This is a genomic window from Parabacteroides sp. AM17-47 (genome assembly GCF_003434625.1).
In the GTDB taxonomy this organism is placed as follows: domain Bacteria; phylum Bacteroidota; class Bacteroidia; order Bacteroidales; family Tannerellaceae; genus Parabacteroides; species Parabacteroides distasonis.
Genome location: NZ_QTLI01000007.1, coordinates 1 through 115,343, shown reverse-complemented (window position 1 = coordinate 115,343; position 115,343 = coordinate 1). Strand labels below are relative to the sequence as shown.

Here is a 115,343-nt window from a genome sequence, read left to right as displayed (position 1 = left end):
GCTGGGTTAGCAGTCCAATTCTATACATGATATTGATCGGACGGCCAGGCATGGGTAAAACACCTCCGCTTGACTTTGCTTTTCGCCCCATCCGAAAGCTTGATGCCAAAGTCATTAAGCAATTCAAGATAGATATGGAAAACTACAATTCCATACTAGAAAGTCAGAAGGGCAAGAAAGATGAAAGGCCGTCATTGCCGCCCAAGCCGATTTTGAAGCGAACAATCATTTCGGACTTTACCCCTGAGGCTCTTATTCGTGCACTTAACGATAATCCAAGAGGTGTGACCGTGTATGTGGATGAAATAATGGGAATGTTCAACGCCGTGAATCAATACAGCAAGGGGCAACTGATAGAACAGCTCTTGACGGCTTTTAGCGGTAAGCCTCTTGATGTGTCAAGATGCAGTATGCCGATACCTATTCACATTGAGCGACCTTTTATAAACATAGTCGGCACGATGCAGACTACCCGTGTGCATGAACTGGTCGATAAGGGGTACAAGGACAATGGCTTGCTGGATAGGATAATTTTCGTATATCCCTCGTCGCAGGAAATATCAGACTGGCCGATTGACGAAGATTTCACAGCTTCATCGTTTGAGAAGTATTCTGCCTTGTGGGAAGATGTAATCAACCGTATTTGCGAGATTTGTTTTATAACGGATGAGAATAACGACTACGCTTTACAGAACGTACTGAATTTTTCTCCAGAGGCTGGTACCTATTTTACCAACTGGCGCAATGGCCTAATTCATAAGGTAAACCAAATAAAGGATGACGGCTTGGTTGACAGTCGGATAATGAAAATACCCATGATTGCTGCACGGTTGGCTTTGGTATTTCAGATACTCCGATGGGCTTGTGGCGAAGTACACAAGGATTTCGTGGATATAGATTCCATTAAATCGGCCATCAGATTAAGTTCCTATTTTGAAGACTGTTATTCAAACATACAAAGATTCATGTTGATGGAGAGCATAGAACCGCAAAAGAAAGAATTGCTTGACAACGTACCAGCCTTGTTTTCTACCGCCGAAGCCATCCAAGCAGGAAAAGAAGTCGGCCTGTCCGAAAGGTCTGTGATGTATATGTTGGTCAACCTTACAACGAGCAAGGTTATCAGGAAAATCAAAAGAGGAGAATATGAGAAACTGCAATGAGCTACACGGTTTGCACCTTGCAGTATTTGCAGTTTGCAGTTCAGAAGACATGGGTAACCTGCAAAACTGCAACAACTGCAAACTGCACGAACTGCATTTATAAAAAAGGAGGAACTATGACTGAATACAGATTTACGCTCCAAAAATACAAGCGAGGCTCTAAGCTGACCTGTCCTAAATGCGGAAGGAAGCAATGCTTTGTCAAATATGTTGATACGGAAGGGCAGATTGCCTTTCCCGATTATGTAGGCAGATGTGACCATGAACATTCGTGCCAATACCATTACAAGCCATCGGATTATTTCAAGGATAATCCCGTTGCATTGGAAGAAAGGAAGTCGTGGAAGTCACAAGCAAAAGTTATGCAGCCCAAGCCAACAGATTACATTGATCGTGACATTATGCATCGCTCGCTTGCCAACTACGAACTGAATCCGTTATTCATCTTTCTTTCGGGTGTATTGGGTGAGAAAGAAACATCCCGGCTGTTCAAATTATACTGTGTCGGGACATCCAAGAAATGGGGAGGCTCCACGGTGTTCTGGCAGATTGACCGACAAGGAAAAGTACGAGCAGGAAAGATAATGTTGTATAATCCGACAACAGGACATCGGGTAAAAGAACCGAGAAGCTATGTGAGTTGGGTGCATACGGAATTGGAACTTGAACACTTTAACATGAAGCAATGCTTGTTTGGCGAACATCTTTTAGCTGGCTATCCAACAAAAGCTGTAGCCATTGTGGAGAGTGAGAAATCCGCTTTAGTGGCCAGCCACTTCATGCCTGATTTTGTATGGTTGGCAACTGGAGGAATACACGGCTGTTTCAAGGCTGACACCGTTGGCGTATTAAAGAACCGTGCCGTAATTCTTTGTCCTGATTTGGGAGCGAAAATGGTTTGGCAGGAGAAAGTGCAGTTGCTTTCTTCCGTTTGCTCCAAGGTGGTTTTCAGTGAAAAACTGGAGCAGTGCGCTACAGACGAACAAAGGGAAAAAGGATTAGATATAGCTGACTTTCTGCTGATGGCGGACACTCCCATGATGACGCTTCAAAAAATGATAAAGCGATGTCCGAGTTTGCAAACGCTCATTGACCAATTTCAGTTAGAGTTAGTTGAACAATAAATAGAAATGAAAATGAAGAAAGACGTTTATTATTGCATAGTGCTTTCCGACAGCCAGCTTGATTTTCTGACAGGAAGCAAGTACGGCATCGACCGCATGAAGGTATTGAAATGCCTCATTGACGCTGTGGTCATTAAGGAAACGAAGTACGAAAAGAAAGGCTTTGCCGTTACATTGCATATCGGGCAAGCCGCCCTTTCGGAAGTTGAATTGGCTACCCGTTTAGGCTATGACAAGAAGACTGTTTCGAGGTTACTTGACAAAATGGCCGAGTTGGGGATTGTCACATCCGAACAGACCAACCGCACAAGCATACACACCGTGCATTGTGTGTCGGCATGGTATACGGACAATCAAAAGATACTCAATCCGTATTACGTGAGCGTGAAAGAGCGGCACCATTGTGTCGGAGAGATTGGCGACAATGGTATAGATAAAGATGGTATCTCTGCCAATACGCCAAATGATGGAATTGGAAAGTCGGATACCTCCGCCTGTTGTAACAGTGAACAGCCGTCTCTATCCCTTATTTTGGGCAATAATGTTCATGACGGAAACGGAGCGTAAAACCTAATGAAACCGAGACCGTTGCAAAATGCCGTGTATTGGCTTTCAAAAGATGGCTTTTTACAATGCGAAACACGGCCTTTCACGCTGCATTTTGTGACCTTTTGGAAAAGCGTTGGTTTATGGCGGAATTGGGGCTTGTTCTTATGAAGCGGTTGAAAGCACTTTTTTGAGGAATGAATGTAGCGGAGTACGTTTGTTTTAGACGTTTATAAAGACTTCGGACAAACCGCCCGCTCTGTGAGTCATGATATATCCAAAGTTCGTGTCAGGACTGTTACAAGAATTGCCTATGTCGCACAAAAACGCTCCGCGCTTCCATGCCACATAAGCCGTTACAGCCGCTCGCAAGCTCGCACCGGGCTGACCAGTTTTATTTATTTTATCGTATCACCTTATTACAAATCATTAGATATGACAACAACGGAAGAAAACAAGGACGAAAAGAAAAAGGATATAAAGCGCACAAAGCGGTTGGAGGCCAGAGTGACCGAAAAAGAATACGCAAAAGCCGTGGAACTTGCCGAGACCTGCGGTTTGACTTTGAGCGACTATATTCGAAAATGTGCTTTGGGGCAGCATCCGAGGCGGCGGCTTACCGACAAGGAGGTGGAAGCCCTTTGCAGTCTCTCTGATGCACGGGGCGCACTAATGCTAATAGCGGCAGCCGTCAAGTCCATACAGAGCAGCCATCGGGCGCAATACTTCGCAGACACCCGTTTCGTGGAGCAGTGGATGCGTGCAGCCATTCCCCTTATAGCCCGTTGGAATGAAATTCAGGAATACATCACCCAATAAATCCTCAACCAAATGATAGCAAAAGCGGCCACCATCAGCCACGGCGGAAACGCCGTCCGCTATTCGGTCAACAAGGACAAGGCCGAGATCGTGAAAGTGAACTTTCTGCCCGATGACATATCGGCTGAAGCCATGTACCAACGTATGGTACTCAAGCAAAAAGAATTTGCCAATACAATCAACAAAGGCAGACCGCTCAAACGGAATGTGATAAGAATGGAAATATCCCCAACTAAGGAAGAATCCGCAGGCTGGATGCTGGACGATTGGGTTAGATTGGCAAACGAGTACATCCAAGTATTCGATTCCATTGACCTCTCGAAAAAGACTAAACGTACCAGTGCGAAATCCACCAACGTAAAGAACAGTCAGTATGTAGTTGCTCTCCATCATGATGCAAAGAGTGGCATACCTCATCTGCACATAGATGTGAACCGTGTGGACATGGATGGAAAAGTCAACGATGACCACTTAATAGCGGAACGGGCAATGTCGGCTGCGTACATTATCAATGAACGGCGGGTATGGGTACAGCCGGAGGATATTTACGAGAAACGCAGGCTGGAGATTGCTGGCACTTGCATGGACGTGCTTCGCTCCTTGCCGAATTTCAGTTGGTCAGGCTATGAGGCCGGACTAAAAGCACACGGCTACGGCATACACTTGCAAGAGGATGACAAGGGGAATGTACGAGGCTATTCTATTCTGTCGGGCAACTCCAGTTATAAATCCTCCATTCTCGGTAAAGGCCGACATCTCATGCCTTCAAAGATAGAAGCGACATGGGCAAGGCTTCATGGAGAGCGGAAATCTTCGCTAATCCCAAATACCGAACAGAAAATACGGCCAGCTACCGTTTCGACTGAAATGCCACAGACAAACCGTCCGGCTCCAGTTATTAAGCACTACGACATTTCCACGGATGAATATCACCATTACCATGTGGCCATACCGGAAGAAGCGGACGAAATCATCTGCAAGGAATGTTCCGTGCCGGATGACAATCCCTTAGCAACTATAGAAGATGTACAGAAAACCGCCTTGCTCCTTTTTGCTGAATACCTTGACGGTGCAACGAGCATGGCTGCATCCAGTGGCGGCGGAGGTTCTGACATGAGCGGTTGGGGAAAGGATAAAGATGAGGATGAACGCGAATGGGCAAGGCGATGCGCTCAAATGGCTAATCATCTTTGCAAGCGCAGGAGGGGTTTACACAGATAATTGTTTCACTCAAAATCAATGAATATGGGAATAGGAAAAGGGAAATCTGACAAGATAGACATTGACGGCCTTATAGAAGGTGTAGGCAATGAAAACAAAGTAGCCCAAGAAGAAAGTAAACTTGAACAGAAAATTAAAGAACTAAAGGATGTACGTTTAGAATTGGAAGCCGCTACCCGCAAAATGGAAGAAGTTACTTTTGCGCTCAAAACAGCTACGGATAGTGCCGACAACATTATTTCAGGCATTTGCCGTGCTATTGTCAAAGCGGAACAAAATATAGTTTTCCGTGCCAAAATCAGCACAGATGAGTTGGCAAAAGTGCATCAATGCACAGTCCGACATATTAAGGCCGAAGAAGATCTATTGGAAAGGCATAGTGACAAAATGGCCAAACACCTCCAGAACAATGAAGGCGTTTGGCTTTCCACCTCTTGGCTTATATTTACTTTGGTCGTACTGGCGATTAGTTATCTTGCCGTAATTTTATGGGCTATATATAAAAGATGAGTTACACACTTTTACTTGCCCAATGATTTGAACATCTTGGTAATGCAACGCTTCTTCTGCTCCATGTTAGGATGAACGTAAAGGTTGAGCGTGGTTGAAATGTTGGAATGACCTAACAATACGCTGACAGTTTTATAGTCGCATCCGGCTTCAATGCAACGGGTGGCAAAGCTATGGCGCAGGCCGTGATATTTCAATTTAGGGATGTCGAGTTTCGCCATCAAACTGTTGTAGTAGTTGCGGTATGTGCATGGTTCTGTTGGATGCTCGTCGTTGCCAATCAACACGCCATCAAACATGGCATTGAAATCGATAGTGTTGTTGACATAGAATGTATCGTACTCTCCGCATCCTATCTTGAAGTTGAATGATACACCCTGGCACTTTACACCCTTTCCTTGTACTGAGTGTATGTCCATGGTCTTGCCGTCTATTACACTTGACTCGTCGATCAATGAAAGTACCGACTTGTTGAGTATGCAATGTACGGAACCGCTATCAACCATCATAGCACCCACGTACACATTTCCATCCTTTCCCTTGAATGCAGCTTTCACAATAGGGAACCCCACTTGCTCTATGTCTCTCAGTTTTGCAGTTCTTGTCTTCATCTTTTTCTGGTTTTGTTTGTTTGGAAGAGCCACCTGCTTTATGCTGCAGGCTCTTCTTCGTTGAATTCTTGCTTTTTGATTCTGCGAATCAAGTAAGCGATAGCCTTTGGTGCCTTCTCTCGGCAGACCTTCAGCTGAGCAAGGAACTCCTCCTCGGTAGCGTCTGAGTTGAAGAGGTCCACCAACTCGCAGTTGTTGTCCGACTGCTTGTCAAGCTTTAGGTTGTGGCATTGCATCAAAGTGCGAAGGGCAAGGATGCCAAGGTCGTACTTTGGACGTGCCTCTACCAGTTTGCGCATCAAGTCAAGTCCTGGATCGCCAATGTGCATCTCGTTGAGCATGGCAATCATGAAGAGCACCTTTGCGTCTGGTGTTGCCATCTCGAACACGTTCGCAAGCTGGCAGTTGGTCTCGTCAGCTTCTGTGTAGCGTTCGAGTTTTGCCAAGGCACGCGACTTGATGTACATGGCTTCTGCACATTGGTGTGTTGCCAGTACCTCGTTAGCGTACGCCAATGCTTCCTCGTACTTCTCTGCATAGAGGCAGAGCAACGAAGCAAGGAATTTCGGTGCCCAACGGCTTGCCTTTGTCAGACACTCTGGTACCGACTCTATCGAACCATAGAGATGCTCGTCGCACACGAGTATGTCAAGGAAGCGTTTTGCTTGCTGCATGGCTTCTTTGATGTCGCCGTTCTCAGCCTTCTTCGCTACGAGGAGCAGGTACTGACGTGCCGCTTCGTCGTAGTCGTTGTGCTGGAGTGCGCCATAGACAGCTTTTCCGCTCTCTATCTCGTTGCCAATCTGTTGCTCGTTGTTGTACTCGCTTGCGTAAGTCAGCACCTCACGACTCGTATGAGCATACTGAGGTATGACGTTCTTCGAGAGGTACAGACCTTCAAGGCTGCGAACACGGCTCAGAGCTACGTAGAGCTGTCCTGCTGCGAACATGCCACGGCTGAGGTCGAGCGAGAGTTTGTCGAAGGTCATGCCCTGACTCTTGTGGACGGTGATTGCCCATGCAAGTTTCAGAGGGTACTGGGTGAATGTACCAATGAGTTCCTTCTTCATCTTGCGCTCCTCCTTGTTGTAGTCGTAGCTGTACGACTCCCATGAACAGCATGGCACAATGTATGTCTCGTCGTTGTTGAGCGTCACGCAGATCTCGTCCTTAGTGAGTTTGCTCACCTTGCCGAGAGTGCCGTTTGCCCATCGTTTTTGCTGGTCGTTGCGAGTGAACATCACCTGAGCACCAACCTTGAGGCGAAGCTTCATGTCCACCGGGAACTTCTTTTCCTCGAACTTGCCGTCAATGGTTCCTTCATAGACGAACTCCTCCGACTCAATCTCCTCTAGTCGCTGAAGGTTGATCTTGTCTGCCGTCTTATTGATGGAAGCCAGCGTGATGACAGCACCATCTTCTGCGGTCGGAATGTGAACGCGATCGTTGAGGTGCATGATGTTCTCTGGTGTTACCTTGTTCAGGCGCACGTTCTCCAAGATGTGCAGGAAGTGTTCGTCATCCTGACGGTACACCTTGCGGAACTCAATCTTCACGAGTCGCATGCGCTTGATGGCGTCTGACTTGTAGAAGAAGAAGTCATCCGTTTGGTACAGATCCTTCAGCATATCCTTCTCAGGACCTTGCTTCACCACCGGTGGCAACTGGAACATGTCGCCTACGAAGATTATCTGCTTGCCGCCGAAAGGCATGTTGTTGCGCAGAGCCTTACGCATGGTGTAGTCGATGGCATCCATGATGTCGCATCTTACCATCGACACTTCATCGATGATGATCGTGTCTGCATGTAAAAGCGTCAGAATCTTTGCCTCGTTCATCTTGCCGCATGTTCCTGGCGTACACACCTCCATCGGCAAGCCAAAGAAGGAGTGTATTGTGTCGCCACCGGCGAGGATGGCTGCCACACCTGTTGGGGCAAGGGTGATGAACTGCTTTCCAACCAACTTCTGTACGTTGTGAAGAAAGGTTGTCTTACCTGTTCCAGCACGACCTGTGAGGAAGAAGCTGGAGTTTGTGTTGGCAACAAGCTCGTATGCAAGCTGCTGCTCGTGGTTGTGTGGGTCTATCTGTGTGTTCTGCATGTCCTACTTCTGTTCGATTTGTGGGAGGATTTGGGTGAGACGTGTGTTGTAGTCGCTGTCGAGGAAACTCTTGTAGCATCCATCGATGATGCTTTTCGCCTTCTCTTCGAGTTCTTCCTGTGGCATGCAGCTTCTCTGGGCTTTGAGTACTCCTTCAAAGAAGTTGCGCACCATGGTTTCTAATTCCTTTCGGATGAACTCCTCGTTGCGATGCACCTTGTCGTAGTCTCTCTTCTGAACAAGTTCAAGGCGTGTACCGTTGAAGGCGTAAACCTCGATGCCGTCGATGTAGGTCCAGTTGTGGTAGAGTCCCACCTTCTCGACAACTACGATGCGGTCGCAGAATCTCACGCCCTTGTAGTAGCGGTTTCCGCTTGCGCTCTCGTACTCTTCGCAGAGGAACATCTTCTGTCCTTCGTCCCATACAGGAATGTGAACTCGTTGGTTACCGAATGTCGGCAGGATGCTGTCGAACAGATCTTTGTTGATCGCTTTTGTTAAGCTTGCCATGTCGTTTTGTTTTTCTTGGTTTGTGATTTTTGTTTGTTCTCTCTTTGATTGGGCATGATGGTTAGCCCAAGCACTTCTGATGAGTTGCCTCTATCATGCTTCGCGAGAAGTCAAGGAGCTGACTCTCTGCCACCATGCTGCCCATTGCCTTGGCTTGTCCCTTCAGGAAGTCCTTCAGCATGAGGATGCTCTCTTCCTTGGCGCTTCGTTCGTTGAAACATCGCCAGTTGCATCCGCCCCAGAACTTCTGAGCAATGATGTTTGCCTTCTGTCCGTTCCATGCAAACAGCGTGATGCCGTTGAGGAAGGTGTGGGCGTAACCTTGTCCGATGTGGTAGTAAACTGCCAATCGGTCAGAGAGACGGATTGCTCGGTAGTAGGTGTTGCCAGCTGCGCTGGTGTAACCGAGGGTGAGGTACACGTTCTTCTCTGCGTTGTAGGTGAGAGAACTACCCGAGAGGGCTGGGAGTGCCTTTGCGGCAATGAGTGCGAGTGATGTGTTCATCGTACGTCTGGTTTTTGTTTAGCGGAATAGGCCGCCACCTCTGTTGTTTGTAATAATAAAATAATATATAAACAAAACCAACTCTCTCGGAATTGTGATGCAAAGTTACTATGTTAGTATAGGGCATGCAAGCTTTTTTACATGAGTATTGGTTCCTTCCGTTTTGGAACCAATCACACTCATTTTTGAAAGTTCATGCAGCGTATCTTTTCTTTCTGATATCCTTCATGCACTTGCTTGTGCATGCAAGGGTGATGTGCATTGAGGTGAGATCTTCTGAACGACCATGCTTCTTGTGGCTTGCCTGTGCCTGACGTTTCTCTACGATGCGACGGAGAATTCTGTCCTGCACTTTTGAAGGCTTCATCTTACTTCTGATGTTCAAGTTGAGAAGGATGCCGTCAAGTACCTCAATCTCAATTTTGTTTGTTGTCACATTGCAGAGCTCTTCGGTAGCTGCCTTGCGATAGCGATCAGATGTCTCAACACGTTCCCAACGCTTGTTGGTTCTTCTGTGAGCATCTGCCTCTGCCTTCCTCTGCTTCTTTGTCTGCTTTGCTGTTGCCTTGTTATTCATGGTTGCCTTGTTGTTGTTTGGTGTCTGTTTCATAGTCTTTCGTTTTTGATTTCGAGTACAAATTACTACTTGATTTCGGATTTGAAGAATGTTTTTACCAGAACAATGGTTCCTCTCATTTTAGAACCATTCCTTCATTCGGTTCACTAACTTTCACCAACGATTTGCAGCGTCAACTTCGTGGTGGTTTTCGAAGTTTGACGCTGCAAATGTAATAACTATTCTTGTGATATTTTCAAGAACCTATGTTCCTATTGGTTCCTCTGAATTTGGTACCATTCGTTGGAGTTTCTCTTCATGTTCAAGGTAGTATGAAACCATGTCTTTCACTCTTGTCGCGAAGATCATACGTATCTTTGGCGGTGACATAACTTCGAGTCCTGCACCCATCTGGAGAACGCGACCAATAAACTCGTTGTTCATCTCTACATCCACAGAGAACTCGGCATACTCTCCATCCTCATAAACTCCGAATGGTTTCACGACCTCATATGAACGATGCAGAGGTTTTGTGTCTATTAATTTAAATATATAATGTTTGTGTGCGCGTATAACGATGTGTTCTTTGTTCGGGAAATCTTTCATGTGACTCACACCAACGATATCCTTGAAAAACTCATCATAAAAGTGATTTGGTGCAGGAACATACTCCACTTTACTTCTCTCACGAGGCTTCTCTTGTATGCGGTCAAGAGCAATGTTGTACCCGAATTCCGGTACTCTACCTTCTGCATGACCGAATAAATGCCATCGTCCATTGTACTCTTTCAAGTAATGCGGATGAAATAGTAAGGTTACTTGTTCCTCGTCGTATGGCTTATATTCTATCTCCATCACCGTTTTGTTGGTAATAGCTTCATAGAGCTGAGGGAGATATTCTATATTGGTTAATATTCGGTCAAGGCTTGAACTTATCACCTGCTCACCTTTCTGGCGCTTAGCCTTCATGTCGAGCAAGTCCTGACAATCATGGAAGAAGTACTCCAGCCACGATTTAGGGAAGAATCCAGCAGAGTCCTGGCAAAACTTCCAGTACTGACGAAGATTATTGATGACCTTGGCATTACGCATGTCTGCAAGTGGATCATCATCCTTACCAACGTATCGAAAGCGCTTATTGCGGTTGTTGCCTTCTTCCTCAAAGCATTCGCCAACGTCCTTTTCAAGCTTATCGGCTATAGCTTTCTTTAGTGTGCCAACCACCTTCTTCAACTCGCCATACCCATCGCAATTTGACAAATTAGCAGGAAGTTCTTTTGTTGTCACACCAATATAATCAGCCATGATATCTGCATAACTAACCCATCGGTGACTCATAAGCCACCGATAGGTTATCAAAGCAAATTGTGCCTTATAGCTATCTCCGTCAAAGAGGTTCTTGCGTTGCATGATTATTAATCATTTGCCGGTCTTACGTTTATTGCAAAAGAGATAGGCTTTCCCGTTTTTGGATTCGTTCTTTCTCTTAATTCAAACAAAACCTCCTCTCTTTCAGAATAGTCGTATTCTCGAGGAGAATTGTTTGGCGCAAATCCCATTCTATTGTCAATAATGTATACAGGATGATTGTCTACAAAAATTCTGTTTCTGTCACCATTAATTTTTCCTCTTAAAACAGAACTGCTGTCCGACTCAGTTGTAGAGGTATTTGTATTAGTGCGAGAAGGAGAAGTTGGAGCTTGCATGCCACATAATTCATCTCGACATAATTGTAGAACCTTAACTTGCATCTTCGCGAACTCATAATCATAAATCGGACGACTACCATTATTGACAATCATCAACAAACGCTCCTCTGACATTGTCGAAGGATCACATTCTCTATGATTATATAGATGCCTTAATGCACGAGTTAAATTTGCGAATTCGGACCATCTATCAGGAAGATTGTTTCCGTTATTACTTCCTTCATAGTATAATTTATACAACGATCCCGAAAATGCATCCATTGAAGCTTCATCATAGCATCGCTTTCTTAAGATTCCAAATTCGATTGGATCTTCGTGAGAAGGAATAAATACCTCATGAACATTAATATACCGTTTATTTACGCCAACTCGCAATCTTTCTATTTGATTTACTAGCTCATTTAGTTCTTCTTGCTCTATGGAATCAATATCCACAACTTCCTTGTCATGGCTACATGCACGCAAATAATCTTCCAAATACCCAATCGGCAAATAAAAGGTCGATTCAGAAATGCTATTCACAAGACCCTTAGACCTTAAACTCGTTATTCCGTCTGGTATAGTTCCTTCAAAATTCTTAGGACCTTTTGAGAGTAAGAACATTGTGGAACGCTCTGCTTCAGATACAAACCGATTATTAATTATCTCACATAAATAATCTCGAATTACATCATATTCAGGCAGAGCAACCTTTTTATTGGTATACATATGAGAAGCTACAAACTTAGCATAATATGGAACGCCTCCTGTCTTCTGAAACAAAGGGGACAATAAATCCAAATACTGTTGTCTTAAGAAAGTTTCTTTAATCAAAGAGCATTCATGTTGCCAAAGAGAGGTGAAGTCCTCCTTTGATGTTGGAGTAATCGTCACATTTTCCAATCCACAATTAAGTTCTGGAGAGCCTACACTCGTGCATATTGCACTCCATGTTGAGGTACCGGCAATCCAAAATTTCAGATTAGACTCTGGAGAAGTAGCAGCACCTCTTATTCTTGAAAAGTCAGACGGAGTATCAAATGCCTCTAAAAGGAGATAATCAATTTCATCAAGAAGCAACAACAAATATTTATTGTTCTTTGCGAGGCTGTTTGCAAGTGTAAATAGCACTTGCTTTTGATATTCAGGATTCCATTCTTCCATTTGTACTCGCATGTCGAGTTCATCGCAAGAAATATCCAAAGAACATCTTCTAGATATTTTCAGCTCCCCTTCTGGTAATAAATTATCCAAACACATTTTTGATGCAAGAAGCGAAGCCATAGATCTATATACAGCAGGAGTATTTTTCTTAATTCCACATTGAGTTTTTACATCAAAATACAAAGGGTAAGCCCCAATACTACTATTGTTAACCAAATATGTTTCCAAAGACTTCATTAAGCAAGTCTTACCAAAACGTCTGGCACCAATTATTCCTGCGTTTCCTTTTCTTTTGGCACATGAGATCAATGTCTCGATTTCTCTATTTCTACCAAACAAATCTTTTGTAGAGGTAATATCAATACCTACAATGAAAGGTTCCATATTATTGATTGTTAAAGTGAAAATTCTAAATCTAAATCTTTATGGTGAACAAACCACCAACGTCTAAACAAATCAACACTCAAACGATACACCTCTCTACCTTCATCTGTAAATGAATATAGTATCTTCTTATCTTTTAAACTCGCCAAAGCTCTTGTCATATTGAGTCGTCTTTCTTCATTTACAGAATACTTATCCCATAAGCGTTTAAGTTCATCCATACTTATGCCGCGTTCAATTTGAGTACTTTCTCTATTAAGATAGGAAATAGATGAAATCAATTGATGCTCGGCAATATTTTCCGGATCAACCTGATTATTATGGAAGTTAGTTTCATCCAAAGACTCCCAAGTATCTCCTTTGCCAGGTTGTACTTCACCAGTTAATACTCTAACCACATCATTAACCTCATTGAATCCTAAATGTCTATGTTTTCTAGCGACAGCATACTTACCACATGCTAAACATATCCATTGAATCCAATATGGCACACAACCAGATAAAGCGCGGATATAAGTTTTTGCCCTTTCGTCAAATATTATTTTAGGACATGCGTCAATTAATTCATTTGCATATTGCTCCTCAATTTCGTTAATAGGCATTGGCAATGTATTATTCATTTGCCCTGCGATGTACTCTTTTTCCTTCGGAAGCTCCTTTATATCGTAAGTACCAGAATAAACAAAGCAAGCTTTTCCTGTCAACGCCAAATTTCTTAATGTAGAAATAAATGTCGCGTCTATTAAACCCTCCTTGAGCATAAGTCGGACAAATGAGAATTCGTCTATTGTAACAAGCGGAATAACATTATTCTCGTTAAGGACATCAACAATCTTACAGAAATCGATCTGCGAAAGACATTCTGCAGGAGGAAGTCCATTTTCACCATAGGCAGCATCAACCTTATCGGCCAATTCATCTGTTAACTTATCGTAAATATTCGTTTCCAGAGCCCAAGTCCAAAACTGGGCAGAAGTCGAATTCTTATATGGGAACTCATTTAGATACCATTTGAAAGCTAAAATATGTTTTGAAGAGTCTTCTTTTAAAATCTGACTATCAATTCGATTTCTCAGATAATCCAAAATTGAAGACTTACCTGTGCGAGTTAGTCCATAAAGTATGTAGGTCAAAGAACGATCCTTTGATAGATAGTGGTCAATCAATGTTTTCAATTCTTTTTCACGTCCCTTGAATATATGTTCTTCCGGAGTATTCGATATGTTCCACGGGATATCTATTTCGTCCGATAATACGTCTTCGCTTTCAATTTCATATGTTGCCTCATATACTATTGGATTTAAATCTTTTCCTTGATATTTTGCAATCAAAAGAAACTTTACGTTAGCGGATTCCAAAGAAGAAAAATCTGATGAAACAAAACTCTCACCACTACAATCTCCTGAAGATAACTCTCCTTCATGTAAAACCTTATATTCTTTACCGTCAATTGTCGCAGTAACATAAAAAGACTCTGCTGTTGAATCTCCATTATTTGTTACAACAATACTGATTACGCCATTGCCATGTTCATCTTTAGTAATGAATGCAGGTTTACTTGATATGTTCAACATTGGCAATGTGCGAGCATCTCTCTCTTCTATTTGACGAGAGATTTCTTTTAACCAATTATTAATCAATATAGAGAAGAATGTGTTACCGTAATAAGTAGTAGTGTCTGCAATCGTTTTTTGTGCACCTAAAAGAGTTTGCTGAGCCCTAACTAATATACGAGTTCTTTCGTTTTCTTTACGTCCTGCGTAAGGTTTTAGGATTTCAATTACCTCTATCAAGGAATTAATAGAAATAATATCAGTATTCGTCATCAAATCCTTATATTCAAGAACTTTTCTCCACTTGTTGTCAAAGGAGCTAAGATCGAAAGAATAAAACTTCCATGATAAGCATATCTGAATAGCTTCGCTTAGGATTTTTTTACGTTCATTTCGATGAACGAACAAACTATGCATAAAATTTTCCAAATCGTCATCTACATCGATTGTTGATTGATTTATCTGATTCAATATATTGAAAGCTTGTTTTTTAAATCTTTCGCTGTCTGAACATTTTCCACGAAATGGACCAATACCACTTTTGTCGTTAATCAAAGAAATCCATACATCTTCTGCCGCAGAACCTACAACCAAATAAGTTCTTAAGAGAAGATTGAGATTTTCTGAGCTATCTCCTTTAAGACATATTTCTTGAAGTTTTCCCAATGAAATAATTTCCCAATCTGATTCAGGAGTTTTGTTACCTTCAATCTGGGATGTAATAAATGATAATTGTAAGTATTTTAATAAAAGTTCTCTAAGATTATCTTTTTCTCCAAGAGTGTTGAAAATTTCCAGGGCTTCAACATAGTAGCTACACGCACTATCACGAAGAGCTTGCAACTCAATAAGTTCTGTAGAGTCATTCCCAATAAGATTCGCAAATCTAGCATACATACCATGCCCCTTCAGTCGAGCGTAATTAGCGACTGATATTTTGTACATTATTGTTGATGTCTGCTTTGAATTATAATAAGCTCCTGCAGCCTCTAAAAAAAGTTGAGCCTTATCCTCAAATGATACCGACTGGTCATTACGTTTGTTTTGGGCTCTACCAAACAGTTGTTCGGCAGGAATTAATTCATTCGAAGGAAGCAATTCCTGCCGTTTAGCCTCTTGACAAACATCCTCAAGAAGCATTTTGCTGATACTATCATTTGTGTCAACAGATCCGTTAATAGGTGTGGATGTATCGCTTGAAGAATCTGAATTATTGATATCATTGGAATTCATCCTTTGAATGGACTCTTTTAGCTTTGTGATAGCATTATTATTTGGTTTAACACTTTCTGCATATAATATTGCTTTTAATGCCTCTTCTCTATTATTACCTTTCTGATACAATCTTGCCATTGTTATATACAAATGGCCAATGCTATTTACATTAACGTCACTCTGTTGTTCAGTTAGAACAATAAGATATGCAAGGGATTGCAAAGCTTCAGTTGTATGATTTAATGCAATCTCTGTATTCACAATTCTATCAAGATAACTTCTTAAGTATTTAGGGGTTGGACGTTTTGTGTTTATAATCTGATAAGAACGTTTAAGACATTCTTCTTTCTGTCCATTACGAATTAAAGTATCCAGTTCCTTCTCTAATTGCTTACACTTTGATTCGTTCAAGTTTGGCAATTTTTTGCTTAGGAAAGCCGTTACTTCATTTGAAAATAAAATTGTAGGCTTAACCAATTTACTTTGCGATGAATCATTATCTGTGTGAGAAGTCTCTATGTTTTTTAAAAATCTTGTTCTTTTACTATCTGGAATACTATCTAAATCGACCTTGCCCATTACTTTTAGTTGAAGGCCTCCATTCTCTAATATTTTTTCCGACTCGGTTTTATATAGTTCTACATTTGTTTGATGGATGGCTTTTATAGACTGGTCTTCAGGGATATTGGTTGATTCGTCATATTCTTCCGCTTCATCATCAAAAATATCAGGATTTGTTCCTACATACGAAAGGATAATTTTTTGGAAATTCTCTATTTCTATATAAGTTTCCTTTTTGGAGGTCATTTCATCCATCATGAACTTCAAAACAGCAAGCATTGTTTTTTTTCTTTTAGCTGTAACTCCTTTGCGATATACAAGAGCTTTTCTAAAAAGATTCATTACGTCATGGTATGATGTTTCAATTAATGAAAACATAGTTGAATTCTCATTAATCTTGTTGCAATATAAGCGAGAACCAGGAGCGCAACTCTTTTTCTTGAAATTGACAAAATTCCCACTTAACGTCTCCGATAATCCAGAATCAGTTGTTATATTTATACCATTATCATTAATGCCTACGATAGTTGCATTAGTAGGTATTAGCGTCCTATTGTTTATGGATAAAATTGGAAATATCTTTAATAATAATGCATCAAAGATATCAAGCAATTTCTGAGAAGACAATCTATCTACATCTCTGAAATTATTTTCTATCTCAGTTGCGGTTGAAATATTTTGAATACTATCTATGGAAGTTTGACGAACCGTTATTATAGTTTCGTCCATTTTTTTGATTGTTGCAAAAACCGGTGTCAGGTTAACGATTTCACCAGACACTTTATTTGTGTTAAAGGATATTTGAACCTTGTCGCCAACCTTATAGCTATTAGTTATAATATTGTACAGAGGAATATGACCGCAATTAGGACAAAAAAATGCGGATTTTGATATTTCTTTTCCACAATCTGGACATTCGACAAGTTTGTTCAATAACTCCGTATTTTTTGATTCTTTTATTTGGGCAATAGATGAACTTTGATCTTGCATCTGAATAGTATTTGATTGTTCTTTTGCAAATAAAAAAATGTTTTGAGCAATCCTTTGTAACCTAACTCCAGTCCATGTGATAGGTGGGTTATTAGCAGCTACTATCAAAATCTGTTTAGTCTCCTTTATTTGATGAAAACTAAAAATAACCCCGTATACTTCAAAATATAGGCATTTTTGGTTCTTATTATAATATAGTTTTGAATCATAGAAACTTGTTGCATTCTTTAGTACACAATCTGCAACTGCAGAAACCCTTGTTTTTATGAATTCATAAAACAATCTGGATTTATATTTTTCTGTCTTAATAGCAGCATTGAGTAAATTAATAGCAGACAGAAAATAAAAGAGTGAATTAGCATCTGTGACATTTATCTTATTGATTACGTCCATCGCCTCATCAACTACATTTTCGTCAATTGGTTGTATTTCGTCTCCAACCAATTGACTGTATAGTCTAAATATGTGTTCTGATATTTTGCTCATAACATTTATCAATTATTGCGTTCAGCCAAAAGTTCTCTAATGTTAACCTTAAGCAAATCTGAAATCTTTGCCAGCGTCTGCAAGTCTGGTTGTGAGGTATTCGTGCACCATTTGCTGACGGTAACAGGATTCTTGCCAAGTTGCTCTGCAAGCCACTTGTTTGTTTGACCTGCGTCTGCGAGAACTGCTTTCAGTCGATTTAGTTTTTGGAAATTTTCCATATTTAATAAATTAACGTTGAACACAAATTTACTAAATTACATCTTAATAAAAGAAATAATATGTAGTTTTCTTCAATTTGGAGTGGCAATTTAACATTAACTACCGAAATACACAATAAATTGATGGTAAATTACAGGATGCGCTTTAATATTAACGTGTTTATCCACATATGTGTGAAAATATATCACATCCATCCTTGCTCACCCCTTAATAAAACATTTATCAACAGTGTTAAGATGGGTGTGGTAAAACGACTTCTATCCATGCGTAAGAGTCTCTTGTGCTAAATCAACTGCAATTTATGGTATTATTTTAAAAGATGTTGCTAATTTTGTAGTTTAGAATGTTTTGTATTTATTAAATGGTTCGATACAATGGGTAAAAGTCATCTGTTTTTAAAGAACGAATTTGGTATCTGCCTTAAGTTTAACCGAACAAGAGGCAGAGATGATGAAGAAGAAACTTCGGAAGACGAAAAGAATTATTGTCAGCAGAGAGAAAAGCTTCATCGTTGCCGTATTAATTTTGAGCAAGCCTTAGAAGAACGCCATAGCTTACGGAGACAAGATGTGGTAAGTGAACATTTTGATATGCTGTCTATTGATTTTTTGAAAATTGCAGATAGCACCTTAACAAGACAATATTGCCAAGTCTATGGATTATCCGAGCTTAATTATTCCAACATGAATCAGACTGTCCTATTTGCTATAGTTGACGAAGATCGATTTAATGATGTTTTTATAACTCAAATTGATTCTTTTTCAACGGAAGAAAATAATGACAGTACAGAATATAAGCCACTGACTTTGATGGCCGGTTTCAGTTATTGGGATAGTGATTCGATGAAGCCTTTTGGTATTATGGGCGATGATGCTCATGATGTACTTCTAGAGTTGGTGGAGAGTTCACCTAGAATAGCGATGAAACATCAAGCTATAGTGAAAGCAATGGAGGAGTATTTAGATCAGAAGCAGATTCTTTATAAAAGGATAGAATCTGGAATATACCAAATAAACTTCATTTCTAAAGATGATTTGGCTATTTTATTGGATAATTTTGATGTGATACAAAGAATTCAATCTTTGTACACTACTCGTGTACGTCCTAATACTTTTGGTGATTTGGAAAGGGTGTCAGATGCAACTTTAAATTTGCTAGAAGGAGCACCAATTATTGGTGTAATTGATACAGGTGTTCAAAGACTGGCCGTACTAGATCCCATATTGGAACATGATGGACTTGATTTAGTTGATAAGAATGCCCCGCATCCGTATGAGATTGATTTAAGGTCCGATTCAAGTCATGGTACAACTGTTGCAACATTAGCTGCATTCGGAAACAACTTCTATCGTAACATGGATGCTAACGTAGTTGATGCTGATGCCAAAATCTTTTCTATCAAAGTACAGAGAGGCGAAACTGGACTCGTGAACATCGCTGACATAAAAGAGGCTATCACTATGGCTCATCAAAACTATGGCATTCGTATCTTTAATCTTTCAATGTCCGTTCGTGGAAAATTTTATAATCAAGATATTTCTACTTATGCATATATACTTGATGAATTAGCTTACATATATGATTTGCTGATTTTTATTTCCGTTGGTAATCTTAGTGAAGAGGATATTAAGAATATGCAGATTGTTGCTGCTAATCCTAATACGAGTGAAAGAGTTAAGCGTTTTCTGAAATATCCGAATCATTATTATAATCCCTTCATTTCGATAGAAGAAACAGAGTGTCACGACGGCGAGTGTATGAATCTTTGTGAACCTAGTGAAAGCATGAACAATATGTCTGTTGGTGCTATTGCTGAAAGTTATAATATTAATCACGGTAATCATGGATTGAGTTTGGGGTGTGAGTTTCCTGCTTATTATTCGCGTAAATACCACATAGACTACAATTCGTTGATTAATGGCACTCGTTTCAAGAACAACCAAAAAAATAAGAATCTCTTTAAGCCAGATATTGTTATGCCTGGTGGTGACCAATTGGATGTTGAGTCACGCATGCTAGTTTTAGCACCGAGAATAGATGGAACAGGCCTGAAAATAGAACAAAACTCTGGAACGAGTTACGCAACTCCATTAGCAGCTAATATTGCAGCTAAGATTGTTAGTAAATATCCTAACCTAAATATGCAATCAGTGAAGGCTTTGATGATTAATAGTGCAGAACCGATTAAAAAGTATTATCTCGAAGAGACTATCGATGAATTGAAATTTTTGGATAATAATTCATATCCCTATGTTGATAGTAATGAGAAAACTCTTTTATCCAAAAAGTATAGTGCAGAACGATTATCCAAGTATATTTCTGGTCATGGTGTGCCTAACATTTCTAAGTGTATAGATTCAGACGATAATCGTTGTACGTTTGTTATTGAAGATACAATAGCTTTCGATAGTCACAAGGTTGTTAATCTGAATATCCCTAATTATTTACTTCAATACTCAAAGAAAGGTGTATTATTAACTTTAACTGCTACACTTTGCTATAAGTTTAATCCTAAACGAGCTGATGTATTATCTTATTGCCCAATTCATATTGCTTTTAACTTTGGGAATAGTATGAATCATGATGAACCAAGAAAGAATGCAGAGGAATATGCAAGTAAAAGAGCCTCTGACGATAAGGATAGAATGGCAATAAAGTCTAGCGTAGGTTCATGGTCTGATGATTTTTACCCTGTATCAAGTAAAATGTTCTCAAATGTACAGAAGATGAGTTTAAATATTAGCCGTGATGAAATAGAAAAGATTCGTAATCAGATATCTATTATTTTTCGATGCACAGGTCGTGAGTATTTAGAAGGCACAAATCATCCATTCTCATTTGTGCTGACGATTGAACAAAAACATTCTGCAGAATTGGATGGGAACAGTTTATACGATAGTTTGGAGCAAGTCAATATAGTGGAAGCTATTGCTCAGGCTGCTCTTGAAGCAGAACTATAATTTAAATTTAAACGATAAAAGGATTGGCATTAGCTAATCCTTTTATCGTTTAAGAGTTTTTTCCAAATATTAGTTCGAATAATATTGTCATTATATCCATCTAATATATTCCGTTTGATTGCATTAAGTAAAGCGCGTTTTATAACGTAGTAGGACAAATTTCTACATTCGCTATTGATAATGTTTTCTTTGACTTGTTCATCGTCAAAGACGAACCGATCTTTAATCGTATATTGGATAAGAGCATGTACCTGTTCAGAGTTTGGTAAATCCATCTTAATAGATAAATCAAACCTTCTAATAAGGGCTTCATCTATCATTTGTAATTGATTAGTAGCTGCAATGATGATAGTATCTTGACTTACAAAATCAAATAGTTGTAATATGGTATTTACAACCCGTTTCATTTCGCCATGATCTTGATCGTAATCTCTTATTTTCCCTAAGCTGTCAAATTCATCAAGCAAAACAATCGCTTTTTCCTGAACTGCAGTCTTAAATATTTGAGTGAGATTTTTGCTTGTTTCTCCCAGTCTCGATGAAATGATCGTACCCAAATTGACTATAATCAGTGGACGGCTCAATTCGCCAGCCAATACATAGGCACTTAATGTCTTTCCACATCCTGATGGGCCATGAAGCAATATCTTATTGGATACTGGAATATCCATTTGGACAAGAGCCTCAGTTTGTTGTCTTTCCTTGATAAAATATTCAAATTCCTCACGAACATCTTGCGTACAAACTAAATCCTTCATTGTAAATGAAGACGTTACTGTCTGTAAAATATACTCGTCAGCTTTGTAGTCAAAATGCTTATTTAGTCGATATTCTTTTAGCTTTCCCAATGAATTCTCTCTATCAGAATCTTTAATGATAGATAGGATTTCAGTTGCAAATTTGCCTCTGTTATTTTGTTGAGAATATTCTACATACTGATACAACAAATCTCGCAAACGAGCATTGTCATTTGCTAAGGCAAATTTTGCTATTTGCTTGATGTAATCAGCCTGCTTCATAATGAATTTATTTTCTTTAATTTACAAAATTAGGCAATTTAGTCGAATTACCAAAATTTTGGAAGATTGAAAAGGATAATTTAACAAGAGATTAATTTCAACATCAACTTTATAGAATCTGTTTGCATTAACATCATATCGCAATTTATGAAAATAAGTATTTCCCTCATTTGTTTTATTGAAGTCTTTTCTTCTCAGTTTGATATGATTGGGTGTTTGATAATCTGCTCATCTATTTTAATCTTATGATTTCCAGTTGTTGTTCGCAAATTCTTTCTGATTGTATCAAGGGTGGAATTGTCAAACCATTCGTGGAATGTCTGCATAACGAATTGCGCTGTGACATCCCGGCTGATGTTATATTGGAAAGCAATGTTCCAAGCGAAGTTCTTTAGTGAAATTTGAGTAACAGTAGTGCGTCGTTTGATATGGATGTTTACGCTAAGAGCTTGTCGATTGGTGACAAAGTATCGGACACATTCGCAGATTTGGAAGATTTCTTCTTCGCTAAAGTCAAACTGCCTGAATGTATTTCGGGCGTATTGCAATACGGCTTGTAGTTTTTCATCTTCTTCTCTCTTTTTTTGCTGCAGATACTGTCGTTCCTCATGCTGGTACTCATAATGGAATAACTCCATCCGTTTCATTTGAATATCATCATTGCCAGCCATAGATATAGCAGTTGCTAAAGCGCAATCATCTTTAGTTTGTCTGTCGGATTGCACAGGTTTGTGGCAGAATAAAGAAACAAGGGATATTATATGTGCCGACAGAAAGATACATAAATGGTAAATGAGTTTTAGAGCAACATAACAAGCTACCATGACAAAAGGGAGAATGCTTAACCGCACTCCCAAAGCATCACTCACAGGGAATGATATTGTGGATGCCAGAAGCACCGTTATTACTTCTATTGCCCATGACTGGAATATATGTTGCCTTTGCTTCATAACTATTTTTATCTATGGTTGTTTTGCAAAGGTATAACGTATTTCCGTAAAAAACGAAAGCCAAAAATAAGCAGTAAAGAGGCAACAACTTCATTTTATGGTATTTGTGCAAACAAGAGCATAACAAGAGAAAATACCGATAAGAAAATGAAAACACCTGCAAATAAGAAACGGATAGTTAAATAAATATAAATCTTTCTTTGGCCTACATAAAACCATGTTCCTCCTTATGCTTTCTGTATGTCACTTGTAAAATTGTCCTTATTTGTATCATAAACATATAAGTTGCTGATACTCATTGCATATTATATTTTAGGAAGTAAAATAAAAAGAAGCGGTTTTAATCGCTCCTTTACTCCACATAAGATAGAAAAACGGCTATCGGGTCCTTCGGGATCTGATAGCCGTTTTTTATTTTAGCCCTATATATTCAATAAAAAAGCCATTGATATCCAATAATTATTAATAAGTTTGCACTCGCATAAAAACACTCATTTTAAATTACGATTAAGGGCAACGTACTAATTTTCGACTTATGCTAGCGAGATCTATACAGAAATATTACATATTTGTTCTACTTTTTCTGCTAGCCATTCTACAGTCCTCTTGTCAACAGTCGGGAAATAAATATCGTATATTAGTAGTGCATTCCTATGAAAGCGATTATGTAGCTTATAAAGACTGCGATCGGTTGATCCGGGAATCCCTCGAGAAAAAGGGGATTAATCCGTCGATCCAAACATTCTATTTGAACTGCGAGCAATATGCGGTACCCGCCGAAGAAAAACGGATGTACCTGTATCTAGATTCGATCTCTACTTGGAAACCCGATCTGATATTGGTCTACGAGGATCAAGCGACTTACACGTTAATGCAATGCCATCATCCGCTAATCTCTACAGTCCCCATTGTATTTGGCGGCGTAAATTTCCCCAATAAGGCACTATTAGCGCAATATTCGAATGTTTCCGGATTCTGGGACGAGCCCGACTACGTCACGAACATCCGCTTGATAGAACATCTGTTGGGCAAGTCTACGATTTATATGTTGCACGATAGTACGTATATAGATAGGCACATTAAGGCTACGTTACATGAGCAATGTGCTCAAGCAGACATTCGGGTCGATAATAATCGCATCATGTATATACCGGTAGAGATCGCTACTTTGGACAGGGTCAATCAAAGCTTAAAACGACCGGATAGTACGACCGTCAACGTCGTGCCCGTGCAAGGAGACAAGCTATCAGCTGTTTCTTGGTACATGAGTAAACACGTCCCTTACATCTACTATCTACAGGCCAAACGGGATTACCGGGTATTGAACACCAGCCGTTTTTCCAGTAAACCCTCTTTTACGGCGATCAACGAGGATCTAGGATATACGAATAAACTTGTAGGTGGCTATATCACCTCCTTGGAAACCCAAATAGAAGAATCTACCGATAGAGCCGCGGAAATATTAAAAGGCTCCCCTAGCGAATCATTCCCACAGATAACAAAGAGCAAGAAGAATTATGTATTTGATTTCAATGAAGTCAAATATTGGAATATCGATAAAAGGCTTCTTCCGAAGGATGCTATACTTTTGAACTTTCCTTTTAAGGACCAATATCCAAGATTATTCTGGAGCTTGATAATCGTAGTCAGCACGATGTGCTGCTTTGTCTTCGGTAGCTTCATCATCATGTATACCCAAGAATCCAAGGCAAAACGACAAGCGCAAAAAGCCCTATTACATGAAAAGGAATCATTAGCGGAAGCCTTGGAGAAAGCCAATGAGTCCGACCGGATGAAATCCGTATTCTTGGCTAACATGAGTCATGAGATACGTACCCCTCTAAATGCGATCATCGGCTTTTCAAGCCTAATCGCCGAACTGGATCTGACAGCGGAAGAGAAGGAGCAATACGCTAATATCATCACGACCAATAACGAGTTATTACTAAAGTTAGTCAATGACATATTGGATTTGGCAAGGATTGAATCCGGAGGTATCGTCTTTCATAAAGAATCCTGCAATTTAACGGATTTAGTGAAAACCCTTTATAAACAACATCTTTCCGATGTCCCCGAAGGTATCGAATTCAAGGAGAAATGCCCCGATACGCCGATCTGCTTATATTCGGATAAGGAGCGACTTTACCAAGCGCTCGAGAACATACTGAAAAATGCTATAAAATTTACTTCCGCAGGCTTTATAGAGATCGGTTACGAGTATTCCACCAATGCACAAGACGTCCGACTTTATGTGCAGGATACAGGCATCGGGATCTCTCCCGAGGACCAAGAAGCGATATTCGAGCGTTTCAAGAAGCTGGATGATTTCGTGCAAGGAACAGGTCTTGGATTATCGATCTGCCAAGCTATCGTAAAACAATTAAACGGGCGTATCTTGCTCCAGTCCGAAAAGAATAAGGGTTGTCGCATCTCCTTGGTTTTTCAATTATAAACCAGCCTCAGAAGCCAAGAAAAATAGACATTTGTCTCTTTGATATCCAATTACTTTTTATACATTTGTACCTATTATATTGAAGCTATACACATGACGAACACTTCTTATCGTTATCTTTTTTTATTGTTGCTTCCATTGTTTTTATTGGTCGCAAATTCTTGCGAACGCTCAACCACGGAAAAGCGTATCTTGATAGTCCAATCTTATGAGCCGGACTTTCAAGCCTATAAAGATATAGAAGAGGCTTTTAAAAAAGGATTCCAAAAAGAAGGCATTCATGCCAGTATCTTCACGTTCTATCTTAATTGCGAAGCTTATCAATCGCCAGAAGAGAAACAAAGAATATATACGGAACTCAATACGTTATCTTTATGGAAGCCTGATATCATAATCGTAAACGATGATCAAGCGACCTATTCCTTATTGGCTTGCGAACATCCTTTATTAGATAGCGTACCTATCGTTTTTACCGGAGTCAACTACCCAAACATACCCTTAATTCAAAAGTATCCTAACGTATCCGGATTTTGGGATAAGCCGGACTATCGGAAAAACGTCGAACTTATTGAGCGAATCATGGGAAAATGCGTGATTGTACGTGTCTCTGATAGTACAGCTCTTGACAAAAAGATCCTGAAAGATATGGATGAGCAAATAAAAGGGCTATGCTCCAAGGCTAGACCCGATTACCTTAAATATCCCCAGTATTCATCCCCATCCGATAAAAAGAGATCCTCTTCTTTAGTGCGGTTCCCAAAAGTACCGTTCGATTCCCTCTATATACAAACCATTCAACCCCGCACCAGTTCCAACTTGATCTGGGGGTTAGGTACAAGTACTTACAACAAGGCCTACCTTGCTACCAAAAGAGATTATACCTCGATAGCCTTAGGTAGGTTCTGCTCATTTCCCAGCTTCTCGGCGATCAACGAATCCGTAGGATATGACGGAGGCTTCATCGGGGGATATATGACCCCGGTAGAGAGCCAAACCCAAGAAGCCTTACGACGAGCTGCCAGCATACTCAAGGGCACACCGGCCAATAGCTTCCCACAAATAACGGAAAGCGCCAAAAACTATCTGTTCGATTACCCGACTTTAAATAAATGGGGTATCGATTGGAAAGAACTGCCTCAAAACAGCATCTTCTTGAATATGCCCTTTGTGGTTCGTTATCAAACATATATTATTCTATGCGGGATTCTTCTAACCCTATTTATCCTATGGACGCTTTTCTATCAAAGAGTACAATACCGTCGCGAAGCCTCTCACAAGAAACAGGCTCAAGAAAGTTTACGGAAAGAGAAAGAATTCCTCTCGTTAGCTTTAGAGAGCGGTGATATTTTCGCATTCCGATACAGCAACGGCGTATTCGAGTTCGACCATGATTTCTATAAGTCGTTGGATATGCCGATAAAACCGATCACCTCCACGCAATTCCAAGAGTCTATCCACCCTGAAGACCGGGAAGATTTCATCCAACATAAGCACCTGCTTGATACAGGATTCCCTTCCCGTAAGATCACCCGCCGCCGATATAATTTCAACGGCAAAGGGCATATATGGTGGGAATTCAGATATGCGCAAGCGAAGAATGGACAAGACTCTACCCGCAATAATGTCGGAGTAAACGGGCTCTGCTTAAATATCCAACAAAGTAAGGAAGTAGAGGAAGATCTTATCAAAGCCCGTATAAGGGCCGAGGAAGCGGACCAAATGAAATCAGCGTTCCTCGCCAATATGAGCCATGAGATACGTACCCCGCTTAACGCCATCGTTGGATTTTCGGAACTGCTAACAAGCGATATGGAAATAAGCCCGAACGAGAGGGATGAGTTCATGCAAGTTATCAGTAAGAACAGCGACCTCTTATTGAAATTGATCAATGACATTCTCGATCTATCCCGCATCGAGTCCGGTAAGATGTCGTTTACCCTCACGAATTGTGACTTAAACGAATTACTATCCCATATCTACCGTACCCATCAATTGTTGATGCCCCAAGGCGTAGCGCTTAAAATACAACTGCCGGTCCTCCCGGCCATTATCCAAGCGGACCTACATCGATTAACCCAAGTGATTACCAACCTCATAAACAACGCCGCAAAATTCACGACGCAAGGATACATCTTGATTAAATACGATTATACGCAAGATAAACGTTGGATCCAGATCTCCGTTACCGATACGGGCAAAGGCATTCCCGCAGATAAGCAAGCCCAAGTATTCGAACGGTTCAACAAACTGGACGAGTTTGCGCAAGGGACAGGCCTCGGACTGGCGATCTGCCAAATTATCATCGAACACTTCGGAGGATATATCACCCTAGAATCCAAAGAAGGGGAAGGTAGCACATTCATCGTGACCCTCCCCTACACTCCCGGATTATCGGTATAAGATTATTTTTTCTTGAAACGCAAGAACGGCAATACAATAAATAAAGGTATGCAACAGATCATTACCCAGATAAAGAAATGTTGGTAACCGATCTGCTCCTGTATCCATCCCGATGCCATTCCCGGTAGCATCATACCTAACGCCATGAAACCGGTACTGATCGCATAATGCGAAGTCTTATATTCCCCTTCGGCGAAAAGCATCAGATACATCGTATAAGCCGTAAAGCCAAATCCGTAGCCGAATTGCTCGACAGCGACACAAGCGTTTACGACAACAATACTCTCCGGCATCGTATAAGCCATATACAAATAAACCAGATTCGGCAAGGAGATAGCCAATGCCATAGGCCATAACCAAGTCTTCAAGCCACCCCGGGATATAGCCAGACCTCCTAAAACCCCTCCGAGCAATAAGGAGATCACTCCCACCGTACCATAAGCGAACCCGACCTCACCGGTACTGAGCGCCAGCCCGCCAACCTCCCGCCCATCCAGCAGGAAAGGAGAAGCCAACTTTACCAATTGGGATTCCCCCAAACGATACGTCAGCATAAAAAGCAAAGCCGGGATAATCCCTTTCTTGCTGAAAAAGCTCACGAAAGTATTGCCGAACTCCACCAAGATGGTATGAGGGGTGATATTCGTACGTTGCGCGTCACTCGCCGGACGGGGTAAGATATACTTATGCCACAAAGCCAAGGCGATAAAGGTACCGGCCAATACGAAAAACACCAGACTCCAAGCAAAAGAAATCCGTCCGGTACTCTCCTCCAAAAGCCCCGCCAGCATGACCAGCAGACCTTGTCCCGTTAGCATCGCCACCCTGTAGAACGTATTTCGGATACCGATAAAGAACGCTTGTTGCTCCTCCGTCAAGCCCAGCATATAGAACCCATCCGCAGCGATATCGTGCGTAGCGGAACTAAACGCCATCAACCAAAAGAAAGCCAAGGTAAACCGCAGAAAGAAATCCCCGGGAAGGACGAACGCCACACCTGCCATTCCCCCGCCAATCAATAGCTGCATGCTATAAATCCACCAACGCTTCGTTTTAATCAAGTCTACGAACGGGCTCCAGATGGGCTTGATCACCCAAGGAAAATAAAGCCAACTGGTAAATAAGGCGATATCCGTATTTGAGACGCCCAGACGTTTATACATGATCACAGAAAGCGTCATGACTACCACATAGGGCAAGCCTTCGGCAAAATAAAGAGACGGGATCCAAGCCCAAGGATTACGTTTTTCCATAATAAGAAGGAATTAAACGATTAGAAGTCAATACCAAATCCATCCGCATCCTTCCACGCCGGGAACTTAGCCCGGAACTCATCCAGCTCGCTCTTCTTCAAAGTACATGTCCGGGTGATTTCCTCTCGTTTTCCGGCATCAGCCAATTTCTTTCCTTTTGCGTTATAAATCATGGAATCCCCTCTGAAAAGAAAACCTTTCCCATCTACCCCCACACGGTTCACGCCACAGACATAAGCCATGTTCTCGATGGCACGTGCATGCAGCAATGCCTTCCACGCCTTCTTCCGGGCCTCGGGCCAATTGGCTACATAAATCAAAAGATCATATTCGTTATTCACGTTGCGGCTCCAAACCGGGAAACGTAGGTCATAACAAACCTGCAAACAAATATTCCAGCCTTTATAAGGCACGATCAGACGTTTGTCGCCCGCCGAGAAATGCTTGTCCTCTTCCGCCATACGGAACAAATGACGCTTATCGTAATAATACTCCTCTCCTTCCGGAGTGATGAAAAAAGCCCGGTTGTAGAACTTTCCGTTATCTTTTGCGATAAAACTCCCGGCCACGGCCAGTTTATATTTCTTAGCCCATTCCTTTATAGTCGGTACGGTCTGGCCCTCCATCGTATCGGCTTGTTTCTCCACGTCCATGGAAAATCCCGTGGTAAACGTCTCCGGCAATACCGCTAAATCGGTTCTTCCACTAACACGGCGCAACAGTTCGCCGTAATAACCCAAGTTCTCTTCACGGTCTTCCCAAATGATATGGGATTGTATCATGCTGATACGTAAGTCTTCAGTCATAGAATAAAGATATTAAGGTAATAAAAAGACATATTGTGACAAGGAAACAGTTTCATGGTGAAGAAACAGTAGTTTCTTCATAGCAAAACTTTTGTTTCTCCTAGGGAAAACTTTTGTTTTCCTATAGCAAAACTCTTATTTCTTCACCATGAAAACTCCTATACCTGTACGAAATTCTCAGGATGGCAGGCGGTAACTCCCCGATACATCTCACGTATCGTATGGATATCTTTATCCACATCACCTGTCGGATAAAAAACACCTTTCGTACCCACCTCTTTCTTTCCATAATCAAAATAAGCCACCACGATCGGCACGTTCGCTTTCAAAGCGATAAAATAGAATCCTTTTTTCCATTCCTTGGCCCGCTTCCGGGTACCTTCCGGTGTGACGGCCAATTGAAACCGCTCACTGGTCTTGAAACGTTCCACCATCTGATCGGTCACCGACGTACGTTTACCACGATCCACCGGAACACCTCCCAGCCAGTTAAACAGCAAATTAAAAGGGAAAAAGAACCACTCTTTCTTAATAAGGAAACCAGCGTTACACCCGATCGAGGTATAAAAAAGTTTCCCTACAATAAAATCCCAGTTACTGGTATGCGGAGCCACACATACGATACATTTCGGCAAATCCACGCCATCCACCGGGCCCAGCTTCCACCCCGCCATACGGAGTATCGCCTTACTAATTGCCTTCTTCATGCCTATTTGTCCTTGCTCAACTCTCCTATCTCGTCGGCGATAGCGTTAACCTCGTTTTGCAAGTCCTCTCTTAATTTGCGATAATAATTCCGTACGAGAGCCTTGTTATCCTTGCCGTCGGGGTGTCCGGCACGAACGATATAACTATCTTGCATATCTAGGATACGAGCCATCAAAGCATCTGCTTTCTCTTGATTTACTCCGGGTATATACAATTTGCAAACCAGCGCTTCCGTGAACAATTCACCAGCCACGTAGCTGATCTCTTTCTTTAAAATTCTTCTTTTAGCCATAATTATTTCATATTTAATTATCCACAAATATAGAACATATGTTATTAAATACCGAGGAAAGGCCAAGAAAAAACATAAAATGAATTATCTTTGCAGCGGTGAAATCATTGATTATAAACAAATCAAATATGAACGAAATGATAAAGACGCCAGAGTTTCTCTTTGAAAGCAGCTGGGAAGTCTGTAATAAAGTGGGAGGTATTTATACCGTACTATCGACTAAAGCTCATACGCTTCAACAAATTTTTAACGACAAAGTAATATTCATCGGTCCGGATGTGTGGGCAAACACAACCGCTCCCGATTTTACGGAAGACGCATCTTTGTTTGAGGATTGGAGAAAGCACGCCGAGGCAGTGGATCACTTGATAGTTAAGGTTGGTCGCTGGAACGTACCGGGTACCCCCCCTGTTATACTGGTAGATTTCAAATCCTACTTCAGTGAACGAGACGCCTTTTTCTATTCTATGTGGGAAAATTTCCGAGTTGACTCCATCCACGCCTACGGCGATTACGATGAGTCTTGTATCTTCGCATATGCGGTCGGTAAGGTAATAGAGAGTTTCTATCACTTCTACAAACTGGAAAACAAGAAAGTCGCCGCCCTATTCAATGAATGGATGTTGGCGATGGGAGCGCTTTACATTCAAAAGCAAATCCCTGCCATAGCGACACTTTTCACGACGCATGCCACATCGATCGGACGCTCTATCGCCGGTAACAACAAAGCGTTATACGCTTATATGGACGGTTACAACGGCGATCAGATGGCTAAGGAGCTAAACATGGAGGCCAAGCATTCCGTAGAGAAGCAGGCCGCCCATTACGTGGATTGCTTCACGACCGTAAGCGATATCACGGCCCGTGAATGTAAACAGTTATTGGATAAGGCACCGGATATCGTTACCCCGAACGGCTTTGAGCCCAACTTCGTACCCGAGGGCAAGGAATACGCTAAAAAGCGGAAGGAGGCACGTCGTACATTAATTAATGTAGCGGAGAAATTATTGGGCTGCTCCATCGACCCGAACGCTTTGCTGGTTTCCACCAGTGGCCGCTATGAATACAGAAATAAAGGTATCGATGTCTTCATCGAGGCGATGAACCGTGTGCGTACGTCCGGACGCCTGCAGCGTGAGGTCGTCGCCTTTATCATGGTACCGGCTTGGGTACGTGCCGCCCGTGCGGATTTAAAAGAGGCGATCGAGCAGGACATAAAGACGACCTCTCCGCTTCAAATCCCTTTCATTACGCACTGGTTGCATAATATGCCAGAAGATAAGGTCTTGAATTATATCAACCACGCCGGCTTCACGAACGCAGCATCCGAAAAACTAAAGATCATATTCGTTCCTTGTTATTTGGACGGTAAAGGAGGTATTTTCAATAAGACCTATTATGATATGCTGATAGGGATGGACGCTACCGTATATCCTTCCTACTACGAGCCGTGGGGATATACCCCGCTGGAAAGTATCGCTTTCGGTATACCGACGATCACGACCAATCTGGCCGGTTTCGGTATGTGGGCGAAGAAAACGGTATCCGGAGATAACCTTAGCGAAGGCGTAGAGGTTATTAATCGTACGGATTTCAATTATTTTGAGGTAGCGGACGCTATCATGAACTCCATCCTGGCTCTCAGCCAAAAGGATGCTACGGACGTCGAGGAAATCAAACAGCGTTGTTTCGATCTCGCTCGAAAAGCTGAATGGAGCAAGTTTATCGACTATTATCTGACCGCATTCGATATCGCCATGAGGCATGCCGAGGAAAGAAATAGTTAAATATTGCTCATAATTAATAAGATAATGCTATCTTTGCACTCGTTTTTAGACAAACACTTTAAACTTCACGATAATGAAAATTAAGGCGAATAACGCAAACAGTCCTATTTGGAAGGACGTCTACTCACATTCCAAGCTTCCACAACAGTTGGAACCACTTAATGAGATCGCTACGAATCTTTGGTGGGTATGGAATCATGAAGGCGCTAAACTATTTGGCAAGATCGACAAACAACTTTGGAAATCCACAGAAGGTAACCCTGTACAGCTATTGCAAAGCCTTTCACACAAACGTATGGAAGAGATCTTAGCAGATAAGGAGTTAATGGCTGAAATCCAAAAGGTATACGCTGATTTCAAAGCTTATATCAATGTAAAACCCGACAAGACACAACCGTCTGTAGCCTACTTCAGCATGGAGTACGGTTTGACCAATGTATTAAAGATTTACTCAGGTGGTCTGGGAGTATTAGCCGGTGACTACTTGAAAGAGGCCAGCGATAGCAATATCGATTTATGTGCCGTAGGTTTCTTGTATCGTTACGGATATTTCACACAGACTTTGTCCATGGACGGTCAGCAGATCGCCAATTACGAGCCGCAAAATTTCAATGCCCTGCCGTTGACTCAGGTATTGCAGTCGAACGGAGAGCCAATGGTATTGGAAGTTCCTTATCCGGGCAGAACCGTTTACGCTCATATCTGGAAAGTTAGCGTAGGTCGTGTACCTTTGTACTTAATGGATACGGATATACCTCAGAACAGCGAATGGGATCGTTCCATCACGCACCAATTATATGGTGGCGACTGGGAGAACCGTATGAAACAAGAGTATTTGTTGGGTATCGGTGGTATCATGATGCTGAACAAGTTAGGTATCAAGAAACAGATTTATCACTGCAACGAGGGACACGCCGCTTTGATCAACGCTCAGCGTTTGGTAGACTATATCCAAAACGACGGCCTTTCATTCAACCAAGCGTTGGAGGTAGTTCGTGCTTCCGCCCTCTATACGGTACACACTCCGGTTCCGGCAGGTCACGATTACTTTGACGAGGGTTTGTTCGGACGTTACATGGGTGAGTTCCCCGGCAAGTTAGGTATTAGCTGGCAAGACTTCATCGATATGGGACGTGAGAACCCGGGCTCTAACGAGAAATTCTCCATGAGCGTATTCGCCTTGAACACTTGCCAAGAGGCTAACGGCGTAAGCTGGTTGCACGGTAAGGTTTCTCAGCGTATGTTCGCCCCGGTTTGGAAAGGTTACTTCCCGGATGAACTGCACGTTGGTTATGTAACGAACGGTGTACACATGCCGACTTGGGCCGCTACGGAGATGAAGAAATTCTATGCGGATAAATTAGGCACGAAGCTTTTCGAGGATCAATCAAATCGCAAATGTTGGGAAGGAATCCAGAATGTATCCGACGAGGAAATCTGGAATCTCCGTATGACCTTGAAGAATAAATTGATTGATTACATCCGTGTTCAATATAAAGATAGCTGGTTGAAGAACCAAGGTGATCCTTCTAAGGTAGTTTCCATCCTTGAGAAGATCAATCCGAATGCCCTATTGATTGGTTTCGGTCGTCGTTTCGCTACTTATAAGCGTGCGCACTTGTTGTTCACGGACTTAGACCGTTTGGCCAAGATCGTTAACAATGAGAAGTTCCCGATTCAGTTCGTATTCACCGGTAAGGCTCACCCGGCTGATGGTGGTGGTCAAGGTTTGATCAAACACATCGTAGAGATCTCTCGCCGTCCGGAGTTCTTAGGAAAGATCATCTTCTTGGAGAACTACGATATGCGTTTGGCCCGTCGTTTGATCTCCGGTGTAGACGTATGGTTGAACACGCCGACTCGTCCGTTAGAGGCTTCCGGTACTTCCGGTGAGAAAGCCGAGATGAACGGTGTATTGAACTTCTCCGTTCTTGACGGTTGGTGGTATGAGGGTTACGTAGAAGGCGCAGGTTGGGCATTGACCGACAAGCGTACTTATGAGAACCAGCAATACCAAGACCAATTGGATGCGGCTACGATCTACCATTGCTTGGAAACTGAGATCATCCCGACTTACTACGCTAAGAACAGCAAGGGTTACTCTCCGGACTGGATCCAATATATCAAGAACTCTATCGCCAAGATCGCTCCGGATTATACGATGAAACGTATGTTGGACGATTATGAGGATCGTTTCTATCACAAATTGGCTACTCGTTCCGCTCATATTTCCGCTAACAACTACGAGATCGCTAAGCAATTAGCTGCTTGGAAAGAGGAAGTTGCGCAACATTGGGATAGCTTCCAAGTGGAATCTTTCACTTGCGACCAAGATTTGACGGTGAACGGCCCGGTTGTAGGAAAAGAATACAACTTCAATTTGGTAATCGACCGTCATGAACTACAAGGTATGTTAGGTGCTGAAATGGTTGTCATGAAGGAAGATCCGGAGAAACACACGCTGTCACCAATCAATACCGCTCAGTTCGAGTTGATGAAGGAAGAAGGCTCCAAGTTATTCTTCAAGTTAACGACCACTCCTTCCGAGGCTGGTAACCATAAGATGGGCTTCCGTGTATATCCTGTAAACAAGGAGTTGCCTCACCGTATGGACTTCGCTTATGTACGTTGGATTCAGTTATAATCGGCAACAAGTAAAACAAATAATCAAGAAAGAGGGTGCGTCATGCACCCTCTTTTTTTATGCCATACCCAGCTATGCTTTACAGCGACAAAAACCTATGGTTATGAGCCGTAAAGCATAGGTTCATATAGTCCGTGAATACCCATGAATCAAAAAAAGGAAGCCGCACGACAGCAGCTTCCTTTTTCAATAGGATACGAATATTTTCAAGCTTAGAAAGCGTAGTCCAAACTTAATCCGAACACCTTGTTGGTGCGGCTATACACATTCTGCCCAGGAAGTCCCGTGCCGCAGTAGTTGTCCATCTTCTTGGTATAATCGTGGTAAGTTGTCCACATATATCCCACGTTCAAAGCCATTTTTTCGCTCAACATCACTTTAGCACCAAAGCCCAGCGAATAAGAATCGCAGGAGAAACTAACATCACTTTGGAAATTATCAGACAAACCATAATCTGTAATTTGAGCGCCACCGCTAATGGTCAATCTCTTGACAACATCCCACTCTATACCAAACAGATACTCATTCGTACCTCTTTCCAGTTCCTTCTGCTTTCCACCGGCCATTCCCGCCTTCTTATCATCGAAGAAGTGATACTCAACAGAAGCCTTCAACATGGGTAAAAACCGATAAGAAGCTGCCACCGAAAGCATGGAAGGAATATCGTTCGGCGTATTTACACCATGCTTATAAGGGCCAACCAAATCTTCCGCACTGTCGGGATAATCCAACTTCTTGGTATTGTTTTCGATGTTCAAGTTCGTCTTAAACTCATATTTAGCTCCGAAATTGAATTTACCATATTTGACATCAACACCCAAAACCGGTGTCAACCCCCAACCTGTCTGATCGCAATCCAAAGCCAGGTTCATTAAATCCGCTCCACCAAAATTCTGTTTTAATTTTGCATCCAGATACCCGTCATAGTTTCCTGAGAAATAGTTCATCCGGCCACCGGCAAAGGCAGAAAGCCAATCCGTGATCTTGTATGATAGGCCAAGTTGTAGGGAATAAATATACTGTTTTCCGTCCATCGCACTGTTAATAGTATACATATCCGGCGTGACGATGGGACTTTGACCGCCAGTCTTTATATATTTCGCTACACTTTCCTTGAAGATACCGGCCATAGCAGCCGATTCGAACATTGGCAGGCCATCGTCAAACGAAGCCTTACCACCTCCACCCGTAATGGCAAAGAAACCGGAGATCGTCCAATCACCTTTTTTGTAAGCCGCAAAAACACTCGGAATCACGGGAGCGGCTGCCTTTCCTTTGTAATACTTTTTATAGGGAACGTCGCTCACTGTCGGCACCTTATTCACTGGGTCGAAACCATTGTATGTACTGAAAGAGGCATCGATATCCCGGGTCTGGAAAGCACTTTGGATACTCACACCAACGCGGAAACCGTCTGTCGGCAAAAAAGAAAGACCCGCCGGGTTTGACAAAGCGCCGTCTATATCAATTGCAGCACCTCGCGAAAGTGACCTTAAAAAGGCTGCATGCTGATTCGTATTCGTCAAATATCCTCCAGCGAAAGAAACCAAAGGCATCATCATCAATGCCGCACCTAATACTACTTTTTTCTTCATGTTTTACTTTTCTTGATTACAAAACGGTCGCAAAGATAAATACTTTTTTCAAACACTGCACACTTTTAATAAAAATGTGCCGCACAAAACAGCAAATACTGTGCAAACACATAAGACTAATTAACAATAGAAGAGCCGCAAAGGTAGTAACGTGAAATCAGGTATTAGTTATAATCAAAAAGAATCATCCTAATCAGAAAAGGATATATACAGCAAGTACTAAAGAAGATATACTTACTTTACCAAAAAAGATATACTACAAGTGCCAAGTAAGTATAACTTCTATTTTTCCGAAATAAATCGTATATTTGTCTCTATAACTTAATTCTTTAAACCGTATAGATAAAATGAAAAGACTAGCATTACTCGCGGCTCTCTTACTGCCTCTATCCATGGCTTTCGCCCAACAGAACGTAGGATTCAAGACCGATAAGGTAGAACCTCTCGTGATCAACTCAGACAATTGCGTTACTTTCTATGTAGAAGCCCCAAAAGCGAAGTCCGTCTCCGTAAAAGGAGACTGGGAAGCCAACGAGGGCAATGGCCAGATGACGAAAGGGAAAAACGGTACATGGAGCTATACGACTCCCCCACTGCCATCCGAAATGTACACCTATCGTTTAAACATAGATGGTATTTACAACATCGCCCCAAACAACCCATTCTCTTGCCGTGACGTAGGCACCTTGTTCAGCCTGTTCTATATCAACGGGGGAAATGGGGATTATTATCAAGTACGTGACGTGCCCCATGGCGATGTAACGACCACGTGGTATCACTCGGATATCCTCGGGAGCGAACGTAGGCTTAGCGTTTATACACCTCCTTTTTACGATAAGAACATCCAGTCTTATCCCGTTCTGTACCTGTTACACGGCAGTGGCGGCGACGAGAACGCTTGGCTGGAGCTTGGCCGTACCGCCCGTATCATGGATAACTTGATTGCCGAAGGCAAGATACAGCCAATGCTTGTCGTTATGCCAAACGGCAATCCCAGTAAACAGGCCGCTCCCGGCGAAACATCCGATAACCTGAATTACAAACCAGCCATGAGCAACAGCTTCCCCGGTTATAAGGATGGCTCGTACGAGAAGAGTTTCACCGAGATCATTCATTTCATCGATAACCGTTACCGTACGATCCCGGATAAGCGACACCGAGCCATAGCCGGACTTTCGATGGGTGGTTTCCATACATTATATATATCATTGAATTATCCGGACTATTTTAACTATATAGGACTTTTCTCCGCTGGGCTCAGCGCAAATGGTGTAGACCCCAATAGCCCGATGTACACGAACCTCGACGAGAAGTTAGGAAACCTCAAGAGATCCGGTTATCAATTGTTCTGGATCGGTATCGGAAAGGACGATTTCCTGTACGACGCGAACCAGCAATTCCGCCAGCGAATGGATAGCCTAGGTATGAAATACCAGTACGTAGAATCCACCCGAGGGCATATCTGGGCCAATTGGCGGGCTTATCTCCTCCAATTCGCTCCTATGCTTTTCAAATAAAAGACATGAGCAGATGAATCATAATATACCGCAATACGACTTCTATAAACACAAATACGGCGATGAGCTACTTATCGACGTCGTTCCCTTGAACACGATCAAGAAGTATCTCAAGGAACAACCCGTACATATATTGACGTATTACGATATAACATTGATCACTAGCGGGGAGGGAGAATTCCTTATCGATCATCAAGCGAACCGGGTAAAGCCTCAAGATATCATCTTTACCCGGCCCGGCGAAATACGCAAATGGGACGATAAAACGATACAAGACGGATTCGCTCTTATCTTTGAGGAAGAGTTCCTGCTCTCTTTTTTCAATGATCCGGCATTTCTCCGGAACCTCTCTTATTTCCATACGGAAAGACGGTCTTCCAAGCTCAGTCTCGACAAGAAAGCCTATGCCCGCATCTCCGAGTTGATCTCGGAGATCGATAAAGAGATCAAGGACTATCAGTCGAAAGACAAACACTTGCTCCGGGCCTTGTTGTACGAGACATTAATGTTGCTCAACAGGCTATATTCTAACTCGAACGCTTTACCTCCAGACACAAACGCCCGATCTAAAAGCATCTATGTAGACCGATTTATCGAGTTAGTAAACCATTCCTTCAAGCAAGATCATTCCATCCGGAGCTATGCCGATCGGCTTTGCATCACCCCGAACTACCTGAATGAGATCGTGAAAAACGCTACGGGCATCAACGCTAAACAATACATCCTAAACAAAATACTAATCGAGAGCAAACGGCTATTGACTTATACAGACTTGCCTATATCCGCCATAACGGAAGCTCTAGGTTACGAGGATCCATCCTATTTCATCCGTCTATTTCGTTCCCAAACAAACATGACCCCGCTAAACTATCGCAGGAATACAAAACCGTAAAAAGTACTATTTCCTCCTTTATACGTATTATACGAACTCCATTCGGTATGTCTAATTTTGCCTCTATCAATAAATAAAGCATCATGAGACAATACAAATCATGGATAGCGGCTCTCATATTAGGAAGCACGTTATCCGCTAACGCACAACAAAAGAATATGGAGAACAAAACATTAAACGAGAACATCCCGGAGATGATCATCTCCCTTGAAAAAGAGGCTCTAGCCTCGACCGACCCGATGGCATTCGTAGAGCTTTCAGACACCGACGTGATTTACTTCGATCCTTCCCTAGAGACGAAAATAGAGGGATTGGAACAACTGCGCACTTATTATAAAGGTATGCAACTTCCTCCGGCAGATCATTTCGACATGATCCGCCCGGTCGTACAAGTCGCGCAAAACATAGCGGTACTCACCTTCAACCTTGATAGCTACTTATCCGACAAGGTAATAAAATGGAACTGCACCGAGGTTTACAGACGCAACCCCGACAACCAATGGAAGATCATACAAACCCACTGGTCTTACGTGAAACCGCTAGATTAAAGTTAAAACATTTGCCGCTTTCTGAACCAAAACGGTTCGTAAAATGTATTATATAGACTATTCACTAAACACAAATTATATGATACGGAATTTACTGAAAGCGGCAAATGCGCTTACATTTAGCACGATGTTCCTGTTACTCCTCGCCGGATGCAACAAGAACACGATTATTTTTGAGGATGGAACAACCCCGAACGGCTCTTCGGGAAACGAGGACCCGGGAAACAGCACGTTGGTGACCTTCAACGCCTCCGTGGAGGGCCGGAACCTATTACGTTCCATGTCTCCCATGAATAAAGGGATACAAAGCAGGGTTTATGTCTTCGACAGCAGCGCAGGAACCAAGGGAAGCCCCGAGGCGTCAGGTCTTTACATAACCTCATCTCCCGGGGTGTTAACAGGAAGTGACGGATATAAAATGTTTCTCTCCAATGGCACTTATAATTTCTACGCCGTATCCGACAATTTCTCCACGATCCCCCCGACATTCACGAGTGGCGTATCCGAACCCCTCTTCAACGGTATCGATTATCTTTGGTGGAGCGCCATACAACAGGATGTTAATAGCTCCCAAATCAATATACCGATTGTTTATGGGCATGTGGCTACCCAAGTCGTAGTAGAATTAACCGGCGGTGAAGGTATCACGATCAACCAACTGGTCTCCGCCATGATCACTCCTCCCGTGGTTGGGGCTACCATGGATCTGGGCACAGGTGTCATCACTCCTGCTACCGCCTTCGGAAAAGCGGATAAGATGGGGATAAACGGATTAACCGCCCAATATATCATGTTGCCGATAAGACATACGGCTCCCATGACTCTCACGCTGGAAATATCCGCCGACAATGAAAACAGTACCCGCACCTATACCACCCAGATCCCTCTTCCGGATGGCGAGTTGAAAGCGGGAAACTCTTATTTATTTAAAGCGGTAATCAACGGTAATTCGGTCACTTTGGCCAGTGTCAACGTAAAAGACTGGACAGATGTGGACGAGACAGGAAAGCCCCTTTATCCGACCCAGAATTAAAGCCCGGTTCCTATTTTCCGTATCAATGAATATTGGTACGGAAAATATGCCTATATTTACCCTGTCACCTCTAAAAACAATACGAATATGATTGAGATTCCCGAATCCGCCACCATTGGCAAACAGGCTAGCGAAACGCTAAAGGGTAAACGGATAGCGCATGTTATCGAGTCGAACAGTCCTCACCGTTTCACGTTCTATAATGGCGATCCGGCGGAATACTCCAATAGGCTGGTAGGACGAACGGTCCTAGGCGCCCAAGGCTATGGCGCATTCGTGGACATCCTTATGGATGCGGATACCCACCTCTTGATCGGAGACGGAACCAATATGCGTTATTATACCTCCGCGGAAAAGGCCCCGAAGAAATATCAGCTTATGATCGTATTCGAGGACGACTCGTTCCTAGCTTTCACGGTTTCGATGTATGGTTCCATCTACGCTTTCAAAGGCGAGTTTGACAATCCCTATTACCAAGGTAGCATCCATAAGCTATGTCCGTTGGACGAGAGATTCGATAAAGCCTATTTTATCAGTCTCATCCGGAATCTCAAGAAAGATATATCCGCAAAGGCGCTGCTCGCCACCGAGCAACGTATTCCGGGCCTAGGCAACGGAGTTTGCCAAGATATCTTGTTCAATGCCCGGATCTCCCCGAAACGAAAAATATCGACTTTATCAGAAGAGGATATAGACCGCCTCTTCAACACCGTGAAATCCACGCTGGAAGAGATGACTCGCCGAGGAGGCCGGGATACAGAGAAGGATCTATACGGCGCCTTAGGCAATTACCGCACGATCCTATCGAAGAACACCTACCATGACCCTTGCCCCGTCTGTGGCGAACGGATACAGAAAGAGGCTTACCTCGGAGGCAGCATTTATTATTGCCCGCATTGCCAGCCTAGTGCGGTAAATTAATAATAGATCCGCATAAGCAGGGATCGGAATACGTCCTATCGCAATGATACATATAATATATTTATCTCCAACAGATAAAATATTACTCTATCAAACAAGCATCACCCAAATTAAATTCATACTTTTGTCTAATTGAATATTATATACTAATTAAGCAATGCAAACGACAGCGAAGAAATGCAATCATGGGGCTAATATACGCCGGTGGAGAGAATGGCGTAATGTAAACCAAGACGTTCTTGCGGAAGAAATAGGAGTATCGCAGGCTACCCTCTCTGGCTATGAGAAAAAAGAGACGCTGGAACAGGAGATCTTGGATAAGATCGCCGTAGCCTTGAACATTCCGGTGGAAGCCATTACGGAACTTGATAACGCTGCGTCTATTAATATTGTCTCTAGCACCTTATATGATAAAGCAGGTTCAATATTTAATAATCCGACATTCAATCCGATCGATAAAGTTATCGAACTATACAACGAGAAAAACGCCTTATATGAGCGAATGCTAAAAGAGAAAGACAGCGTAATCGAATTACTGAAGGAAATAGTAAAGGACAAGATGTAAGATTTGTCCCAGCAAATCGCAGCTAATATATATAATTTGTCGCCTTGTTGTAGAGACGTAGCGTGCTGCGTCTCATCCCCTCGAAATGGAAACTTTAAGATTCTATCAGGATAGTAGGATATATAGCATATGTCTCTACAACGGTAGGGGCTCAAAAGATAAGTAATACGCTCAAATTGACAATATGACAATATGTAATCTGAAACCCCAGAGAATCGTTTTTTCCGGGCAAAGGTACATGCTGTTACCAAATACGAGAAAAAATATCAGCAATCAATTGTATTATAACACTTTGCTTAAATATACCCTTTCATTCTAGCGAGATTAATTCATCCTATCTCATATTTATGCAGGAGAAAGGCGCTTTTCATACGGATGCGTCGCCCATTTCTATAGGTTGCGTACCCAATTTCTACCGTATATATCGCCAAACACATACGGTAGCGTTGCCTAACACTGGCTTTCGCGTTACCTAATCCCATTACTTTCGTCTCCCAACAGAGATATTCATGCAAAAAAACAGGGTAAAATGGATAATTTGACCATAAAGCACTCCCTATTTCTTCTATTCGCAAAAAGGCCCTGTCATCATAATCCCTGATTTTCAAACAAAACGTCAAGGTTATCGCATTTTCGCTTACAACATCATTGAAGCCAACCGCAAAACAGATTGCCGCCCCCTGCTTTTGCGAGTATTTTACAAACATAGAGTTTTGCAGGTGAGCCGTCATTCTTGATAAGTGAGGAAAAAGAAAAAGCCCTGTAATCTTTAAATTACAGAGCTTTACTTTATTTTTCTTTCTTTGAAAGCGGTCCGGACGGGACTCGAACCCGCGACCCCATGCGTGACAGGCATGTATTCTAACCAGCTGAACTACCGAACCTCTTTTCTTTTATCGCTATCTCTCTCGATTGCGGTGCAAAGGTAAGTATTATTTTTAAACCTGCAATAGCTGACGCAAAAAAATATCATATTTGATAGCAAAAATATCTGGAGAGACCTCAGAAGCTACATAATTATGCCGCCCCTATCCCCTTCCCGATCACACCAGTTTATCACAAATACATTTCATTTTGGAACTTTTCAATCGCCATTCATAATTATGTAATGATAATTTGTTACTTTTGCGACTCAATATAAATGCTTAACAACAATGGACGTTGCCATTATTAAATATAATGCCGGAAACATCTACTCAGTAGATTACGCTTTGAAGCGGTTGGGCGTTACCCCGATCATCACGGCTGATCCGGAATTATTAAATAAAGCGGATAAGGTTATCTTTCCCGGAGTAGGTGAAGCTTTCACGACCATGGAGTATTTAAGGGAGCATAAATTGGATCAGGTGATCTTGAACCTAAAGCAACCGGTACTCGGGATATGCCTCGGCATGCAATTGATGTGCATGCGTTCAGAGGAGGGAAACGCGGATTGCTTGGGGATCTTCCCTACGGAAGTAAAACGTTTCATTCCGCAAAAGCATGAGGACAAGGTTCCTCACATGGGTTGGAATACCTTGACAAACGTTAAAAGCGGCCTATTCAATGAGCGATTGGAGAACAAATTTGTTTACTTCGTACATAGTTATTATGTACCTGTAAATGAATATACGGCGGCTACGACCGATTACATCCTTCCGTTCAGCGCCGCTTTACATAAGGACAACTTCTACGCAACACAGTTCCATCCGGAAAAAAGTGGATCGGTAGGAGAGGTTATATTGAAAAACTTTTTAAAGATATGATTGAGCTTATTCCCGCTATAGATATAATAGATGGCAAATGCGTCCGGTTGACGCAAGGAGATTACGCGACCAAGAAGATTTACAACGAAGATCCTCTGGAGGTGGCCAAGATGTTCGAGGGTAACGGCATCCGGCGTTTGCATGTGGTAGATTTGGATGGAGCCCGTGAGGGACGCATCATCAACTACCGTATCCTTGAGCGGATAGCGACCCGGACTTCCTTGATCATTGATTTCGGAGGGGGCTTGAAACAAGAGGATGATCTGGAGATCGCCTTCGAAAGCGGCGCCCAGATGGTAACCGGGGGTAGTATCGCCGTGAAGAACCCGGAAATGTTCACCTCTTGGATCAGTAAGTTCGGTAGCGAGAAAATCATATTAGGGGCCGATGCCAAGGAAAAGAAGATCGCCATCAGCGGTTGGGAGGAAACGACCAGCCAAGAGTTGATTCCTTTTATCAAAGGATATTACGACAAGGGGATTACCAAGGTGATCTGCACGGATATCGCACGGGATGGTATGCTGCAAGGCCCGGCTATCGATTTATATAAAGAGATACGGGACGAGATCCCCTTCCTTTATATCATAGCGAGCGGTGGCGTAAGCTCGATCGAGGATATTGAGAAATTATCTGAGGCTGGGATTCCCGCCGTCATTTTCGGCAAGGCCATTTATGAAGGGAAGATCCAGTTGAAAGATTTACTTCGTTTTACTTGAAATAATAAATAGATATATGCTAGCCAAGAGAATTGTTCCCTGTCTGGATATAAAGGATGGAAAGACCGTAAAAGGCATCAACTTCGTGAACTTTCGCGACGCTGGAGACCCCGTGGAGTTGGGCGCCCAGTACAGCCGTGAAGGGGCCGACGAATTAGTGTACTTGGATATTACCGCCTCACACGAGGGGCGAAAGACTTTCACCGAGTTGGTAAAACAAGTGGCGGCCCATATCAGCATCCCTTTTACCGTGGGTGGAGGTATCAACGAATTGAAGGACGTGGATCGTTTGCTTAGCGCTGGCGCCGATAAGGTCTCGATCAACTCGGCGGCTTTACGTAACCCGGCATTAATCGAGGAGATCGCCAAGAACTTTGGCAGTCAGGTATGCGTAGTCGCTATCGACGCTAATTTTGAGAACAATGACTGGCTATGCTATCTAAACGGAGGGCGTGTCCCGACGGATAAGTATTTGTTTCAATGGGCCTCGGAAGCGGAAAGCCGTGGCGCCGGCGAGATCCTTTTCACCAGTATGACGCACGATGGCGTAAAAGACGGATACGCGAACGACGCTCTGGCTACCTTGGCCGATACGTTGCATATCCCGGTTATCGCCTCCGGTGGAGCGGGAAAGATGGAACATTTCCGGGATACGTTTTCCAATGGGAAAGCGGACGCGGCTTTAGCGGCCAGCGTTTTCCATTTCGGCGAGATACGGATAGGCGACTTGAAGCAATACCTCAAGGACGAGGGGATCAATGTAAGGATATAACACATTATATATAAAGATGAAATTAGATTTCGAGAAAATGGGCGGATTAATACCCGCTATCGTACAAGACAACAACACTAGTAAGGTATTAATGTTGGGCTTCATGAATCAAGAAGCTTATGATGAGACAGTAAGTACGGGTAAGGTTACATTCTTTAGCCGCACGAAAAACCGTTTGTGGATGAAGGGAGAGAGTAGCGGAAATACGTTGCAGGTGGTTAGCATCACGGCGGATTGCGACAACGATACATTATTGATCAAGGCGATTCCAGCCGGACCGGTTTGTCATACGGGAGCGGATACTTGTTTCGGCGAGAAGAACGTAGAGGATATCATGTTCTTGAAATACTTGCAGAACTTCATCGAGCGTCGCCGTCAAGAAATGCCGGAAGGTTCCTATACGACTACCTTATTCCAGAAAGGCGTGAATCGCATGGCCCAGAAAGTCGGCGAAGAAGCGGTAGAGACCGTTATCGAGGCGACCAACGGAACCGAAGACGGCTTCATCTATGAGGCATCCGACTTGGTTTACCACTTAATCGTATTATTGACAAGCAAGGGACTTCGTCTGGAAGACCTCGCCCGTGAATTAAAGAAAAGACATAAAGGTTGATAAATTCTATGGAAGAAGATATTCTACTCAAATTAGAGAACGTGGAGATATGCCGTGAGGAAAACAGGGTATTACACGACGCATGCCTCACGCTTCGTAACGGAGAGTTCGTATATGTGATCGGGAAGGTAGGCTCCGGTAAAAGCAGCCTGCTCAAGTCCTTGTATTGCGAGATACCGATCTTGCGAGGCGAGGCACGTATCATGGATTACAACCTCACCAAGATGAAGCGGAAGGATATCCCTTATTTGCGTAGGAAACTAGGTATCGTCTTCCAAGATTTCCAATTGTTGACCGACCGTTCCGTCTCCAAGAATCTGGAATTCGTGCTGAAAGCCACCGGATGGAAAAAGAAAAGCGAGATCAAGGAACGGATAGACAATGTGCTCCGTCAGGTAGGCATGCAAGACAAAGGCTATAAAATGCCGCATGAGCTATCCGGCGGGGAACAACAACGTATCGTTATTGCCCGTGCCCTTCTGAACAACCCCAAGTTGATACTGGCGGATGAGCCGACCGGCAACTTGGACCCGGAGACGAGCGGACAAATCGTACAACTCTTACACGACATCTGCCAGCAGGGAACGGCGGTGATTATGACCACTCATAACTATACGATCGTGCATAATTATCCTGCCCGCATAGTAAAATGCGAGAATGCCTGTCTAAGTGATGTCAGAGAATAATTTTTTTGTAACTTTGCGGTCGCATTCGATTGAAAAAGAAAACAATTTAATATAGAACAAAAGAAGATGAAAGTTTTAAAGTTTGGCGGTACTTCTGTGGGATCTGCACAGAGAATGAAAGATGTAGCGAAACTGATCACGGGAGACCGTAAGATCGTTGTATTGTCAGCCATGTCGGGTACAACCAACTCGTTAGTCGAGATTTCCGACTACCTGTACAAAAAGAACCCAGACGGAGCGAATGAGATCATCAACAAGCTTGCCATGAAATATATGGGCCATGTTGAGGAACTATACAGCACCGAGGAATATAAACAGAAGGCCAAAGAACTGATAAAATCTCATTTCGAATATATCCGTACGCTCACGAAGGATCTGTTTACCTTGTTCGAGGAAAAGGTTGTCTTGGCACAAGGAGAGTTGATCTCTACGGGTATGATGAATCTTTATTTGAACGAATGCGGCGTGAAATCCGTATTGATCCCGGCTTTGGATTATATGCGTACGGATAAGAACGCGGAACCGGACCCTGTCTATATCAAAGAGAAATTGGTGAAATTACTTGCTGATAATAAGGATGCTGATCTATACATCACACAAGGTTATATCTGCCGCAACGCTTACGGCGAGATCGATAACCTACAACGGGGTGGTAGCGACTATAGCGCATCCTTAATCGGCGCGGCTATCGGTGCGGAAGAGATCCAGATCTGGACAGACATCGACGGTATGCACAATAACGACCCTCGTATCGTACAGGGAACGTCTCCAGTCCGTCAATTGCATTTCGAGGAGGCTGCCGAATTAGCTTATTTCGGAGCCAAGATCCTTCACCCGACTTGTATATTGCCGGCTAAATTGAACAACATCCCGGTTCGTTTGTTAAATACGATGCAGCCGGACGCTCCGGGTACATTGATCTCTAACGCGATCGAGAAAGGTAAGATCAAGGCGGTTGCCGCCAAAGACAATATTACCTCTATCAAGATCAAGAGCGGACGTATGTTGCTAGCAACAGGTTTCTTGCGTAAGGTATTCGAGACTTTCGAGAACTACCAGACTCCGATCGATATGGTTACGACTTCCGAAGTGGGTGTCTCCGTTACGATCGATAACCGCAAGCATCTGGAAGAGATCGTTGACGATTTGAAGAAGTACGGAACCGTGACCGTAGACGAGGATATGGTTATCGTTTGCGTGGTTGGCGACCTAGAATGGGATAACATCGGCTTCGAGGCTCGTATCGTACAGGCCATGAAGGATGTCCCGGTTCGCATGATCTCCTACGGAGGAAGCAACTACAACGTCTCCTTGCTGATCAAGGCCTCGGACAAGCAGAGAGCGCTGCAAGCTCTAAGCGATCATTTATTTAACAACAAATAAAAACAAACGAGGGCGGCCTTTTACAGACTGCCCTTATTTATCTTTATATAATTTCGTATAATATGCTCAAAGGAACATTTCCTGTAGAAAAGTTTAAGCAGCTTTCTACGCCTTTTTATTATTATGATGTCAAGCTATTGCAAGACACATTAGACGTAGTAAAAACCGAATCCGGAAAATATGGTTACCACGTGCATTATGCCGTGAAAGCGAATGCCAATCCCCGTATCCTTTCCATCATAGCGGCAAACGGCCTTGGCGCAGACTGCGTAAGTGGCGGCGAGGTACAGGCAGCTTTAGATGCCGGTTTTCCTGCCGATAAGATTGTCTTTGCCGGTGTCGGCAAAGCGGATTGGGAGATCAACCTAGGACTGGACAATGATATTTTCTGCTTTAACGTGGAATCCGCCGTTGAGCTGGAAATTATCAATGAGCTGGCGGCCACCAAGAATAAAGTAGCCTCTATCGCCCTTCGTATCAACCCGGAAGTGGATGCCCATACACATGCCAAGATCACGACGGGTATGAAGGAAAATAAATTCGGTATCAACCTTAGCCAATTAGGAGGCGTACTGGATAAATTAAAGGAGATGAAGAATGTGAAGTTGATCGGTATCCATAGCCATATCGGTTCACAGATCACGGATATGTCTAGCTTCCGCAATTTGGTAATTCGTTTCAACGAGATACAGGAAGAACTGGAAGCTCACGGGGTTACGGTGGAGAACCTGAACTTCGGAGGTGGATTAGGTATCGATTATTATCACCCGAATCATTTATCGATCCCGGCTTTCGATAACTATTTCGCAGCCATTCATAAACTGCTTCAAGTACGTCCGGGTCAACAGGTACATTTTGAGCCGGGACGTTCGATCGTCGCTCAATGCGGAACATTAATCTCTAAGGTATTATATGTCAAGGAAGGAGAGACGAAGAAATTCGCTATCCTTGACGCAGGTTTCACGGAATTGATCCGCCCGGCGATGTACGACGCTTATCACCGTATCGAGAACATCAGCAGCGATGAGGCAGTAGAGACTTACGATGTAGTGGGCCCGATCTGTGAGTCATCGGATGTATTCGGTAAGGATGTAGAGTTGAATAAGGCTCATCGTGGCGACTTGATCGCCCTTCGTTCCGCCGGCGCTTATGGCGAGGTCATGGCCTCCCAATACAACTGCCGTCATTTACCGAAAGCCTATTATTCCGATACGATAAAATAATGAGCCAATTGATCAATGTGCCAATATGCCAATGTAAATACCTTGAGTAGCTTATTGGCACATTGGCGTATTAATCATATTGGCTCATTAATGATATTGGCACATTGGCATATTAATCACATTGGCACATTATTATGTTTCTACTCAATAATACAGAGCTTTTCCTATTGGGAATCTCCTTAATAGGGTTCATTATCTTATCTCTTTATTATCTGATCGCTTATGCCCGCCCTTTACGTGCGTCAAAACGAACGGATGATACCTTAGAGGAAGGTAATAAACTCCCCGTATCCATCATCATATACGCTAAAAATGATTCTGAGAACCTCAAGAAACACCTTCCTGCGTTACTTACACAAGATTACCCTGAATATCAGGTAGTCGTTATCAACGATGGCTCGAGAGACGATACCGATGATACGCTAAAGTTCTTTCAAAATGAGTATAAACATTTGTATCATACTTACGTCCCCTCGGACGCTCGCTACCTAAGCCGCCGTAAACTGGCGTTTACCTTAGGTGTGAAAGCGGCCAAATACGATATTCTTCTATTCACGGAGGCGAATTGCCAACCGCTCAGCGATCAATGGTTATCCGCCATGGTTGGTGGATACACACCCGAGACCAGTATTGTCTTGGGCTACTGCAAATACAGCAACTACAAGGGATTCTTTCATAAGTTGATCGCCTATGATAACTTATTGACGGGTTTACGCTATCTATCTTCCGCCCTCTCCCATCACCCATATACCGGAAACGGACGAAATTTATCTTATCGGAAAGAGTTATTCTTCAAGCATAAAGGTTACTACCAATCCTTGAACTTGCATGCGGGAGACGATGACTTATTCATCAACGAAGCCTCGACCAAGGAGAATACGAAAGTAATTTATACCCCGGACAGCCTAACGGAAATGGATCAAATCGAACGTTTTGGAATCTGGAAAGAGATGAAGGTTTCCCGTGCTGCCACTCAACGGTATTACAAAGGAAGCGCCTTGACATTCTATCATCTCGAATCCACTTGTTTCTACCTTTTCCAAGCATCGGTTATCGCTACGGTAGTGATCGGATTACAGGGCAATTGGCTAATCTCCTTGATCGCCGTATTATTATATTTGACACGTTTTATAATCAAGGCAATCGTTTTCGGCAAATCGGCTCGAATGCTTCAACAAAGCCCTACTATCGGTTGGTTATTCCTGTTGGAGTTTATTCAACCCCTGTTCAATGGATATATCCGTATTTACCGGCTTTTCAAAAGCAAAAAGGATTACACGTTCTCCCTAAGCTGACCGACATCAACTTAGTAAGTAGAGCGACCTCTACTTACTAAACAAAGGGGGTGTCTACTTAGTAAGCAGAGGGGTAGTCTGCTTACTAAGCTGATGCCGGTCTGCTTACTAAGTTGTTTTTAGCCCACTTACCGAGACGTTTTTTATCCCTTCCCGCTCCTAATATCCTCTTGCTTTCCTTTTGACAAATTGTAACCTAAACTCCCGGAGAATCGTTTTTTCCGGGCAAAGGTACAGACTGCTTCCAAATTCACGTTAAAATACATTTAACACGCTCATCATTAATGATATATCAAGAAACGCCCTTTCATTCTAGCGTAAAAACAGTTGCTAAAGCACCCGAATCAAGCTCCTTCAGGCTATTCTACCGGCTCTAAATGGGGAAGTAAGCAGGTTACGATGCCCATTCAAGCAGGTTTATGATCCAATGCTTACAGGTTTACAATGCCCAACGGCATGGTTTCAAACCCCAAAACAGCAGCTTTCATTGCTTAAAACAGCCGTTTTCGAGTAAAAACGACCGCTTATCCCCTTGCCTCACCCGTTATTTCGTGCCCGTTTCAAAAAGATCTAGTCACGATACCAGCCCTCAAAGAAGCAAATAGTCAGCAATCCATAAAAAGAAAGAACACTTCGTTCGTTGACGCTTCATCCACACGATCATCTTTGCCACATAAAATCTATCATTTCCCGCATCTTATATCCAAATAATCCAGTATCTTTGCGTTGTTCCCACGCCGATCAAACGGGCAGGAACAGACATATATTGAAAAGGCGTTTATTAGCGTCTTGTCTTCTACATCTCAAACTTCGCAACTTTGGATCGTAAAAGAAGATAAGGCAACGATAGATGCCTGCGGGAGTGTATCGTACCCTTTCGTGTGCCTTTTATGGGTACACGGAAGTTTGTTACATACATATCGGCGTGGGCTTCAACGTTGCTTATCCTTTTACGATGGGCAATGCGAAGGCCTGAGGTGTGGGATAAGTGACAGACGAATCCCGCGCTTTTTTTGTATATGCTGGTTTATGAAAGAACTATTTATTAACTTTTAAATATAAATCAGATGAATACAAAAAAGATCCTTATGTTGTGCGCATGGCTGCTCGCCATCAGCCTCACGCAAGCGCAAGTGCCCCAACTCATCAGCTACCAAGCCGTAGCGAGAGACTTGACGGGCAAAGTCCTGTCCGAGAAACCCATCTCCGTGCAAGTGGAAATCTTGCAGGGCAGCAACCAAGGCACGGCGGTCTACACAGAAACCCACGAACTAACCACCACCAAGACGGGAACGATCAACCTGTTGATTGGTGGAGGCAATGCGCAAGCGGGCGCATTCGCCGAGATCGATTGGAGCAAGGCACCCTATTTCCTTCGCCTTGGCATGAAGCAAAAGGTAGAGACGAAATATACCGAGGTATCGAATACGCAAATGGTATCGGTGCCGTATGCGTTGTATGCGGAGAAGGCGGGGAGTGTGACAAACAATGGAGATCGCATAAAGAATGATTTTATCCTGACATGTGCCGGCGATGGAAATGATAATATCACGTTATTTACAATACTTAGTGGAGGTACTGTTAAAGGCTATGTGGGGAATACATCCGGACAAATATATACCGACGCAGAGCTAAATTTTACAATAATCTACCAAAATGGAATAGATCAACAATTGACCGCCGAGATAGAAGGAGCAACCATAGATACAGAATATAGCTCGAAATCCACAAGTTATGGAAGATGCTATTCTTTTAACTTTGATTATTTCCCCTATCCGGAAAAACATCCACTGACATTGGTGATCAAAGACAAAAACAAAGACGTAGTAGCCTCCTATCCTTTCTTTATCCAATACAACGAATTATATCAACCTCAAAATTAACAATCTCATGAGGAAGCTCCTATTCATATCCTTACTCTTCTCCCCCACCTTGCTCTTCGCCCAGCAAGCATGGGAACCCGGCGCATTCTCCTGCGTAGCGGGAGAGAACGGCGAGAACGTCTGGCAAGGCACTGCCGGGCAGCCTCTTGATGGCACGGCTTCCGGAGGTAGTCTATTATATGGAAACACGGAGATCGCCTCTTCCCTTTCCGAAGCGGAAGAGATACGAGGCATCCGCTTGAACAAGAAAACGCTCTCGCTGGAGATCGGGCAAAGCGAACGATTATCCGTAACATTCGATGCGGAAGCGAACGCCAACCGAACCCTCGTATGGCATTCCTCGGACAAGAATATAGCGAGCGTCGATGAATCGGGCGAGGTTAAAGCGCTACAAGCCGGAGAGACGATACTGACCGCCATTACCGCCTCGGGTAACTATGCGGACGAATGTACGGTGACCGTCACCCGCTCCGAACCCCAGCCTACACCGGAGCCTATCCCTGTTACCGATATAACGCTCAACCTCTCTTCCGCCACGATGGAACGTGGGGAATCGCTACAATTGGTAGCCACGGTAAAACCCGCCAATGCGGATGACACCTCCGTCCGTTGGTCTACCTCTGCCCCGGCCATAGCCAGTGTGAATTCCACAGGTCTCGTACAAGCCTTGTCGCCGGGCAACGCCACGATCACGGCCACGACCAACGAGGGGGATCTATCGGCAACCTGCGAAGTGACGGTCAATGAGATTCCCACATCCATCGAAGAGGTAAGCGAGGAGCGGATTGTCTATCCCAGAGTCGTAAAAGACCGGTTCTATCTCAATCTCCCGGCTCCCCAAACCGTCTATCTCATCGACGCAAAGGGCCGGATCGTTCAGTCATTCCAAGCCCAAGCAGGAGAAAACACGATCTCGATGAGCGGCTATCAAGCAGGCATCTATTGGGTACGACTTTCCGGTCAAGCCGTAAGCATAGTTAAAGAATAAAAAAGCCCCCTTTTCACAGAGTACTACTTACTTCCTTATAGAAGATATACTTCAAGTGCCCTTGGAGATAACTTTATCAAGCAAGTAAGTAGTACTCCAACATTCTTCTTATTTCCGTTGTTTCTTCACAAAGAAAAAATTACCTTTGACTCATTCTCGTAGATATGAACTAAAAAGCAAGAGCGATTATGGAAGATGTAAAAAGAATCCCCTATGGCATTTCCAACTTCGTGGAAGTAGTGGAACAAAACCAGTATTACGTAGATAAGACGATGTATCTGCCCCTACTGGAAGAGCAACCTAGTAATCTTTTCTTTATTCGTCCGCGCCGTTTTGGAAAGAGCATCTTCTTGAGTATGCTACGGGCCTACTATGATATCGCGCAGAAAGAGAAGTTCGATAAACGCTTCGGTAATCTGTGGATAGGTAGCCACCCGACACCTATGCAAGGACAATATCAAGTACTCTACCTCGATTTCTCCCGTGCCAGCGGAGGAAATGGTTCATTGGCCGAGAACTTCGATCGTTATTGTAGCATGGCGATGGATGTATTCGGAAAAGTATACGAACCTTATTACTTTCCCGGTTACGCAAAGAAAATGGAAGCACAGCCCGACTTTGTGAGTAAACTAAACTACCTAAATTTCCATTCAGCCGAATACGGCGCCAAGCTCTATCTCATCATCGATGAATATGATAACTTCACCAATGTTGTCCTCAACGAGCAAGGAAACGAGATCTATCATGCCTTGACCCATGCCAGCGGCTTCTACCGAGAGATCTTCAAGAAGTTCAAGGGGATGTTCGAACGTATCTTCATGACCGGAGTCAGTCCCGTAACGTTGGACGACTTAACGAGCGGATTCAATATCGGCTGGAATATCAGTACCGACCACAGATTCAACATGATGCTGGGATTCAGCGAGACGGACGTACGCACGATGTTCAACTATTACAAGGAAGTTGGTAAACTCCCTGCAGACGCGGACATAGATGCGATGATTCAAGAGATGAAACCGTGGTACGACAATTATTGTTTCGCGGAAGAGAGCTTAGGCCATGATCCAAAGATATTCAACTGCGACATGGTGCTTTACTATCTACGCAATTACATGACGCTGGGCAAATCACCCAAAGAGATGATCGACCCCAATACCCGCACGGACTATAATAAGATGAAAAGACTCATCCAACTGGACAAGCTAGACGGGAATCGCAAGGGTGTATTGCGTAAGATCACGGAGGAAGGGCAGATTGTCACGAACTTGATAACCACCTTCCCCGCGACCCAGATCGCTAACCCGGAAATCTTCCCCAGCTTGCTCTTTTATTACGGCATGCTGACTATCACCGCCAAACGGGGGAATTATCTGGTGCTAAGCATCCCTAACAATAACGTGCGCAAGCAGTACTACGAATTTTTGCTAGAGGAATATCAAGATAAGCGTCATATCAACTTGAACGACCTAGGCCTGATGTTCTATGATATGGCTTACGATGGCCATTGGCGCGAAAGCCTCGAATTTATAGCCAATGCTTATAAGGAGAACTCGTCCGTACGCAGCGCTATCGAGGGCGAGCGAAACATACAAGGCTTCTTCACCGCCTACCTAAGCGTGAACGCCTATTACCTAACCGCACCGGAAGTAGAGTTGAACCACGGTTATTGTGATCTGTTCCTTATGCCAGACCTGCTCCGGTATGAGGTGAAGCATAGCTATATCCTTGAATTGAAATATCTTTCTTCCAAGGACACGGAAGAGAAAGCTGAGACTCAATGGAAAGAGGCCGTGGAACAGATAAAGAAATATGCCGCAGCCCCCAAAGTACGGCAGTTGATACACGACACGAAGTTGCACTGCATCGTGATGCAAATCCGCGGATCCGAGCTGAAACGAATGGAGGAAGTTCAATAGGGTTCTTCCTCTTCCGCCACTTTGGGGAGTTCTTCTTCCGCTAAAAGAGAGTAGGCCGGGGTAAACTTTGCTTGGTAAGTAGATTCCAAATACGTCTTTTCCAATAAACGGACGACATTTTCTAAAGTAGCTTGCCGTTCTTTGGGTTTAAGCTGGCATTCCCAAATCACCATCGTATTCCAGCCCATCGCTCGTAATTCCTCACGTACACGGGCATCCCGGGCTTTATTCCGGTTTAGTTTCTCGGTCCACCACTCTACCCGGGTACGGGGAGGACGAAATTCAGGGCAACCCTCGTGCCCATGCCAGAAACAGCCGTTCACGAAGATAGCGGTCTTATATTTACGCAATACGATATCAGGGGTACCGGGAAGGCGCTTTACATTCACACGAAAGCGAAAGCCACAATGGAACAGGTATTTACGGACTATAATCTCGGGCTTTGTATTCTTACCCTTAATCATAGACATGATATAGCTACGCTTTTCTTTAGAGATAAGATCTGTCATATCAATCCGGCAAAACTAGAACGTATGCCAAAGATACGGCTTTTATTCAAAACGGATACTCTTGGCCGGATCAATCTTCGTAATCAAATAGGAAGGTCCTAACATCATCAACATGGAGGCAGCCAATGTCCCTATATTCAAAAGGAACAGTGAAAATACGCTCAGATCGATAGGCACGGCATCCAAATAATAAATAGAAGGATCTAATTGGATAATGTGGAAATGAGATTGAAGCAAACAAAGAGAGATACCGATGATATTCCCCCACAACATTCCTTTGCCGATCAAGAAGAAAGAGACATACAAGAAGATCTTGCGAATACTGTTATTATTTTGTCCCAAGGCTTTTAGGATTCCGATCATATTGGTACGCTCTAAGATTATGATCAATAATCCGGAGATCATGGTAAACCCTGCGACGGAAAGCATCAGCGCCAAGATAACCACCACATTGATGTCCAGCACATCCAGCCAATTAAAAATCATCGGGTTCAACTCCTTGATCGAGCGGGCGTAGAACGTATTGCCATTTCGGTCTTGCCGTTCCGTCAGATCGAAATAAACATCCTCGGCCACTTGGTCCAAACGATCATAGTCATCCACTTGCAACTCCAGTCCGCTTACTTGATCTTTATCCCAACCGTTCAAGCGACGTATCTGCTTAATATCAGCAATTACGAACATCTTGTCATAATCAAGGAAACCCGTCTCATAAATCCCCGTGATCGTGAACTTACGGGCACGCACGTCATCTTGCACAAAATAAGTCAGGAAAGAATCCCCTACCTTTAGTCCTAGCAGATCTGATAAATACTTGGAAATAATAACATCTGTAGAGTTCTTATCCGGTTGGATCGTAAAGATCTCGCCTTCTTTTAAATTATCCTTGAAGAAAGTCCAGTCATAATCCGTGTCCACCCCTTTCAAGACAATTCCTTGAAAATCTTGGTCAGTCTTCAAGATACCGAGCTTCGTTGCGAATTTCTCGACATGGCGAATACCCGGGAATGCATCGAGCGCATTCAATAAAGTATCGCTAACCGCTATCGGCTGCGACTCATAGGAAGAATTACTATCGAAATTCGTGATCTGGATATGCGAGCCGAAACCGATCACCTTGTTCCGGACCTCTTTCTTAAAGCCTATCACGATCGCCACCGAAAGAATCATCACCGCCAATCCCAAGGCGATCCCGATCATGGCAATACGAACAGCGGGAGGAGTAACCTCACGATCCCCCTCCTTACTGAAATGTATCTTTTTGGCGATAAATAGCTCTAAATTCATTTATAACATTCTTCCCGGATAAGCTTCCAGCGCCTTTGATAACACCGTCAAAGCTTTCGCCAAATCTTCCTTTTTCAAGACATAGGCCATACGAACCTCATTCTTACCAAGTCCCGGTGTCGTGTAAAAACCCGACGCCGGTGCCATCATGACCGTCTGACCCTCGTATTCAAACTCTTCCAGACACCAAGCGCAGAACTTATCGGCATCATCCACCGGAAGTTTAGCCACCGTATAGAAAGCGCCCATCGGTATGGGAGAATAAACGCCGGGAATACGGTTTAAGCCATCGATCAAGCATTTACGCCGTTCCACATACTCGTCATAAGTTTCACGGGCATACTCCTCGGAAGCATCCAAAGAAGCCTCGGCCGCGATCTGTCCGATCAAAGGCGGGCTTAAACGAGCTTGGCAGAACTTCATGACGGCACTACGCACTTCGGCATTTTTCGTAATCAACGCACCGATACGGATACCGCATTCCGAATAGCGTTTGGAGACAGAATCGATCAATACCACGTTCTGCTCGATACCTTCCAGATGACAAGCCGAGATATACGGGGAACCGGTATAGATAAACTCCCGGTATACCTCATCCGAGAAAAGATAAAGATCATATTTCTTTACGATATCCCGGATTTGATTCATCTCACGACGCGTATACAAATAACCCGTAGGATTGTTCGGGTTACAGATCAGGATCGCTTTGGTACGCTCATTGATCAACTCCTCGAATTTCTCTACTTTCGGAAGAGAAAATCCTTCCTCTATCGTAGTCGTCACTGTCCGGATCACGGCTCCTGCCGAGATAGCGAATGCCATATAATTAGCATAAGCAGGTTCCGGTACGATAATCTCATCACCCGGATTCAAGCAACTCAAGAAGGCAAACAAAACAGCCTCCGAACCACCGGTAGTGATGATAATATCGTCAGCCGTAAGATTAATATCATACTTTTTATAATATCCAACCAACTTCTCGCGATAACTGCGATATCCCTGACTAGGGCTATATTCCAACACCGTACGATCGACATTACGGATCGCGTCGAGTGCCGCTCGCGGAGTGGGAAGGTCGGGCTGACCGATATTCAGGTGATACACATGAACTCCTCTCTGTTTGGCAGCATCGGCCAATGGAGCCAGCTTCCGGATCGGGGAAGCGGGCATTTCGACTCCTCTTTGTGAGATGTTGGGCATTATTATTCTATATTTATTCGTTTTTGAGTGGCAAAGATAGTGATTTTAGTTGACAATTAACACCAAATTCAAGTCGTTTATGACTTGAACCGCATCACGCTCTTTACAGTCATCGACTCATCATCGGCAGTGAGGTAAGTAACCGAATAGTCCTTGCCTCCCTCCTCGACATTGACAATTACATGACCGGCATCAAACGACGAGGGGTTAAGTATATCAAGCCACGGCTGTCCGGCATCCTCGGCACGACGCTCCGCAGGGAACACGGTAGGACACACGATGCGCTCGCCGGGATAAAGATTCCGGTTATAGAAACGTTCCATGACCGAAGGCAGCGTATGAAGCTGATCCCACACGTTGTTGACAACTACACGCGGACGCAACGCAGCCACGAGCTTATCAGTCATTGACTTGTGTCCGTGGTGATTGATTTTCGCCACACTCACCGGCTCAACCACGTCGGCTATCGCATCCTCTATCTCGAACCGTTCCCCATTGGGTAAATTCCAGCCATCCGAGAAGTCTCCCGCCGTATAAAACTTAAAATCACCGTAGGTAAAGATCACACCCAGGCTCATCCCGTTTTCACTGAACTTAACCGGATTGGATTTCTTGCGCTCCGCATAGAGGTCACGTATATTCCCCTCCTTATCGGCAATGCGGCCGTTGGCACAGATATTTCTTACCGAGAATCCCGGATAGGCCGCAGCGTCTTTCCTCATGGCGATCTGATTGGTTTCGCCAAGACGGAACTTCTCAATCTCCATCTTCTTATGAGCCAACATATAGTCGTAAAAATCCTTCATGTGCTCAAAAGCATCGGCTGCCTCCTGGGTCAAGGGAAGAGGATCGTTGTAGTCGGGCCAGCAACGGTCAAAAGCCTTGCCAAACGTAAGGTACTCGGCAGCCTGAGAGAATCCGCTCAGGTAGTAATCCTTACCGTCTCTCGTCTCCTTACGAGCGTAGAATTTATTGTTGCCACCATGATCTGAGTGATAGTGCGTCAACATCATGTAATCCACATAATCCTTCTGGGGGTTCACTCTCAAGACATAACGAGAGATCCACTCCCCGGCATGCCGATCGGGATTAGGAAGCACCGGCACAGCCAATTTACCACGCCCAATAGCATTATGATCGCCGCAATCAAGTAGCATCGTTGTACCGTCGGGGAAAATCAAGAACATCGATTCCGACACCCCGGTATAAATCAGATGAATCTGGAACTGCCCTTTTTTCCATCCTTTCCATGCTTTTCCTACTTCAGCATCCTTAGCGCCCAATGCCAAAGCCTCCCTGAAATCCATCAAACAAGCAGCGCTCACAAGCGTAGCATTCTTCAAAAAACCTCTTCTATCCATCATTCTAAACCGATATTAATATTAGCCTACCCACAAATATACGGAATAAATCTTAATTCTCTTAAATACCCGGCCGAGGCGAATCCTTGCTGGCGTGCATCGTAGAAACAAAGGCATTCGGATCGATCTCTTTTACCTCATCTTTCAAGCGGGGCATGTCCTTACGCTCGGCAATCGTAAAGATAATCTCGGTCTCATGTCCCTCGTACATACCTTTACCATGGATAAATGTGCCCCGCATACCCATCTTATCTACGATCAAGTCACGCATCTCCTTTGTCTTCCGGGAAACGATAAAGACAGCACGGTTCGGGTTCTCCGTCTGGAACATCTCCACGATCTTTCCATATACGAAAATAGTAAACCAAGAATACAAAGGTACCGCCCAATCCTTAAACACGATCAAGCCCAACAATACGACCGCGGAATCCAATACGATGATCATATTGCTAACCTTCAAGTTGGAGTCATTAGCGATCACACGTGCCAATACATCCGTACCGGCACTCGTACTTTGCGCCCGGAAAATACAGGTAACGCCCAAGCCTAAAATAGCTCCACCGTAAAAGGCGGCGATAAAGGCATCGTTCTCCACCAATGGATCGGTAAGGAAATAAGATAATGAGTCGGTAAATATAGAGATCAGCAAGAAAGTAACGATCGTCTTCGGGCCGGAAGACAATCCGATCTTTTTCATCGCCAGAATCATCAACGGGATATTGAAGCAAAGCGCCGTCGCACCCATCGGCAAACCATCCGGAAAGAACGGGAACAAATCTTTCGTCACATAGTGGATTACGATAGAGATACCGTACACACCTCCCGGTACGATTTTGTAAGGCGCTAGGAAAAGCACGTAACTAAGTGCCTGCAAAAATGAACCTACCACGATTAAGGAGTAGTCCATTACATTTCTCTTCAAAGTAGCATTAGAAGGGACTAAAAGTTGTTGTGTTGTCATGACTCGAATTAAGCGTTATTTGTAAAACGCCGCAAACTTACACAATCTTCTTCGATTTATACACAAGCCTCAAAAAAAAGTATCCCCACTATTTACCTTTTGACAGGAAATAGTGGGGGACACACTCTTATATAGTATAAATTACTTACTTGCGTTATCCGCTAAGTACACTTCCGGGAACGTATTAACACCCAGCGTACGGTTGTTATTGTTCGTGATGTTCAATAAAGTAACATACTTACGATATTGATCCGGGCTCAAAGCCTTCTTCATCAACTTCAAGTTACCGTAAACCGCTTGATACATTTTCTTATCCTGCAATTTAGCGCTAGCTTTTACGCTCGCGTTCTGCATCTCGATGAAATATTCGTTGATGTTAGCTACCTCGTCCAACTGGCTCGGAGTCAATTGCAAATAGTTCGCTAACTTCTCTGTACTTACCACAAACGGTTCTCTACTCAAACTCGGTTTCTGAGCGAAGCTCATTGTCGCACACATCAATAAGGCTGCGACTGCCATTCCAAAACGTTTCATAATACCTAAAAACCTTAAATTGTTAAACCTAAACAAAAACCTTAAAAACACATAGCCCAATCACATTGGCTTAATTACTTCTCAGCCAAATAACTGTCCAAAAGCGGATTAGAAACCTTATCTTCCTGATTAGCGCGAGTCACATTAATCAACGCTACATATTTACGATATTGATCTTTAGTCAATGCACGTTTCATCAGTTTCAAATTACACAACAATGCGTTGCGAGTTTCTTCCGGTCTTGCGTTATTGCAAAGCGCTTCCGCAGACAGGGGTTGACCTAATTGATTCTCGAAGTAAGTATTAATCTCTGACACCTCAGCGATCTGGTTTGCGTCAAGCTGCAAATATCTGCTTAGCTTATCGAAACTCATACTCTTTGAATCACTAACCTTTTGAGCGAAGCTCATTGTCGCTACCATCATTAAAGCGACTACCATCATACCTAAACGTCTCATAATACCTAAAATTTAAACCTAAACTAAGACCTTAACTAATAAATGCGGCGTTTCCGCATCTTCTATCTTTCTCTTTTTGTTACTGCAAATATAACAGTATGTTTTATAACATTGTTATTCAATACGGTTAATTTTTGCAAACAATTGACGTTATTGATATATATCAAGGCATATAGCAATCATTTTGTAATATATATTACAATAAACACTATCTATTTCATCATAGACACCGTTTATAAACAAACAAAAGCCTAGATATATTCTTATACAAGCCTAGCTGTATTCTTATACGATACCATATCTATTCTATAATCTCCGTCGTGGATTATACAAACCACAGCGTGGTCTATAAAAACCACGACATGATCTATACAGACCACGACGTGGTTTATAGAATAGATACAGTCACAAGATACTTTTTATGCAATAGCTTGATACTTTACATCTATCCTTTACTTATTTATCGGCTAGATAAACATCGGGGAAGGAAGGCCCGCTCGTCATCCGGTTATTATTGTTCGTTACGTTGATCAAAGCCACGTATTTCCTATATTGATCGGTGCTTAACGCCTTTTTCATCAACTTTAAGTTGCCAAATACGGCTTGCCGCATCCGTTTATCCCGCATTTTATGGCTTCCCCTCAAGCCCTCGCTTTGCTTTTCCCTAAAAAAATCGTTGATCATCGCTACCTCATTAATCTGGCTGGGACGTAATTCCAGATAGCTTACCAATTGGCCCACATTGACTACAAACGGTTCTTTATGTAAGCTCGATTCCTGCGCGAAACTCATTGTCACACTTACCAACAAGGCTGACATAGCCATTACTAAACGTTTCATACTACCTATTCCTTTCATTTGTTAAACCTTAAAAACCTATTTCTCTGTGATCTTTGATACAAATATAGGGTGAGGTTTCCCGCTAGAAAAGGAAGAATCGACGAAGTACGCCGTAGGTTTAGACGAAACCGGGAATCAAGCGGATCAAGAAATCAGCTTATTCCTCTCGTACGAGGCTTTTACCAAGCGGATATAGACGAATAAGGAAAGAAGGCAACAAACTGCCCCGACTCCGTAGGCGGTAGCCAGATTGGCACGGGTAGCGATAAAGCCGGCGGATAACATCCCGATCCCCATCCCGAAATCGAAAGAGGTCAAGTAGGTAGAAGTGGCCGTACCGCGCATATGGTGCGGAGCGACATTCACGAAAAGACATTGAAAAGCCGGTACGCTCACGCCAAAACCGATACCGATCGCCAAGGCGCAAGCGAAAAAGACAAACGATGTATGTACGGTAGCGAACACGGAAAACGAGATCGCCAAAGAGACCAAGGATACGATGGACACGACATGGATCTTGCCATGGTCCACCAACCGTCCGGAAATCAAACGGGCCGTCCCTACACCGATCGCCATACATATAAAGAAATAGCCTGGGTTCGGCACCTCGATCTCTTTACCATATAATACCACGAACGAGAGCAACATCCCATAAGGTATAGCGACCAGCAAATAGGCCAAGGCCGCAGGAAGCGCTTTTACCAAGATAAAACGATCCAACGAGAAGGCCGGACGAGGCACTTTCTCCCGTTTCGGATAACGGATCAGCCCGACGGAGCCGATCCCGACCAATGCGATCACCAAAGCGACCCCTATGATCCAGAAGAAACCATGCCGATCGTACAGCCCGACCGCCACCAAAGGAGCCAAAGACATGGCGAGATTGATCGTCAATCCGTAAAAGCCCATGCCTTCTCCCCTTCGCTTGGAAGGGATTACGTCTATCGTAATCGTATTGCCGGAAACAGAGGTCAGTCCCATGAACCCGCCTTGGATGAAACGAACCGCCATGATCGTATAGACCGTCATCGCAAACCAATAACCGGCGAACAGACAGGCGAATATCGTGAAGGCGAATACATATAACGGTTTGCGGGAGAAACAATCTACCAGATATCCCGAGAACGGGCGCACGCACAGCAAGCCGATCGTATAGCTAGACAAGACCATCCCCACCTCAGACGTGCTGATGCCCAATTCCTCTACCAGATAGACCGGCATAGTAGGCATCAACATATAAAAGGCGAAATTCATCAAGAAGTAAGAGATACAACATTGGACGAAATTCCGGTTCCAAAGTACAGGTTTAGTCTCGCTCATTCCTCTTTATTACTTATGCCAGCTCGCTCAACTCCAGCCAGCGCATCGTTTTCTCGTCGATCTCTTCCATGACTTGGGTGATCCGTTGAGATTTAGCCATAAGCTCGTCCGTAGACAAAGTACCACTGCTCATAGCGGTCTCCAACTCCGCCTTCTCCGCCTCTAAAGCCGGTATCTCCTCCTCTAGGGCCTCGAACTCTTTCCGCTCCTTGAAAGTGAGTTTTTTCTTTTGCTCATTGACAGGACGAGACGGTTTCTCCGGAGCCGGGTTTTGTCTCGCTTGCAAAGCAGCCTCCGCCTCTTTTTCCAGTTGGTCTTGCACGTCTTTCCAATCCCGATACTGCGTATAGTTGCCGGGAAAATCCTTGATATCGGCGTTACCCCGGAAAACCAGCAGGTGATCTACCACCTTATCCATAAAGTAACGGTCGTGGGAAACGACGATAGCGCACCCCTTGAAGTTACGAAGGTATTCCTCCAATACGTTCAAGGTCACGATATCCAGATCATTGGTCGGCTCATCGAGCACCAAGAAGTTCGGGCTACGCATCAATACCGTACATAAATACAGGCGACGTTTCTCCCCACCGCTCAATTTATAAACGTAACTATGCTGTTTCTCCGGCGTGAACAGGAAATAGTTCAGGAACTGGGAGACACCCATCTTCTGTCCGTTACCCAAATCCACGTATTCGGCGATCGCCTGCACCACGTCGATCACTTTCATTTGCTCATCGAACTTCAAGCCATCTTGACTGTAATAACCGAAACGAACGGTCTCGCCGACATCGAAATGGCCGCTATCGGGAGCCACCTCCCCCATCAGCATCTTGATAAAGGTAGATTTGCCCGTACCGTTATTCCCGACAATACCCATCTTCTCGTAACGGGCAAAAATATAGTTGAAATCCTCCGTAATCTTCAAATCACCGAAACGTTTGCTTACATTCACCGCCTCGAAAATCTTCGAACCAATGTAAGAAGCCTTCACGTCCAAGTTCACCTTTCCGGTATCCCGTTGTTGCTTCGCTTTCTTTTCCAGCTCATAAAAGGCATCGATACGGTACTTCGCTTTCGTGCCCCGTGCCTGCGGCTGGCGGCGCATCCAATCCAGTTCCGTACGGAGAAGATTCTTCGCGCGCTCCACGTCGGCGTTCATCGCCTCGACACGCTCTTGGCGTTTCTCCAGATAATAACTATAATTACCTTTATACGAATAGATTTGCTTATTATCGATCTCGATGATCTCACTACAAACACGATCCAAGAAGTAACGGTCGTGCGTCACCATCAAGATACTGATATTGGCCCGGCTCAGATAATCTTCCAGCCATTCGGTCATCTCCAGATCCAAATGGTTCGTCGGCTCATCCAAGATAATCAATTCAGGGTCCGTGATCAAGACATTCGCCAAGGCTACCCGTTTCAACTGTCCTCCGGACAATTCCCCGATCTTCTGATTGAAGTTATGAATCTTCAACTGCCCGAGGATTTGTTTCGCCTTTTGCTCATAATCCCACGCCTTGAAGCTATCCATACGGGTAAGGATGTCCTCCAGATTCGAATGATCCTCTTTCGCCATCGCCTCCTCGTACTCAGCGATCAACCGGACAGTCTCGTTCTTCGAGTGGAAGCAAGCCTGTAGCACGGTCAGTTCTTCCGGATAAGAAGGTGATTGCTCCAAATACCCGACCCGCAGGTCTTTCCGGAAAACCACCTCACCCGAGTCGTAATCCTCCTTACCACCGATAATATTCAACAAGGTAGTCTTACCCGTCCCGTTTTTAGCGATCAACCCGATCTTCTGTCCTTGTGCGACTCCGAACGTTATATCCTCGAAAAGAACCAAATCACCGAAGCTCTTGGTCAGCTTATCTATCTGAAGGTAACTTATCATGTTTTCTTATTTAAATTCAAATCGGAAGGCAAACTTACACAAAATCCTCGAATTTTAAGCTTTTCTCCGTACCTTTGGTGGAAGAATAAGAAAAACACCATGAATGTTAGAATAGATGAAAGTTGGAGAAAACGTCTGCAAGAAGAATTTGACAAGCCTTATTTCGAGCAATTGGTGACATTTGTCAAAAACGAATATAAGCAAGCGCACGTACTTCCTCCCGGGTCCCAGATATTCCATATATTTAACGCATGCCCGTTTGAGAAGGTAAAAGTCGTTATCTTGGGACAAGACCCCTATCCAAATCCGGGGCAATACTACGGGGTCTGCTTCTCGGTACCCGATGGCGTGGCGATTCCCAGCTCCTTGATGAATATATTCAAAGAGATCTACGATGATCTTGGGAAACCGATCCCTTCCTCCGGGAATTTGGATCGTTGGGTAAGCCAAGGCGTATTTCCGATGAATTCCGTCCTCACGGTCCGTGCCCACCAAACAGGTTCGCACCGGAACAGGGGATGGGAAACATTCACGGACGCCGTTATCAAGAAATTAAGCGACGAACGGGAAAATCTAGTATTCATGTTATGGGGTAGTTACGCAAAAGCCAAGATTTCCCTTATCGATACGAGCCAGCATTTGGTCCTAACGACCGTACATCCATCTCCCCGCTCCGCCGAATATGGTTTCTTCGGTTGTAAGCATTTCAGTAAGGCTAATGATTTCTTACGGGGTAAAGGCATCCCGGAAATCGATTGGTAAGAATAAATCAACCTAAATCAATCGCATATGGATATTCAAACTTTCATCAACAATTATTACGAGGCATTTTCTCTAAAGGCGGAATTGCCGATCGCTTTCTGGTATTCCGATTCTCTGCTTGGAGAATTAAAGCAGACACAAGGCTGTTTATTCAAGGCCCTTCCCGCTATCAGGCAAGGCGAGATTATCAGATACCTCCATTTCGCAAGGATCGATCGATTAACCTCGTTTGAAAAGGTAGAGGGGCTTTTGTTCCTCGCAACTCCGGATATCTTGTCAGGGTTAATTACTTGGACCTTTTTCGACAACAATAATCCGGATGCCGTCTCCACACCATTTGGTTCCGGTTGCAGCTCCACCATCACGCTCACTGTCAACGAAAATAGACAAGGAGGTCACCGCACGTTCCTTGGTTTCTTCGATCCCTCGGTCCGACCATATGTGGAAAGCAACTTATTAAGTCTCACGATCCCGATGTCACGTTTCAAGACGATGTATCAGACAATGCGTAACTCCTCCCTATACGATACACACGCATGGGCGAAAATAAAAACCAGAATCAATGAAGGCTGATTTTTATACGGAAGTTTATAACATCGTCAGAGAGATACCAGAAGGATGTGTGGTTACCTACGGGCAGCTAGCCAAGCTCGCCCGAAGGCCACAATGTTCCCGTATGGTAGGGCAGGCAATGTTCAACGTCCCGAAAGAACTGAACCTGCCTTGCCACCGGGTGGTAAACAGCCAAGGCAGATTAGCTCCCAACTGGGCGGAACAACGGGGATTATTGGAGAAAGAAGGCATTACCTTCAAGAAGAATGGCTGCGTTGACTTGAAGAAACATATTTGGGAGGATATATTACCGATTATCTAATCCGATAACAAAATGTAAAATCAGCAAGTTCTTAAAAGAACCATTCCCAATGCTATTTGCCAAGATCATTCTTTTCCAACCATTCGCCCAGCAGATCCGCTAGTTGGCCATTATTCAAATCCTGCATCAAGAAATGGGTATTACCATAAATACCGATCTTGGGCAACTCAACTAAGGTTGCGTTTCCCCCATGCCTATTTATGGCCTCCACGAATTTACGTCCCATTTGCAGACGTACACGCCAATTCTCGCCACCAAGATTCTCTGATGGAGTCTCCGGAATATAATCACCGAAATACATTACGATTGGAATCCGGGTAAGTCGCAAGAACTGTTCCATAGGAATAGCTACTCCAGTCGCCCCACCGGTAAGTCCGGCGATCGGATCGGGCACCTCCCCCTCGGGAAACACATAGCCACCCGGCTCATATGAAACGACAGCCTTGACATTCGGATTTTGTATAGCGGCCATCCATCCCGGGAAACCTCCCGCCGAATGTGTTACAAGGATATTGTCCCCTATTTTTTCCGTCAAGGCATTGATTGCCGGTACATCTTGTTTGTGATCACTGATATCGGGCGTCATCTCCCGGAAAAACTGCGATAGATAGGCTGAATCAGACGGAAACTGCACACCTTTGTTATATTCCGGCCAAATCCCGATACGCCAGATGTCAAACCAGAACATCTCATCGGCCAGCGGCTTGACCGTAGTCGTAGCAGATGTCCTTCCGGCACGGCCACGACCGGGAAGATCCATCACGTAACTGCTATATCCCCGGCGTAACATGAGAGTAGCGAAACCATCCCGCCCATCGGGTGTCATTTGCCAACATACCCCAGAGCCACCATAACCATGAACATAAACCAAAGGCAATTTTTTCGCATGGGCCGGAACTTGGAAATCCACGAAAGCATGATCCGCACGATAGCTCTGCCCGGTCTCGACTTGGGTAGCCCAACCGACAAACTTACTGTTGTCATACGTACCCGGACGCTGTATGGTTTGTCCTCCTACTGAGAAATGCCCTTGTTTAGCGATCACTAAATCCTGGGCATCTGCCATTCCAAACACGGGTATTAATAATGCTAATAATAAAATCTTCTTCATATTCTTCTGATTCATTTTTTATCCGTTAATTGTCCGAGCACATCACGTAATGGATCTGAACTCTTTTTCCCTAGGTTTATCTCTACGATATTTAGCAAAGCCGTAAGTTGCTCTGGCGTAATACCCAGATGCAAGCAAATTGACATATGGCCGTAAGCCATAGGTTCAACACCGCCAACGCCTGCCAATACAGACACGGTCGCCAATTCACGCTCCCTATATGTCAATAAGTCGCGCTCAAAAAGGTCCGCGAACAGATGTTCCTTGAGGAAACGTTCGATCGTCGGGGCAAATACCGCATATCCGGCTTTAGGGACAGAAGCAGACGTACCCGATATTTCCGCCAGAATATCCCGTCCCCGCTCATATCGACTCCCACCGTCCTCGATAGCAGAGGCTTCACGACCCTCTACATCTTTAATTCCCATGCTTTTTCTCTCTTCAATGACTTGCATAAATGTCTGTATGGCTCTTAAGCTGCGAGGAAATCCACAATAAGCATAGGCATGTATTAATACTTCGTTTACTTCATTAACGGTCATACCGGATTCAAGTCCCTTCACAAGCGCCTGTCTCAGATGCGCCAAGTCTCCCTTGCCCGTGTACGCCGCGATAGAGACAATGGCTTGTTCCCTGGCTTCCAATACCCGGTTTGCTTCGGCATACACATTCTCCGCTTGGCTTGTCGCTTCTTGATATTCCTTCTCTCCCACCGGACTGAGCCACACCGCCTCATTCGTTTGAGGATTGCAACTTACGGCAACGTGAGCAAACCAGCTATCCGGAGCCGCCCCATGCCAGTGAATCACGTCAGGCGCAATTTCCACGATATCCCCCGGATACAATCTTCTGGCCGGTTTCCCCTTTTCCTGATAGTAGCCTATGCCTGCTGACGCGACAAGTATCTGCCCCCCTTTATGATAATGCCAGTTATTCCGGCAACGAGGCTCAAAAGTGACATTAGACATTGGGACATTCAGCTCCCTATTAACCGTAATCGGAGCGATATACGCCTGACCAATGAAGTTCTTCGCGGACGCTTCCGGCAACTTAGTACCCAAGGGGTACGGTTGTCTGAAATTATCCGTATTTTGCGCCATGGTGAAAACCGGGAACAAACATAGGCAGAAAAGCCGGATTAGAAAGTTCTGTCTCATATTCATATGTATTTATCATTATTCTCCTACCGTACGAGTAAATGCTAAGGTAGCAAGTTTCCATTGTCCGTCTTCCTTCACGTACGTCTCAGTCACGATGAAAGGGAACCTGACCTCCCTACCACCAACTACCGAATTAAGATGAATACGGCTATATACGATTCCGGCGCAACCGGCGAATTTAACATCTACATCATGTATCTCCGCATGCTTGTAATGTATGTTTCCCGTACGGATCACATCAAGCTCCGGCTGCTTACCCCACGAACCACCCATATGTACAAACATAGAGTTCTCGTGGAAGAGGGCGTCGAGCTTATCCACATCTTTTTCTGACATCCATTTCCATTTCGCATTAGACAAATCTATCATCTCCTGCTGTTCCGGAGTAAATGTCTTTTTTGTTTCCTGCGCATAGGCACCCATTCCCATCGATACCAACAACAATGTCGCGATAAATAATGATCTCATAATTTTTTGCATGGCTTTATTAATTTGATTATACATTATATATAAATAGTTTTCCATCATCTATTTATACCTATTCTTCGTTGCGAAGTTACGACCAAAGGAGTTTTGAGACAATACAAAAAAGTCGGTGTCAACTACAAATTTTACCGAAAAGGAAAGGAGTGAAGCTAGCTTACAAGGTCACTCCCTATAATCTGAGGACTTTATACCTAAATTATGCTGCACATAACGGCTGAAATAAGAGGGAGAAGAGAAACCAAACAAATCGGAAATATAAACGAAAGATAATGACTTATCACGCAAAAGCCGTGATATATCCAATATCGTATAACGGTTAATCCAATAATTTGCCGCATAGCCACTCACCTTTTTCGTCACTTCCGATAAATACTTCGGCGTCACGCATAATTCCGAGGCATAGTATGTAACGTCTCTATGCTGGCGATAAACCCCATCTTCCAGCATTTGCAGGAACTTACTCATAATGGAGGCATATTGGGCCGAGATCTTCTCCTCCCCATAAATATGTGAGTGAAAATCGAAGAAATCCAGAATCATTGTCTGGATCACATTAATCATTATGTCACGATAAAAATTATGGTTTTCATTGTTAAACCTATACTCTATATTCTCGAAATCTTTCTTACAGATATCCTGTTGCTCGCGATCCAGACGCATCACAGGATTCAGGAACAAAGATAACTGGCCTTTCATTCCATAATTACTCTGGGGAGTACAAAGCTCAATGAATTGGGGAGTGACATAAATGACTTTAACCTTAAAATCCGCAGATGGGGTGATCTTCTCAACCAGTTTTCCTTTACGCACAATCATACAATCCCCTTCATGTAACTCGAATGGATTTCCATTGAACTCGAATTTACATGCTCCACCCAAACACAAGGCATGAGACAGATACTCTTTATAAATATCTGTCCCAAGCCCATTCAGACTATCAGAGATAATAACACCATCTTTGTCATATTTCATGATACCCCCATTTTAGATCGTACAAATTTAATCAAATTACAATTTCATCCCGAAGAAATCTTTCATTTTATTTACCGCTAGATTCACATATTCCGGGACAAAATAAGTTTTGATATGCTCCGCTCCTGGAATAAGATACATCTCTTTATCTTTTGTTCCGGTAGCCTTTTCAAAAGCTTCGTCAGACATATATTTTGTATCGGCATCACTTCCGGCGATCAATAGCAAAGGCTGGTCGATCAAGTCGATATGATCCGTAGCATCCCAAGTCATAAGATCCAATAAACTGCTCATGGTATAGCGAAATGTCGAATTCGGATGAGCATGGGTTTTAAAGTAATACTCATAACCATCACGATATAGGGCAAACGGTAGTTTCGCCGCCTCCTCATCGGAGATATTCATCTCACCCGTGTATAGAACTTTGCCTTTGGCCTCTTCATTTCTAGCCTCAGCCGCTTGGGTTAAACGTTGTTGTATGGTATTTATCTGGGAATCCTGAAAACCATTACGACGTACACGCCCCGAATTAAACATGCTGAGTGTAGCGACCGCCTTTATCCGTTTATCACCCTGTGCAGCCCCAAGCGTGTAACCTCCACCGCCACAAATACCAAGCGCACCTATACGACTGGCATCTACACCCGGATATTGAGATATGAAATCCACCATACCATGAATATCTTCTATCCGGTTGGCCGGACGATCTGTATTCCGAGGCTCACCACCACTTGCTCCTTGATAACGCGCATCGGCAGCGATAGTTATATATCCAAGCTCTGCCAGCCGTTGCGCATAGAGACCCGCAACTTGTTCTTTCACGCCCCCATTAGGATGAGCAACAACAATAGCTACATACTCTTTTGAGGAATCATAATTCGCAGGAGTATAGACATTCGCCACTACCCCTATACCTCCAACCTCATACGAGACAGGATGTATAGTTACTTTTCCAACCACATTTTCACTTATCGCATCGCGATATACCAATCCATACTGATTCTGATTTTGTGCGGAAGCACTTATTACCATGTTCATAATTAATAAAACTACAATAATTTTACTCTTCATATTCTGTTATTTTTTGACCGCTAAGATACATTTACCCAATCATACAGAATGAATACAGATTACGGATTGTATCACCATTTTTACAGAAAACCGAAATAATTGTATTTATATCCGCAATTGTTGTTACACCGGTGGAGATACTTCTTCCCAACTTTGCGCTCAGATAAAATATAAATAAATATGGAATACAGAGTTTTGGGATTAAGCGGACTTAGGGTCTCAGCTATAGGATTGGGTTGCATGGGTATGAGCCATGCTTATGGCGCACCTGCCGACAGAAAAGAGATGACGGAATTATTTGCCCTCGCCGTTGATATGGGATATACCTTCTTCGATACGGCCGAAGTATATGGTACAAACACGAATCCTCATGACAATGAGGAGCTTTTAGGCGATGCCTTAAAGCCATTTCGTGATAAAATCGTGATCGCTACTAAGTTTGGACTCACTTTTGATAAGTCTAGCGAATGTGGCCCTTATCCCCTTATCCCGAATTCTAAACCGAAGTCGATTCGTTTAGCCGTGGAAGGTTCTTTAGCCAGACTTAAGACAGACCATCTTGACCTTTACTATCAGCATCGCATAGATCCCCAAGTAGAACCGGAAGAGGTAGCTGACACGATGGCCTACTTGATCAAGGAAGGCAAAGTATTGCATTGGGGTATATCAGAGGCGGGCGAGGACTATATTCGCCGTGCGCATAAGGTCTGTCCTATAACCGCCATACAAAATCGTTATTCCATGATGGCACGTTGGCATGAAAACCTTTTCCCCTCTCTAGAGGAATTAGGCATTGGCTTCGTTGCTTTCTCGCCATTGGCAAACGGTTTACTTTCCGCTTGCTATGATGTCAAAAGCGTATTCAACCCTCAAAATGATTACCGGGCAACTATGCCGCAATTCAAAAAAGAAAGTTTCGAGAAGAACAAGCCTCTTCTAGATCTCATAAACCATCTGGCCGATGAGCATCATGCTACTCCCGCACAAATATCCCTAGCTTGGATGCTACAAAAAAAGCCGTGGATCGTTCCTATTCCCGGAACTCGTCATCTCTGCCGGCTAAAAGAGAATGCGGGAGCTGTGGATATAAAGATAAATCCCGCCGAGATCAATCAGATAGACACGGCTCTTGACCATATGGATATGAGCGAGGTATTCGGTGGGACAAAAATCAAATAATAGCCAAGCATATAATCCTCCGCATGAAGGCATACGACTTTTAGTTGAAACCATTTTCTTAATATTTTGGTTATATAATAATATATATATAAGATGAAACATGTAATTTTGACTATCGTTTTGCTATTGGCAAGCGGTTTAGTAATCGCACAAACAAAAATGAGTGATCAACTATCTAAAACAACTAAAATGAATGCACAAAGTAAAATCTTTTTTGCCGGAGGATGTTTCTGGGGAACAGAACATTTCATGAAACAAATCAATGGTGTTACTAGTACCCAAGTGGGTTATGCCAACGGTAAAACAAGCATCAAAAATCCAACCTACGAACAGGTATGTAACGACAATACCGGATTTGCCGAGACAGTAGAAGTAAGCTACGATCCTCAACAAGCCGATTTAAAACTATTGTTAGAACTATACTTCAAGACCATAGACCCTACAAGTCTCAATCGGCAAGGTAATGACAGAGGATCACAATACCGTACCGGCATTTATTACACCAACGCCGCCGATCTGCCTATCATCAAAGAGGCTATAGAGACATTGGCTAAAAAGTACTCCAAGCCCATCGTTGTCGAGGTGGAGCCATTAGTTAATTTCTATCCGGCAGAAGAATATCATCAAGATTACTTAGGCAAACATCCGGACGGTTATTGCCATATAAGTCCGGAACTATTCGATTTCGCACGTAAAGCAAATAAGGAGAAAACGACCGGCAAGCCCCTTTCTGAAAAGAAATTCCAGAAACAGGATGATACGACACTACGCTCCAAACTGACGGCCGAGCAATATGCGGTAACACAAGAAAATGCCACGGAAAGAGCATTTAAAAATGAATATTGGAACGAAAAGCGTGAAGGTATTTACGTAGATATCACCACAGGAGAGCCTTTGTTCATATCGACAGATAAGTTCGACTCCGGTTGTGGGTGGCCTAGCTTCTCAAAACCGATAGATAAAGACCTTGTTATGGAAAATACCGATAATTCTCATGGCATGAAACGGATAGAGGTGCGCAGTAAAACAGGAGACGCACATCTGGGACACGTATTTAATGATGGTCCGACAGATAAGGGCGGATTACGATACTGCATCAACAGCGCATCCCTGAGATTTATTCCCAAAGCAAAAATGAAAGAAGAAGGTTATGGCGATTATATGTATCTTTTGGAAAAGAAATAAAACAAATCATAGGATCTACTATTTGAATAAAATCGTATGTATCGAGAATTTACCCCATGCGCCCTTTTAGCACCCTTCATCGATAAGTTTTGGGTGTTTAAAGGTTATGCGGAAATAGGAACACGCTTTAAGATTTTAGCGGACGGCTGCACGGATTTCATCTTTTCCATCGGGAATATGACAATTCCCGCGGATGAGCATCAAATGATCATGCAGCCTTATCGTTCCTTTTTTGTCGGTCCCATGAGGTCTTATTCCAATCTTACCGCTACGACAGATTCCCTACATATGCTAGGAGTTCGTTTCCAACCCTGTGGGCTGGCAGCTTTCACGAATGAGCCTTTGGGACAGTTTGCCGATCTTCGCATCCAGTCTTCAGATATTAACCTTTTATTCGATAATTCCTTTGCCGAGATGCTTTGCGAACAACCGGACGATTCCGTCCGTATCCGCATTATCGAAGGCTATCTTATACGCCTTCTCACCCAATCCATTCAAGTAGACAGACAAATTATATACGCCACCTCATTTATAAAACAGTCCTACGGACAGCTACCCGTACAAAACTTGATCGACAAGATTTGCATCTGCCAGCGACATTTCCAACGTAAGTTCAAGGATGCCACCGGATATACCCCCAAAGAATTCAGCCGGATCATAAAATTCCAATATGCCATAGAAGTACTGAGGAACGCCCCACACACGGACTTAAGCAGCATCGCCTTAGATTGCGGCTACTATGACCATTCCCACTTTATCAAAGAATTCAAGCGTTTAGCGGGAGACGTTCCCTCTTACTTCCTGACTTTACCAAATCCTGCGGATGAACCGCTTACTTATATTTGATTAAAAATAAAATCGCAAGAATCTATCACATAAAAAGTCGTTTTTTTACAACCAGAAAGAATAGTCATTCCGTATGTTTGCACTATTGAACTTTTACAAATAAGAATCTTATGAATTACACTTTTGAACTAAAAGAACTACAAGCTACACACATCGTGTATCTTCATCATCAAGGAGATATAAGCTTGATCCCAAGCTCTATCAGAAAGCTTATGCAATGGGCCGGGCCAAAAGGACTTATAAACGGTCCGGCAAATAAACTGATATCAGTTTACCAACACGAAGGAAAGGAGTTAAGTGTGGATATCGGTTTAACAGTGCCTCAAGAGGTAGAGGGAGAAAGTGAGATCTCAAAAGGATTATTATCCGGAGGACTTTATGCGATCGGGCATTTTGAGATAGGAACGGATGAAATACCCGCCGCATGGAGCTTGATGTACACGCTTACATCCAAACACCAATGCAAACCTTGTGCGGGCAAATCATTCGAGATCTATCAAAGCATCCCCCTCGATCAACATCCACAAGATAAATGTATGATCGATTTATGTATACCCGTCCAGATGATAGACCTCAAGCTAATCGAGGAAAAAGCAATTTCCATATTAACGGAATGTGATACCGCTATGCTCGCGTCTGTTACGGAAGAGGGTTATCCCCGTCCGGTTCCTATGGGAAAAATAAAAGCGGATGGTATTTCCCAAATATGGTTCTCTACAGGCACGTTCTCTGATAAGACAATACAATTCCAACTCAACCCGAAAGCCGGAGTTTGCTTTATGAAAGGAGGAGACAGTATCGTGTTAACGGGTAAGGTCGAGATCGTTTCCGATATGGAAATCAAGAAAGCCCTTTGGTCTGACTGGATGTTCGCTCATTTCCCTGGAGGAGTAATAGATCCGAGCTATTGTATATTGAAATTCACTTCCGAAGAAGCGACTTATTGGATCGATAATGAATTTGTAAAAGCAAGTATATAAGTTATCACATCATACTATCGCATCTAAAATATTAAAAATCTTGATTGCCGCTAATTATAGAAGACGGCAATCAAGATTAATTCATTTATTCACTTCAGAAACCTCTCTAGCTCTTATTATTCTACCGCCACATAAATCTGAGTCAATAAATCCTCCGGCTTCGTATTACGAGGATCATTCAAGTAGATCTCGCCGCTAGGCACTTCTCGTAAGGAAAGACCCATCTCGGGGAGATATTTGCCGTAAAGCGTATCATACACAGCCCCTAATTGCTGATAAGTTCCCTTATAAAGAGCGACCATAAAACGCCCTTCCAATACCTTTTTCGTACCAATCTCCCCTTTAGGGCAAACCGAAGGAGCGACTTCCATACAAATATCGGTACGCAGCTTATCCGGTGAGGTCACTTTCGGATCATCATGGTACAAGCAGATCGGTGAAAAACTCAATGGCTGGATGTTTTGCTCCTTGGCGAATTGGAGCAAGCGCATCCAAGTTCCCAGATAATCGATTTCTTTATACCCTCCGTTTAGACGAATGTAGGCTACTTGTTTGCCGGGTAAATCTTTTACCTCGACCTTCAATTCCATATCGGGCATTATTCTATTCGGTTCCATAATTACATAATCTTTATTGTTTCTATATTCATTTGGAGAAATCCCATAAAACTGGCGAAAAACCTTAGACAAAGAAGAGGGTACGTCATATCCTACCTTATAGGCGATCTCCTTGACAGGTATTTCCGTGTAACGCAAAAGCCGAGCGGCCGTCTCAACCCGCATCCTAACGATAAACGTACCAACCGGTTCCCCTAAGAACTCCGCAAAGATCCGATGAAAATGCCAACGAGAGAATCCGGATATCTCCGCCAGCTTATTTAGATCGATATCCTCGCCTAAGTGATTATTTATGTATTCAACCAATACATTGATACGTTGTTGATACTCTGTCTTTGTCGTTGTCTTTATTCGCATGATTCTTAGGATTTCAAGGCAAAAGTAGAAGAATTATCCCGAACACACTTTTCCGATATTGCTAAAATGAACTATAAAGTAAAGATATCGTTTATTTAGCCCAAATCCGTTATCTTTACCATCTAAATTAAAATAGGAAACAATAACATGTTGAAAATAACAGCGCCTAGATTGGTAAAAAACTTACGGGAGGATGTGGACTGGATGGATTGTATATCCAGACAAGAGGATGATTTTGCGGAATGTTCTTTCAATGGATTATGCGTCGAGGACGTATCTAAACAGAACCTATCCGTTAATTCCTGCTTATTCACCAATTGTGGTTTCATTGCTTGCAATTATCGTAAATCTCAGTTTAGCGATGTGGTATTTAAGAACTGTGATCTATCAAATATAAATTTATCCGGATGTGGCTTTTACCGGGTAGAGTTCATTGGATGTAAACTTACCGGAACGAATTTCTCCGAATCGATCTTTAATCATACTACCATCCGGGATTGCAAAGGAGATTATGTAATCTTCTCCATGAGCAAACTCCGGAACGTATCTTTTAATCAATGCTTTTTACGAGGAGGCGGATTGGACAATTGCCAATTTACGAACGTAGAATTCGAACATTGTAATTTAGTAGAGGCCGAGTTTCACCGGACCTCTTTGAAAGGGATCGATCTTACTTCCTCCGAGATCGCCGGTATACGTATTGGCTCGATTCCCGGAGGAGAGTTGAAAGGTGCTACCGTAACCTCCTTACAAGCACTGGACATCGCTAGAATGTTAGGTATTACGATCAAGGATTAAAACTCCGGATGGCGTTTTAACCACACAACCGCATAGGAACAGGTAGCCAAAGGGCGCAACCCCTGTTCCTTTGCGTATTTATAAGCTGTTTCAACAAGAGTCGCCGCAATCCCACGCCCTTCCAAGTTTTTTGGGACAATGGTATGGATAATGTCCAAGGCATCTCCTCTTAAACGATATTCCACATAGGCTGTCAAGCCGTCTTCTACTACCTCGAAACGATGTTTCTCCGGATAGTGATTTACTGTATATTCCATTATTTATTCTTTTAAAGGTTCTATTTCCTTATTATTTGTATCAATCTCCTCCCGCTTATCCTTCTTTTTATCGAGACCGAAAAAGCGCTTTACCTTCGTGAAGAAACCTGCCACTTTCAAGGCCGCATCCTGTTCTTTTTTCGAGACTCCAACTGATTCCACCAAGGCTGGTCTTAGCATCTGCCATAGATAGTTAAACGTGGAATGATACGGATCTCGCACAATTTCCATATCGACCTTACGCAATTTACTATCTTTTCGCTCCGGATGAGCCGGATTATTATCCCGTAGAACTAAGTTCGCCAATCTCGACAAGAAACCTTTTTGTGTGGTCTCTCCGTCTTTCTCTTTCAATAAAGCCACTTTCAATTTCCGGTACGGGAAGTCTAACCGTATCCGGCCTTTCCGGCTTGAGGCATCCATATGAAAGACCACATCCTGTGCCCAACCGCTCACTACTTCCGCCGGCGCCAGAGGTTTTATGATCTCATTTAAGGAAAGCAAGTCTAGGCTATCCAAACGGGCATCCAATAGAAAGCGGTCATATAATGAATCCACGGGGAGTTGCCATGTAGCCGTGAAATGCCCCGATCCCATCAGGTTCCCGTCCGCATGCAATCTGATGAATTGCTCCGGATAGGAAACGATATTGGTCAATCCTGAGAATTGGCCGTTCATATCGGTAAAATAAAGCTTACCGGGTTTGTCACCTTTAACGGGCAATTCCTCATAAACCACGGAGAAATTGGCAATGGAAGCCGTATCTATCTTGAAACGGACCGGAGCCTTTTGCAAACCCTCATAAATCATCGGGACGATATGAGGCTCCACCGGGATCTTCCGGTTCTTTAAGTTTTGTAATAAGACATCGTTTATCCAGAGCCCTCCCACATGTAATTCCTTGGTTGAGAAATATCCGGGAATATCCACGTCGGTCAATCTCACGTTCCCAACCTTCACGTCAAACCAATCTTGATGCTTAGGCTGTTTATAAGCGAATTCCATTTTAGAATAAGGCGAGACTAAATGTACGTGATCCAACCTCAAACCTGACTCTCTCAAATCCAGCCCCCCGATTTTCAAACGGTAGAAGCCGTTATCCAACGGTATATCGATATCCTTCGTCTGTAGCTGAAGATCACCTAATTGAAACGTCTTCTTCTTCAAATCCACAAACACATTCTCCAAAGCCAATTGGATATCCTTTTGGCTCTCAGTCCGCAATATTGTCGTATCCGATCCCCAAGACATAGAAAAATCACCATCGGATAAATCAAATCGGTCAAACCCGATCTGATAGATGCTATTCTTGGGAATCCGGATTCCCGTTAAAGAAATCAATGGGGTTGAAAAACGTATCGAGTCTTTTTTAGCAGCCAAAGTCACATCCTGTAGACGGAAAGAGCCGTTTACGGTGGATAGCGAACCTTTTCTTATAGTCACACGCAGATCCTTCCCCGGTAAATAGTTATCGAAATCCCGGAAACTAAGACCAAAATGATCATACTTGAAAAACAATTGCCCACTCCGGTTCGTTTGCTCATCCACCAAGAAATTCGTAGCAAAGAAATTAAGGCCGTTGAGTCGGTACCGGGTCGTGTCATTTATCTCACGATCCTCCAATGTCACATTTGCGTTCTGAATCTGGATCTTACGGATGGAAAGATACTGAAGGAAAGGATTTAACAAACTTTCCACATCCACACGGCTATTTACAGATGCGCTTTTTCCTTTATCCGGAGATTCAACAGAAGGCGTTTTATAATAAACCAAGCGAGGCGACCGAACCTTCAGTAAATCTGCGCTAACACCTTTGTCGTACGCCAACCCGTCTATCCGGATCGTATCGATACTTCCCGACAAATAATCATTACGGGAGCGGACCGACAACGGACGTAGTCGCATGCTATCTATATGAAACGAGCCTAAGGCCGTATTCATCGCCAAACGCTTAATATCGAACCGATGATTACGAGCCCTCATGATCCCTTGTATATCATTCGCCTCAAACGCAATGGAACGAAAATAATTCAGTTCCTCGCCCGGAGCTACCAAGGAGTCGATCAGAAGACCTTCCGCATGGAAATTAAACTCAGGGATCGAGAAGTCCTCTATCTGCCCTTTCAAGGCTAAGGAATAGTGAAGTGCGGTTCGCTCTATTCGTATTTGATCCACGGATATACTATGTAGTACCGGAGAGATCACATCATATAACGATAAGGCTTGCACCAAAGAATCCGCATCGGCATTCGCCTGCTTCTTCTCCCGAGTCAAGTCATACACCTTAATATCCGAAGATTGTATCTCAAAATTACGGGCGGACAAATAGTTCAAGGCTTCTTCCCGTCTAAAGTGAATCCCTTGTATCTCTACGGTTTGTACCTTCCCTTCCAGATAATTCGTTGGTTTCCGATTGGTCTCCCCCCACAATAATTCTTGCGGAAGCAATTGGATTTTTTGGATATAGATAATGGAATCTTGGGTACTGAGGCATATACTATCCGTCTCCAACTTAAAATCATTATTTACCAACAAGGTTTGCGGCTGGTTCGTGACAAAATCGAAGTTATCGCAATACAACAGCTTCCCGCTCCGTGAAGAGGTAGAATCCAACATAAAACCATACGCATGGAAACTTACGTTATTCAACGTATAGATAATCGGCGAGACTTGGTTTTCCACATTATAAGAAATACTGGCATTTTCCAAGTTCAAGGTCTTTACGCTCAGGGCATCTATGTATGGAGAGATCACCTCGTACAAGGTCTTCGATTCGGCATGCTCTACCGTATCTGCCGCCAGTCCGGAAACTAACGGGTTTGATCCGGAAGAGCCGTATACACGAACCTCCGGTGAGCGGATCTCAAAGGTATTGAAATGGAGTTGCCGGTAATTCCATCGCCATACCAAATTAATTCCCTTAAAATCTATCACCTCAATCCGGGTACTTACATAGGTATCGGGCAAGCTATCCAAGGCGGCCCAATGTTCAAAGACCTTAGAGTCCGGCTCCAATGAAATACCCTCTAGCCTTAGCTCTCCCTTGAAGAAGCTAATAGAAAGCTTATCGAAAGAAAGGCGATAAAAACCATCCGTAGCATTCGCCGTACGCTCTATCAGTTCTCTTTTCAGGTACCGCTCCAAACGACCTGTCAGGAAAAGATTCAAAACTAGGAACAATACAGCCAGCGATAAAACAGTGATCACCGTATGTTTCAATATCTTCCTTATCCTAGAACTCATCCTTTCCTTGATTTTTGCGATATAAACTTCTTTTTATAAAAACAAAATAGACCCGTTTATGTTGCCTTTCATCTAATAAAAAAGCCCCGGAGTCTATTAACCCCGAGGCTTACGATCTATCGATTGTTACTTCATTTTACAAAAGGAGCCTTGATCAAATAGTCGGCGCAATCCTTCACACCCGCAAATTGAGTACGTCCGTCCGGCATCTGCTCCAACTCTACGAAATAGTCTTTGATTCCGTTCGCATACATTTGCTTGAATATCATCTCAAAGTTCATCATACCACTTTGGCCGAATACGGCACGATCCTTGATATGTAATACCTTGATACGATCCGGATGTTTCTGCATATACTCGACAGGATCGTTTTGTCCCATGACAGTCCAATAAACATCCATCTCGAAGTAAACCTTGCTCGGGTCCGTGTCTTTCAGCATCAAGTCATAAATCTGGTCTCCAACTTTCATGAAAGCGGCGAAAGGATTTCCTTTCACCTTCTCCTGTTGCTCTTTCGTCGCGACCCGATTGAACTCCATATTATGATTATGATAGCCAAAACCAGTGGCGATACCTTCCGCCTTGATAACATCCGAGGCCTGATTGAAAATATCGCAAACAAGTTTAGCCTCATCGTGCGTAGTAATCGTCGGCATCATCGGCTGGATCAAATATTTACAGCCTAGTTTCGCATGATCGGCAGCCGTAGCTTTCCAATACTCCATGATCTTTGGGGTAACCTCCTTCGAGTATTTGAAAATCATAGCCTTAAAAGGGTCAGAGATAGATGCGTCGACTGGATTCACGTGCGAGCTAATGATCTTCAAGCCTGCGTCTTCCGCCATTTTCTTGAAGTCCATCATAGGAACACCTCCGATAGCGCCTTTACCATAACCCGCCAACTCCAGCTTGGAGTATCCCATATCCTTCACCTTCCGAAGATTAGCGGCCACGTCGCCTTTATATAATTCTTGGGATAAAGAATAGATCTGCAAGCCAATCTCTTTGCCGGCATGGACCTCATCCACAACTCCCAACGCAGCGTTCGCCGCATTTACGGAACCGGCTTTACCAGCCAGCAATCCACCAGCGGCAAAGAGAGAGATATTTTTTAAGAAATCCCGTCTGTTACTCATAACATCATTCTATTTAAATAGGCTTATTTACAGAAATAAGGCAATGAATACGGGTTGCGATATTGATACCAGTACAAACGGTGGGAAGCCGCCTCCTTATCATTACCGAAGCTTAATGTAGCCGGGTTCCATTTAACCGGACGGCCTAGCTCACGAGCGATATTCTGTAAGCAACAAAGCGTATTCGTACTGCAACCTACCTCAACCGGAGCGATCGGGTTCTCACGTGAACGAACGCAGTCGATGAAGTTCTGCATATGCGGAGCGCTAGTCTCATAATTGCCAGCATCGTTACCCTTCTTTTTACTGTCTTTCAGCTTCTTCATATATTCCTCATACATCTTCTTACGCTCTTCCGGAGTCATCATTCTCGGGCGCTTCTCGATCAAGTTCTTCAGGTCGGAGGGGATCTTAGACTGATCAGAGCAGTTGATGTAGCCACGAGCTACCTCGATCCAACCGTTATCTCCGACAAACTTAATACCCTGCGCATCCGGATTATCCTCCAAATAAGGTTGTTCAGTCATTACGATACCATTCGCATAGCGCATAGTTGAATATTGTGTGCCATTGTATCCCTTGGGCGTAAACTCAACCGGACCAGAACCATCCATACCGATAGCAGCTTGGGCGATATCAAACATATGAGCGCCCCAGTCAGCGGTATAACCATTACCGGTCTCTTGATACCAACGCCATGCACCCCATAGTTTCTCGTTCTCTTCCGGATCCAGAGAAATAGGAGGACATAAATCGGGATGATAATGGATCTTCGGATCGTTCAACGGACCCATCCACTGATTGAAGTTCAAATTAGCGGGAACCGGCATTTCCGGCAAGCTCAGCGGCGTAGGAGGCTCACCTACACGTGCATATATTTTCTCTATATGACCGATGGCTCCATTCTGAACCATATCGATCGCAGCTTGGAACTCTTTGCTGGAACGTTGCTGGCTACCTACTTGAAGCACACGTTTGTTATTACGTACAGCCTTCACCATAGCCAAGCCTTCGGAGATCGTATAAGCCAACGGTTTCTGGCAATATACGTCTTTTCCGGATTGACAAGAATGGATGGTAGCCAAAGCATGCCAATGGTCCGGGGTAGCGACCTCGATAGCATCGATATCCTTACGCTCCAGCAAATCCTCGTAAAACTCATATTGATCACAACGTTGGTTCATTCCCTTTGAAGCTTGCCATTCAGCGACACGTCTTCTGAAACGCTCTGTTTTCATCGTGTCCACGTCACAACATGCGGCAACCTGTACGCCCGGACATGCGGCAAATCCTTTAAAGTCTGATAATGCTTGCTGACCTAGGCCGATAAAACCTAAAACGACTCGATCGCTCGGAGCGATACGAACGCCATTCATGGCCCAACTGGGAAGAATTGTTAAACTAGCCAATCCTAGTGCGGAAAGACCCAAAAACTCTCTACGGCTTACGCCCTTCTTAGTGTTTTCTTTCATGGTAATTTTGTTAATAATATAAGATAAAATGTAACTTGGTCTGAGAATTATCGCCCCAAAGTTATAAAAAATAATTTATTTCCATAATAATCTTTTAATAAAAAAGGCTATCCTTGTCCGGGATAGCCTTATTTTGATTCATATCAATTCCTAAAACGCATATCCGAAGCCTACGTTCAGATAGATCGGATACATCCCGAAGGTAATCGTATCGAAATCCTTTTGGAAGATATCGTTCAATCCCCATGTCAAGTCAGCGTATACGATAAGGTGCTTAAACGCTTTCCATTCTGTACCGATCTGCGCTCCCCACTGAAACTTTCTTAAGTTATCCGAGAAATCATAGGAAGCACGGTTGTCACCAGAAAACTCCACCTTCGTACCGGTAGGATTGATCTCACGCAGATATCCGTCGTATACGTAGCCGGAGAAGTTCCGGTTTGTAGCGAACGAGACAAATGGTCCCGCCGAGAAACTCACCCGGTTATTCAATTGGTAAAGAGCCACGACCGGTATCGAGAAATAAGTGTTCTCCACTTTCGTCTGCACGCCGCCGGTCCAGTTTCCTTTCAGCTTCTCACCGCCGGAGCCAATGATCTCCATGCTGTAATTCTTAACCGTCGCTTTTGTCTCCATACCTTTATTCTCCAGACGGAGACCGATCATCATACCCCATTCCTTGCTCTCGCCGAACCATTTCTTGATATCGCCCTCTATGGAGACACAAAGCGTAGGGCGATAACTATCTATCGCACGAATCTCACGAGGCAATGGCACCGGAGCGGTTCCGCCGATATTGATACCAGCCTTTACCGTATATTCCAATCCCCTTAGGGAAGACCAGATGATTCCTTGGTTTCTTTCCTGCTGCGCCTTCAACGTAACGACACCCGACAGGCACAGTATACCTATTAATACTATATATCTTTTCATATCCTCTTGTTTTTTTAGTTCTCACCGGACTGGATTATCTCAACCTCATCGATCCAAAGCGTGCTACCTTCCGCTCCCTCGAAGACATCACCTTTCAAACTCGAAGAGAAGACTATGGATAACTGATAACCACCTTTCGCCAGCTTATCCTTATCGATCACCTTACCGGGCTTAGCCACGAACGGGATATAGAAACGCGTCCACTCATCCGTCTCTTTCTGATCGCTGATCCGGGCAACGGATATCAGGTTCGGGCTTGTCAGCCCGTTGAAACCATCCAAATATTTCACATTCTCATCCGTCTCATAGAAGATGGCGTAGATATCACATTGGTCTTTCTTACCTTTTACCTCCTCGCCATTCACTTTATACGACTCACCCGCTTTATATTTATAATAACCACTCAAGTAAGTCGGCACATGATCGAAAGGACGTCCCAATCTCGTGCCTTTCCTTGCGTCCGGAATAGCGTTCAGCAAATCAAACGTACCGATAAAAAGGTTTCCCGCGGCGATAGGCATACCGAATCCGCTACCGAAACTACCCGTGCTGCGGGTCACCAACTTAGCGCATTTACCGACATATCCGTTATCGTCTTGCATGGTGGGATAATCCAACGGAGTCTTGGGTACACCCGTCAAGCCAAAACCGGCGTTACCACTCGCCCATGTCACGGAATCTCCATTCGACGTGAAATCATAGAATATCTGATAACGTTCATTCTTCGGCTCCATCGTTATATGCTCGAAATGATATTCCGTGCTCACACCAGAGACGATGCAACGTACCGTATAGGTCTTCGTCCAGTGGCCATCCTCGGAAGTAACCGTATAGGTTCTCGGGGTCGTAAAATCAAAAGCGGTGCCACTAGCAGGCTTGATAGTAGCGCCGGGAGTCAAGGTGAATACCGGGGCTAGGTTTGTAATATCGGCGTCACTTTTCACGGTCAGCGTCACGGACTCGTTGTCGATCTCCGGCTCGGTTTTCAATATATCGCCATCTACCGTACACGATAAGATATCCGCTTCCGCATTGGGCGCCTCCTCCCGGATACAAGAGACGGAGAGTAGCGTCAATAAAAAGCATAAAACAAAACTTTGTACCTTCATACTTCAAAATCTTTATAATTCATATTGAAAAAGGATCACACCTCCCTATTATTCATATAGGTCTCTTTCAAGTACCTATAACGGGGAACAAAGGTAATCTATTATGCGATACGTAGTATTCCTATATATTTTAATAACTTTTTTTACAATGCCCTTTTCTCACACCTACGGAAATGACGAGATTCCAAGAGAATGAGGTTTATATATTTGCGATTGTCATAAAATACTACTAATATCGCGTATACTTAAATCTGTATAGACCATATGACAACACGAAGAGATTTTCTCCGGCAGACCGCCTTGCTCGGTGCCGGACTTACCATCAGTCCTTTTTTCATTAAAGCTGGGAATGCCGGTGTGGGCGCAAACGATAAGATAGGCGTTGGGCTTATCGGATGTAACGGCATGGGATTCGAAGACCTAAAAGCGTTCCTTCGTAATCCGGAAGTAGAGTGTATCGCCTTGTCGGATATCGATGAGAACGTATTAAACAACCGGGCGGCAGAGACCGAGAAGATCACCGGGAAGAAAGTGAAGCATTTGTATAAAGACTGGCGTAAATTGATAGATAATAAGGATATCGATCTCGTAATCGTAGGAACTCCCGATCATTGGCACTGTCTGCAAATGGTATCCGCTTGCCAAGCCGGGAAGGATGTGTATTGTGAGAAACCGCTAGGCAACAGCATCGAGGAATGTAATATAATGGTACGTGCGGCCCAGAAATACAATCGGGTTGTACAGGTGGGACAATGGCAACGAAGCGATCCGCATTGGCAAGATGCCATGGCGTTCGTACATGGAGGACAGCTAGGGAAGATCCGTACGGTACGTGTCTTCTCTTATCAGGGTTGGTGCCCTTCCATCCCCGTAAAGCCGGATGAGGCGGTTCCTGCCGGTGTTGATTATGATATGTGGCTAGGGCCGGCACCACGACGCCCATTCAACCGGAACCGTTTTCATTTCACGTTCCGTTGGTTCTGGGATTATGCGGGAGGTTTGATGACAGACTGGGGTGTTCACCTGTTAGACTACGCATTATATGGCATGAACGTTACCGCACCGGAATCCATCATGGCATCCGGAGGCAAGTTCGGTTATCCGGATGATGCTTGCGAGACCCCGGACTTATTGCAAACCATCTATACATTCAAGGACTTCACCGTTATGTGGGATCATGCGATCGGCATTGACGACGGGGCCTACGGACGGAATCATGGCCTAGGATTCGTTGGCGAGAACGGTACCTTGGTGATCGATCGTAGCGGCTGGGAGGTTATTCCGGAAAAAGTAAACGGACAGGCCCGCATGGAGGCTGTTCCCTTGAAGAAGTCATACGGAGAGGGTGGCTTGAATTTGCATGCGAAGAATCATTTGGAATGTATCAAGAGCCGGAACCGGAATTGCAACGCGAGCGTAGAGATCGGAGCACATATCGCCAAGTTCTCGCAATTGGGGAATATCGCTTATCGGACCGGGAAAAAATTATCTTGGGATGGAAAGAGTTTCCATGACGCGGAGGCGGATAAGCTGCTGTGCAAGGAATACAGGGCACCGTGGGAATTACCGAAAATATAAGGATCTAGTTGTAGAGACGGGGCGTGCCTCGTCTCTACAACTGGGTATTTATTGATGTTCGGGGCGTAACAGGTCGTTCACCGTCTTCACGGGGTTGAATGTCTCGATAGGAACTTCTACGAATACCGTGTTCCAGTCGCTCATGGCACCGTTCCACAAGCCCGGCAATTCCAGCGCTTTCAATTCGCGGCCATCCTTGCTCTTATAAGAGATGAAGCCCGTATTCTTATCCACATAATCCGGCAAGTTGTATTTCTCTCCCTTGTGATTCTTAACGGCGCAAACCAAATCCACGGGATTAAAGTGAGTACCCTTCTCAAACATCGCCTTCTTAGCCGGATCGCTCATATCGATCTGGGAGCTTTCAAGCACCTGCAAGGAAACCGTACCGTCCGGATTCACCGCAAGGAACGGACCGCCACCCGGCTCGCCCACATTCTTCACCATACCGCATACACGCAACGGGCGAAGCAGTTTGCTCTTGATATACAGGATTAACTCGGCGTCTTCCAGTAATTTCGTATCCGGGTTCTTGATACATAGGTCGTCTTGCAAGAAATGAATCATCTCCTCTACCTCGGCATGGGTATATTTGCCGGTCTCGATCTGTTCCAGATATCTGAAGGCTTTCTCCTGCAATGTTACCAAGACACCGGCGATCACCTTCTTGTAGATAACCGTAGAGCATTTGAAGCTATCCGGAACCACGTTATCTATATTCTTGATAAATACCACGTCGGCATCCACATCGTTCAAATTCTCGATCAAGGCTCCATGCCCACCCGGACGGAACAATAACTTATCATTCTTATCGCGGAACGGCGTGTTATCCATAGCGGCCGCTACCGTATCAGTACTCGGTTTCTGGATACTGAAAGAGACATCGTATTTCACAGAGAACTTCTCCTCGTACTCGCCAGATTTATCGGCAACCAATTGCTCGAATAAAGCCTGATGCTCCGGAGATACCGTGAAATGGATATTCACCTCGCCGGCGTTATTCTTGGCGTACATGGCGCCTTCGGCCAAATGTTCTTCCATCGCCGTACGAACCGTATCGGCATATTTATGGAAAAGCAACAAGCCTTTCGGTAGCTGTCCGTAATTCAAGCCTTTCGGCTCCAATAAATTGGATACCACCTCCTTGTACTCGCCCAAGGCTACCAACGCAGGAATATCTTTCCCTGTATTCTCCACGCACTTCTTGTCCAAAGCCTTATAGAAAGCGAATTTCTCGATCTCGCTAAAGAATTTCTTCTCGAAAGCGTTCATCGGTTCCTTATAATCCGCAGAAAGGAACTCGTACAGATTCTTAAACATACGGCTAGCAGCGCCGGAGGCAGGTACGAATTTTACGATTTTCTTGTTTTTAGCCAGATAAGCGTCCCAAGCATCCATATAAGAAGCCTGTTCCTCTTTAGATATTACCATAATACCTTTTTCTACCGAAGCGGAGGCCGCTATCTCAAGGAAAGGGAAACCTTTTACGAAGCAAGCGAGTTGCTCTTCAATCTGTTTTTCGCTGATTCCTTTGGCTTTCAGCTGTTCTAAATCGTTTGCGTTTAACATAGTATAGTATTTAATGTGAATAATCTCATCAGTAACACCACAGGGCACTTATGCGCTATGTGTATCGCAAATGTATAAAATAACCGCAAGATACATGTTGAAATTCCATAGAAAAAAGTATTTTTACAGCATGTTTTGCGGTTTGTCCTCAACCGGGCAATAAAAATGATATAACTATGGATACAATTGGATTCTTTACGTCTGAGGAAAAGAAGCTGTTCTTCTCCAAATACAGGCTCCTGTTACGAAACCTTTACTCTTTCCTCGAGAGGGAAGATATCCGAAAGATGAAGGAGCTGATGAAGCGGGTTGTCGCCCTCGATTGCTACGGCAGGGATAAGAATGGTATCAACGGTTTATTGCGAAATATTGACACGGCCTTGATCGCCACCTTGGAGATTGGCTTGAAACGCACCTCGGTCATCGCCCTCCTATTATACCGCCCGGTATTGAAGAAAGCGATCACGATAGAGGAAGTGGAGCAGAAATTCGGAGCGGACGTGACCTTGATCATCCGTCGCCTCTTGAAGACCTCCGACCTGTATGCCCGGAACACCGCCGTCAACTCGGAGAATTTCCATCATTTGCTTTTCTCGTTTGCCGAGGACGTACGTGTGATCTTGCTTATGATCGCCGACCGCCTCTGCCTCATGCGTATGGGAAAACAGATGCAAGAGGATGATCGTATCCGGCTGGCTACCGAGGCCTCTTATTTGTACGCTCCCCTCGCCCACCGGTTGGGCTTATATACTATCAAGAGCGAGCTGGAAGACCTTTCCCTGAAATACACGGACAGGAAACAGTATGACTTCATCAAACGGAAACTGAATGAGACGAAACGCTCCCGCGACGCTTATATCGCCGAGTTCATCGCCCCGATCAAGCGGAAGCTGGCAGCGGCAGGATTCAAGTTCGATATCAAGGGGCGTACCAAATCCATACATTCCATTAATAACAAGCTGAAAAAGCAGCAGGTGGAATTCGAGGGTATCTACGATCTTTTCGCTATCCGGATCGTATTGGATACGCCGCTGGAGAAGGAACGCTCGGAATGCTGGCAAGTCTACTCCATCGTCACCGATATGTACCAGCCCAACCCGAAGCGTATGAAGGACTGGATCTCCATCCCGAAGACCAACGGTTACGAGAGCTTGCACATCACGGTGATGGGCCCGCAAAATAAATGGGTGGAGGTGCAGATCCGTACGAAGCGGATGGATGAGATCGCCGAGCGAGGCCTGGCGGCGCATTGGAAATACAAGGGCGTGAAAGCGGAGAGCGGGCTAGACGAGTTCTTGAATACCGTACGTGCCGCCTTGGAGACCAAGGAGAATAATCCGCTCGACTTGATGCAGGATTTCAAGATGGATCTATATAAGGATGAGATCTACGTCTTCACGCCTACCGGCGAGCTTATCAAGCTGGCCAAGGGAGCGACGGTCCTCGATTTCGCCTTTGCCATCCACACGAAGCTAGGAAGCAAATGCGTGTCGGCGAAAGTGAACGGTAAGAACGTTCCGATCAAATACACCTTGAACAACGGCGATAGCGTATCCGTCATCACGTCGCCCGCCCAAAGCCCGAAGCGGGATTGGCTGAACTTCGTCGTCACCTCCAAGGCCCGTGTGAAGATCAAGCAGGCCTTGAAGGAGGAGACCGTGAAGGCCGTGGAATTCGCCAAAGAGATGTTGCAGCGCCGCTTCAAGAACCGGAAGATCGACATGGACGAGCCGACCATGATGCGCTATATCAAGAAGAAAGGATTCAAGACCGTCACGGACTTCTACATCGAGATCGCCGAGGAACGCCTCGATCCCAACCAAGTAATCGACGAATATCTGGAGGCTTTCCGCAAGGAGACGGAGACGAACGAGCGTACCGAGGTGCGTAGCGCCGAGGAATTCGTGACGATGACTCCGGTGGAGGAGATATCGACGAACAAGGATGTCTTGGTGATCGACAAGAACCTGACGGGTATCGAATATAAACTCGCCAAATGCTGCAACCCGATTTATGGCGACGAGGTTTTCGGTTTCGTCTCCACACAGGGTATCAAGATCCACCGTATGGATTGCCCGAACGCCCAAGAGATGTTCAGCCGCTTCGGTTACCGGATCATCCGTGCGAAATGGAGTGGCAAGGGAGACAATGGCTATACGGTTACGCTGCGGGTGATCGGACGGGACGATATAGCGATCGTCACCAACATCACCTCCGTGATCGGAAAAGAATCGAACGTCACGCTTCGCTCCTTAAACATCAACTCGGTAGACGGATTATTCCAAGGTAACTTTACCGTATTGGTAAGAGATACGACCGCATTAAACTTGCTGACGAAAAAGATCAAGGCGGTAAACGGCGTGAAAGCGGTAGAGCGATTAAATTCTTAGACAGTGTACTGTGCACGAAGTACCGTAGTACTCTGTACGAAGTACTACAGTACCCTCTAGGAAGTACCGCAGTACTTCGTACAGGGGACTGTGCCAACTGTACGACTGGGCCTTGTGACTATACCCGGATCACAGAATCGGCTTCAGCCCCATCTTCTCCGCACGTTGTATTAGGAACTGCCGGGCCGCCTCATACTCGTTCGGGATCACGCCGTCGAGGATGGCGTTCTTGATCGCCTCCTTCAGCACGCCGACAGGCTTGGAGGGAGCCAAGCCAAACGTCTCCATGATCTCCTCGCCGGATACCGGGGGCTGGAAGTTACGGACACGGTCTTTTTCCTCTATATCGGCCAGCTTCTCGCGCACCTTACGGAAATTGTTCAAGAAACGGCGAACCTTCTCCGGGTTCTTGCTCGTGATATCGGCCTCGCACAGTTTCATCAAATCGTCGATATCATCTCCCGCGTCAAACAGCAGACGGCGGATCGCCGAATCCGTCACCTCATCGTCCGACAAGGCGATCGGACGCATATGCAGGCTTACCATCTTCTGCACGTACTTCATCTTCTCGTTCATCGGGAGTTTCATCTTCCTAAAAATACCGGGGATCATCCGCTCGCCGATAAAATTATGATTATGGAACGTCCATCCCAAGCGAGGGTCGAAACGCTTCGTGGCAGGCTTGGCGATATCGTGGAAGAGGGCGCTCCAACGCAGCCATAGATTATCGGAAGTCTTGCTCAAACGATCCAGCACCATCAAGGTATGGGCGAAATTATCCTTATGCCCGATCCCCTCCTTGGTCTCCACGCCTTTCAAGGCGCAAAGCTCGGGGAAAATCAATGGCAACAGTCCGCATTTATCCAGCAAGTCGAAACCGATAGAGGGCTTTGGCGAGAGGACGATCTTGTTCAACTCGTCCACGATACGCTCCTTGGAGATGATGGAGATACGCTCCCGGTTGCGGATGATGGCGTCGAAGGTATCGGGATCGATAAAGAAACCTAATTGAGTGGCGAAACGAACCGCACGCATCATCCGGAGCGGATCATCGCTGAAAGTAACATCCGGGTCTAAAGGCGTACGGATCGTAAGCTCGTCCATATCCTCCAACCCGCCGAAGGGATCGACCAATTCTCCGTAACGCTCCTTGTTCAGGCAAAGGGCCAAGGCGTTGATCGTGAAATCCCGGCGGTTCTGGTCATCCTCCAAGGTGCCGTCTTCCACGACAGGCTTACGGCTGTCATGACTGTAGGATTCTTTCCTTGCCCCCACGAATTCCAGCTCCAGATCGCCGGCTTTCACCTGCGCCGTCCCGAAATTCTTGAAGACGGAAAGATAAGCGCCACGCCCGATCTTCTTGGCCACTCGTTTGGCCAACTCGATACCGCTGCCAACCGCTACCACGTCTATATCCTTGGATGGGCGGTTCAAGAAAATATCCCGCACATATCCGCCTATTACATATACCTCAACACCTAGCTCTTCCGCCGCCTCCGATATCAAATGGAAAGGCTTCGCGGATATATGATTTACTATCTCTTCCTCGTTTATATACATATTTATGTATTCAAATCCAATAAAGAGCGCAAAGATAATCAAATTTCATGTACTTTTGCGGTATCAAATACATTGAACGAGAAAGATATGAAAAAGTTAGCGATCTGTATAACGCTCATTGCCGCCATTTTAACGGGCTGTAACGGAGACGAGAAAGCGGCTCAGGCCCGTTTGGACAAGGCCCGGGCCATGTACGAGAATAACGAGTTTTTCGGGGCGAAGAACGAGATAGACAGTATCCGGACGCTCTATCCCAAGGAAGTAAAGGTGCTGAAGCAGGGATTAACGCTTATGCGCCAAGTAGAAGTAAAGGAGGCGGAGCGCAATATCGCTTTCTGCGACAGCTTACTCCCTATCAAGCTGGAGGAAGTAGAGGGATTGAAGAAAGGCTTCGCTTTCGAGAAGGATTCCGTTTACGAGGAAATCGGCAATTATATCTGGAAACAGCAGACGATAGAGCGCAACGTGCAACGTTGTTACGTACGTTGCGGCGTGAACGAGGAGGGCGAGATGTATCTGGCCAGCGTATATTACGGCGGACGCCCCATCGAGCATACGGGAATCAAGCTGAGCCTGAAAGACGGCCAATTCGCCGAGACCGCTTCCATCCCGTACGACGGCGGACTGAATTACCGCTTCAAGGATATGGGAAGCACCACGGAGGTAGTGACCTACAAGGGGGAGCACTGCGTCGATGCCGTCAAGTTCATCTACGATAACGAGAAAGAGCGGATCAAGGTGGAATACACGGGAGGCAAGCCTTACATTATATATATGGCGGACGCCGACAAGAAAGCGATCGTCAACACCTTCAACCTCGCCACCGTATTAAGCGATATCAAGAGCATGAACACCTTGAAAGAGAAATCAGAGAAGAAGATCGCTTATCTAAAGAATAAACTGGAGGAGTAGAATCCCTCCATACAAATGGCCTACCTATAAAAAAGCACCGGGATCCCTACCATACAGTAGGAATCCCGGCGTTAGTATACAGACTGATATCCACTATCAGTTATTCATCATTTAACGACGACCTTCTGGGCGGTCTCGCCATCAACGGAAACTACCACGATACCTTTCGATGCCGGCATCACGAAGTTATCTGAAGAAGCGATAGCGGAAGCGGTGGTCTGACCTAAGATGTTAGACAATGTAACCGTCTTGCCTGCCGCGTTCAAGACCGTAACGCTAGCCTCGCCAGCGATTACCGTGAAGCTGGCAACCTCTTCCAATTGTTCGTTGGAAACCGGAGTCGGAGCATTCTCGATCGTGAACGGAACGCCAACATTAGACATTACCACAACATTGTTTACCACACCTACATAAGGAGTCTTCAACTCGCCCGCGGCCACGGTGCGATTCAGCTCTTTCTGGTTCTCCAATAAGTAACCACCATCCTGAGTTGTCTTGAAGGCGAACAAAGCGTTGTTATCCAAAGACGGAACGATATTCGCTTTATCGCTGAAGCCTACACGGTAGTAAGTAGCGCCATTGCTAACGAATGTCTCGTTAGAATCCCGCAAGGATACCATATAGTAGCGAGGAGAAACAGCTTTGGTAGTTGTCTCCGGCGTATAGATCGATGTCGTGATGAAATACAACGGTTTACCAGCGATCACGGTATCGGCTTCTTGAACCCATAAAGAGAAGTTGTCAGTCTCATAAGTTGACTTCAAGATATCTTGGCCTTCGTTCTTCACTTCGGCGAAGAAATTCAGCGGATTCATCGTCAAGAACTTACCATTCGTACCGAAACGCTTGTGAGAATTGTCGATAGAAGCGTACTCCGGAGCCTCTACAGCGACAAAGTCGAAGTAGTTAACCTTATCGGAAAGGATCAGGTTCGCCGTATTCACGTTCATAAAAACATATTGAGTGGTCGCGCCTACCCTTGTAGCCATCTGGTATTTGCCACCGGTCGTAGCCGTATTGAATACGAATTCCAACGGAGCGGTATAATCAGATAATTTCAACGGTCCGCCATTCTCGCTGGCAACCAAATCATTGCTGAAACGTTCTTTCAACATATAAGTCGCATGATACAAGGTATCACCTAAAGCACGGGCACCTAAACCATCCGTTACATTCTGTACGGAATCTTGGCTAACCACGATACGAAGAGCGGCTGCGTTCGCTGCGTCACCGGATTTAATCATCAATACGGAATCAGAAGTAAACGCATACAGATCGTCTACACCCGGAGTACCGGAGATCAAGTTCAATACATAACCATTATCGGCGAGTTCCTCCGCAGAGAAGTGACGAGTACCCAAGAATTTATCCTTTAAATCCACATTCGCTTGATATTCCACCGTAATAGAATCGGTGCTACCCCCAAATGTATAGGTATTGGCCATACCTTGAACGGCGAAGATCTCCTCGTTAGAAATAATAGTCGTATTCGTATTACGGTCTACAACCGAATACATTCCGTTGTTTTCCTTGATATACCATTGTCCCTTCGGTTGATAAATAGAAGGTTTGAAACCTGCCGCGGTTACCAACTTATCGGAAGCGGCACTCTTATCGTAAGCGACAGCGTATTGTCCGCCCTTATCGCCCTTGCTCGCACTCTTCAAGAAGTATACGCCTGTACCTGTAGCGATCGTAGAAGGAGTTCCCTTCGTTACGGTAATAACAGGAGCGGCTCCTTGAGCAGGTTGAGTAGAACCCGACTGCAAGTCAGATACGGTCAAGGCTTTCGTCTCGATCACGCTGGCATATACGACACGTACGTTCGGAACGGAGGTCATCGGACTTGCGTTCACGGTCGGAGCGGCAGCGGCATACATAGCCAAAGCATCGTTCTTCAAGTTGATCGTGAAATAGAATTTCTGGAAATCAGCGTTACCCAGTGTATGCAAGCCACTAGCGTCATAGGTGGAGTCAGCCGTAAACTTAGCCCCATATACACCGGTAGCACCGGCGATCACATTCTTCAATGTATCGACACCTAAGTATTTTGCTTTACCATCACTAAATACTTGGTCACCTTGGATTTGCAAGGTCACATATTTAGCGTTCGCAATAGCGCCTGTAGCGGGAGCCGCCGTATTCTTCGCTATCAAGTTCTTACCCTCGAAGATATTTCCTTGATAATTTCCTCCAAACGTCAATTGAAAGACTTGGAAACCATCCCCTAGCTCACTTGCGCTCAAATACATAGCGTCGCTAGGAGCCTCTACGGTAAATTTCGTAGAAGAAGCAGAAGAACCTAAGCTCAAGTCTGTCCCAGCTACATCCAACGCCAAGATTTGATTGTTTCCGTAATAAGCCTGAATAGCGCTACCACCGGCAGCGTCAGAGAATGTCCACTGATTCACGCCCGATGTGATAACAGGCTTTGCCGTAGATGAAGCCGCAAACGACAAAACGGCCTGTGTCTTCTTGTTCTTGAATTGATACACAGGACCAGCAGGAGTCGTGCCCGCATTCGTGATTTGCCACAAGGCAGAATCAATAGCGGCTTTGGTAGCGTCTGACGCCAAAGTTTTAACAATTACTGAGTCGGCTTTCTCACCACTTAAAGACAAAACGGAAGAACCTGTCTTTAAATAATAATAGTTACCGGCTTTCCACTGAGCCTCCGGAACGGTCGTACTCGACTGAGCATTAGCCGAGAATACGCCCGCAACCATCAGGGCTGCAGCAATAAGAGTACATTTTTTGTCCATAATCAAATAGATTTTATTTATTAATCACAGTCTAAACAGGGGTTGTTTAGAAAAGGTTTTGAGGGCGTATGAGATTAACAATCGATTTAGCGTCTTATAACAAAAATCGTCCTATTCTCACGAACAGGACGACTATACTACTAAAAATGTAAACAGTGTATTTATATAGTAATATCATGAAACTATATATTTTGGAGAAAAACCGCTCCACCTTCACAGGCAAAACGGCTGGAAATCTAATCTACTCAATAAATATCTTCACAGGCTTACTCGAAATAAGCATGTTCTTTTACGACATGACCTCTGTCATCGAAATAAACCTTATATATCTTACCATTTCTGGAAAGTAATACTACCTTATACTTCACAAACGTGCTATTGTTTGACACCTCAACTGATTTCACCATACATCCCTCATAGGAAGTATTTACCGCATCACGCAATACTTGGGGCATATCAGTTACCTCGATCGGATAAAATTTATCCTGTGCCACTGTTTCCTTAGCGCTACCGACCATCCCGGCTTGCGCTTCTACATCAGGGGCAATAAATAAGCCACATAAAGCGACAATAACCCCGTAAACAATCTTTTTCATACCTTAAAAACCTAAACCTTTTTTCTCTTACATCATAAATTCGCAGTATAGGGTGCAATCTCCGTGCCAAAACTCACCCTAAAAAACGACAAGAGAATAACAAGTTGTAAATCCGACAATTAACCAAAAGCGAAGAATCAATCATTCGGTTGCCAAAGTGTGGAACAAACCGTGGAATGTGGAAAATTTCCCCACGAGAGTGTGGAATCTCTACACACTACTATAAAAAACGAGGCCCACCCTTAATCTATATAAGGATGAGCCTTAAATCATTCTACTTAAATATAATCAAATAAAAATACTAAAGTAATAAAATAAAGTTCCGTAATATCGTATACACTCTGTGTCTAATCTCTAATTTGCGATTCACAAAGATAAATCTTTTTGTTCAACCATCTATAAAATAACCGCACATCTAACGAAACTCAAAGATTTTTGAACAAAGAGATTCCTTTTAAGGACAAGTCATAGATTATCACGAACTTCAATCCTTCGCTTGGTGTACGGTAAGTTGCGGGAATGGGAAACCGATACCTACCTCATTGAAGGTCGCGTAGATATTCTTGTTAATATCGAAATACACGCCCCAATAGTCGGAACTGTTTACCCAAACACGTACCACCACGTTTACGCTGCTGTCCGCCAAGGCTGTCAAGGCGATAAACGGAGCGGCCGGCTCGGACAAGATGCGGGAATCCTTCGCTAATACAGACTCTATCACTTGCTTTACTTTCTCATAATCGCTGCCGTATTCCACGCCAAAGGTCCAGTCTACACGGCGAGTCGTCTGGTTACTGAAATTAGTCACAACGCCACTGCTCAAAGAGCCGTTCGGTATATAAATGACCTTATTATCAACCGTACCTAATACGGTATGGAACATCTGGACCTCTTTCACGGTACCGCCAACGCCCTGCGCCTCAATATAATCACCCACCTTATAAGGCTTGAAAAGAAGGATGATCAATCCACCGGCAAAGTTTGACAGGTTACCGCTCAATGCCATACCGACAGCGACACCGGCGGAAGCCAATAAGGCGGCAAACGACGTAGTTTGAACGCCTAACGCCCCTACGACTGAAATAATCAATAAAATGGTTAAACTGACATTCACCAAACTGCCGACAAAAGTCTTGACAGAAGGATCGATATCCCGTTTGCTCAATATCTTCCGAACCAGTTTATTTAGTAAGTTTATAACCAATCGTCCCACCAAAAAGACAATAAGGGCTTTAATAATCGTAAAACCCAATTGGGAGCCATGCTCAACCAAGGATCTGATAGCTTCCTCTAATTTAGAACTCGCTTCTACAGCTGCTAATAATACCATATCTCTTCTATTTTAGTTAATCTATTAATTATATAACAATCTGATCTTCCAAAAATATTATGAAATGTAGCAAAGGTATAAAGTTTTTTTAATCTGGTAAAACCATGAAATTATTGCGTAGATTCGCGATCAATCAAATAATAGGTTAAATACGACAGCATGAAAATCCTTGCGATACTCGCCGCCCTTTTCCTTTCAATAGGCTATGGCTACGCTCAGACATACGAGAAGTTTGTCGAGAAAAGTTTTGACTTCTTGGACAAGAACGACTTAGTCTCCGCCGAAGAGAGCCTACGAGCCGCCATGCGCCTCGAACCGGGAAACCCCAACAACTACGCCTTGCTCATGAATCTCGGGACGATACAGCGCAGGCAAGGGAAACTGGAAGATGCCCTTCTCTCCTATACCGCCGCCCTAAGCCGCCATCCGAATAATGAGGCCATACTGGAAAATCGTGCCGGCTTATATACGGAAATGGGTGAGATCGAAAAAGCGACGAACGATTACAATGCCCTGTTAATCTTGAACCCCCATCATCAAGAGGCGTTATATTGCAGGGCGATGCTTCATTTGCAACATAAGAACTATCTGTTGGCCGAGCAGGATTTCGATAAGATACTGGAAGTAAACGAGAAATCCGTGAAAGGACGTCTGGGACACGCGATTCTCGAGAAGCTACGGGGGAATTACGATGAGAGCGAACGCATCTTTAATTACTTGATCAACGAGATGCCCCGCGAATGGATCTTATACGAGGGCCGTGCCGATCTATACTTCATGATGGGCAAGAACGCCCGGGCTATGGCCGATATCAATCGCATTTTCGTGGAAAGTACCCCGACAGCCGCTTTATATGTATTGCGAGGCAAAGTAAAACTCGCCCAATATGAGAAGGCATCGGCCGCCTTAGACTTCAAGAAAGCTGAGGATATGGGATATGATAAAACGACTATCGACGAGTTGATGAAGATGGCTCGTTAAGGCTGTTTTTATACGTATAGTGGCATCGGCTCACGCGAGTAGTGGTATTGGCCTACGCCACTACTCGCGTGAGCCGATGCCACTATACGTGTGAGCCTGCGCCACTACTGGTGCGAAATCGGCCCATTTATACTACTTTTCCGTGATATAATTGACAACCCAACTACCCACTTCTTTCGTTCCATATTTCGCTCCACCTTCCACTTGGATTTCCGGCGTACGGACATTCGCATCGAGGGAAGCGTCTACGGCTTCACGGATCAAGGCTCCCTCTTCTTTGAGGTCGAAATACTCGAATAACATCGCTACTGAAAGAATTTGCGCCAAGGGGTTCGCAATATTCAGCCCTTTCGCCTGCGGCCAAGAGCCATGAATCGGCTCGAAAACCGGCGTGCTCTCTCCGGTAGAAGCGGAAGGCAGCAAGCCCATAGAGCCGCTGATGCAAGAACCCTCATCCGTCAAGATATCACCAAACGTATTCTCGGTTACCATCACGTCGAAGAATTTCGGCTCTTGGATCATACGCATAGCGGCGTTGTCCACATACATATAGTCTGTCGTTACTTCCGGATAGCTAGGAGCCATCTCTTGAGCGATCTGGCGCCATAGACGGGAAGAGGCAAGTACGTTCGCCTTGTCAACAACCGTCAGGTGCTTATTCCGTTTCATCGCATACTCGAAGCCCACTTTCAAGATACGCTCGATTTCCGGGCGGGTATACATATTCGTATCGTATGCCTTATCGTTGTCTTGATATTTCTCACCGAAATACATACCACCGGTCAACTCACGGATACATAAGAAATCCGCGCCATCCACCAATTCGGCACGCAACGGCGATTTATGCAATAGGCATTTGAAGGTCTGCACCGGACGGATATTAGCGAACAGGCCCAACTTCTTACGCATCGCCAAAAGACCTTGCTCCGGACGTACTTTCGCTGTCGGATCATTATCAAACTTAGGATCGCCCACGGCCGAGAAAAGAACAGCGTCGGCATCCTTACAAATCCGATAGGTCTCCTCCGGGAAAGGATCGCCTACCTTATCGATCGCGTCAGCGCCACAAAGAGCATACTCATAGTGAACCTCATGTCCGAATTTCTCACAAACGGCACTCATTACTTCCACGCCTTGCACGGAAATCTCTGGTCCGATCCCGTCTCCGGGAAGTACTGCTATATTCAGTTTCATCGTAAATGTTTGTTATTATTCTCTGTTAAAATGTACATACTTAGGCTCCGTGGGGAAATACGTGTCATCATCCCACAGGGTACTTGTAATCATCAAGTCGGCGCTATAACGGTTACAAGCGATAGGTACGTTATGAACACGGCACTGGCGAAGCAACATCTGGATGTCGGCCTCGTGCGGTTGCGGATTCAAGTCGTCTATCAAAAAGACCGCCAAATCGATCTCCTTACGGACAACCATAGCGGCAATCTCAGCATCGCCTCCCATCGGACCGGAATGCATGCAAGCAATATCCGCGTTCACCCCTTTTTCCTCGAGAGCTTTACGAACCAAATTTCCGGTCGTACCCGTACAAACAATATGGTGGTGAGACAAGAACTCAGCGTTATGTACCGCCCATTCTACCATTTCCGCCTTACGATTGTCGTGCGCTACAAGCGCGATAGTCAACTTTTTCATACCCTTTACCTTTTTAATTATTAATCCTCTATCTTGTTCAGCATCTTCAATGTCGCCTTGATCGCCGCCTCAGTCTGATCAGCGTCCAGACCACGAGTCTTGAAATCGACCCCGGCATAATTCCAGCTGATGACCGTCTGCACGAACGCATCCGTACGTCCTCCCGGCGGGATGGATACCGAATAGTTCGTCAACATCGGGAACGGGCGGTTCAAACGGGAATAAATCCGGCGTAGGGCACGAACGAAAGCGTCGTATTGGCCATCACCGGAAGCCGATTCCTCGTAAGCCTCGCCATTGATCTCGATCTTCAAGGTAGCCACCGGTTTCAGCCCTTGGGCCAAGGATAAGGAATAGTTCAAGATCCGTATTTTCTGATCCTCCAGCGCATTATCATGATGAAGCACATCGCTGATAATATAAGGAAGATCCTCCGGGGTAACCATTTCTTTCTTATCGCCCAGCTCAATGATCCGCTCCGTAACCTTACGCATCGAACCCTCGTCCATGTCGATACCGAGCGCTTCCAGATTCTTGCGGATATTCGCTTTTCCAGAGGTCTTGCCCAAAGCGTACTCGCGAACCCGTCCGAAACGCTCGGGGAGCAGGTCGTTGCAATACAGGTTGTTCTTGCTATCGCCGTCCGCATGGACACCGGCGCATTGCGTAAACACATGCTCTCCGATGATCGGCTTATTGGGCGGGATATGCACCCCGGAGTAGGTCTCAACCAAACGGCTAGCCTTGTTTATCTTTTCCTCCCTCAAGCTCGTCTCCTCTCCCAACTGGTCCTTGATAACGGCAAGTACGCTACTCAAAGGAGCGTTACCCGCACGCTCTCCCAAACCGTTCACGGTCGTATGGATTCCCTTGATACCCGCACGGATGGCGGAATATACATTCGCTACGGCAAGATCATAGTCGTTATGCGCGTGGAAGTCAAACCGTAAATCCGGGTAGCGGTCCACCATCATCTTGCAATACTCGTAGGTATTTCCGGGATTCAAGACTCCCAAGGTATCCGGGAGCATGAAACGGCAGATCGGAAGTCCTTTCAACGCATCGATTACCAAGAATACGTAATCCGGGGAATGCTTAATACCGTTCGACCAGTCCTCCAAATAGATATTCACGTCGATCTTCCGTTTCGCCGCTTCCAATACGACCGTACGAATATCGTCAACGTGTTGCTCGGGAGTCTTTCGAAGCTGTTCGGTGACATGCTTATAAGAGCCCTTGCAAAGCAAGTTCACGACACGGCAACCTGCGGATTCAATCCAGTCGAGAGAGACCGTACCATCCACGAAACCCAAGACCTCCAATTTGTCTAGGTTCCCGGAACGGGCGGCCCAAGCGGCTACACGCTTCACGGCCTCAAACTCTCCGTCCGACACACGGGCGGAGGCGATCTCCACCCGGTTCACGCCTAAGTCGCTCAGCAGCACTTGCGCTATGCTGAGCTTCTCGTGAGCGGCGAAGGAGACGCCCGAAGTTTGCTCCCCATCTCTGAGGGTTGTATCCATTATTTCTATCATAATCAGCGTGCTGCCTCGAAGGCTTCTATCTTTGATTTATTTGCCAGTAAATAGTCGATATCGTCCAATCCGTTGATCAGGCAATCCTTTTTATAGGCGTTGATCTCGAAATGCTCGCTTTTGCCCGTAGCCTTGTTCGTGATCGTTTGCTCCGGTAGATTTACCTCGACCTCAGTTTTCGGGTCCTTGTAAATCGAATCGAACAATTCAGCGAGGAACTCTTCAGTCACAACAACCGGCAGCACGAAGTTGTTCAACTCGTTGTTTTTATGGATATCGGCGAAGAAACTGGAGACCACGACACGGAAACCGTAATCGGCGATCGCCCAAGCCGCATGCTCACGGCTGGAACCGGAACCGAAGTTCTTTCCCGCTACCAATATCTTTCCGCTATACGTAGGATCGTTCAAGACGAATGATTCGATCTTATTACCTTCCTTATCATATCGCCAATCCCGGAATAAGTTCTCGCCGAACCCTTCCTTGGTAGTCGCTTTCAGAAAGCGGGCTGGGATAATCTGGTCGGTATCCACGTTCTCTAAAGGAAGAGGCACGCAAGTGCTTGTGATTATATTGAATTTTGTTTTCATCTTATGCTACTTTATTAGATTAGTCTTTACATCAGTTCTCTCGGGTCCGTGATCTTACCTGTCACAGCGGCGGCGGCGGCCACAAGCGGCCCCGCCAAGATGGTGCGAGCACCCGGTCCTTGGCGGCCCTCGAAATTACGGTTGGAAGTGGAGACCGCATATTTACCCGCCGGAACCTTATCCTCATTCATCGCCAGACAAGCGGAACATCCCGGTTGACGAAGGACGAAGCCGGCCTCGGCCAAAACCTTGTCGATCCCCTCGGCACGAATCTCCCGCTCTACCTGCCAACTGCCGGGAACCAGCCAAACCGTTACATCATCCGCTTTCTTCTTTCCTTTCACCAAAGAGGCGAAAGCACGGAAATCCTCGATACGGCCATTCGTACAGCTACCTAAAAAGACATAATCCACTTTCTTACCCAACATAGACTCGCCTGCCTTGAAGCCCATATAATCCAAAGACTTCTTATAAGAGATACGGCCTGCCTCGGGCACGCTCTCTAAGGAGGGGATATCTTTGCTGATACTCATACCCATGCCCGGGTTCGTACCGTACGTAACCATCGGGTCGATATCCTCGGCGTGGAAAACGATCTCCTTATCGAACTTAGCGTCCGGATCACTATACAGCTGACGCCACTCGCTCACCTTCCGCTCCCATTCCTCGCCTCTTGGGGCAAACTCACGGTCTTTCAAATAATCGAAAGTAACATCATCCGGAGCGATCATACCGCCACGGGCACCCATCTCGATCGAAAGGTTACAGATTGTCAAACGTTCCTCCATGGTCGTATTACGAATCGCCTCGCCAGCGTACTCTACGAAATAGCCCGTAGCACCGCTGGTACTCATCTTACTAATAATGTATAAAGCAAAGTCCTTCGCCGTAACGCCCGGTTTGCGTACACCATCGATCGTGATACGCATCGTTTTCGGCTTACGCTGCATGATACATTGGGTAGCCAAGGTCATCTCCACCTCGCTCGTACCGATACCGAAGGCGATAGCGCCCATGGCACCGTGCGTAGAAGTATGGGAGTCGCCACAAACGATCGTCATACCCGGCTGCGTCAAGCCTGTCTCCGGACCTACCACATGGATGATACCATTCTTCGGATGTTGAAGACCGTAATACGTCAAGCCGAAATACTTCGCGTTCTCTTCCAAGGTATCCACTTGATTCTTGGATATAGGGTCCTCGATAGGCTTATCTTGGTTCAATGTCGGGATATTGTGGTCCGGCATACAAGTGATTTGCGCGGGACGGAAGGGCTTCAATCCACGTGCACGTAATCCGGCGAAAGCCTGCGGGCTAGTCACCTCATGACAATACAGACGGTCGATATACAATTGTATGGTTCCGTCGGGCAACGTGTCCACCACGTGTTTGTCCCAGATTTTCTCAAATAATGTCTTGCTCATTGTCTTGTCTATTTTTAGTCTACTATAAACTTATTGATGGCGTCCACGAAAGCCTCCACGGAAGCGGCGATAATATCGGTATTCGCGGAGAACCCATAATAGGTAGCCCCGTTATACTCTACCTGCATATGTACCTTGCCCGTATCATCGCTACCTTTATTAATGGCTTGAATCAAGAATTCCTGAATCGTCATGTCACTATTACTAATCGCTTTTTTCACCGCCTTGATGCCTGCGTCAACCGGACCGTTACCAGCCGCGGCCTCGTATTTTCTTACTCCCGACAAATTTAAACAAATACTTGCGACTGATTGTACTCCAACACCACTAGTTACCTGTAAATATTCCAATTTAATACGGTGTGTGGCCGTACGATCCTTTCCGACCAACATCAAAACATCATCATCATTAATATCTTTCTTACGATCGGCCAGTTTCAAGAACTCATCATACACCTTGTCCAATTTCTCCTGCTCCAGATCCACACCTAAAACATGCAGGCGATGCTTCAACGCCGCACGACCGCTACGAGCAGTCAATACGATCGCGTTATCATCGATACCCACATCCTTCGGATCGATGATCTCGTAGGTTTGCGCATTCTTCAAAACGCCATCTTGATGGATACCGGAGGAGTGAGCGAATGCGTTACGTCCGACAATAGCCTTATTCGGTTGTACCGGCATATTCATCAAGCTAGAAACCATACGGCTCGTACTATAGATCTTATTCGTCGTGATATTGGTGATGATATCACGTTCTTTATGGCTCTTGAAAATCATGGCGACTTCTTCCAATGACGTGTTACCTGCACGCTCACCGATACCGTTTACGGTTACCTCCACCTGACGGGCTCCGTTCAACACGCCTTGTACGGTATTCGCAGTAGCCATGCCCAAGTCATTATGGCAATGAGTGGAAAGAATAGCGTTATGTACGCCATCCACATGTTCCATCAGATACTTAATCTTCGCCCCGTACTCATCCGGCAAGCAATATCCTGTCGTATCCGGGATATTCACTACGGTAGCCCCGGCCTTGATCACGGCCTCCACGACACGGGCCAGATATTCATTATCCGTACGCCCGGCATCCTCACAGTAGAATTCTACGTCCTCCACGTACTTTTTAGCGTATTTCGTGGCGGCGATCGCACGCTCTATAATCTCCTCTCTCGTGGAGTTAAACTTGTATTTGATATGAGAATCAGAAGTGCCGATTCCGGTATGTATACGTCCCCGCTTAGCGAATCTCAACGCCTCGGCTGCCACGTCGATATCTTTCTCCACCGCACGGGTCAAGGCACAGATGGTCGGCCAAGTCACGGCCTTTGAGATCTCAACCACACTCTTAAAATCCCCGGGACTGGAGACAGGGAAACCAGCCTCGATCACATCAACACCTAGCTGTTCCAATGCCTTAGCTACTTGAATCTTTTCCACTGTATTCAACTGGCATCCCGGAACCTGTTCACCATCACGTAAGGTGGTGTCGAAAATAAATAATCTGTCTGACATAATCTTATATTCTTAATTTACTAATATCCTATACTAACTAAAAAAGCCTCTCTCACAAGGAAGTGAGAAAGGCTCTTTCATCTATCGTAATGCTCGCAAAGCATACAGTCTCACTTCCTATCCCGTTCCCAGAGTAGAATAATGTTTAGAGAAATAATGAGACTATTTTGCAAGTTGCGTGTCATTGTTCTTGTCTTTATTGTTTTTGTTTGAACGTTGCAAAGATACGGCCTTTTTTGATACCACCAAATATAATTCGAAGTTTTTTACAGGATATTTCTTATAAAACGTAAGATAAACAATTACATCTGTTACTAAATAACACTGCCCATCGTTAGGTCGTAACGATGGGCAGTATAAGCTGCTTACGATGCCCATCATAAAGACCTTATGATGGGCAGTGTTATGATACGATAAAAACGGCTCGCACTAACGAACCACGACCTTCTTCACGAACGAGGCATCTGGAGCGGTACACTTCAAGAAATAGACACCGGCATGACCTACCGGAATCTCCATCTTGCCGCAAACCTTTCCTTCGAAAATAACGATACCGGCTACGTCAACCACCTTCAAGGCAACCTCCTGCGGCATATCCACGAAGATGGATTGGTTGGCCGTATACAGGCTCATACCCTCCTCGATGGACTCCACGCCGGTAGGCACGTCCGGGTTCTCCGGGTCTACGGGATCCACAGGAATGACCGGGGTTTCCGGATCGGTGGAGGAAGAGGTAGAGGAGACAACCTTCACCTCTATCTTGCTACTAACCGGCTTATAATTCGGATCGGTCGGCGTGAAGGCAATCTCTTGCATTCCCTTTTCGGTAATCTCCTTATCCGGATCGCTCCAAGCGAATGTTCCGGCTACGATACCGGCGTGACCGCCTTGTAAAACAGACTCGGATAGTTTTTGACCGGACAATATATCGGAAGCCGCAGGCCATGTAACCGTAGGTGTACCCAAAGTAATCTCATAAGTAAACACCTTCGTATAAGATTTATAAGTTTTATCTTCCGGACGATCAACACGTACATAATATGTACCCGGATTCTTCAATGGCACTTTATTAACCTCGGCATTACAATCTTCTTCATTCTGGTAGAAAGAGATCACGCAAGAAGTATCACTACCTTTTACCTCCACGGTTTGTGCCATGCCATTATATTCAGATGACTTAGCCAATGTACACGCTGGGTATTCATCTTTAGGAGCATATATAGGATAAATCTCGACATCTCCCGTTACTTGGTATACCCTTGGATTGTCACTATTTTTGTCTGACCACTCAACGAAGTGCTGACCTACAGGCGCAACAGCCTCCAATGTGATCGTTACCCCTGCTCGAATATCATTCAAATCACAAGGAAGACCACCATTCGTAATCCTCACACCCTCCGGTTGCGATCCATTACTCGAACGTAAAACAGGAGTGCTATTACCTAAAGAGAAGTTCACAACAGGATTCGTTGAATAATAGTAAATAGTCGTACCCTCGTAATTCTTAAGAGCATCACCTTTCGGTGTAATCTTGTATGTCGTTACATTATCCTTCGTCTCTGATATAATATTCACGAACTCAGTACCCGGTCGAGTGCCAGGATTCGCTCCATGCGATGTAGGAGCCTTCGTTATCGTCACTTTAGACTTTTTAATTTTCAAGCCTACACGTCCTTCATCCGGCTTATTAGGATCCGGATAGATCTCTTCAAACGCCTCATACAAGCCATCCTCGGCACGCCTCAATACGACCGTATAATCGCCCGCATCAATAGCCGTCGAAGTTTCCTCACCGTCATTTATCTTATACTTGACATCGAACGAGAAGCCTGCGTAAGTCTGCGAGGCGAAAGGCGTGAAGGGGCGGGATACGCCACTGTAGTAGTATTCTTGATACGGACAAAAGATGTATTCCCTCTTGATCTTCACCCGATGGTCAAACACGGCCGTCACGGTCAAGGGGCCGGTTACGGTCAAGATATCACTCTGGGATATTTCCTTGCTGTTCGCCAAGATGGTAAGCAAGCTTGCGCCGGCTTGCCCTTCCGCTTTAGCTATGCGCACTCTCGTTCCATATGCCAGTTCTTCACCACTGCCTACTTCAGTCCAACTACCATCCTCACCCTCTTTACTCAAGGTGATCGTACCGGAGGCGGTCTGGCTCGGGTTGCTGCTTACGGCGGAGGCGGTCACAGCATATCCTTTCGCAACGAAAGAGGCATTTACCAACGTGATATCGCCGGTCACGGCGCATAGATTGTCGGTGCCGGGTCCTGTCACGCCGGACAGACCGACGTTACCCTCCAGCTTATACCCGGCATCCGGAAGGGAGATTACCCGAATCTTCGAGCCTACCGCTACGGTAGAGCCGGAAGTGATCAGCGTACCGTCTTCCTTATATAATAAGATAGAGCCGTGCTCCATGTTCTTCTTTTCGAGGGTGACAAGGGCCATGTTGACCGGTTTAGGCTCGAATACGGCTTTGATCGTCAAAGGCCCGGTCAGCGTTACCTTGTCGCCCTTGAGCGACTCCCCGTTTATCTGCAATGATTTCAGCTGGGTGTTCACGCTCGGGATTGCCGCAATCTGTAGGATCGAGCCTTGCTGCAATTCATCACCATTTGAGACCGGCTTCTGCCCATCCGCCGCCTGATCGTCCGGCGTGGTCACTTTAAGGTCGCCGCTGGCATCGCCGAATGTCTCGATAGATACCTTATGCAGGATCGGGGTAAAGTTGGCGCTATAGGTTCGATCCGCACCTACCGTAACCGTGAGCGTGTCTTTCTTGCCCAAGTCTACGCTCTCGCCCGCGATCGACCAGCTTGAAAGCTGATAGTTGGGTAGAGGGGTCGCTACCAAGGAGATCTTTTGACCCTTTACATACACGTTATCCTCAGCCTTGCCTAATACGTTTACGGCACCACCCGTTGTCTGTACAGCGGTGACCTTATAGGTCGTGTCTACCTTGACCGCCACGGACAACGCCGCCGTATTGTAATAAGAAGAGTTATCCGGATAGAACGTCACGGAGTACTCATGCGTACCTGCCGGCACCACGGTGTTTCCGTATGTCCAAGCGAAGGTACCGGCTACCAGATATCCCTCATCTGTAACGCTACCGCCGGACAGCAAGGAGGTTGAAAGCGATTGGCCCGCCTTGATGCTTGCGGCAGTCGGGGGAGTGATGTCGCCCTCGGCGATAGCCTTCTTGCTTCCGGTCTGATTCGCCTGCGACTTCTGTGCATTTCTCGTCCTTATAGTACCCGATCGTCAAGGTCTTGCCATCAGGAAGGGTCGCCGGGATGGTCTTACAGTCCAATACAGCGGCTTTCTCCGTATTGACCACCTGTTCCAAGCCCGATACGTTCACGACCAGTTTGGCCTTTTCCTTATGAGAGGTCAAGGTAGCGGTGAGATCCGTGACTGGCTGTCCCTTGGATGCCTTGTCGGACAAGAGACCGTTCTTCGCCGTGAACGTCCCTTCCACGAAAGAGACCGCCAGCTCTACCGGAATGCGTAGCACGGCACCCGGGGCCTTCATCTCGGTATTCCTCACGCTGTATACCACGCAGCGGAAGCTGCCATCGGCGCGCTTGCTCCACGTGAGCGCATGATCGTCCGCCAGCTCGCCGAGGATAGGCGTACCGCTCAGCAATACGCCCGCCGGCAAGGTGAAATCCACTTGGAATGAGGAGAAATCTACCGTATTATCGGATACCTTCAAGGTGAGCGTATCCTTGCTGCCAGCGGCGTTCAGGTTCGTCTTCGCCAATTTCCACTGGGCGGCGGTAGCCGTTCCCGCCGATAACAGCAGGAAGAGGGCTACGAATAATTGTTTTATATGATTCACTTTCATAATTTACTTACAGATAAAGATGTTAGTATTACTTGCCTTCACACCATGGCCTGTCTTCGCCGTCAAGCGGTAGTAGTAAACGCCCGCCGGTAAAGGAAGGGCAACCGTATAGCGGTTCTCGCCTACCTCGCCGGGCAAACCGTTCAGTACCGCGGTCAACGCACCGCTCGCGGAGAATACATGGATCATAACCGTCTGGGCGGGTTCCTCCAGTTGATAAGAGAAGGTCGTGCTGCCACGGAACGGGTTCGGATAGTTGGAGACGGCCTCCAAGCGGCTGATCGCCTCGATCGGGGCATTGGAGGTTACGATCGCGTCGCCACCGGACCTCAAGCTGTTGGCCTTCGCGTCGGAGAAGGAGGCTCCTACCAAGGTAACGCCCGCCGGCATACGCAGGATACGGCTCTTGCCCGAAGGAATCGTGCGGCCATCCAAGCTATAACCGATCACCCGCAAGGTATCCCCGTTCAAGCTGGAAGCCTGCAGGAACTTGGCGGCATCGCCCAGCAACGGGATCTCGTCGATGGCTCCCACCAACTCCAGATAGATACCGGCTACCGGTACTTGGCTATTCATCGTCAAGAAGTTATCAGCGTCGAGCTCCATTTGTACGGGAACCTCGGCCTCAGAACGCAGTGCACTGGCCTTGGTAACCGGCTTGCCGTGGATGAGGTTGACGATACCGATTACGTCAGCGATCTCTACATTATTATTATAGTTCACATCCGCCTCGGCAAAACCGAAGTTGGGGATCATGTTATCCTTGTCCCGCAAGATGTAGCTTACGGTAGCGGTCACGTCTTGTACGTTTACCAGCATGTCGAGGTTCGCATCGCCATCGCAGGTGTAAACCCACGCATCGTACTGAACCGTCCAGCCGGGGAATAATGGATTGGTTACAAGACCAGCAATTTGATAATTCGGGGTCAAGTCTTCGGTAATCGTATAGCGGCTGTCCGTATGGTCGATCGTATCGCCGTCGAATACCCAAGTAAAGCGAGAGGCGGATGTACCTACCATCTTTTGTGAGGAAAGATCGATTGTCTCCCCATAAGCCACGAAACCTCCCGGACGAACCTCACCTACCGGCAACCTAACAACACCGAAGGCAGCCTCCAATTGCCGCGGGTTCTCCACGTTAGCGAACTCCAAGCACGAACCATCGGCATTGAAAGACATCAAGGCCGGGAAGTCCGCCAAATCGATCCGGGTAGTGGGTATAGGCAAGCCATATGCGGTTAATTGAGCGGCAAGGCCCGAAGCCGAAGCGCTGTTCTCTACCCCGTCAAGCATCGTCCAATTCAAGAACAACTCCTTCAAGTTTTTGTTCTTAGACAAGTCGAGAGCCGTCAAGTCCGTACTAGACACATCCAGATACTCCAGCGATGGATACTCGGATACGATCAAAGATTTCAAAGAATAGTTTCCACCCAGCATCAAAGAACGCAATACCGTATTGTTCTTCGGCAAGGTCAGTTCCTCCACCCTATTGCCTGTCAACGACAAGATCTCCAGCTTATCCAAGGCAGCGAGATCTACCTTCTTCGTAAAGCTTTCGCCCATCTCATACATATATAAATGTATCAAGCGGCGCGGGTTCTCGTCGTTCCAAACGGCTTGCGCATACAGTGAGCCCTCGTTTGTCTTCCATGCGTCGCTGCTCCACCACTCGCTCAATGCCTTGTTGTTGGAAGCGTCTACGATACGTGCCAAGGTAGCCACGTCGCTCTCGGCGAATACTTGGGGGACGGTGGTCTCCACATGGATACGTGAGGTCTCGATCTGCCAACCGGAACGTACATTGATCTCCGTGATTTCACAGAACCTCGGGTTCATCAGCTTACAATAGTAGTCTCCATACTTTTCCTCCTTGCTGTTCAGCACAAATACGCCCGGACGGTTTGGCACCGGCTTCAATGCCTCTTTCTCCTCTGTCCTATATTTGGCGTTTACCCATAGGAATACGGTCTCTATGCCATCGATCACGGCCTCCGAGGAGAGATCGATCGTATCGCCGTTCTCGAACCAGTATGGATCTCCCGGATGAGAGGGGGAAGTAAGCGTTATGCGTCCCCAACCCTCATAATTTATCTGCCGGTAGTTCTTCACCGTAGAATATCTCAAAAGAGATCCATCCGCATTCAAGTTACTCAAGTTCGGGTACTGAGCCAGATCGAGACTCTCCACGTATCCCGGCAATCCCAACGACTCCAAATTCTTCCCTACTTGTGAGGAAGGAAGCTCATACTCCGTATCTTGCAGATATAGCTGACGGATAGATGCCGGCAGGTTCTTTACCAGATCCGCGAACTGTTCTGTATGCGGCAAGGCCAAATAGGTCAAGCTCGTAACCTTGTCGAAACCTTGCAACTTCAAGTTCGGGCAGTACTCAATCTCCAGACGGCTCAATAGCTTGAAGGATGAGATATCCAGCGAAGCCAAAGGCGAATGCTCAAGGTAAAGCTCCGTCAGCTTCGAACAACCGGTAAGGTTCAGTGCCGCCAGCTTCGTATCTTGGTACCGTCCCTCCAACGTGCGATTCGTACCGAATCTAAAATATCGCAGTTCCGGACATTTGGATAGGTCAATAGAAGACAGATTCTTACTATATATATGCAAGTGCTCCAGCTTCGTGTTCTTCGATACATCCAGTTTCGAGATATTCATGTGATTCTCGCACTCGAAATGCCTCAACTCGGTGAAAGCGCTTAGGTCTAATTGAGAGATCGTATCCGTAGAGTTCCACTCGAACCAGATATATAAATGTGTCAACCGGCCTACCTCACCCGTGCTCCAGTCCGTGCGGATATTGTCTTGATAAGAGTTCCAATTCTCGCGCTCCCAGCCCTTGCTATCCACGAACTCCTTCAATTGGGTGATATTCGGGTTATCGGCAGCCAACTTCTTCAATCCGGCGATGTCCGCAGGGGAGTAGTCTGCAGAGCCACGAGCAACCTTGATCCTTGGTGTCTCCATACACCAATCTCTGTAATTATTGTTTGTGATCTCGCACTTATAATATTCGCCCGGCTTTCCTTCAAATATGAAAGCACCGTCCTTGCCAGATACCGCCTGCATAGTCGCTTTCGTCCGTTTACCAGTAGCCCGATCAATAAGGTACCATTGATATACCGATTTCACGCCACCCACCGTAGCGTAAGCGGATAGATCGATCTCCGTGCCTGCTGCGGCGTAAGCGTTATTGCCATCTACCGGAGTACCGGCCATGATCGTAGTATAACCATTCATCCAGAAATTCTCCGGTAACGAGTTCGGGAGCTTCACCGTAAACCAAGTAAGCGAATCATTACCATACAAACTCAAGCTCCGAAGTTTTGTCAAAGTGGACAAATCCAAGGATTTCAACCGGGTATTCTGCAAGTCCAACTGCTCTAACCCGGACAACGCCGATACATCCATGGTAGTGACCGTCTGTGTCCTACCATCATCGATGAAGAAGCTTTTCACCCGGCTCGTGGACTCGGTGTTCCATGTCACGCCCACGTTGTAGCCATCGTTCGATCCCCTGTCTTTCAAGTAATCCTTGTTGGAGATGAAGTTCTGCAAGTCCGAGTTCAGCGGATTGGCCTCGGCGATCGCTTTCAAAGCGGCTATATCGTCCTGTGAGTTATTGGCCGGAAAAACGAACGGTGCTTGGCCGCCATATACTATCCTATTGTCGTCCGCATCACAAATATCCACTTGAACCGTTCCGTTCCATTCCTCCGTGGCGTGAGCCATCAACGTGAATTGCGTAGCGGAGAACGAAGGAATATCTAATACGTATATAGGCTCATTATATAGACCAGTCTCTTTACTTAGGTTCTGCCCGGAAAGGGTCAAGCCTTCAGAAGGGCCATTCAGATAAATCTTCATCTTAGCGTGTTGCCCCTGCAGGAAACCAGCCTTCGTCACGTTGATCGCAAAAGGGATATCCTCGTTCAGATCGCCGGATGTACGCGACAACTCTCCCATAGCGGGAGCCTTATCACCGAGCATAAATCGTATCGTTTGCCCGGTAGAGGCTAGGGCAGCCGTGCCCATGTCTCGCGAGCTGTACACTTTTACGGTATAGTCCGCCGAACACTCCTTCGAGCTATTCATTTGCAGACGAAGCCCAACGCTATATCCATAGTCCGTCAACTTCTCGTCCGGTATCCAAAAGCCGCCATTGTCTAACGTTTGCGCCGGCTCAGAATCCTCAAAGCGGAACTCTACCCCGTCCGGATTCGCCGTGTTCGCCAGCTGTACACGTACAGCCATGCCCTTCGTGAAGTTCTCGATATTGAAATTCAAGCTCCAAGTAGCCATCGGATCCCACTTGTAGATAAAGCTATAAGCTACAGGATCCAGAGTATTGGAAAACCGTACCTCCCCTTTCGCCTGGCTCTGTGGAGCCCCGGGTGTCATTCCCGCCGGGCTCGCCGACCCGGTCATACCCCAAGCCAGCCCATGCCCCGGCCATGCGGCGCATAAACATAAGACCATCGCGATGAGCGACAACCTCATACTAATTCCTCGCAAAATTGTTTTCATAAGCAATAAATTTATAAATAGGTGTTTTGTATTCATAATACGTATCGGTATCTCTCACCATTCCCGATTTAGCGTGTCATTCGTAGGATGACCTTTTCTCCATGCGCCAAGCGCAAACACGCCGGGCCGGTATGCGGAGGAAATCCT

The 115,343-nt window shown here is 44.9% G+C and carries 92 protein-coding genes, 1 tRNA gene and 1 pseudogene (1 of these 94 running past the window's edge); 41 read left to right on the top strand and 53 right to left on the bottom strand.

Going from position 1 to position 115,343, the window contains the following annotated elements:
- The 6 genes from DW205_RS07090 to DW205_RS07065 form a co-directional block, all read left to right on the top strand.
- Positions 1-1,163: the 3' portion of a DUF3987 domain-containing protein gene (locus DW205_RS07090; protein WP_005864700.1), read on the top strand. Its footprint begins 214 nt before the window's first position; only the last 1,163 of its 1,377 coding nucleotides appear in the window; its start codon lies off the left edge, out of view; its stop codon occupies positions 1,161-1,163.
- Positions 1,164-1,279: 116 nt separating this feature from the next.
- On the top strand, positions 1,280-2,287 hold the full coding sequence (locus DW205_RS07085; protein WP_005864699.1) for a DUF6371 domain-containing protein: 1,008 nt from the start codon (positions 1,280-1,282) through the stop codon (positions 2,285-2,287).
- 12 nt (positions 2,288-2,299) lie between these two features.
- The gene (locus DW205_RS07080; protein WP_005864697.1) at positions 2,300-2,854 is read left to right on the top strand and encodes a MarR family winged helix-turn-helix transcriptional regulator; all 555 of its coding nucleotides are present in this window, start codon (positions 2,300-2,302) and stop codon (positions 2,852-2,854) included.
- 414 nt (positions 2,855-3,268) lie between these two features.
- Positions 3,269-3,652: a hypothetical protein gene (locus DW205_RS07075; RefSeq protein ID WP_005864695.1), complete on the top strand. Its 384-nt coding sequence runs from the start codon at positions 3,269-3,271 to the stop codon at positions 3,650-3,652.
- A gap of 12 nt (positions 3,653-3,664) precedes the next feature.
- The gene (locus tag DW205_RS07070) at positions 3,665-4,873 is read left to right on the top strand and encodes a relaxase/mobilization nuclease domain-containing protein (RefSeq protein ID WP_005864693.1); all 1,209 of its coding nucleotides are present in this window, start codon (positions 3,665-3,667) and stop codon (positions 4,871-4,873) included.
- 24 nt (positions 4,874-4,897) lie between these two features.
- Positions 4,898-5,383 carry a hypothetical protein gene (locus DW205_RS07065; RefSeq protein WP_005864692.1) on the top strand — a complete coding sequence of 162 codons (486 nt, stop codon included), beginning with the start codon at positions 4,898-4,900 and terminating at the stop codon, positions 5,381-5,383.
- A gap of 11 nt (positions 5,384-5,394) precedes the next feature.
- Here the strand turns inward: DW205_RS07065 and DW205_RS07060 are convergent, their stop codons facing one another.
- The 9 genes from DW205_RS07060 to DW205_RS07015 form a co-directional block, all read right to left on the bottom strand.
- A complete protein-coding gene (locus DW205_RS07060; RefSeq protein WP_370016474.1) occupies positions 5,395-5,802 on the bottom strand; it encodes a tyrosine-type recombinase/integrase in 408 nt (135 codons plus the stop codon).
- Between the two features lie 230 nt (positions 5,803-6,032).
- Positions 6,033-8,096 (bottom strand): AAA family ATPase, encoded by a 2,064-nt coding sequence (locus DW205_RS07055; RefSeq protein WP_005864687.1) that lies wholly within the window; start codon positions 8,094-8,096, stop codon positions 6,033-6,035.
- A 3-nt stretch (positions 8,097-8,099) separates the two neighbouring features.
- Positions 8,100-8,606: a hypothetical protein gene (locus DW205_RS07050; RefSeq protein ID WP_005864685.1), complete on the bottom strand. Its 507-nt coding sequence runs from the start codon at positions 8,604-8,606 to the stop codon at positions 8,100-8,102.
- 61 nt (positions 8,607-8,667) lie between these two features.
- Positions 8,668-9,111: a hypothetical protein gene (locus DW205_RS07045; RefSeq protein ID WP_005864683.1), complete on the bottom strand. Its 444-nt coding sequence runs from the start codon at positions 9,109-9,111 to the stop codon at positions 8,668-8,670.
- 193 nt (positions 9,112-9,304) lie between these two features.
- A complete protein-coding gene (locus tag DW205_RS07035; RefSeq protein ID WP_005864679.1) occupies positions 9,305-9,721 on the bottom strand; it encodes a hypothetical protein in 417 nt (138 codons plus the stop codon).
- A gap of 210 nt (positions 9,722-9,931) precedes the next feature.
- A complete protein-coding gene (locus tag DW205_RS07030) occupies positions 9,932-11,077 on the bottom strand; it encodes a YafY family protein (RefSeq protein ID WP_005864677.1) in 1,146 nt (381 codons plus the stop codon).
- A 5-nt stretch (positions 11,078-11,082) separates the two neighbouring features.
- Positions 11,083-12,903 (bottom strand): hypothetical protein, encoded by a 1,821-nt coding sequence (locus DW205_RS07025; protein ID WP_005864675.1) that lies wholly within the window; start codon positions 12,901-12,903, stop codon positions 11,083-11,085.
- An 11-nt stretch (positions 12,904-12,914) separates the two neighbouring features.
- Positions 12,915-17,708 carry a hypothetical protein gene (locus DW205_RS07020; protein ID WP_005864673.1) on the bottom strand — a complete coding sequence of 1,598 codons (4,794 nt, stop codon included), beginning with the start codon at positions 17,706-17,708 and terminating at the stop codon, positions 12,915-12,917.
- An 8-nt stretch (positions 17,709-17,716) separates the two neighbouring features.
- Positions 17,717-17,929, bottom strand: a complete 213-nt coding sequence (locus DW205_RS07015; RefSeq protein ID WP_008778220.1) for a helix-turn-helix transcriptional regulator — start codon at positions 17,927-17,929, stop codon at positions 17,717-17,719.
- A 375-nt stretch (positions 17,930-18,304) separates the two neighbouring features.
- On the opposite strand from DW205_RS07015, the gene DW205_RS07010 reads away from it, so the two are divergent.
- Positions 18,305-20,890: a S8 family peptidase gene (locus tag DW205_RS07010; RefSeq protein WP_005864663.1), complete on the top strand. Its 2,586-nt coding sequence runs from the start codon at positions 18,305-18,307 to the stop codon at positions 20,888-20,890.
- Positions 20,891-20,919: 29 nt separating this feature from the next.
- On the opposite strand, the gene DW205_RS07005 is transcribed toward DW205_RS07010, so the two are convergent.
- Together DW205_RS07005 and DW205_RS07000 are read right to left on the bottom strand one after the other, a co-directional pair.
- Positions 20,920-21,909, bottom strand: a complete 990-nt coding sequence (locus DW205_RS07005; protein WP_005864661.1) for an AAA family ATPase — start codon at positions 21,907-21,909, stop codon at positions 20,920-20,922.
- A gap of 194 nt (positions 21,910-22,103) precedes the next feature.
- Positions 22,104-22,859 carry a hypothetical protein gene (locus DW205_RS07000; RefSeq protein WP_005864657.1) on the bottom strand — a complete coding sequence of 252 codons (756 nt, stop codon included), beginning with the start codon at positions 22,857-22,859 and terminating at the stop codon, positions 22,104-22,106.
- Between the two features lie 535 nt (positions 22,860-23,394).
- Between DW205_RS07000 and DW205_RS06995 the strand changes: the two genes are divergently transcribed.
- The gene (locus tag DW205_RS06995) at positions 23,395-25,311 is read left to right on the top strand and encodes an ATP-binding protein (protein ID WP_008778222.1); all 1,917 of its coding nucleotides are present in this window, start codon (positions 23,395-23,397) and stop codon (positions 25,309-25,311) included.
- Between the two features lie 93 nt (positions 25,312-25,404).
- Positions 25,405-27,711, top strand: a complete 2,307-nt coding sequence (locus DW205_RS06990) for a sensor histidine kinase (RefSeq protein WP_005864653.1) — start codon at positions 25,405-25,407, stop codon at positions 27,709-27,711.
- Between the two features lie 2 nt (positions 27,712-27,713).
- Here the strand turns inward: DW205_RS06990 and DW205_RS06985 are convergent, their stop codons facing one another.
- The 4 genes from DW205_RS06985 to DW205_RS06970 all read right to left on the bottom strand — a co-directional run bounded on the left by DW205_RS06985 (position 27,714) and on the right by DW205_RS06970 (position 30,770).
- The gene (locus tag DW205_RS06985) at positions 27,714-28,964 is read right to left on the bottom strand and encodes an MFS transporter (RefSeq protein WP_005864650.1); all 1,251 of its coding nucleotides are present in this window, start codon (positions 28,962-28,964) and stop codon (positions 27,714-27,716) included.
- A gap of 20 nt (positions 28,965-28,984) precedes the next feature.
- Entirely contained in the window at positions 28,985-29,770 is a 786-nt protein-coding gene (locus DW205_RS06980) for an amidohydrolase (protein WP_005864648.1), read from the bottom strand.
- Positions 29,771-29,928: 158 nt separating this feature from the next.
- Positions 29,929-30,477: a 1-acyl-sn-glycerol-3-phosphate acyltransferase gene (locus tag DW205_RS06975; RefSeq protein WP_008778223.1), complete on the bottom strand. Its 549-nt coding sequence runs from the start codon at positions 30,475-30,477 to the stop codon at positions 29,929-29,931.
- 2 nt (positions 30,478-30,479) lie between these two features.
- Complete coding sequence (locus tag DW205_RS06970; RefSeq protein ID WP_005854588.1) at positions 30,480-30,770, bottom strand: hypothetical protein; 291 nt, start codon at positions 30,768-30,770, stop codon at positions 30,480-30,482.
- A 128-nt stretch (positions 30,771-30,898) separates the two neighbouring features.
- On the opposite strand from DW205_RS06970, the gene DW205_RS06965 reads away from it, so the two are divergent.
- The gene (locus DW205_RS06965) at positions 30,899-32,557 is read left to right on the top strand and encodes a glycosyltransferase (RefSeq protein WP_005864635.1); all 1,659 of its coding nucleotides are present in this window, start codon (positions 30,899-30,901) and stop codon (positions 32,555-32,557) included.
- Positions 32,558-32,630: 73 nt separating this feature from the next.
- Positions 32,631-35,201: an alpha-glucan family phosphorylase gene (glgP, locus tag DW205_RS06960; RefSeq protein ID WP_005864633.1), complete on the top strand. Its 2,571-nt coding sequence runs from the start codon at positions 32,631-32,633 to the stop codon at positions 35,199-35,201.
- A 212-nt stretch (positions 35,202-35,413) separates the two neighbouring features.
- Here glgP and DW205_RS06955 read toward each other — a convergent pair whose 3' ends face one another.
- Positions 35,414-36,796 carry an OmpP1/FadL family transporter gene (locus tag DW205_RS06955; RefSeq protein WP_005864631.1) on the bottom strand — a complete coding sequence of 461 codons (1,383 nt, stop codon included), beginning with the start codon at positions 36,794-36,796 and terminating at the stop codon, positions 35,414-35,416.
- A 347-nt stretch (positions 36,797-37,143) separates the two neighbouring features.
- On the opposite strand from DW205_RS06955, the gene DW205_RS06950 reads away from it, so the two are divergent.
- From DW205_RS06950 to DW205_RS06925, 6 genes are all read left to right on the top strand, one after another.
- Positions 37,144-38,313, top strand: a complete 1,170-nt coding sequence (locus DW205_RS06950; RefSeq protein WP_005864629.1) for an esterase — start codon at positions 37,144-37,146, stop codon at positions 38,311-38,313.
- 13 nt (positions 38,314-38,326) lie between these two features.
- The gene (locus DW205_RS06945) at positions 38,327-39,205 is read left to right on the top strand and encodes a helix-turn-helix domain-containing protein (protein ID WP_005864627.1); all 879 of its coding nucleotides are present in this window, start codon (positions 38,327-38,329) and stop codon (positions 39,203-39,205) included.
- Positions 39,206-39,288: 83 nt separating this feature from the next.
- Complete coding sequence (locus DW205_RS06940; RefSeq protein WP_005864625.1) at positions 39,289-39,753, top strand: nuclear transport factor 2 family protein; 465 nt, start codon at positions 39,289-39,291, stop codon at positions 39,751-39,753.
- Between the two features lie 43 nt (positions 39,754-39,796).
- The gene (locus tag DW205_RS06935) at positions 39,797-40,786 is read left to right on the top strand and encodes a fimbrillin family protein (RefSeq protein ID WP_005864624.1); all 990 of its coding nucleotides are present in this window, start codon (positions 39,797-39,799) and stop codon (positions 40,784-40,786) included.
- 87 nt (positions 40,787-40,873) lie between these two features.
- A complete protein-coding gene (locus DW205_RS06930; RefSeq protein ID WP_005864622.1) occupies positions 40,874-41,707 on the top strand; it encodes a DNA-formamidopyrimidine glycosylase family protein in 834 nt (277 codons plus the stop codon).
- A gap of 157 nt (positions 41,708-41,864) precedes the next feature.
- Positions 41,865-42,272: a helix-turn-helix domain-containing protein gene (locus DW205_RS06925; RefSeq protein WP_005854563.1), complete on the top strand. Its 408-nt coding sequence runs from the start codon at positions 41,865-41,867 to the stop codon at positions 42,270-42,272.
- 810 nt (positions 42,273-43,082) lie between these two features.
- Here the strand turns inward: DW205_RS06925 and DW205_RS06915 are convergent.
- A tRNA-Asp gene (locus DW205_RS06915) sits at positions 43,083-43,156 on the bottom strand.
- 270 nt (positions 43,157-43,426) lie between these two features.
- Between DW205_RS06915 and hisH the strand changes: the two genes are divergently transcribed.
- The 11 genes from hisH to DW205_RS06860 all read left to right on the top strand — a co-directional run bounded on the left by hisH (position 43,427) and on the right by DW205_RS06860 (position 55,492).
- Positions 43,427-44,017, top strand: a complete 591-nt coding sequence (gene hisH, locus DW205_RS06910) for an imidazole glycerol phosphate synthase subunit HisH (RefSeq protein ID WP_008780097.1) — start codon at positions 43,427-43,429, stop codon at positions 44,015-44,017.
- Positions 44,014-44,733, top strand: a complete 720-nt coding sequence (gene hisA, locus DW205_RS06905) for a 1-(5-phosphoribosyl)-5-[(5-phosphoribosylamino)methylideneamino]imidazole-4-carboxamide isomerase (RefSeq protein WP_005864476.1) — start codon at positions 44,014-44,016, stop codon at positions 44,731-44,733. The genes hisH and hisA overlap by 4 nt, the downstream gene beginning before the upstream one ends.
- A gap of 16 nt (positions 44,734-44,749) precedes the next feature.
- Positions 44,750-45,505 (top strand): imidazole glycerol phosphate synthase subunit HisF, encoded by a 756-nt coding sequence (gene hisF / locus DW205_RS06900; protein WP_005854556.1) that lies wholly within the window; start codon positions 44,750-44,752, stop codon positions 45,503-45,505.
- 16 nt (positions 45,506-45,521) lie between these two features.
- On the top strand, positions 45,522-46,118 hold the full coding sequence (gene hisIE / locus DW205_RS06895) for a bifunctional phosphoribosyl-AMP cyclohydrolase/phosphoribosyl-ATP diphosphatase HisIE (RefSeq protein WP_005854554.1): 597 nt from the start codon (positions 45,522-45,524) through the stop codon (positions 46,116-46,118).
- A gap of 8 nt (positions 46,119-46,126) precedes the next feature.
- Positions 46,127-46,804: a cell division ATP-binding protein FtsE gene (locus DW205_RS06890; protein WP_005854551.1), complete on the top strand. Its 678-nt coding sequence runs from the start codon at positions 46,127-46,129 to the stop codon at positions 46,802-46,804.
- Between the two features lie 66 nt (positions 46,805-46,870).
- Positions 46,871-48,187 carry an aspartate kinase gene (locus DW205_RS06885; protein WP_005864474.1) on the top strand — a complete coding sequence of 439 codons (1,317 nt, stop codon included), beginning with the start codon at positions 46,871-46,873 and terminating at the stop codon, positions 48,185-48,187.
- A gap of 62 nt (positions 48,188-48,249) precedes the next feature.
- Positions 48,250-49,410: a diaminopimelate decarboxylase gene (lysA, locus tag DW205_RS06880; RefSeq protein ID WP_005864472.1), complete on the top strand. Its 1,161-nt coding sequence runs from the start codon at positions 48,250-48,252 to the stop codon at positions 49,408-49,410.
- Positions 49,411-49,544: 134 nt separating this feature from the next.
- Positions 49,545-50,705: a glycosyltransferase gene (locus DW205_RS06875; RefSeq protein ID WP_005864468.1), complete on the top strand. Its 1,161-nt coding sequence runs from the start codon at positions 49,545-49,547 to the stop codon at positions 50,703-50,705.
- A gap of 1,067 nt (positions 50,706-51,772) precedes the next feature.
- Positions 51,773-52,588 carry a hypothetical protein gene (locus tag DW205_RS06870; protein WP_005864462.1) on the top strand — a complete coding sequence of 272 codons (816 nt, stop codon included), beginning with the start codon at positions 51,773-51,775 and terminating at the stop codon, positions 52,586-52,588.
- 7 nt (positions 52,589-52,595) lie between these two features.
- Positions 52,596-53,576, top strand: coding sequence for an Ig-like domain-containing protein (locus tag DW205_RS06865; RefSeq protein WP_005864460.1), 981 nt, complete (start codon positions 52,596-52,598; stop codon positions 53,574-53,576).
- Between the two features lie 188 nt (positions 53,577-53,764).
- Complete coding sequence (locus DW205_RS06860; protein ID WP_005864458.1) at positions 53,765-55,492, top strand: ATP-binding protein; 1,728 nt, start codon at positions 53,765-53,767, stop codon at positions 55,490-55,492.
- Here the strand turns inward: DW205_RS06860 and DW205_RS06855 are convergent.
- The 10 genes from DW205_RS06855 to DW205_RS06800 form a co-directional block, all read right to left on the bottom strand.
- Positions 55,486-56,001, bottom strand: coding sequence for a very short patch repair endonuclease (locus DW205_RS06855; RefSeq protein WP_008778602.1), 516 nt, complete (start codon positions 55,999-56,001; stop codon positions 55,486-55,488). The genes DW205_RS06860 and DW205_RS06855 overlap by 7 nt on opposite strands.
- Before the next feature lie 42 nt (positions 56,002-56,043).
- Positions 56,044-57,288 carry an ABC transporter permease gene (locus DW205_RS06850; protein WP_005864454.1) on the bottom strand — a complete coding sequence of 415 codons (1,245 nt, stop codon included), beginning with the start codon at positions 57,286-57,288 and terminating at the stop codon, positions 56,044-56,046.
- Positions 57,289-58,488, bottom strand: coding sequence for a pyridoxal phosphate-dependent aminotransferase (locus DW205_RS06845; RefSeq protein WP_005854538.1), 1,200 nt, complete (start codon positions 58,486-58,488; stop codon positions 57,289-57,291).
- A 77-nt stretch (positions 58,489-58,565) separates the two neighbouring features.
- The gene (locus tag DW205_RS06840) at positions 58,566-59,852 is read right to left on the bottom strand and encodes an MBL fold metallo-hydrolase (RefSeq protein ID WP_005864451.1); all 1,287 of its coding nucleotides are present in this window, start codon (positions 59,850-59,852) and stop codon (positions 58,566-58,568) included.
- 58 nt (positions 59,853-59,910) lie between these two features.
- Positions 59,911-60,810: a YitT family protein gene (locus DW205_RS06835; RefSeq protein WP_005864449.1), complete on the bottom strand. Its 900-nt coding sequence runs from the start codon at positions 60,808-60,810 to the stop codon at positions 59,911-59,913.
- Between the two features lie 141 nt (positions 60,811-60,951).
- On the bottom strand, positions 60,952-61,344 hold the full coding sequence (locus tag DW205_RS06830) for a hypothetical protein (protein WP_005854532.1): 393 nt from the start codon (positions 61,342-61,344) through the stop codon (positions 60,952-60,954).
- 74 nt (positions 61,345-61,418) lie between these two features.
- Positions 61,419-61,802: a hypothetical protein gene (locus DW205_RS06825; protein WP_005854530.1), complete on the bottom strand. Its 384-nt coding sequence runs from the start codon at positions 61,800-61,802 to the stop codon at positions 61,419-61,421.
- Positions 61,803-62,258: 456 nt separating this feature from the next.
- Complete coding sequence (locus tag DW205_RS06810) at positions 62,259-62,642, bottom strand: hypothetical protein (RefSeq protein ID WP_005864445.1); 384 nt, start codon at positions 62,640-62,642, stop codon at positions 62,259-62,261.
- Between the two features lie 144 nt (positions 62,643-62,786).
- Complete coding sequence (locus DW205_RS06805) at positions 62,787-63,962, bottom strand: MFS transporter (RefSeq protein ID WP_005864444.1); 1,176 nt, start codon at positions 63,960-63,962, stop codon at positions 62,787-62,789.
- 13 nt (positions 63,963-63,975) lie between these two features.
- A complete protein-coding gene (locus tag DW205_RS06800; RefSeq protein WP_005864442.1) occupies positions 63,976-65,859 on the bottom strand; it encodes an ABC-F family ATP-binding cassette domain-containing protein in 1,884 nt (627 codons plus the stop codon).
- Positions 65,860-65,958: 99 nt separating this feature from the next.
- On the opposite strand from DW205_RS06800, the gene ung reads away from it, so the two are divergent.
- Genes ung through DW205_RS06785 form a run of 3 tightly spaced genes read left to right on the top strand, consistent with a single transcriptional unit; the run spans position 65,959 to position 67,495 of the window.
- The gene (gene ung / locus DW205_RS06795) at positions 65,959-66,621 is read left to right on the top strand and encodes a uracil-DNA glycosylase (protein ID WP_005864440.1); all 663 of its coding nucleotides are present in this window, start codon (positions 65,959-65,961) and stop codon (positions 66,619-66,621) included.
- A gap of 27 nt (positions 66,622-66,648) precedes the next feature.
- Positions 66,649-67,194, top strand: a complete 546-nt coding sequence (locus DW205_RS06790; RefSeq protein ID WP_005864438.1) for a DUF169 domain-containing protein — start codon at positions 66,649-66,651, stop codon at positions 67,192-67,194.
- Positions 67,184-67,495 (top strand): MGMT family protein, encoded by a 312-nt coding sequence (locus DW205_RS06785; protein ID WP_005864435.1) that lies wholly within the window; start codon positions 67,184-67,186, stop codon positions 67,493-67,495. Before DW205_RS06790 ends, DW205_RS06785 begins: the two co-directional genes overlap by 11 nt.
- 52 nt (positions 67,496-67,547) lie before the next feature.
- On the opposite strand, the gene DW205_RS06780 is transcribed toward DW205_RS06785, so the two are convergent.
- From DW205_RS06780 to DW205_RS06760, 5 genes are all read right to left on the bottom strand, one after another.
- Positions 67,548-68,606: an alpha/beta fold hydrolase gene (locus DW205_RS06780; protein WP_005864433.1), complete on the bottom strand. Its 1,059-nt coding sequence runs from the start codon at positions 68,604-68,606 to the stop codon at positions 67,548-67,550.
- Between the two features lie 11 nt (positions 68,607-68,617).
- Entirely contained in the window at positions 68,618-69,769 is a 1,152-nt protein-coding gene (locus tag DW205_RS06775; RefSeq protein ID WP_005864431.1) for a carboxymuconolactone decarboxylase family protein, read from the bottom strand.
- Between the two features lie 12 nt (positions 69,770-69,781).
- A complete protein-coding gene (locus tag DW205_RS06770) occupies positions 69,782-70,234 on the bottom strand; it encodes a nuclear transport factor 2 family protein (protein ID WP_034527285.1) in 453 nt (150 codons plus the stop codon).
- Between the two features lie 180 nt (positions 70,235-70,414).
- A complete protein-coding gene (locus tag DW205_RS06765) occupies positions 70,415-71,224 on the bottom strand; it encodes an AraC family transcriptional regulator (protein ID WP_005864426.1) in 810 nt (269 codons plus the stop codon).
- A gap of 36 nt (positions 71,225-71,260) precedes the next feature.
- A complete protein-coding gene (locus DW205_RS06760) occupies positions 71,261-72,295 on the bottom strand; it encodes an alpha/beta hydrolase (protein ID WP_005864424.1) in 1,035 nt (344 codons plus the stop codon).
- Between the two features lie 180 nt (positions 72,296-72,475).
- On the opposite strand from DW205_RS06760, the gene DW205_RS06755 reads away from it, so the two are divergent.
- The 5 genes and pseudogenes from DW205_RS06755 to DW205_RS22475 all read left to right on the top strand — a co-directional run bounded on the left by DW205_RS06755 (position 72,476) and on the right by DW205_RS22475 (position 76,485).
- A complete protein-coding gene (locus tag DW205_RS06755; protein WP_005864422.1) occupies positions 72,476-73,474 on the top strand; it encodes an aldo/keto reductase in 999 nt (332 codons plus the stop codon).
- 93 nt (positions 73,475-73,567) lie between these two features.
- Complete coding sequence (gene msrB, locus DW205_RS06750) at positions 73,568-74,659, top strand: peptide-methionine (R)-S-oxide reductase MsrB (protein ID WP_005864421.1); 1,092 nt, start codon at positions 73,568-73,570, stop codon at positions 74,657-74,659.
- Positions 74,660-74,695: 36 nt separating this feature from the next.
- Complete coding sequence (locus DW205_RS06745; RefSeq protein ID WP_005864420.1) at positions 74,696-75,505, top strand: helix-turn-helix domain-containing protein; 810 nt, start codon at positions 74,696-74,698, stop codon at positions 75,503-75,505.
- 110 nt (positions 75,506-75,615) lie between these two features.
- A pseudogene (locus DW205_RS22480) lies at positions 75,616-76,053 on the top strand (GyrI-like domain-containing protein); the annotation flags it as partial.
- 15 nt (positions 76,054-76,068) lie between these two features.
- Positions 76,069-76,485 (top strand): pyridoxamine 5'-phosphate oxidase family protein, encoded by a 417-nt coding sequence (locus DW205_RS22475; RefSeq protein ID WP_227154481.1) that lies wholly within the window; start codon positions 76,069-76,071, stop codon positions 76,483-76,485.
- Between the two features lie 116 nt (positions 76,486-76,601).
- On the opposite strand, the gene DW205_RS06735 is transcribed toward DW205_RS22475, so the two are convergent.
- A complete protein-coding gene (locus DW205_RS06735) occupies positions 76,602-77,459 on the bottom strand; it encodes a GyrI-like domain-containing protein (protein ID WP_005864418.1) in 858 nt (285 codons plus the stop codon).
- Positions 77,460-77,606: 147 nt separating this feature from the next.
- On the opposite strand from DW205_RS06735, the gene DW205_RS06730 reads away from it, so the two are divergent.
- The gene (locus DW205_RS06730; protein ID WP_005864417.1) at positions 77,607-78,257 is read left to right on the top strand and encodes a pentapeptide repeat-containing protein; all 651 of its coding nucleotides are present in this window, start codon (positions 77,607-77,609) and stop codon (positions 78,255-78,257) included.
- Here DW205_RS06730 and DW205_RS06725 read toward each other — a convergent pair.
- The 6 genes from DW205_RS06725 to DW205_RS06700 form a co-directional block, all read right to left on the bottom strand.
- Positions 78,254-78,514 carry a GNAT family N-acetyltransferase gene (locus DW205_RS06725; protein ID WP_005864416.1) on the bottom strand — a complete coding sequence of 87 codons (261 nt, stop codon included), beginning with the start codon at positions 78,512-78,514 and terminating at the stop codon, positions 78,254-78,256. The genes DW205_RS06730 and DW205_RS06725 overlap by 4 nt on opposite strands.
- Before the next feature lie 3 nt (positions 78,515-78,517).
- A complete protein-coding gene (locus DW205_RS06720) occupies positions 78,518-81,757 on the bottom strand; it encodes a hypothetical protein (protein ID WP_005864415.1) in 3,240 nt (1,079 codons plus the stop codon).
- Between the two features lie 131 nt (positions 81,758-81,888).
- Entirely contained in the window at positions 81,889-82,893 is a 1,005-nt protein-coding gene (locus tag DW205_RS06715) for a sugar phosphate isomerase/epimerase (RefSeq protein ID WP_005864414.1), read from the bottom strand.
- Between the two features lie 23 nt (positions 82,894-82,916).
- The gene (locus DW205_RS06710) at positions 82,917-84,365 is read right to left on the bottom strand and encodes a Gfo/Idh/MocA family protein (RefSeq protein ID WP_005864413.1); all 1,449 of its coding nucleotides are present in this window, start codon (positions 84,363-84,365) and stop codon (positions 82,917-82,919) included.
- Positions 84,366-84,515: 150 nt separating this feature from the next.
- Positions 84,516-85,298 (bottom strand): porin family protein, encoded by a 783-nt coding sequence (locus tag DW205_RS06705; protein WP_005864412.1) that lies wholly within the window; start codon positions 85,296-85,298, stop codon positions 84,516-84,518.
- A gap of 14 nt (positions 85,299-85,312) precedes the next feature.
- The gene (locus DW205_RS06700) at positions 85,313-86,407 is read right to left on the bottom strand and encodes a PCMD domain-containing protein (RefSeq protein WP_005864411.1); all 1,095 of its coding nucleotides are present in this window, start codon (positions 86,405-86,407) and stop codon (positions 85,313-85,315) included.
- Positions 86,408-86,671: 264 nt separating this feature from the next.
- On the opposite strand from DW205_RS06700, the gene DW205_RS06695 reads away from it, so the two are divergent.
- Positions 86,672-87,985 carry a Gfo/Idh/MocA family protein gene (locus DW205_RS06695; protein WP_005864410.1) on the top strand — a complete coding sequence of 438 codons (1,314 nt, stop codon included), beginning with the start codon at positions 86,672-86,674 and terminating at the stop codon, positions 87,983-87,985.
- Between the two features lie 48 nt (positions 87,986-88,033).
- Here the strand turns inward: DW205_RS06695 and DW205_RS06690 are convergent, their stop codons facing one another.
- The gene (locus DW205_RS06690; RefSeq protein ID WP_005854486.1) at positions 88,034-89,554 is read right to left on the bottom strand and encodes a DUF4301 family protein; all 1,521 of its coding nucleotides are present in this window, start codon (positions 89,552-89,554) and stop codon (positions 88,034-88,036) included.
- A 176-nt stretch (positions 89,555-89,730) separates the two neighbouring features.
- On the opposite strand from DW205_RS06690, the gene DW205_RS06685 reads away from it, so the two are divergent.
- Entirely contained in the window at positions 89,731-91,944 is a 2,214-nt protein-coding gene (locus DW205_RS06685) for a bifunctional (p)ppGpp synthetase/guanosine-3',5'-bis(diphosphate) 3'-pyrophosphohydrolase (protein WP_005864409.1), read from the top strand.
- Between the two features lie 129 nt (positions 91,945-92,073).
- Here the strand turns inward: DW205_RS06685 and DW205_RS06680 are convergent, their stop codons facing one another.
- Positions 92,074-93,504: a CCA tRNA nucleotidyltransferase gene (locus DW205_RS06680; protein ID WP_005854484.1), complete on the bottom strand. Its 1,431-nt coding sequence runs from the start codon at positions 93,502-93,504 to the stop codon at positions 92,074-92,076.
- Positions 93,505-93,591: 87 nt separating this feature from the next.
- Between DW205_RS06680 and DW205_RS06675 the strand changes: the two genes are divergently transcribed.
- A complete protein-coding gene (locus DW205_RS06675) occupies positions 93,592-94,416 on the top strand; it encodes a hypothetical protein (protein WP_005864407.1) in 825 nt (274 codons plus the stop codon).
- A 107-nt stretch (positions 94,417-94,523) separates the two neighbouring features.
- On the opposite strand, the gene DW205_RS06670 is transcribed toward DW205_RS06675, so the two are convergent.
- From DW205_RS06670 to DW205_RS06660, 3 genes are all read right to left on the bottom strand, one after another.
- The gene (locus tag DW205_RS06670; protein ID WP_005864405.1) at positions 94,524-97,178 is read right to left on the bottom strand and encodes a DUF6383 domain-containing protein; all 2,655 of its coding nucleotides are present in this window, start codon (positions 97,176-97,178) and stop codon (positions 94,524-94,526) included.
- A gap of 266 nt (positions 97,179-97,444) precedes the next feature.
- Positions 97,445-97,774 carry a hypothetical protein gene (locus DW205_RS06665; protein ID WP_005864403.1) on the bottom strand — a complete coding sequence of 110 codons (330 nt, stop codon included), beginning with the start codon at positions 97,772-97,774 and terminating at the stop codon, positions 97,445-97,447.
- A 484-nt stretch (positions 97,775-98,258) separates the two neighbouring features.
- Entirely contained in the window at positions 98,259-99,104 is an 846-nt protein-coding gene (locus tag DW205_RS06660; RefSeq protein ID WP_005854480.1) for a mechanosensitive ion channel family protein, read from the bottom strand.
- A 159-nt stretch (positions 99,105-99,263) separates the two neighbouring features.
- Here DW205_RS06660 and DW205_RS06655 point away from each other — a divergent pair, with 159 nt between their 5' ends.
- The gene (locus DW205_RS06655; RefSeq protein WP_005864401.1) at positions 99,264-100,085 is read left to right on the top strand and encodes a tetratricopeptide repeat protein; all 822 of its coding nucleotides are present in this window, start codon (positions 99,264-99,266) and stop codon (positions 100,083-100,085) included.
- A gap of 132 nt (positions 100,086-100,217) precedes the next feature.
- Here the strand turns inward: DW205_RS06655 and leuB are convergent, their stop codons facing one another.
- The 9 genes from leuB to DW205_RS06615 all read right to left on the bottom strand — a co-directional run bounded on the left by leuB (position 100,218) and on the right by DW205_RS06615 (position 115,196).
- Complete coding sequence (leuB, locus tag DW205_RS06650) at positions 100,218-101,279, bottom strand: 3-isopropylmalate dehydrogenase (RefSeq protein ID WP_005854478.1); 1,062 nt, start codon at positions 101,277-101,279, stop codon at positions 100,218-100,220.
- Positions 101,280-101,294: 15 nt separating this feature from the next.
- The gene (locus tag DW205_RS06645) at positions 101,295-101,738 is read right to left on the bottom strand and encodes a methylglyoxal synthase (protein ID WP_005854477.1); all 444 of its coding nucleotides are present in this window, start codon (positions 101,736-101,738) and stop codon (positions 101,295-101,297) included.
- Positions 101,739-101,758: 20 nt separating this feature from the next.
- Positions 101,759-103,273, bottom strand: a complete 1,515-nt coding sequence (locus tag DW205_RS06640; RefSeq protein WP_008778605.1) for an alpha-isopropylmalate synthase regulatory domain-containing protein — start codon at positions 103,271-103,273, stop codon at positions 101,759-101,761.
- 2 nt (positions 103,274-103,275) lie between these two features.
- On the bottom strand, positions 103,276-103,863 hold the full coding sequence (leuD, locus tag DW205_RS06635; RefSeq protein WP_005854475.1) for a 3-isopropylmalate dehydratase small subunit: 588 nt from the start codon (positions 103,861-103,863) through the stop codon (positions 103,276-103,278).
- Positions 103,864-103,889: 26 nt separating this feature from the next.
- Positions 103,890-105,287, bottom strand: coding sequence for a 3-isopropylmalate dehydratase large subunit (gene leuC, locus DW205_RS06630; protein WP_005864399.1), 1,398 nt, complete (start codon positions 105,285-105,287; stop codon positions 103,890-103,892).
- 14 nt (positions 105,288-105,301) lie between these two features.
- Positions 105,302-106,804, bottom strand: coding sequence for a 2-isopropylmalate synthase (locus tag DW205_RS06625; RefSeq protein ID WP_005864398.1), 1,503 nt, complete (start codon positions 106,802-106,804; stop codon positions 105,302-105,304).
- A gap of 429 nt (positions 106,805-107,233) precedes the next feature.
- Complete coding sequence (locus DW205_RS06620) at positions 107,234-109,936, bottom strand: hypothetical protein (RefSeq protein ID WP_232054455.1); 2,703 nt, start codon at positions 109,934-109,936, stop codon at positions 107,234-107,236.
- Positions 109,920-110,660: a hypothetical protein gene (locus tag DW205_RS22470; protein WP_233523137.1), complete on the bottom strand. Its 741-nt coding sequence runs from the start codon at positions 110,658-110,660 to the stop codon at positions 109,920-109,922. Before DW205_RS22470 ends, DW205_RS06620 begins: the two co-directional genes overlap by 17 nt.
- Before the next feature lie 3 nt (positions 110,661-110,663).
- On the bottom strand, positions 110,664-115,196 hold the full coding sequence (locus DW205_RS06615) for a T9SS type A sorting domain-containing protein (RefSeq protein WP_005864393.1): 4,533 nt from the start codon (positions 115,194-115,196) through the stop codon (positions 110,664-110,666).
- Positions 115,197-115,343: the final 147 nt, after the last annotated feature.

Excerpts from the sequence above, each read along its gene's own strand:
- hisF (WP_005854556.1), top strand. The coding sequence starts at position 44,750 with ATGCTAGCCAAGAGAATTGTTCCCTGTCTGGATATAAAGGATGGAAAG.
- DW205_RS06980 (WP_005864648.1), bottom strand. The coding sequence starts at position 29,770 with ATGACTGAAGACTTACGTATCAGCATGATACAATCCCATATCATTTGG.
- msrB (WP_005864421.1), top strand. The coding sequence starts at position 73,568 with ATGAAACATGTAATTTTGACTATCGTTTTGCTATTGGCAAGCGGTTTA.
- DW205_RS06845 (WP_005854538.1), bottom strand. The coding sequence starts at position 58,488 with ATGCCCAACATCTCACAAAGAGGAGTCGAAATGCCCGCTTCCCCGATC.
- DW205_RS06685 (WP_005864409.1), top strand. The coding sequence starts at position 89,731 with ATGGATACAATTGGATTCTTTACGTCTGAGGAAAAGAAGCTGTTCTTC.
- DW205_RS06945 (WP_005864627.1), top strand. The coding sequence starts at position 38,327 with ATGAATCATAATATACCGCAATACGACTTCTATAAACACAAATACGGC.
- hisH (WP_008780097.1), top strand. The coding sequence starts at position 43,427 with ATGGACGTTGCCATTATTAAATATAATGCCGGAAACATCTACTCAGTA.
- DW205_RS07070 (WP_005864693.1), top strand. The coding sequence starts at position 3,665 with ATGATAGCAAAAGCGGCCACCATCAGCCACGGCGGAAACGCCGTCCGC.
- DW205_RS07080 (WP_005864697.1), top strand. The coding sequence starts at position 2,300 with ATGAAGAAAGACGTTTATTATTGCATAGTGCTTTCCGACAGCCAGCTT.
- hisIE (WP_005854554.1), top strand. The coding sequence starts at position 45,522 with ATGAAATTAGATTTCGAGAAAATGGGCGGATTAATACCCGCTATCGTA.
- DW205_RS06730 (WP_005864417.1), top strand. The coding sequence starts at position 77,607 with ATGTTGAAAATAACAGCGCCTAGATTGGTAAAAAACTTACGGGAGGAT.
- leuD (WP_005854475.1), bottom strand. The coding sequence starts at position 103,863 with ATGAAAACAAAATTCAATATAATCACAAGCACTTGCGTGCCTCTTCCT.
- DW205_RS06625 (WP_005864398.1), bottom strand. The coding sequence starts at position 106,804 with ATGTCAGACAGATTATTTATTTTCGACACCACCTTACGTGATGGTGAA.
- DW205_RS06670 (WP_005864405.1), bottom strand. The coding sequence starts at position 97,178 with ATGGACAAAAAATGTACTCTTATTGCTGCAGCCCTGATGGTTGCGGGC.
- DW205_RS06615 (WP_005864393.1), bottom strand. The coding sequence starts at position 115,196 with ATGAAAACAATTTTGCGAGGAATTAGTATGAGGTTGTCGCTCATCGCG.
- DW205_RS06705 (WP_005864412.1), bottom strand. The coding sequence starts at position 85,298 with ATGAAAAGATATATAGTATTAATAGGTATACTGTGCCTGTCGGGTGTC.
- DW205_RS06865 (WP_005864460.1), top strand. The coding sequence starts at position 52,596 with ATGAGGAAGCTCCTATTCATATCCTTACTCTTCTCCCCCACCTTGCTC.
- DW205_RS07055 (WP_005864687.1), bottom strand. The coding sequence starts at position 8,096 with ATGCAGAACACACAGATAGACCCACACAACCACGAGCAGCAGCTTGCA.
- ung (WP_005864440.1), top strand. The coding sequence starts at position 65,959 with ATGAATGTTAGAATAGATGAAAGTTGGAGAAAACGTCTGCAAGAAGAA.
- DW205_RS07085 (WP_005864699.1), top strand. The coding sequence starts at position 1,280 with ATGACTGAATACAGATTTACGCTCCAAAAATACAAGCGAGGCTCTAAG.
- DW205_RS06860 (WP_005864458.1), top strand. The coding sequence starts at position 53,765 with ATGGAAGATGTAAAAAGAATCCCCTATGGCATTTCCAACTTCGTGGAA.
- DW205_RS07000 (WP_005864657.1), bottom strand. The coding sequence starts at position 22,859 with ATGAAGCAAAGGCAACATATATTCCAGTCATGGGCAATAGAAGTAATA.
- leuB (WP_005854478.1), bottom strand. The coding sequence starts at position 101,279 with ATGAAACTGAATATAGCAGTACTTCCCGGAGACGGGATCGGACCAGAG.
- DW205_RS06675 (WP_005864407.1), top strand. The coding sequence starts at position 93,592 with ATGAAAAAGTTAGCGATCTGTATAACGCTCATTGCCGCCATTTTAACG.
- DW205_RS06710 (WP_005864413.1), bottom strand. The coding sequence starts at position 84,365 with ATGAAAGAAAACACTAAGAAGGGCGTAAGCCGTAGAGAGTTTTTGGGT.
- DW205_RS22470 (WP_233523137.1), bottom strand. The coding sequence starts at position 110,660 with ATGAAAGTGAATCATATAAAACAATTATTCGTAGCCCTCTTCCTGCTG.
- DW205_RS06775 (WP_005864431.1), bottom strand. The coding sequence starts at position 69,769 with ATGAATATGAGACAGAACTTTCTAATCCGGCTTTTCTGCCTATGTTTG.
- DW205_RS06840 (WP_005864451.1), bottom strand. The coding sequence starts at position 59,852 with ATGATGGATAGAAGAGGTTTTTTGAAGAATGCTACGCTTGTGAGCGCT.
- DW205_RS06745 (WP_005864420.1), top strand. The coding sequence starts at position 74,696 with ATGTATCGAGAATTTACCCCATGCGCCCTTTTAGCACCCTTCATCGAT.
- DW205_RS06805 (WP_005864444.1), bottom strand. The coding sequence starts at position 63,962 with ATGAGCGAGACTAAACCTGTACTTTGGAACCGGAATTTCGTCCAATGT.
- DW205_RS06995 (WP_008778222.1), top strand. The coding sequence starts at position 23,395 with ATGCTAGCGAGATCTATACAGAAATATTACATATTTGTTCTACTTTTT.
- DW205_RS07050 (WP_005864685.1), bottom strand. The coding sequence starts at position 8,606 with ATGGCAAGCTTAACAAAAGCGATCAACAAAGATCTGTTCGACAGCATC.
- DW205_RS06755 (WP_005864422.1), top strand. The coding sequence starts at position 72,476 with ATGGAATACAGAGTTTTGGGATTAAGCGGACTTAGGGTCTCAGCTATA.
- DW205_RS06825 (WP_005854530.1), bottom strand. The coding sequence starts at position 61,802 with ATGAGACGTTTAGGTATGATGGTAGTCGCTTTAATGATGGTAGCGACA.
- DW205_RS06810 (WP_005864445.1), bottom strand. The coding sequence starts at position 62,642 with ATGAAACGTTTAGTAATGGCTATGTCAGCCTTGTTGGTAAGTGTGACA.
- DW205_RS06965 (WP_005864635.1), top strand. The coding sequence starts at position 30,899 with ATGAACGAAATGATAAAGACGCCAGAGTTTCTCTTTGAAAGCAGCTGG.
- DW205_RS06850 (WP_005864454.1), bottom strand. The coding sequence starts at position 57,288 with ATGAATTTAGAGCTATTTATCGCCAAAAAGATACATTTCAGTAAGGAG.
- DW205_RS07025 (WP_005864675.1), bottom strand. The coding sequence starts at position 12,903 with ATGGAACCTTTCATTGTAGGTATTGATATTACCTCTACAAAAGATTTG.
- DW205_RS06640 (WP_008778605.1), bottom strand. The coding sequence starts at position 103,273 with ATGATAGAAATAATGGATACAACCCTCAGAGATGGGGAGCAAACTTCG.
- DW205_RS07005 (WP_005864661.1), bottom strand. The coding sequence starts at position 21,909 with ATGAAGCAGGCTGATTACATCAAGCAAATAGCAAAATTTGCCTTAGCA.
- DW205_RS06970 (WP_005854588.1), bottom strand. The coding sequence starts at position 30,770 with ATGGCTAAAAGAAGAATTTTAAAGAAAGAGATCAGCTACGTGGCTGGT.
- DW205_RS06785 (WP_005864435.1), top strand. The coding sequence starts at position 67,184 with ATGAAGGCTGATTTTTATACGGAAGTTTATAACATCGTCAGAGAGATA.
- DW205_RS07035 (WP_005864679.1), bottom strand. The coding sequence starts at position 9,721 with ATGAAACAGACACCAAACAACAACAAGGCAACCATGAATAACAAGGCA.
- DW205_RS06725 (WP_005864416.1), bottom strand. The coding sequence starts at position 78,514 with ATGGAATATACAGTAAATCACTATCCGGAGAAACATCGTTTCGAGGTA.
- DW205_RS06955 (WP_005864631.1), bottom strand. The coding sequence starts at position 36,796 with ATGAAGAAAAAAGTAGTATTAGGTGCGGCATTGATGATGATGCCTTTG.
- DW205_RS07065 (WP_005864692.1), top strand. The coding sequence starts at position 4,898 with ATGGGAATAGGAAAAGGGAAATCTGACAAGATAGACATTGACGGCCTT.
- glgP (WP_005864633.1), top strand. The coding sequence starts at position 32,631 with ATGAAAATTAAGGCGAATAACGCAAACAGTCCTATTTGGAAGGACGTC.
- DW205_RS07030 (WP_005864677.1), bottom strand. The coding sequence starts at position 11,077 with ATGCAACGCAAGAACCTCTTTGACGGAGATAGCTATAAGGCACAATTT.
- DW205_RS06645 (WP_005854477.1), bottom strand. The coding sequence starts at position 101,738 with ATGAAAAAGTTGACTATCGCGCTTGTAGCGCACGACAATCGTAAGGCG.
- DW205_RS06950 (WP_005864629.1), top strand. The coding sequence starts at position 37,144 with ATGAAAAGACTAGCATTACTCGCGGCTCTCTTACTGCCTCTATCCATG.
- DW205_RS06800 (WP_005864442.1), bottom strand. The coding sequence starts at position 65,859 with ATGATAAGTTACCTTCAGATAGATAAGCTGACCAAGAGCTTCGGTGAT.
- leuC (WP_005864399.1), bottom strand. The coding sequence starts at position 105,287 with ATGAGCAAGACATTATTTGAGAAAATCTGGGACAAACACGTGGTGGAC.
- DW205_RS06990 (WP_005864653.1), top strand. The coding sequence starts at position 25,405 with ATGACGAACACTTCTTATCGTTATCTTTTTTTATTGTTGCTTCCATTG.
- DW205_RS07045 (WP_005864683.1), bottom strand. The coding sequence starts at position 9,111 with ATGAACACATCACTCGCACTCATTGCCGCAAAGGCACTCCCAGCCCTC.
- DW205_RS06665 (WP_005864403.1), bottom strand. The coding sequence starts at position 97,774 with ATGAAAAAGATTGTTTACGGGGTTATTGTCGCTTTATGTGGCTTATTT.
- DW205_RS06690 (WP_005854486.1), bottom strand. The coding sequence starts at position 89,554 with ATGTTAAACGCAAACGATTTAGAACAGCTGAAAGCCAAAGGAATCAGC.
- DW205_RS06780 (WP_005864433.1), bottom strand. The coding sequence starts at position 68,606 with ATGAAGAAGATTTTATTATTAGCATTATTAATACCCGTGTTTGGAATG.
- DW205_RS06875 (WP_005864468.1), top strand. The coding sequence starts at position 49,545 with ATGTTTCTACTCAATAATACAGAGCTTTTCCTATTGGGAATCTCCTTA.
- DW205_RS06975 (WP_008778223.1), bottom strand. The coding sequence starts at position 30,477 with ATGAAGAAGGCAATTAGTAAGGCGATACTCCGTATGGCGGGGTGGAAG.
- DW205_RS06855 (WP_008778602.1), bottom strand. The coding sequence starts at position 56,001 with ATGACAGATCTTATCTCTAAAGAAAAGCGTAGCTATATCATGTCTATG.
- DW205_RS06695 (WP_005864410.1), top strand. The coding sequence starts at position 86,672 with ATGACAACACGAAGAGATTTTCTCCGGCAGACCGCCTTGCTCGGTGCC.
- DW205_RS06735 (WP_005864418.1), bottom strand. The coding sequence starts at position 77,459 with ATGCGAATAAAGACAACGACAAAGACAGAGTATCAACAACGTATCAAT.
- DW205_RS07060 (WP_370016474.1), bottom strand. The coding sequence starts at position 5,802 with ATGGACATACACTCAGTACAAGGAAAGGGTGTAAAGTGCCAGGGTGTA.
- DW205_RS06700 (WP_005864411.1), bottom strand. The coding sequence starts at position 86,407 with ATGAAGGTACAAAGTTTTGTTTTATGCTTTTTATTGACGCTACTCTCC.
- DW205_RS06660 (WP_005854480.1), bottom strand. The coding sequence starts at position 99,104 with ATGGTATTATTAGCAGCTGTAGAAGCGAGTTCTAAATTAGAGGAAGCT.
- DW205_RS06835 (WP_005864449.1), bottom strand. The coding sequence starts at position 60,810 with ATGACAACACAACAACTTTTAGTCCCTTCTAATGCTACTTTGAAGAGA.
- DW205_RS06790 (WP_005864438.1), top strand. The coding sequence starts at position 66,649 with ATGGATATTCAAACTTTCATCAACAATTATTACGAGGCATTTTCTCTA.
- DW205_RS06765 (WP_005864426.1), bottom strand. The coding sequence starts at position 71,224 with ATGAAATATGACAAAGATGGTGTTATTATCTCTGATAGTCTGAATGGG.
- DW205_RS06985 (WP_005864650.1), bottom strand. The coding sequence starts at position 28,964 with ATGGAAAAACGTAATCCTTGGGCTTGGATCCCGTCTCTTTATTTTGCC.
- DW205_RS06890 (WP_005854551.1), top strand. The coding sequence starts at position 46,127 with ATGGAAGAAGATATTCTACTCAAATTAGAGAACGTGGAGATATGCCGT.
- DW205_RS07015 (WP_008778220.1), bottom strand. The coding sequence starts at position 17,929 with ATGGAAAATTTCCAAAAACTAAATCGACTGAAAGCAGTTCTCGCAGAC.
- DW205_RS06720 (WP_005864415.1), bottom strand. The coding sequence starts at position 81,757 with ATGAGTTCTAGGATAAGGAAGATATTGAAACATACGGTGATCACTGTT.
- DW205_RS06935 (WP_005864624.1), top strand. The coding sequence starts at position 39,797 with ATGTATTATATAGACTATTCACTAAACACAAATTATATGATACGGAAT.
- DW205_RS06930 (WP_005864622.1), top strand. The coding sequence starts at position 40,874 with ATGATTGAGATTCCCGAATCCGCCACCATTGGCAAACAGGCTAGCGAA.
- DW205_RS06715 (WP_005864414.1), bottom strand. The coding sequence starts at position 82,893 with ATGAGTAACAGACGGGATTTCTTAAAAAATATCTCTCTCTTTGCCGCT.
- hisA (WP_005864476.1), top strand. The coding sequence starts at position 44,014 with ATGATTGAGCTTATTCCCGCTATAGATATAATAGATGGCAAATGCGTC.
- DW205_RS06885 (WP_005864474.1), top strand. The coding sequence starts at position 46,871 with ATGAAAGTTTTAAAGTTTGGCGGTACTTCTGTGGGATCTGCACAGAGA.
- DW205_RS07010 (WP_005864663.1), top strand. The coding sequence starts at position 18,305 with ATGGGTAAAAGTCATCTGTTTTTAAAGAACGAATTTGGTATCTGCCTT.
- lysA (WP_005864472.1), top strand. The coding sequence starts at position 48,250 with ATGCTCAAAGGAACATTTCCTGTAGAAAAGTTTAAGCAGCTTTCTACG.
- DW205_RS07075 (WP_005864695.1), top strand. The coding sequence starts at position 3,269 with ATGACAACAACGGAAGAAAACAAGGACGAAAAGAAAAAGGATATAAAG.
- DW205_RS22475 (WP_227154481.1), top strand. The coding sequence starts at position 76,069 with ATGATAGACCTCAAGCTAATCGAGGAAAAAGCAATTTCCATATTAACG.
- DW205_RS06680 (WP_005854484.1), bottom strand. The coding sequence starts at position 93,504 with ATGTATATAAACGAGGAAGAGATAGTAAATCATATATCCGCGAAGCCT.
- DW205_RS06940 (WP_005864625.1), top strand. The coding sequence starts at position 39,289 with ATGAGACAATACAAATCATGGATAGCGGCTCTCATATTAGGAAGCACG.
- DW205_RS06830 (WP_005854532.1), bottom strand. The coding sequence starts at position 61,344 with ATGAAACGTTTTGGAATGGCAGTCGCAGCCTTATTGATGTGTGCGACA.
- DW205_RS06655 (WP_005864401.1), top strand. The coding sequence starts at position 99,264 with ATGAAAATCCTTGCGATACTCGCCGCCCTTTTCCTTTCAATAGGCTAT.
- DW205_RS07020 (WP_005864673.1), bottom strand. The coding sequence starts at position 17,708 with ATGAGCAAAATATCAGAACACATATTTAGACTATACAGTCAATTGGTT.
- DW205_RS06870 (WP_005864462.1), top strand. The coding sequence starts at position 51,773 with ATGAATACAAAAAAGATCCTTATGTTGTGCGCATGGCTGCTCGCCATC.
- DW205_RS06925 (WP_005854563.1), top strand. The coding sequence starts at position 41,865 with ATGCAAACGACAGCGAAGAAATGCAATCATGGGGCTAATATACGCCGG.
- DW205_RS06770 (WP_034527285.1), bottom strand. The coding sequence starts at position 70,234 with ATGAGATCATTATTTATCGCGACATTGTTGTTGGTATCGATGGGAATG.
- DW205_RS06760 (WP_005864424.1), bottom strand. The coding sequence starts at position 72,295 with ATGAAGAGTAAAATTATTGTAGTTTTATTAATTATGAACATGGTAATA.